The 115343-nt window shown below is 46.2% G+C and carries 115 protein-coding genes, 1 pseudogene, 1 riboswitch and 2 other annotated features (2 of these 119 only partly in view); of the genes and pseudogenes, 43 read left to right on the forward strand and 73 right to left on the reverse strand.

Annotated features, from left to right (window positions below; translation table 11 throughout):
• The 9 genes from SFC66_RS02780 to SFC66_RS02820 all read right to left on the reverse strand — a co-directional run.
• Positions 1–52: the start of an ABC transporter ATP-binding protein gene (locus SFC66_RS02780; RefSeq protein WP_411217736.1), read on the reverse strand. 848 nt of this gene lie to the left of the window's left edge; the window shows 52 of its 900 coding nt (coding positions 1–52); the start codon lies at positions 50–52; the stop codon falls past the left edge of the window.
• Between the two features lie 166 nt (positions 53–218).
• Complete coding sequence (gene trpA / locus SFC66_RS02785) at positions 219–998, reverse strand: tryptophan synthase subunit alpha (RefSeq protein WP_411217179.1); 780 nt, start codon at positions 996–998, stop codon at positions 219–221.
• Positions 991–2196 (reverse strand): tryptophan synthase subunit beta, encoded by a 1206-nt coding sequence (gene trpB / locus SFC66_RS02790; protein ID WP_411217180.1) that lies wholly within the window; start codon positions 2194–2196, stop codon positions 991–993. The genes trpA and trpB overlap by 8 nt, the downstream gene beginning before the upstream one ends.
• A gap of 5 nt (positions 2197–2201) precedes the next feature.
• Complete coding sequence (locus tag SFC66_RS02795; RefSeq protein WP_411217181.1) at positions 2202–2810, reverse strand: phosphoribosylanthranilate isomerase; 609 nt, start codon at positions 2808–2810, stop codon at positions 2202–2204.
• Positions 2807–3589, reverse strand: coding sequence for an indole-3-glycerol phosphate synthase TrpC (gene trpC, locus SFC66_RS02800; protein ID WP_411217182.1), 783 nt, complete (start codon positions 3587–3589; stop codon positions 2807–2809). Before trpC ends, SFC66_RS02795 begins: the two co-directional genes overlap by 4 nt.
• The gene (gene trpD, locus SFC66_RS02805; RefSeq protein ID WP_411217183.1) at positions 3586–4599 is read right to left on the reverse strand and encodes an anthranilate phosphoribosyltransferase; all 1014 of its coding nucleotides are present in this window, start codon (positions 4597–4599) and stop codon (positions 3586–3588) included. Before trpD ends, trpC begins: the two co-directional genes overlap by 4 nt.
• Positions 4580–5182 carry an anthranilate synthase component II gene (locus tag SFC66_RS02810; protein ID WP_411217184.1) on the reverse strand — a complete coding sequence of 201 codons (603 nt, stop codon included), beginning with the start codon at positions 5180–5182 and terminating at the stop codon, positions 4580–4582. Before SFC66_RS02810 ends, trpD begins: the two co-directional genes overlap by 20 nt.
• Positions 5163–6566, reverse strand: coding sequence for an anthranilate synthase component I (trpE, locus tag SFC66_RS02815; protein ID WP_411217185.1), 1404 nt, complete (start codon positions 6564–6566; stop codon positions 5163–5165). Before trpE ends, SFC66_RS02810 begins: the two co-directional genes overlap by 20 nt.
• 64 nt (positions 6567–6630) lie before the next feature.
• Positions 6631–6875 (reverse strand) — a binding site (T-box leader).
• A 26-nt stretch (positions 6876–6901) separates the two neighbouring features.
• Positions 6902–7112, reverse strand: a binding site (T-box leader).
• A 53-nt stretch (positions 7113–7165) separates the two neighbouring features.
• On the reverse strand, positions 7166–8317 hold the full coding sequence (locus SFC66_RS02820) for a DEAD/DEAH box helicase (protein WP_411217186.1): 1152 nt from the start codon (positions 8315–8317) through the stop codon (positions 7166–7168).
• Positions 8318–8425: 108 nt separating this feature from the next.
• Between SFC66_RS02820 and SFC66_RS02825 the strand changes: the two genes are divergently transcribed.
• Positions 8426–8554, forward strand: a complete 129-nt coding sequence (locus tag SFC66_RS02825) for a hypothetical protein (protein WP_411217187.1) — start codon at positions 8426–8428, stop codon at positions 8552–8554.
• Between the two features lie 97 nt (positions 8555–8651).
• Here the strand turns inward: SFC66_RS02825 and SFC66_RS02830 are convergent, their stop codons facing one another.
• Positions 8652–9569 carry a LysM peptidoglycan-binding domain-containing protein gene (locus tag SFC66_RS02830; protein ID WP_411217188.1) on the reverse strand — a complete coding sequence of 306 codons (918 nt, stop codon included), beginning with the start codon at positions 9567–9569 and terminating at the stop codon, positions 8652–8654.
• A gap of 375 nt (positions 9570–9944) precedes the next feature.
• Positions 9945–11522, reverse strand: coding sequence for a bifunctional metallophosphatase/5'-nucleotidase (locus SFC66_RS02835; protein ID WP_411217189.1), 1578 nt, complete (start codon positions 11520–11522; stop codon positions 9945–9947).
• Between the two features lie 172 nt (positions 11523–11694).
• On the opposite strand from SFC66_RS02835, the gene SFC66_RS02840 reads away from it, so the two are divergent.
• From SFC66_RS02840 to phnE (SFC66_RS02855), 4 genes are all read left to right on the forward strand, one after another.
• Positions 11695–12639 carry a phosphate/phosphite/phosphonate ABC transporter substrate-binding protein gene (locus tag SFC66_RS02840; RefSeq protein WP_411217190.1) on the forward strand — a complete coding sequence of 315 codons (945 nt, stop codon included), beginning with the start codon at positions 11695–11697 and terminating at the stop codon, positions 12637–12639.
• A gap of 139 nt (positions 12640–12778) precedes the next feature.
• A complete protein-coding gene (gene phnC / locus SFC66_RS02845) occupies positions 12779–13561 on the forward strand; it encodes a phosphonate ABC transporter ATP-binding protein (RefSeq protein WP_411217191.1) in 783 nt (260 codons plus the stop codon).
• Positions 13558–14349, forward strand: coding sequence for a phosphonate ABC transporter, permease protein PhnE (phnE, locus tag SFC66_RS02850; protein WP_411217192.1), 792 nt, complete (start codon positions 13558–13560; stop codon positions 14347–14349). The genes phnC and phnE (SFC66_RS02850) overlap by 4 nt, the downstream gene beginning before the upstream one ends.
• On the forward strand, positions 14346–15158 hold the full coding sequence (gene phnE, locus SFC66_RS02855; RefSeq protein WP_411217193.1) for a phosphonate ABC transporter, permease protein PhnE: 813 nt from the start codon (positions 14346–14348) through the stop codon (positions 15156–15158). Before phnE (SFC66_RS02850) ends, phnE (SFC66_RS02855) begins: the two co-directional genes overlap by 4 nt.
• Before the next feature lie 37 nt (positions 15159–15195).
• On the opposite strand, the gene SFC66_RS02860 is transcribed toward phnE (SFC66_RS02855), so the two are convergent.
• Positions 15196–15759: a nitroreductase family protein gene (locus SFC66_RS02860; RefSeq protein ID WP_411217194.1), complete on the reverse strand. Its 564-nt coding sequence runs from the start codon at positions 15757–15759 to the stop codon at positions 15196–15198.
• A 225-nt stretch (positions 15760–15984) separates the two neighbouring features.
• On the opposite strand from SFC66_RS02860, the gene SFC66_RS02865 reads away from it, so the two are divergent.
• Positions 15985–16818, forward strand: coding sequence for an ABC transporter ATP-binding protein (locus SFC66_RS02865; RefSeq protein ID WP_411217195.1), 834 nt, complete (start codon positions 15985–15987; stop codon positions 16816–16818).
• Between the two features lie 34 nt (positions 16819–16852).
• On the opposite strand, the gene SFC66_RS02870 is transcribed toward SFC66_RS02865, so the two are convergent.
• Complete coding sequence (locus tag SFC66_RS02870; protein WP_411217196.1) at positions 16853–17182, reverse strand: helix-turn-helix domain-containing protein; 330 nt, start codon at positions 17180–17182, stop codon at positions 16853–16855.
• 173 nt (positions 17183–17355) lie between these two features.
• On the opposite strand from SFC66_RS02870, the gene SFC66_RS02875 reads away from it, so the two are divergent.
• The 3 genes from SFC66_RS02875 (at position 17356) to nhaC (ending at position 21302) form a co-directional block, all read left to right on the forward strand.
• On the forward strand, positions 17356–18351 hold the full coding sequence (locus tag SFC66_RS02875; RefSeq protein WP_411217197.1) for an asparaginase: 996 nt from the start codon (positions 17356–17358) through the stop codon (positions 18349–18351).
• Positions 18352–18377: 26 nt separating this feature from the next.
• The gene (gene aspA / locus SFC66_RS02880; protein WP_411217198.1) at positions 18378–19805 is read left to right on the forward strand and encodes an aspartate ammonia-lyase; all 1428 of its coding nucleotides are present in this window, start codon (positions 18378–18380) and stop codon (positions 19803–19805) included.
• Between the two features lie 99 nt (positions 19806–19904).
• Positions 19905–21302, forward strand: coding sequence for a Na+/H+ antiporter NhaC (nhaC, locus tag SFC66_RS02885; RefSeq protein WP_411217199.1), 1398 nt, complete (start codon positions 19905–19907; stop codon positions 21300–21302).
• A gap of 56 nt (positions 21303–21358) precedes the next feature.
• Here nhaC and SFC66_RS02890 read toward each other — a convergent pair whose 3' ends face one another.
• The 5 genes from SFC66_RS02890 to SFC66_RS02910 all read right to left on the reverse strand — a co-directional run bounded on the left by SFC66_RS02890 (position 21359) and on the right by SFC66_RS02910 (position 28285).
• A complete protein-coding gene (locus SFC66_RS02890; protein WP_411217200.1) occupies positions 21359–22759 on the reverse strand; it encodes an amidase in 1401 nt (466 codons plus the stop codon).
• Between the two features lie 63 nt (positions 22760–22822).
• Positions 22823–24148: a Na+/H+ antiporter family protein gene (locus SFC66_RS02895; protein WP_411217201.1), complete on the reverse strand. Its 1326-nt coding sequence runs from the start codon at positions 24146–24148 to the stop codon at positions 22823–22825.
• Between the two features lie 141 nt (positions 24149–24289).
• Positions 24290–26083 carry an adenine deaminase gene (ade, locus tag SFC66_RS02900; RefSeq protein WP_411217202.1) on the reverse strand — a complete coding sequence of 598 codons (1794 nt, stop codon included), beginning with the start codon at positions 26081–26083 and terminating at the stop codon, positions 24290–24292.
• Positions 26084–26271: 188 nt separating this feature from the next.
• Complete coding sequence (locus tag SFC66_RS02905) at positions 26272–27237, reverse strand: ring-cleaving dioxygenase (protein ID WP_411217737.1); 966 nt, start codon at positions 27235–27237, stop codon at positions 26272–26274.
• Between the two features lie 295 nt (positions 27238–27532).
• Complete coding sequence (locus SFC66_RS02910) at positions 27533–28285, reverse strand: 2OG-Fe dioxygenase family protein (RefSeq protein WP_411217203.1); 753 nt, start codon at positions 28283–28285, stop codon at positions 27533–27535.
• 108 nt (positions 28286–28393) lie between these two features.
• Here SFC66_RS02910 and SFC66_RS02915 point away from each other — a divergent pair, with 108 nt between their 5' ends.
• The gene (locus SFC66_RS02915; RefSeq protein WP_411217204.1) at positions 28394–28900 is read left to right on the forward strand and encodes a hypothetical protein; all 507 of its coding nucleotides are present in this window, start codon (positions 28394–28396) and stop codon (positions 28898–28900) included.
• Positions 28901–28953: 53 nt separating this feature from the next.
• Positions 28954–30183, forward strand: a complete 1230-nt coding sequence (locus SFC66_RS02920) for an aminopeptidase (protein WP_411217205.1) — start codon at positions 28954–28956, stop codon at positions 30181–30183.
• A 38-nt stretch (positions 30184–30221) separates the two neighbouring features.
• Here the strand turns inward: SFC66_RS02920 and SFC66_RS02925 are convergent, their stop codons facing one another.
• The 3 genes from SFC66_RS02925 to SFC66_RS02935 form a co-directional block, all read right to left on the reverse strand.
• Positions 30222–30812 carry an NUDIX hydrolase gene (locus tag SFC66_RS02925; protein ID WP_411217206.1) on the reverse strand — a complete coding sequence of 197 codons (591 nt, stop codon included), beginning with the start codon at positions 30810–30812 and terminating at the stop codon, positions 30222–30224.
• Between the two features lie 71 nt (positions 30813–30883).
• On the reverse strand, positions 30884–31900 hold the full coding sequence (locus tag SFC66_RS02930) for an LLM class flavin-dependent oxidoreductase (protein WP_411217207.1): 1017 nt from the start codon (positions 31898–31900) through the stop codon (positions 30884–30886).
• A gap of 103 nt (positions 31901–32003) precedes the next feature.
• Positions 32004–32115: riboswitch (SAM riboswitch) on the reverse strand.
• Positions 32116–32162: 47 nt separating this feature from the next.
• Positions 32163–33161 carry an LLM class flavin-dependent oxidoreductase gene (locus SFC66_RS02935; protein WP_411217208.1) on the reverse strand — a complete coding sequence of 333 codons (999 nt, stop codon included), beginning with the start codon at positions 33159–33161 and terminating at the stop codon, positions 32163–32165.
• A gap of 104 nt (positions 33162–33265) precedes the next feature.
• Here SFC66_RS02935 and SFC66_RS02940 point away from each other — a divergent pair, with 104 nt between their 5' ends.
• On the forward strand, positions 33266–34126 hold the full coding sequence (locus tag SFC66_RS02940) for an NAD(P)-dependent oxidoreductase (protein ID WP_411217209.1): 861 nt from the start codon (positions 33266–33268) through the stop codon (positions 34124–34126).
• A 304-nt stretch (positions 34127–34430) separates the two neighbouring features.
• Complete coding sequence (locus tag SFC66_RS02945) at positions 34431–35864, forward strand: anion permease (protein ID WP_411217210.1); 1434 nt, start codon at positions 34431–34433, stop codon at positions 35862–35864.
• Positions 35865–35900: 36 nt separating this feature from the next.
• On the opposite strand, the gene helD is transcribed toward SFC66_RS02945, so the two are convergent.
• On the reverse strand, positions 35901–38213 hold the full coding sequence (gene helD, locus SFC66_RS02950; RefSeq protein ID WP_411217211.1) for an RNA polymerase recycling motor HelD: 2313 nt from the start codon (positions 38211–38213) through the stop codon (positions 35901–35903).
• A gap of 235 nt (positions 38214–38448) precedes the next feature.
• Between helD and SFC66_RS02955 the strand changes: the two genes are divergently transcribed.
• On the forward strand, positions 38449–39672 hold the full coding sequence (locus SFC66_RS02955; RefSeq protein ID WP_411217212.1) for an MFS transporter: 1224 nt from the start codon (positions 38449–38451) through the stop codon (positions 39670–39672).
• 36 nt (positions 39673–39708) lie between these two features.
• Here SFC66_RS02955 and SFC66_RS02960 read toward each other — a convergent pair whose 3' ends face one another.
• The 3 genes from SFC66_RS02960 to SFC66_RS02970 all read right to left on the reverse strand — a co-directional run bounded on the left by SFC66_RS02960 (position 39709) and on the right by SFC66_RS02970 (position 41652).
• Entirely contained in the window at positions 39709–40095 is a 387-nt protein-coding gene (locus SFC66_RS02960; protein ID WP_411217213.1) for a RidA family protein, read from the reverse strand.
• A gap of 56 nt (positions 40096–40151) precedes the next feature.
• The gene (locus SFC66_RS02965; protein WP_411217214.1) at positions 40152–41063 is read right to left on the reverse strand and encodes a DUF1002 domain-containing protein; all 912 of its coding nucleotides are present in this window, start codon (positions 41061–41063) and stop codon (positions 40152–40154) included.
• Between the two features lie 151 nt (positions 41064–41214).
• Positions 41215–41652 carry a DUF2188 domain-containing protein gene (locus SFC66_RS02970; RefSeq protein WP_411217215.1) on the reverse strand — a complete coding sequence of 146 codons (438 nt, stop codon included), beginning with the start codon at positions 41650–41652 and terminating at the stop codon, positions 41215–41217.
• Between the two features lie 138 nt (positions 41653–41790).
• On the opposite strand from SFC66_RS02970, the gene SFC66_RS02975 reads away from it, so the two are divergent.
• Entirely contained in the window at positions 41791–42798 is a 1008-nt protein-coding gene (locus SFC66_RS02975) for an NADP-dependent oxidoreductase (protein ID WP_411217216.1), read from the forward strand.
• 41 nt (positions 42799–42839) lie between these two features.
• Here the strand turns inward: SFC66_RS02975 and SFC66_RS02980 are convergent.
• The 10 genes and pseudogenes from SFC66_RS02980 to argC form a co-directional block, all read right to left on the reverse strand.
• Positions 42840–43227 (reverse strand): annotated as a pseudogene (locus tag SFC66_RS02980) (VOC family protein).
• A gap of 64 nt (positions 43228–43291) precedes the next feature.
• The gene (locus SFC66_RS02985) at positions 43292–43921 is read right to left on the reverse strand and encodes a class D sortase (RefSeq protein ID WP_411217217.1); all 630 of its coding nucleotides are present in this window, start codon (positions 43919–43921) and stop codon (positions 43292–43294) included.
• A gap of 53 nt (positions 43922–43974) precedes the next feature.
• The gene (locus SFC66_RS02990; protein ID WP_411217218.1) at positions 43975–44475 is read right to left on the reverse strand and encodes an LPXTG cell wall anchor domain-containing protein; all 501 of its coding nucleotides are present in this window, start codon (positions 44473–44475) and stop codon (positions 43975–43977) included.
• 160 nt (positions 44476–44635) lie between these two features.
• Positions 44636–45133 (reverse strand): preQ(1) synthase, encoded by a 498-nt coding sequence (gene queF, locus SFC66_RS02995; protein ID WP_411217219.1) that lies wholly within the window; start codon positions 45131–45133, stop codon positions 44636–44638.
• A 41-nt stretch (positions 45134–45174) separates the two neighbouring features.
• The gene (gene rbsK / locus SFC66_RS03000; protein WP_411217220.1) at positions 45175–46059 is read right to left on the reverse strand and encodes a ribokinase; all 885 of its coding nucleotides are present in this window, start codon (positions 46057–46059) and stop codon (positions 45175–45177) included.
• Between the two features lie 14 nt (positions 46060–46073).
• The gene (purU, locus tag SFC66_RS03005) at positions 46074–46967 is read right to left on the reverse strand and encodes a formyltetrahydrofolate deformylase (protein ID WP_411217221.1); all 894 of its coding nucleotides are present in this window, start codon (positions 46965–46967) and stop codon (positions 46074–46076) included.
• A 125-nt stretch (positions 46968–47092) separates the two neighbouring features.
• Positions 47093–48271, reverse strand: a complete 1179-nt coding sequence (argD, locus tag SFC66_RS03010; RefSeq protein ID WP_411217222.1) for an acetylornithine transaminase — start codon at positions 48269–48271, stop codon at positions 47093–47095.
• A complete protein-coding gene (argB, locus tag SFC66_RS03015) occupies positions 48264–49064 on the reverse strand; it encodes an acetylglutamate kinase (RefSeq protein WP_411217223.1) in 801 nt (266 codons plus the stop codon). The genes argD and argB overlap by 8 nt, the downstream gene beginning before the upstream one ends.
• A 13-nt stretch (positions 49065–49077) precedes the next feature.
• Complete coding sequence (argJ, locus tag SFC66_RS03020; protein ID WP_411217224.1) at positions 49078–50301, reverse strand: bifunctional glutamate N-acetyltransferase/amino-acid acetyltransferase ArgJ; 1224 nt, start codon at positions 50299–50301, stop codon at positions 49078–49080.
• A 13-nt stretch (positions 50302–50314) separates the two neighbouring features.
• The gene (gene argC / locus SFC66_RS03025) at positions 50315–51355 is read right to left on the reverse strand and encodes an N-acetyl-gamma-glutamyl-phosphate reductase (protein ID WP_411217225.1); all 1041 of its coding nucleotides are present in this window, start codon (positions 51353–51355) and stop codon (positions 50315–50317) included.
• A gap of 341 nt (positions 51356–51696) precedes the next feature.
• Here argC and SFC66_RS03030 point away from each other — a divergent pair, with 341 nt between their 5' ends.
• The gene (locus SFC66_RS03030) at positions 51697–51951 is read left to right on the forward strand and encodes an HPr family phosphocarrier protein (protein ID WP_038563758.1); all 255 of its coding nucleotides are present in this window, start codon (positions 51697–51699) and stop codon (positions 51949–51951) included.
• Between the two features lie 36 nt (positions 51952–51987).
• On the opposite strand, the gene SFC66_RS03035 is transcribed toward SFC66_RS03030, so the two are convergent.
• Positions 51988–52932, reverse strand: coding sequence for a fumarylacetoacetate hydrolase family protein (locus SFC66_RS03035; protein WP_411217226.1), 945 nt, complete (start codon positions 52930–52932; stop codon positions 51988–51990).
• Between the two features lie 98 nt (positions 52933–53030).
• On the opposite strand from SFC66_RS03035, the gene SFC66_RS03040 reads away from it, so the two are divergent.
• Positions 53031–53963 (forward strand): nucleoside hydrolase, encoded by a 933-nt coding sequence (locus tag SFC66_RS03040; protein ID WP_411217227.1) that lies wholly within the window; start codon positions 53031–53033, stop codon positions 53961–53963.
• A 121-nt stretch (positions 53964–54084) separates the two neighbouring features.
• Positions 54085–54876 carry a histidinol-phosphatase HisJ family protein gene (locus tag SFC66_RS03045; RefSeq protein WP_411217228.1) on the forward strand — a complete coding sequence of 264 codons (792 nt, stop codon included), beginning with the start codon at positions 54085–54087 and terminating at the stop codon, positions 54874–54876.
• Here SFC66_RS03045 and SFC66_RS03050 read toward each other — a convergent pair.
• The 3 genes from SFC66_RS03050 to motA all read right to left on the reverse strand — a co-directional run bounded on the left by SFC66_RS03050 (position 54868) and on the right by motA (position 57425).
• Positions 54868–55674: a hypothetical protein gene (locus tag SFC66_RS03050; protein ID WP_411217229.1), complete on the reverse strand. Its 807-nt coding sequence runs from the start codon at positions 55672–55674 to the stop codon at positions 54868–54870. The two genes, SFC66_RS03045 and SFC66_RS03050, sit on opposite strands and share 9 nt — an antisense overlap.
• 135 nt (positions 55675–55809) lie before the next feature.
• Positions 55810–56631: a flagellar motor protein MotB gene (gene motB, locus SFC66_RS03055; protein WP_411217230.1), complete on the reverse strand. Its 822-nt coding sequence runs from the start codon at positions 56629–56631 to the stop codon at positions 55810–55812.
• Positions 56628–57425, reverse strand: a complete 798-nt coding sequence (gene motA / locus SFC66_RS03060) for a flagellar motor stator protein MotA (protein ID WP_411217231.1) — start codon at positions 57423–57425, stop codon at positions 56628–56630. The genes motB and motA overlap by 4 nt, the downstream gene beginning before the upstream one ends.
• A 314-nt stretch (positions 57426–57739) precedes the next feature.
• Here motA and SFC66_RS03065 point away from each other — a divergent pair, with 314 nt between their 5' ends.
• From SFC66_RS03065 to SFC66_RS03080, 4 genes are read left to right on the forward strand one after another with little or no spacing between them, the layout of a single operon-like run.
• Positions 57740–59218: a PTS mannitol transporter subunit IIBC gene (locus tag SFC66_RS03065; RefSeq protein ID WP_411217232.1), complete on the forward strand. Its 1479-nt coding sequence runs from the start codon at positions 57740–57742 to the stop codon at positions 59216–59218.
• Positions 59219–59240: 22 nt separating this feature from the next.
• Positions 59241–61331 carry a BglG family transcription antiterminator gene (locus SFC66_RS03070; protein WP_411217233.1) on the forward strand — a complete coding sequence of 697 codons (2091 nt, stop codon included), beginning with the start codon at positions 59241–59243 and terminating at the stop codon, positions 61329–61331.
• A gap of 2 nt (positions 61332–61333) precedes the next feature.
• Positions 61334–61765 (forward strand): PTS mannitol transporter subunit IIA, encoded by a 432-nt coding sequence (locus SFC66_RS03075; RefSeq protein WP_411217234.1) that lies wholly within the window; start codon positions 61334–61336, stop codon positions 61763–61765.
• Positions 61765–62916, forward strand: a complete 1152-nt coding sequence (locus SFC66_RS03080; protein ID WP_411217235.1) for a mannitol-1-phosphate 5-dehydrogenase — start codon at positions 61765–61767, stop codon at positions 62914–62916. Before SFC66_RS03075 ends, SFC66_RS03080 begins: the two co-directional genes overlap by 1 nt.
• 14 nt (positions 62917–62930) lie before the next feature.
• Here the strand turns inward: SFC66_RS03080 and SFC66_RS03085 are convergent, their stop codons facing one another.
• The 12 genes from SFC66_RS03085 to SFC66_RS03140 form a co-directional block, all read right to left on the reverse strand.
• Complete coding sequence (locus tag SFC66_RS03085) at positions 62931–63833, reverse strand: NAD(P)/FAD-dependent oxidoreductase (protein WP_411217236.1); 903 nt, start codon at positions 63831–63833, stop codon at positions 62931–62933.
• A 29-nt stretch (positions 63834–63862) separates the two neighbouring features.
• On the reverse strand, positions 63863–64648 hold the full coding sequence (locus SFC66_RS03090; protein ID WP_411217237.1) for an SDR family oxidoreductase: 786 nt from the start codon (positions 64646–64648) through the stop codon (positions 63863–63865).
• A gap of 112 nt (positions 64649–64760) precedes the next feature.
• Positions 64761–65270: a YfiT family bacillithiol transferase gene (locus SFC66_RS03095; RefSeq protein ID WP_411217238.1), complete on the reverse strand. Its 510-nt coding sequence runs from the start codon at positions 65268–65270 to the stop codon at positions 64761–64763.
• Positions 65271–65344: 74 nt separating this feature from the next.
• Positions 65345–66469, reverse strand: a complete 1125-nt coding sequence (locus tag SFC66_RS03100) for an ABC transporter ATP-binding protein (RefSeq protein WP_411217239.1) — start codon at positions 66467–66469, stop codon at positions 65345–65347.
• Positions 66470–66583: 114 nt separating this feature from the next.
• Positions 66584–67534, reverse strand: a complete 951-nt coding sequence (locus SFC66_RS03105) for an aminopeptidase (RefSeq protein ID WP_411217240.1) — start codon at positions 67532–67534, stop codon at positions 66584–66586.
• Positions 67535–67603: 69 nt separating this feature from the next.
• On the reverse strand, positions 67604–68404 hold the full coding sequence (zupT, locus tag SFC66_RS03110; protein ID WP_411217241.1) for a zinc transporter ZupT: 801 nt from the start codon (positions 68402–68404) through the stop codon (positions 67604–67606).
• Between the two features lie 170 nt (positions 68405–68574).
• Positions 68575–69585 (reverse strand): ABC transporter substrate-binding protein, encoded by a 1011-nt coding sequence (locus tag SFC66_RS03115; protein ID WP_411217242.1) that lies wholly within the window; start codon positions 69583–69585, stop codon positions 68575–68577.
• A gap of 10 nt (positions 69586–69595) precedes the next feature.
• The gene (locus SFC66_RS03120) at positions 69596–70408 is read right to left on the reverse strand and encodes an ABC transporter permease (protein ID WP_411217243.1); all 813 of its coding nucleotides are present in this window, start codon (positions 70406–70408) and stop codon (positions 69596–69598) included.
• On the reverse strand, positions 70395–71171 hold the full coding sequence (locus tag SFC66_RS03125; protein WP_411217244.1) for an ABC transporter ATP-binding protein: 777 nt from the start codon (positions 71169–71171) through the stop codon (positions 70395–70397). The genes SFC66_RS03120 and SFC66_RS03125 overlap by 14 nt, the downstream gene beginning before the upstream one ends.
• 375 nt (positions 71172–71546) lie before the next feature.
• Positions 71547–72269 carry an amino acid ABC transporter ATP-binding protein gene (locus SFC66_RS03130; RefSeq protein ID WP_411217245.1) on the reverse strand — a complete coding sequence of 241 codons (723 nt, stop codon included), beginning with the start codon at positions 72267–72269 and terminating at the stop codon, positions 71547–71549.
• Entirely contained in the window at positions 72208–72921 is a 714-nt protein-coding gene (locus tag SFC66_RS03135) for an amino acid ABC transporter permease (protein WP_411217246.1), read from the reverse strand. The genes SFC66_RS03130 and SFC66_RS03135 overlap by 62 nt, the downstream gene beginning before the upstream one ends.
• A gap of 80 nt (positions 72922–73001) precedes the next feature.
• Positions 73002–73811: a basic amino acid ABC transporter substrate-binding protein gene (locus SFC66_RS03140; protein ID WP_411217247.1), complete on the reverse strand. Its 810-nt coding sequence runs from the start codon at positions 73809–73811 to the stop codon at positions 73002–73004.
• Between the two features lie 211 nt (positions 73812–74022).
• Between SFC66_RS03140 and SFC66_RS03145 the strand changes: the two genes are divergently transcribed.
• Positions 74023–75273, forward strand: a complete 1251-nt coding sequence (locus SFC66_RS03145) for a M20/M25/M40 family metallo-hydrolase (RefSeq protein ID WP_411217248.1) — start codon at positions 74023–74025, stop codon at positions 75271–75273.
• A 31-nt stretch (positions 75274–75304) separates the two neighbouring features.
• Here SFC66_RS03145 and SFC66_RS03150 read toward each other — a convergent pair whose 3' ends face one another.
• Positions 75305–75601, reverse strand: a complete 297-nt coding sequence (locus SFC66_RS03150; RefSeq protein WP_411217249.1) for a HesB/YadR/YfhF family protein — start codon at positions 75599–75601, stop codon at positions 75305–75307.
• Positions 75602–75786: 185 nt separating this feature from the next.
• On the opposite strand from SFC66_RS03150, the gene SFC66_RS03155 reads away from it, so the two are divergent.
• The 3 genes from SFC66_RS03155 (at position 75787) to SFC66_RS03165 (ending at position 77676) form a co-directional block, all read left to right on the forward strand.
• Positions 75787–76404 carry a DUF47 domain-containing protein gene (locus SFC66_RS03155; protein ID WP_411217250.1) on the forward strand — a complete coding sequence of 206 codons (618 nt, stop codon included), beginning with the start codon at positions 75787–75789 and terminating at the stop codon, positions 76402–76404.
• 10 nt (positions 76405–76414) lie between these two features.
• Entirely contained in the window at positions 76415–77413 is a 999-nt protein-coding gene (locus SFC66_RS03160) for an inorganic phosphate transporter (RefSeq protein ID WP_411217251.1), read from the forward strand.
• A 104-nt stretch (positions 77414–77517) separates the two neighbouring features.
• Positions 77518–77676 (forward strand): hypothetical protein, encoded by a 159-nt coding sequence (locus SFC66_RS03165; RefSeq protein WP_411217252.1) that lies wholly within the window; start codon positions 77518–77520, stop codon positions 77674–77676.
• A 322-nt stretch (positions 77677–77998) separates the two neighbouring features.
• Here the strand turns inward: SFC66_RS03165 and SFC66_RS03170 are convergent, their stop codons facing one another.
• On the reverse strand, positions 77999–78325 hold the full coding sequence (locus tag SFC66_RS03170; RefSeq protein ID WP_411217253.1) for a MerR family transcriptional regulator: 327 nt from the start codon (positions 78323–78325) through the stop codon (positions 77999–78001).
• A 196-nt stretch (positions 78326–78521) separates the two neighbouring features.
• On the opposite strand from SFC66_RS03170, the gene SFC66_RS03175 reads away from it, so the two are divergent.
• Positions 78522–78662 (forward strand): hypothetical protein, encoded by a 141-nt coding sequence (locus SFC66_RS03175; protein WP_411217254.1) that lies wholly within the window; start codon positions 78522–78524, stop codon positions 78660–78662.
• 31 nt (positions 78663–78693) lie between these two features.
• On the opposite strand, the gene SFC66_RS03180 is transcribed toward SFC66_RS03175, so the two are convergent.
• Positions 78694–79506: a glycerophosphodiester phosphodiesterase gene (locus SFC66_RS03180; RefSeq protein WP_411217255.1), complete on the reverse strand. Its 813-nt coding sequence runs from the start codon at positions 79504–79506 to the stop codon at positions 78694–78696.
• 287 nt (positions 79507–79793) lie between these two features.
• Between SFC66_RS03180 and SFC66_RS03185 the strand changes: the two genes are divergently transcribed.
• Positions 79794–80048 carry a GlsB/YeaQ/YmgE family stress response membrane protein gene (locus SFC66_RS03185; RefSeq protein ID WP_411217256.1) on the forward strand — a complete coding sequence of 85 codons (255 nt, stop codon included), beginning with the start codon at positions 79794–79796 and terminating at the stop codon, positions 80046–80048.
• A gap of 326 nt (positions 80049–80374) precedes the next feature.
• Here the strand turns inward: SFC66_RS03185 and SFC66_RS03190 are convergent, their stop codons facing one another.
• Both SFC66_RS03190 and SFC66_RS03195 read right to left on the reverse strand, forming a co-directional pair.
• The gene (locus tag SFC66_RS03190) at positions 80375–81118 is read right to left on the reverse strand and encodes a ZIP family metal transporter (RefSeq protein ID WP_411217257.1); all 744 of its coding nucleotides are present in this window, start codon (positions 81116–81118) and stop codon (positions 80375–80377) included.
• A 201-nt stretch (positions 81119–81319) separates the two neighbouring features.
• Complete coding sequence (locus SFC66_RS03195; RefSeq protein WP_411217258.1) at positions 81320–82339, reverse strand: PTS sugar transporter subunit IIC; 1020 nt, start codon at positions 82337–82339, stop codon at positions 81320–81322.
• A 409-nt stretch (positions 82340–82748) separates the two neighbouring features.
• Between SFC66_RS03195 and SFC66_RS03200 the strand changes: the two genes are divergently transcribed.
• The 5 genes from SFC66_RS03200 (at position 82749) to SFC66_RS03220 (ending at position 86505) form a co-directional block, all read left to right on the forward strand.
• A complete protein-coding gene (locus SFC66_RS03200; RefSeq protein WP_486388635.1) occupies positions 82749–83432 on the forward strand; it encodes an ABC transporter permease in 684 nt (227 codons plus the stop codon).
• A gap of 13 nt (positions 83433–83445) precedes the next feature.
• Positions 83446–84417, forward strand: coding sequence for an ABC transporter ATP-binding protein (locus SFC66_RS03205; protein WP_411217259.1), 972 nt, complete (start codon positions 83446–83448; stop codon positions 84415–84417).
• 13 nt (positions 84418–84430) lie between these two features.
• A complete protein-coding gene (locus SFC66_RS03210) occupies positions 84431–85180 on the forward strand; it encodes an ABC transporter permease (RefSeq protein WP_411217260.1) in 750 nt (249 codons plus the stop codon).
• A 19-nt stretch (positions 85181–85199) separates the two neighbouring features.
• Positions 85200–86099 (forward strand): ABC transporter substrate-binding protein, encoded by a 900-nt coding sequence (locus SFC66_RS03215; RefSeq protein ID WP_411217261.1) that lies wholly within the window; start codon positions 85200–85202, stop codon positions 86097–86099.
• Between the two features lie 79 nt (positions 86100–86178).
• Positions 86179–86505: a YnfA family protein gene (locus SFC66_RS03220; protein ID WP_411217262.1), complete on the forward strand. Its 327-nt coding sequence runs from the start codon at positions 86179–86181 to the stop codon at positions 86503–86505.
• A gap of 35 nt (positions 86506–86540) precedes the next feature.
• On the opposite strand, the gene aguB is transcribed toward SFC66_RS03220, so the two are convergent.
• The 4 genes from aguB to SFC66_RS03240 form a co-directional block, all read right to left on the reverse strand.
• Entirely contained in the window at positions 86541–87416 is an 876-nt protein-coding gene (aguB, locus tag SFC66_RS03225) for an N-carbamoylputrescine amidase (RefSeq protein ID WP_411217263.1), read from the reverse strand.
• Positions 87413–88462, reverse strand: a complete 1050-nt coding sequence (locus tag SFC66_RS03230; RefSeq protein ID WP_411217264.1) for an agmatine deiminase family protein — start codon at positions 88460–88462, stop codon at positions 87413–87415. Before SFC66_RS03230 ends, aguB begins: the two co-directional genes overlap by 4 nt.
• Positions 88463–88529: 67 nt before the next feature.
• Positions 88530–89348 carry a DUF2785 domain-containing protein gene (locus SFC66_RS03235; protein WP_411217265.1) on the reverse strand — a complete coding sequence of 273 codons (819 nt, stop codon included), beginning with the start codon at positions 89346–89348 and terminating at the stop codon, positions 88530–88532.
• A gap of 55 nt (positions 89349–89403) precedes the next feature.
• Positions 89404–90015, reverse strand: coding sequence for a YitT family protein (locus SFC66_RS03240; protein WP_411217266.1), 612 nt, complete (start codon positions 90013–90015; stop codon positions 89404–89406).
• 211 nt (positions 90016–90226) lie between these two features.
• On the opposite strand from SFC66_RS03240, the gene SFC66_RS03245 reads away from it, so the two are divergent.
• The gene (locus tag SFC66_RS03245; protein ID WP_411217267.1) at positions 90227–90670 is read left to right on the forward strand and encodes an Lrp/AsnC family transcriptional regulator; all 444 of its coding nucleotides are present in this window, start codon (positions 90227–90229) and stop codon (positions 90668–90670) included.
• Here the strand turns inward: SFC66_RS03245 and SFC66_RS03250 are convergent.
• The 5 genes from SFC66_RS03250 to SFC66_RS03270 all read right to left on the reverse strand — a co-directional run bounded on the left by SFC66_RS03250 (position 90664) and on the right by SFC66_RS03270 (position 94616).
• Entirely contained in the window at positions 90664–92217 is a 1554-nt protein-coding gene (locus tag SFC66_RS03250; protein ID WP_411217268.1) for a polyamine aminopropyltransferase, read from the reverse strand. The two genes, SFC66_RS03245 and SFC66_RS03250, sit on opposite strands and share 7 nt — an antisense overlap.
• 23 nt (positions 92218–92240) lie before the next feature.
• A complete protein-coding gene (locus SFC66_RS03255) occupies positions 92241–92636 on the reverse strand; it encodes a DUF350 domain-containing protein (protein WP_411217269.1) in 396 nt (131 codons plus the stop codon).
• A gap of 30 nt (positions 92637–92666) precedes the next feature.
• Positions 92667–93314 carry a DUF4247 domain-containing protein gene (locus SFC66_RS03260; RefSeq protein WP_411217270.1) on the reverse strand — a complete coding sequence of 216 codons (648 nt, stop codon included), beginning with the start codon at positions 93312–93314 and terminating at the stop codon, positions 92667–92669.
• A 96-nt stretch (positions 93315–93410) separates the two neighbouring features.
• Positions 93411–94079: a PspA/IM30 family protein gene (locus SFC66_RS03265; protein WP_411217271.1), complete on the reverse strand. Its 669-nt coding sequence runs from the start codon at positions 94077–94079 to the stop codon at positions 93411–93413.
• Between the two features lie 24 nt (positions 94080–94103).
• Positions 94104–94616 carry a DUF4178 domain-containing protein gene (locus tag SFC66_RS03270; RefSeq protein WP_411217272.1) on the reverse strand — a complete coding sequence of 171 codons (513 nt, stop codon included), beginning with the start codon at positions 94614–94616 and terminating at the stop codon, positions 94104–94106.
• Positions 94617–94808: 192 nt separating this feature from the next.
• Between SFC66_RS03270 and uvsE the strand changes: the two genes are divergently transcribed.
• Positions 94809–95765 (forward strand): UV DNA damage repair endonuclease UvsE, encoded by a 957-nt coding sequence (gene uvsE, locus SFC66_RS03275; RefSeq protein ID WP_411217273.1) that lies wholly within the window; start codon positions 94809–94811, stop codon positions 95763–95765.
• 33 nt (positions 95766–95798) lie between these two features.
• Here uvsE and SFC66_RS03280 read toward each other — a convergent pair whose 3' ends face one another.
• Entirely contained in the window at positions 95799–98033 is a 2235-nt protein-coding gene (locus SFC66_RS03280; RefSeq protein ID WP_411217274.1) for a S8 family peptidase, read from the reverse strand.
• Between the two features lie 117 nt (positions 98034–98150).
• On the reverse strand, positions 98151–100175 hold the full coding sequence (locus SFC66_RS03285; protein ID WP_411217275.1) for a S8 family peptidase: 2025 nt from the start codon (positions 100173–100175) through the stop codon (positions 98151–98153).
• A gap of 267 nt (positions 100176–100442) precedes the next feature.
• Here SFC66_RS03285 and SFC66_RS03290 point away from each other — a divergent pair, with 267 nt between their 5' ends.
• On the forward strand, positions 100443–101552 hold the full coding sequence (locus SFC66_RS03290; protein ID WP_411217276.1) for a hypothetical protein: 1110 nt from the start codon (positions 100443–100445) through the stop codon (positions 101550–101552).
• Between the two features lie 96 nt (positions 101553–101648).
• Here SFC66_RS03290 and SFC66_RS03295 read toward each other — a convergent pair whose 3' ends face one another.
• Positions 101649–103238 carry a SulP family inorganic anion transporter gene (locus SFC66_RS03295; RefSeq protein WP_411217277.1) on the reverse strand — a complete coding sequence of 530 codons (1590 nt, stop codon included), beginning with the start codon at positions 103236–103238 and terminating at the stop codon, positions 101649–101651.
• Between the two features lie 478 nt (positions 103239–103716).
• Between SFC66_RS03295 and SFC66_RS03300 the strand changes: the two genes are divergently transcribed.
• Positions 103717–104025 carry an ArsR/SmtB family transcription factor gene (locus SFC66_RS03300; protein ID WP_411217278.1) on the forward strand — a complete coding sequence of 103 codons (309 nt, stop codon included), beginning with the start codon at positions 103717–103719 and terminating at the stop codon, positions 104023–104025.
• 18 nt (positions 104026–104043) lie between these two features.
• Positions 104044–105015: a cation diffusion facilitator family transporter gene (locus SFC66_RS03305; protein WP_411217279.1), complete on the forward strand. Its 972-nt coding sequence runs from the start codon at positions 104044–104046 to the stop codon at positions 105013–105015.
• 106 nt (positions 105016–105121) lie between these two features.
• Here the strand turns inward: SFC66_RS03305 and SFC66_RS03310 are convergent, their stop codons facing one another.
• The 3 genes from SFC66_RS03310 to SFC66_RS03320 all read right to left on the reverse strand — a co-directional run bounded on the left by SFC66_RS03310 (position 105122) and on the right by SFC66_RS03320 (position 108589).
• On the reverse strand, positions 105122–106372 hold the full coding sequence (locus SFC66_RS03310; RefSeq protein ID WP_411217280.1) for an MFS transporter: 1251 nt from the start codon (positions 106370–106372) through the stop codon (positions 105122–105124).
• Positions 106373–106471: 99 nt separating this feature from the next.
• Positions 106472–107437 (reverse strand): alpha/beta hydrolase, encoded by a 966-nt coding sequence (locus SFC66_RS03315; RefSeq protein ID WP_411217281.1) that lies wholly within the window; start codon positions 107435–107437, stop codon positions 106472–106474.
• A 51-nt stretch (positions 107438–107488) separates the two neighbouring features.
• Positions 107489–108589 (reverse strand): NAD(P)/FAD-dependent oxidoreductase, encoded by a 1101-nt coding sequence (locus SFC66_RS03320; RefSeq protein WP_411217282.1) that lies wholly within the window; start codon positions 108587–108589, stop codon positions 107489–107491.
• A 110-nt stretch (positions 108590–108699) separates the two neighbouring features.
• On the opposite strand from SFC66_RS03320, the gene pepT reads away from it, so the two are divergent.
• The 3 genes from pepT to SFC66_RS03335 all read left to right on the forward strand — a co-directional run bounded on the left by pepT (position 108700) and on the right by SFC66_RS03335 (position 111106).
• Positions 108700–109935, forward strand: coding sequence for a peptidase T (gene pepT / locus SFC66_RS03325; RefSeq protein WP_411217739.1), 1236 nt, complete (start codon positions 108700–108702; stop codon positions 109933–109935).
• Positions 109936–110033: 98 nt separating this feature from the next.
• Positions 110034–110486, forward strand: coding sequence for a MarR family winged helix-turn-helix transcriptional regulator (locus SFC66_RS03330; RefSeq protein ID WP_411217283.1), 453 nt, complete (start codon positions 110034–110036; stop codon positions 110484–110486).
• Between the two features lie 14 nt (positions 110487–110500).
• Positions 110501–111106, forward strand: coding sequence for an alpha/beta hydrolase (locus SFC66_RS03335; RefSeq protein ID WP_411217284.1), 606 nt, complete (start codon positions 110501–110503; stop codon positions 111104–111106).
• Positions 111107–111179: 73 nt separating this feature from the next.
• Here the strand turns inward: SFC66_RS03335 and SFC66_RS03340 are convergent, their stop codons facing one another.
• Positions 111180–112664, reverse strand: coding sequence for an aldehyde dehydrogenase family protein (locus SFC66_RS03340; protein ID WP_411217285.1), 1485 nt, complete (start codon positions 112662–112664; stop codon positions 111180–111182).
• Between the two features lie 159 nt (positions 112665–112823).
• Complete coding sequence (locus SFC66_RS03345; protein ID WP_411217286.1) at positions 112824–113759, reverse strand: alpha/beta hydrolase; 936 nt, start codon at positions 113757–113759, stop codon at positions 112824–112826.
• A 111-nt stretch (positions 113760–113870) separates the two neighbouring features.
• Here SFC66_RS03345 and SFC66_RS03350 point away from each other — a divergent pair, with 111 nt between their 5' ends.
• Together SFC66_RS03350 and SFC66_RS03355 are read left to right on the forward strand one after the other, a co-directional pair.
• Entirely contained in the window at positions 113871–114479 is a 609-nt protein-coding gene (locus SFC66_RS03350) for a TetR/AcrR family transcriptional regulator (protein ID WP_411217287.1), read from the forward strand.
• A gap of 73 nt (positions 114480–114552) precedes the next feature.
• Positions 114553–115343, forward strand: the start of a protein-coding gene (locus SFC66_RS03355) for an MMPL family transporter (protein WP_411217288.1). 1417 nt of this gene lie beyond the right edge of the window; only the first 791 of its 2208 coding nucleotides appear in the window; it begins with the start codon at positions 114553–114555; its stop codon lies beyond the right edge, outside the window.

Below are 115343 nucleotides of genomic sequence, written 5' to 3' on the forward strand. Positions count from 1 at the left end.
CTGCTGTATGTTTGCCGAACCTTTTGGTTACATCTGTTAATTGAAGCACCAGCACCATCCTTTCATTCTTTGCTACTAATTGTACGGACAAATGTTGGAAATGTTTCACTTTTACACAAAATCGCACCAACCTTTAATGAACTCTCAACAGTCCAATATGAATCCAGCAAAATAAAAAAGAGTGCAAAATCGCTTCGCACTCTTCTCTATTTGACCGCTTATGCTTGCTTTCTCGACATAATCAGATTTTTCACTTGCTGTCTGTCTTCTTGATGCAGTGCATCCACTATTTTACTTCCGACTACCACTCCATCACAATGTTGACTCAATTCTTTTACATGCTCTGGTGTGGAAACCCCGAAACCTGCCAGTACTGGTGCCTTGCTCATTTTTTTCAGCTCCTGCAAATGTGCGCCCAGCTGATCGACAAATGTCGCTCTTTCCCCTGTCGTTCCTGCGACTGTAACCGCATAGAGGAAACCTTCTGCACGCTCGGCAAGGGCCCGTATCCTTTCTGGCGTACTTGTCAAAGCGACCAAACGGATCAGCGCAATCTCGTGTTTTTGAAGTGCTTCCACAACCAGTCCTTCTTCTTCAAGCGGCAAATCAGGCAATATAAGCCCGGATATGCCTGCTGCTGCACATGCAGAAGCGAACGCTTCTACGCCATAGGCGAAGACTGGATTCAAGTAGGTCATGATAACAAGCGGCACATTGCGGTTATCTTTATCCTTTGCAACTTCATCCAGTACTTTCCGGACAGTCGTTCCGGCATCCAGTGCGCGTATACCGGCTGCTTGTATCGTTGGTCCGTCTGCTACCGGATCTGAAAAAGGCAGGCCAAGTTCAATAGCTGTCGCTCCACAGTCTACTAGAAATCGGATGCGCTCATTCAAACTGTCCAAGCCGCCATCGCCAGCCATTATATATGGCACAAAAGCTTTTTCGCCTGCTTGTGATACTATTTGAAATGCAGAATCCAGCTGTGCTTTACTCATCGTGATCCCCTCCTGTTTCATGCGCTTCCCTGATTGTGTTCACATCTTTATCACCGCGTCCAGACAAGCAGACGACCAGCACATCTTCTTTATCCATTACAGGAGCAAGCTTCTTACAGTATGCTACTGCATGGGCGCTTTCCAAAGCAGGGATGATTCCTTCTGTCCTGGAAAGCAGCCGCACAGCCTCCAGTGCTTCTTCATCGGTAACGGCATCATATGTCACCCGGCCGGTATCTTTTAAATAGCTGTGCTCAGGACCCACGCCAGGATAATCCAAGCCGGCTGAAATCGAATGTGCTTCTTGTACTTGACCGTCTTCATTTTGCAGCAGATAAGACAATGATCCATGCAGGATTCCAGCTTTTCCTTCGGTAAGCGAAGCTGCGTGCTTACCTGTTGGCAGACCCATACCGCCAGCTTCCACGCCGTACATTGTCACATCCCGATCATCGACGAACGGATAAAACATGCCAATTGCATTGCTTCCGCCGCCAACACAAGCAACGATCGCTTCTGGAAGCTTGCCTTCTGCCTCGATGATTTGCTTGCGGGTTTCATCGCCGATGACCCGCTGAAAATCACGGACAATTTGCGGGAATGGATGCGGACCAGCAGCTGTGCCAAAGATGTAATGCGTATCTTCCACATTTGCCGTCCAATAGCGCATCGCTTCGTTGACGGCATCTTTCAAAGTGCCATTACCTTGATCGACAGAGACGACTTGTGCGCCTAAAAGCTCCATGCGGTAAACATTCAACGCTTGTCGCCTGACGTCTTCCTTGCCCATGAAAATGATGCATTCCAAACCAAGCAGTGCGCTGACTGTCGCAGTAGCCACTCCATGCTGGCCTGCACCTGTTTCAGCTACGACTTTTTTCTTCCCCATACGCTGTGTCAGCAGTGCCTGGCCGATAGTGTTGTTGATCTTATGCGCACCTGTATGGTTCAAATCTTCCCGTTTCAAATAAATCTTCGGCCCTCCCAAAGAAGCAGATAAGCGCTCTGCATAATATAGCGGTGTCTCGCGTCCGATATACTGTTGCAAGTAATAGCGCATCTCTTCTTGAAAGGCAGGATCTTCTTTCGCCTCTTTGAATGCTTTTTCCAGTTGAAGTATGGCCGGCATCAATGTCTCCGGTACGAATCGTCCCCCAAAACTGCCGTAATGCCCGGTTTCTGTCGGATATGCTGTCATATTTTTCACTGTCCTTTCTTTGCCGCTGTAATGAATTGCTTTATTTTGATAGGATCCTTTTGTTTGTCTGTCTCCACGCCGCTGCTCACATCGACACCGACGGGATGCACTTCCCCAATCGCCTGCTGTACATTTTCTGCGTGCAGCCCACCCGCGAGGAATAACTTATCCCTGGGAATGGACTCCGAGCCAGCAAGCGACCAATCAAATGCTGTGCCATTGCCTCCCCTATACGCTTCTGCCGGACTATCGAGCAAATAATAATCACAGTGGAAATTCGCAAGCTGATCCAGGTCCTCCCGTGAAGCTATCGAAAAGGCTTTAATGACCGGTTTATCGATGGAATTGACATAGTCTGGTGTTTCATCGCCATGAAGCTGAATATAATCCAGTCCGGCTGCATCGGCGATTCTTAGCAAGCTATCAATCGGCTCGTTGACGAACACACCTACTTTTTTCACGGTGCGAGGGAGCTCTTTGCCAATGCTTGCTGCTTGTGCTGGGGATACTTTCCTTCTGCTGTTTGCAAAAACGAACCCGATCATGTCTGCTCCTGCTTTCACTGCAGCCTGCCCGGATTCCACCGTCTGGATGCCGCAGATCTTGACGATCATGATTGCTTCGCTCCTACCGGAACTTTAAGTGTTCCCAATATTGCTGCAACATCGTCAGCTCGCATCAGTGTTTCCCCGACAAGGATGCCTTTTGCCCCCGCTTTTGCTGCACGTTCTGCATCTGCGGGTACCATTATGCCGCTTTCGCTGATTACTAGTGTTGCGGAAGTATCAATTTTCTCTATCAATCGTTCTGTCACAGCCAAATCAACTTCGAAGGTTTTGAGATTTCGATTATTGATACCGATGATGTTGGCTCCTAGATTTTGCGCTTGCGATAATTCTTCCTCATTGTGTACTTCCACCAGTACATCCATTCCTTTCGATTTTGCATAGTCATAGAGTGCGTGTAATCGATCCTTTTCCAAAGCTGCCACAATCAAAAGAATCACATCGGCTCCATAATCAGCTGCTCTATCGATCTGGATTTCATCCAAGATGAAATCTTTATTCAATAGCGGTAATTCCACCGCTTCCCGGACAGCAGCCAAATCATCCATTGTACCTTTGAAGAATGGCGTGTCAGTCAGGACTGAAATAGCCCCGGCACCAGCTGCTTGATACATTTTTGCCTGTTCAGCTGGCACCACATCCGGGTTGATCATACCTTTGGAGGGAGACGCACGTTTGATTTCCGCAATGATCTGCAGCTGTTTTTGCTGCTGGAACCGATCAAATAAAGAAATAGGTTTACGCTGTGCTATGGTCGGGCGATATGTTTGTTTCAATGTGGCGATTTCCATTTGCTTCTCTTCCAATATCCGTGCCAGAAATGTCATGACGTCACTTCCCTTTGCTTGTAATCGATCAAAAATTGCAACTTTTGCCTGGCTGCTCCGCTGTCTATGCTTTCCTGTGCTAGTTTGATGCCGTCTTGAATGGATGCAGCTTTTCCGTTGGCAAATATGCCAAGTCCTGCATTTAGTACGACAGTATCGCGATGAGCACCTGTTTCTCCTTTTAATACCCGCAGCAGGATGTCTGCATTCTCCGCTGCATCTCCGCCTTTGATCGCTTCCAGGGGGTATACAGGCAGGCCTACCTCTTCCGGATGGAGCGTGAAGTTTGTCTGCTTGCCGTCTTCCAGCAGGACCAGATGGTTTTCCCCTGCCAGTGATGCTTCATCCATGTACCCAGCACCATTGATGACGATTGCTCGTTTGCGACCCAGTTTCTGAAGTGCCTCCGCCATCATCCCGAGCATATCGCGCCGGTAGATTCCGAGCAGCTGGGAATCAAGCTGGACCGGATTAGTCAAAGGACCAATCAAATTGAATATGGTAGGGATGCGCAGCACTTTACGCAGCTGCATCACCTGTTTCAAACCAGGATGAACATGTGGAGCGAATAAAAAGGCGATCCCATTCTCTTCAAGCAAATGCGTCATTTCCCCTGGCGGCAAATATAATGGAATCCCCAGGTTCTCCAGCACATCCGCACTGCCTGTTCTGCTGGATACGCTGCGGTTGCCATGCTTGGCAATCGTAATGCCTGCACCGGCGATGACAAAAGCTGCGGTTGTACTGATATTGAAGCTTTGCGACCCATCTCCACCCGTACCGCAGTTATCCATCACATTTGCTGCCTGAAGAGGAATCGTCTGTGCTTTCTCGCGAATGGCAGCCACCATTGCTGCTACTTCATCCGCAGTTTCCCCGCGATTTTGCAGCATGGATAGAAATGCACCGGCTACAGCTTCCGGCATACTGCCATCCAGCAATTCACGCGACGCCTGCAACGCTTCTTCATAAGTCAAAGACTGTGTCAGTCTAGCCAATAACGGTTTCATGACTATCCCCTTCTTTCATGATTTGGATATAATGCTTCACGATTTCCTTACCAGCTTCGGTTCCGATTGATTCCGGATGAAACTGCAACCCGTATATCGGATAGCGAATATGCTGGACACTCATGATCTCATCATCATCTTCTGCATACGATGTAACTTCCAATTCATTCGGAATATTTCGTTTATTGATGACGAGCGAATGGTACCGCATGATCGGCAGATTCTTTATGATATCTTTGATTGCCGGTTCTCCTTCATAGCGAAGTGTCGACGTCTTACCATGCTTGATTTGTCCGGCTGTGCTAATAGTGGCGCCAAAGGCAGTGCCGATTGCCTGGTGACCGAGACAAATGCCCAAGATCGGAATTTCCCCAGCAAAATGTCGGATCGCTGCGACGCATATCCCAGCATCCTCCGGTCGTCCCGGTCCCGGTGAAACGATGATTGCTTCCGGCTTCATTTCTTCGATATCCTGTAAGGTGATCTTATCATTGCGGACAACTTTGACATCTTCGCCAAGCTCCGCTGTATATTGGAATAGATTATACGTAAAAGAATCATAATTATCGATCAGCAATATCATGTAATCCAACCTCCGTTAACGACTTCGCTTTATGCAGCGTTTCGTGATATTCTGTCTCGGGATCTGAGTCATACACCAGTCCCGCTCCCGCCTGTACATATGCTTTCTTGTCTTTGATGATCATTGTCCGGATAGCCAGTGCCAAATCAAGATCGCCATTCATATTGATATAACCTACAGCTCCGGAATAGAGCCCTCGTTTTTTCTTTTCGAATACATTGATCAATTCCATAGCCCGTATTTTCGGAGCGCCTGAAACAGTACCTGCTGGAAGGGCTGCTATCAATGCGTCCAACCCAGTCATATCGTCTGCCAATTCTCCTTGCACTTCGGAGACGATGTGCATGATGTGTTGATATTTTTCCACCGTCATATATTTCGTCAGCTCAATCGTGCCAACCTTACACACACGCCCAAGATCATTGCGGCTTAAGTCGACCAGCATGCGATGCTCCGCCAATTCCTTTTCATCTGCCAATAATTCCGTTGTCAGCTGTTCATCATGTGCCACTGTTTTACCGCGCGGTCTGGACCCAGCAATCGGGTTGGCCGTCACTTTGTTGCCGCTCGCTTTGATCAAGCTTTCAGGTGATGCCCCCAGTACGACATAGTCCTCGAAATCGAGGAAGAACATATAAGGCGAAGGATTGCTGGATCGCAGTTTCCGGTAGAAGCTGAAAGCATCCCCTGTAAAATCTGCCGTCAATCGCTGTGACAGTACGATTTGGAATACATCACCTGCTTTGATATATGCTTTGGCATCCTCCACCATCTGCATAAATACTGCTTGCTCTGTCTCTGGCTGGAAATGCACTGGCTGCAAAAAAGCATCCGGTACATCCTTGAAGGTCATGATCTCCTGCTCCATTTCATTTAGACGGGTTTGCAGCGTTTCCGTTGATCGGTTCCCTTCACCATCAATGGCCAATAAAGTGATGCGGTCATGCTTATGGTCATACACGATGATATCTTCATAAAACATAAAGTGAACTTCAGGCATACCGATTGGATCTTCTGGTACTTCGCCAATTGCTTCATATTGCCGAATCGAATCGTATCCCATATATCCGACTGCTCCGCCATAGAAAGGAAAATCAAGTGGCAGATCCATTTTGCTGAATTGTTTTTTCAACACTTCAAGCGGCTTTTCCGCAAGCTTCTGTTCTCCGCTTGAGGTTCTCAGGGTTGTTCCTCCTCCTTCACCGATCAATTCTTTGTATGGATTGGCCCCAATGATGCTATAGCGTCCTTTTCCGGTGTGGTGAACCGAACTTTCCAGTAAAAACTTCTTCTCACCTGACAGCCGCTTGTAAATAACGACTGGCGTGACTGTGTCTCCGTTCAATTGCTTTTTCTCAAATCGTATACTGTCCGTAACTGCCATCTGTCTCGCTCCCTTTCTTTGTAATAAAAAAACCGTCCCCTATGCACATGATGTGTTCATATGCATAGGGGACGGTTCTTCACCGCGGTGCCACCTCTATTGAAAGCTCTCTTGCTTTCCTCTCATTCGGATACGAAAGCTTGCGCCTTGATATCCTATCCCGGTAACGGGGGAAACCGGATTCCCCTACTATAATTCAAGGAATCTCTCTGAAGTCCATTCCATGCTGCCGATTTGGCCTGGATCTCACCATACCAGGCTCTCTGTGCAAATCCAGCAGCATGTACTCCTCTTCATCAACGATTTAAGTGTATAAAAAAAGGGCAATCTCTCCAATAAAGGACGAGATTACCCGTGGTACCACCTTTGTTAGCTAGCGAACTAGCTCACTTTGCTCCTGTTATCGGTGGAGTTGCCGCCACAGCTTACTGTCAGTTCAGCCATGGTGCTCGGAAGTCCATTCACATATGCGTCACACCGGTTTCCACCAACCACCGGCTCTCTGAAGTGAACACATAAGCTACTACTCTTCGTCGTCGCTCACGTATCAGTTATGTTGGATTCATTGTAGTACCCATGTTTTCATTTGTCAAGGGTATTTATTCTGCATCCACTAAATCAGGCTTGCCATTTTCCTCGAAGACAAGCTTCTTTCGCGGCAAACGCTGTTTTGTTTCTTTTTCGATTTGTTTGATCTGCTGGTGGTCCCGAGGTGTCACAAAAGCTACAGTCAAGCCGGTGCTACCTGCTCTGCCTGTACGCCCGATTCGATGGATATAGCTTTCGGTATCTTCCGGCAGATCGTAATTGAACACATGGGTCACACCTTCGACATCCAATCCCCTGGCCGCCACATCGGTTGCCACGAGGAATTGCGTCTTATATTCCCGGAAGTTCTTCATGGCGCGCTCCCGTTTTGCCTGGGACAAGTCGCCATGCAATTCATCCGATTCGAATCCTTGCCCACGCAAATAGCCATGCAGTTCAGAAGCTCGTCTTCTCGTCCGGCAGAAAATGATGGCGGCAAATGGACGATACATTTGCAACAGCACCTTCAATGCATTCCGCTTCTCCCGGTCCGACATTTCAATGACGACTTGCTTGATTTCTTTCAACGTCACATTATTGGTTTGAATCGTGATTTCCTTCGGCTTTTGCATTTGGGAAGATGCCAGCTGACGGATTTCCCTTGGCATCGTAGCTGAAAATAAGAGTGTTTGCTTCTCTTTTGGCAGCGCATCTGCAACATCTTTCACATCGTGCCAGAATCCCATATGCAGCATTTGATCCGCCTCATCCAAGACAAATGTCCGTACATGGGACAAATCGACTGTGCCGCGGCGCTTATGGTCGAGCAGACGCCCTGGCGTCGCAACAACGATATCCACTTTACCCTGGAGCTTTTTAAGCTGCTTGACGATATCCTGACCACCGTAGACCGCCAAGATACCGATGCCTTCATCCGAATGAATCAGCTTTGCCAACTCATCATAAATCTGGATGGCAAGCTCCCGGGTCGGGCTCAAAATAAGCGCCTGAATCCCAACACCATCAGCTTCCAGCATCTCCAGTATCGGCAGCAGGAAGGCAAGCGTTTTACCTGTACCCGTCTGTGCTTTGGCAATCACGTCTTTCCCCGCCAAAATCTCCGGGATTGCCTGCTTTTGAACAGGCGTAGGTTCTGTCAGACCTAATTTATGTAATATTTCCAAGCGATTATTTTTCAAGTTCAAATCTTTGAACACATTCATGCTGTTCCCTCTTTCATACTTTTTCCATGATTATTATGTGAAGTTTCCATAGAAGTACGCGCTAAAGTTTGTAAGATACTAGTATACACATAAAAAGAGGGAATTTATATGCAAAAAATGCTGATCGGCATTTTTGTGGTGATGATCATCTGTTTCAGCATCATCGGGCTTATCCGCGGTGAAGGTAAAGTTCAAGATTTGAAGGAGACAAGTGAATCGTCTGTAAATTTTAAATAATGAAGCGTTTATCCTGCACAAGAGCGGGTAAAATATAATATAAATAAAAACAGGCAGAGCAAACCGCCATTTGCTCCACCTGTCTACGCTATTCGTATTAGTCTAGTACTTTTACTGTTACAGATTTACGTCCCCAGTTAAGTGCAGTACCTTGATCTGCTACGTGTACATCAATCTTATTACCTTTGATTGCACCGCCAGTATCGCCTGCAATTGCTTCACCATAGCCTTCTACCCATACTTTGGAACCCAAAGGAATGACACTAGGATCTACAGCGATAACTTTCGCATTAGGATTTGCATTCAAATCGATACCAGTAGCTGTTACACCAGAGCATCCTTCACATTGACCAGTATATGCAGTTGCGGATACTGTAATTTCTTTTGATGCCTTTTGGCTATTACTTGTAGCTGCTTTTTCTTCTTGTGCAGGAGCTGCTTCTTGTTTGGCAGGTTCTGCTTTTTGTTCTGTTTGAGCTGGTGCTTCCTGTTTAGGAGCTTCCTGTTTTACTTCTTCTTGCTTCGGCGCTTCTTGTTTAGGAGCTTCTTGTTTTACTTCTTCTTGCTTAGGTGCTTCTTGTTTAGGAGCTTCTTGTTTTACTTCTTCTTGCTTAGGTGCTTCTTGCTTCACTGGTGCTGCTGCTACAGCGCTGCCAGTCACCGCCAGTTGCTGACCTATTACAATCAAATCGGAATTAAGGCTGTTCCATGCTTTTAGCTCGCCTACCGATACGTTGAACTTCCCTGCGATCTTAGAAAGAGAATCGCCTTTTTGTACTGTATAGTTATCTGCTTGGTTTGTTTCTTTATCTATAGTTAATTTTTGATTAGGAAAGATTAGGTCAGAATCAAGTTGGTTGAGTTCTTTAAGCTGATTTACACTCACTTCGTATTTGTCTGCGATTTTCCAAAGAGAATCCCCTGATTGAACATTATATTCAGCAGCAGATGCTGTTGTACTGAATGCCCCCGCAATTACTAGTCCTGTAGCTAAAGATACGACTGTTTTTTTCATACGTCGTTTACCTCCTTAAATTTCTAACAGGACTTATGGTATCACATGGGTTGACCCTAGTGGGTTACAGGAACTTTAAGGTTATATTACAGCCTTTCATTTTAGCAACACTGTTGTTACATTGTAATCTTTTTGCAACAAAAATGAAGATAACCTAGCTCCAGAGGGCATTTCTGTAATAAAAGGCCTCGATTTATTCCATAAAATGTAAATACATAATCTTATATTTCTTGTTGACTTTGCTTGTCACTGCTTTTTCTGCTCTATTATTTGTCGCTTTTTCGGCTTTTTTAGGACAAATGTTACAAAACAAGCCACTCGATTTCCTTTTATCTTCCAATCGGACGCAAAAACAGAAGCGGATACCCCTGTTTCTTACTTGATCACTTGCCAGTTTTGATTGCAAGTTGCTTCAATGATATTTCGTTTACTGATGTAATCAGCAATCAATTCGGTCATGTCTGTGGTGATTTCACGGAGGACTTCTTTCCCTTTGAACATGACGTAATCCCCTCCGCCTGCTGCACGGTAATTATTCATGACAACCTGATACATGTGATCCGCTGCTACAGGAATACCCTTGATGGCTAACTTCCCGACACGATCACCGATTTCACGGCTGATATCCAATACATACTCGATTCCTTCCCACATATCATAATTGTAATGCTGCGGTTTGGGTTCCAAGAATGAACGGCTCACTTTCAATTCCCCATCTTCATCAAGTGCAAAATATGAAGCCGATAACTCCAATGCTTGCTTCATATCGGCACCGGAAATTTCAATTACTTTGAGTGTATTGGGATAAATATAATTGGATACGATGTCCCGCATCGTGATATCCTGGGGAAAACCTGGCGAGGCATTATGGAATAATGCCGTAGAGGAGATAGCCACATCAGCTGCGTCCATTTGCACCTTGTTGATGAATTCGATAAAAGGATTGTCTTGTATCCTTGTTTCAAATGCATCATGAATCATCATATCCCCCTCGATCTGGCCTATCGGCTGATCGAGCCAAATCTGTGTTTCCCTTTCATAGGAAGAAACTAGGTTCAAAATCGTCTGATCAGGTAAAATGTCGTTTGTGACTTGATGCAATTTCGAATTAGATGTGACTGTTTTCTTCCCATTATGTATATGTTCGACAGCAATGGAAACCTCCCCAAGGAATGCGCCGGTCGATCCGGGCTGAACTATAGTCACTCCGTTCACCTTTTCTGCAAGGCTGCGATGCTGATGCCCGGTAACCAAAATATCGATTCCTTCTATTGAATGGCAAATTTCATACCCTACATTTTCCCCGGTAAGTGATTCCGTCGGTTCCCCGGTTTCCAAATCGCGTTCGAATCCGCCATGATAAGCTACAATCATGACATCCGGCTGTTCTTTCTCGCGAACTTCCTTCACCCATCGCCTCGTCGATTCCAGCACATGTTCAAAAACAAGCCCTTCAATATGATTCGGGTCCTCCCAATTCGGTATAAAATGCGTCGTCACACCGACAATAGCCACTTTTACATCATCTACCTGCTTTATTTCATATGGCTTTCCAAAGACAGGCTCTTTTTTTGTCCCATCCAGTATATTTCCGCAAAGATAAGGAAAATCCGCAAGTTGAATCGCAGACTGCAAGTATGCCAGACCATAATTGAACTCGTGATTCCCTATCACGGCTGCATCATATCGAAGCTCATTCATGCAGCGGATCATCGGATTATCTTCATCGGATCGATATTTCGCATGATGATATGTCAAAGGCGTCCCTTGGATCATGTCCCCGTTATCCAAGAGCAGGACATTTTCCTTTTCACCCCTGATTTCCTTGATCAAAGATGCGGTCCGTGCCAGACCATGGGGAGCTGGTTCATGATCGCGGTATGTAGTCGGAAAAATATTCCCATGTACATCACTAGTGACAAGCAGTGTAATATTTGTCGTGTTATCAGACATTCTATTGATTCCTCCGGCCTTATTTTCTGAATTAAAACAGTTTTTGCTATAATCCATCATAACACGCCAAAACTAACTTTACATTCTTATTACAGTAAGTTAACAAAAAATGGAACAAGTCGTGATATAGTTGGTCATGCAGTGCAAATCAAACAATTTTTGGGGGTATATCATGTTTAAGAAAATTGCAGGTGTTGGCGCAACTCTATTTCTAGCAGCAGGCTTGCTTAGCGCATGCGGATCTGACGACTCAAACGCAGAGGGCGGCAGCGGCAGCAATGGCAACAGTGGTGATCTGGAAGAACTACGTGTACAGTTCGTTCCTTCTCAGAATGCGGAGACTTTGGAAGCAAAGGCTAAACCGCTTGAGGAACTTTTGAAGGAAGAGTTGGATATTCCAGTTGAAGTAAGCGTATCCACTAACTACAATACTATTGTTGAAGCAATGGCTTCCGGTCAGGTAGACGTTGGTTTCCTACCTCCTACAGCATATGTCTTGGCTCATGATAAAGGTGCAGCGGATGTTATCCTTCAGTCCCAGCGTTACGGTGTCAATCCAGAAGACGGCTCTCCGACAGATGAGCTGGTAGACTTCTACCTTGCACAATTCGTAGTCAAAGCAGATTCCGATATCAACTCTCTTGAAGATATGAAAGGCAAGAGCATTGCCGTACAGGACGTAACTTCTTCTGCAGGTTATGTATGGCCAGCAGGTGCACTTGATGAAGAAGCAGGTCTGGACATCCAGACAGATTTGACTCCTACAATCGTAAAAGGGCATGATGCAGGTATCATCAGCGTATTGAACGGTGATACGGATGCTGCTGTAACGTTCCAGGATGCACGTAATACTGTAAAAGGCGACTATCCGACTGTATTTGAAGATACAAAAGTAATCGCAACTACAGAAAAAATCCCGAACGATACAATCGCCATCACTCCTGACATCAACGATGAATGGAAAGAAAAAATCACTGATGCTTTCATCAACATCGGTAAAGACCCAGAAGGTTTGGAAATCATCCGCGATGTCTACACACATGAAGGTTATGTAAAATCCGATGACAGCAACTTCGAAGTTGTACGTGAGTACGCTGAGAAATTCGATCTACAATAAGCAAAATCCTTATATAATCTATCAATCCAGCCAGCCTGAGATATCCTTGGACTGGCTGGGCTTTTGTCTGTATGTCTATTTTTCAGAACTGTACTTTTCCGTCTTACTATTAAACTACATAAAAAGGTTGGTATAGAAAGTGATAGAATTTCGCAATGTTTCGAAAACATACCCGAATGGCGTCAAAGGTCTGAAGAACATCAACTTGAATATTGAAAAAGGCGAGTTCATTGTCATTGTCGGTCTTTCCGGTGCTGGTAAGTCCACATTGCTGCGCTCGATTAATAGATTGCATGAAATCACAGAGGGAGAAATCCTGATAGATAATAAATCGATCACAGCTGCAAAAGGAAAGAGCCTGCGCATGTTCCGCCGTGATATCGGCATGATTTTCCAAAGCTTCAACCTTGTCAAGAGATCCACTGTACTGCGCAATGTCCTTTCTGGACGAGTAGCCTATCATTCCACATTACGTACTGTTTTCGGCTTATTCCCGAAAGAAGATGTGAACCTGGCACTGAACGCATTGGATCGCGTCAATATCATAGATAAAGCGTACACACGCTCCGATCAGCTTTCAGGCGGTCAGCAGCAGCGTGTCTCTATCGCCAGGGCATTGGCTCAGGAAGCAAAAATCATCCTGGCTGATGAACCAGTTGCCTCCCTTGATCCGCTAACGACGAAACAAGTGATGGATGATTTGAAGAAAATAAATCAAGACCTTGGCATCACAACAGTCGTCAACCTCCACTTCATCGATATCGCACGCCAATATGCAACGCGTATCATCGGTTTGAATGCCGGTGAAGTCGTGTTCGACGGACCTGTGGAAGAAGCAACCGATGAGAAATTCCAGGAAATTTACGGACAGCAGCTGGAAAAAGAACAGCAGCAAAGCCCAATTGGAGCTGGCGTTGAATGAGTCAGTCTCCCAAAAAAGTCGTGCCAAAGCCGCCGTCCAAGCTTAAGCATTATCTAACAGCAGTGATCGTTCTTGGTTTGCTGATTTGGAGTTACATACGTTCCGAGGCTAGCATCGTTGATTTGTTTACCAACCGTGATCAAATGGCGACTATCTTCGTCGAGATGTTCCCACCTGACTGGGAATATTTCCTGGAGATAATCGATCCGATGCTGGAAACGATACGCATGGCGGTCATCGGTACGACATTCGGTGCCGTCATCGCCATTCCCATCATTTTGCTGTGTGCAAATAACGTTAACCGGATTCCATGGATCTCTTATCCTGCACGTTTTGTGCTCAATTTGATTCGAACAGTGCCGGAACTTCTTCTTGCAGCTGTCTTCGTTGCTATTTTCGGGCTGGGAATGATTCCTGGTATTTTCGCTTTGACGATTTTTTCCGTTGGAATCATTGCCAAATTGACTTATGAATCGATCGAGGGCATCGACAAAGGACCAATGGAAGCTATGACTGCTGTTGGTGCAAACAAAGTACAATGGATCACCTTCTCCATCATTCCGCAGGCTGCTGCATATTTCACCTCTTATGTGCTATATACATTTGAAGTGAATATCCGGGCCGCCGCTATTCTCGGATTGGTAGGAGCCGGGGGAATCGGTCTGTTATTTGACAGCAACCTTGGCTTTTTCAACTATCCGCGGGTGAATACATTGGTTTTCGCAACACTCATCGTCGTCTTGATCATCGATTTTGTCAGCAATAAACTTCGGGAGAAATTATTATGAGCCAACTTTCAACACATACCGTCGACAAACCAAAAGGCCGCGGTAAGAAGGTTTTCAACCGTCTGCTAATTTTAGTCATACTGGCTGCAATCTATGTTTGGGCATTCTCAGGGGTTGAGGAGTTTGAAATCAAGGATACAGCCGGTCAGATTTCCAAGGCTATCTTTGATGGGATCATCCATCCGGATTGGGACTTTGTCAATGATGAAGAAGGTTTGATATTCGGTTTGATCGATACATTAGCGATTTCAATTCTTGGTACATTCATTTCAGCCATCCTTACCATACCGTTCGGTTTCTGGGCTGCAAGCCGCAAAACGAAATCAGGCTTCTTCGTAACGGGACTAGGGCGCTTTGTCCTTAGTTATATCCGGGTATTCCCTGAAGTTGTTCTGGCGATCATCTTCATTAAAGCAGTCGGTCCAGGTTCCTATGCTGGGGTTCTGGCATTGGGACTCCACTCCATCGGGATGCTTGGTAAGTTATTTGCTGAAGAAGTGGATGCAATCGATCACGGTCCCCGCGAGGCTTTGATAGCCACCGGAGCCAATCGGATCCAGGTCCTTGTATACTCTGTTTTGCCGCAAGTCCTGCCTGGTTTCATTTCGTACACACTCTATCGTTTCGAACTGAATGTCCGTGGTGCTTCCATCCTTGGTATCATTGGAGCAGGTGGAATCGGAGCTCCGCTTATCTTCGCATTACAGTCACGTAACTGGCCGCGGGTAGGTATCATCCTGCTTGGTGTCATCATACTCGTATCGGTGATCGATTTGATCTCCGGTTACTTGCGCAAAAAAATCGTCTAAAAAAACAGCGATTCTGTACAAGCAGAATCGCTGTTTTTCAGTTCAAAATCGTCGTCCGGTCGCTTGCCGGCACTCTTGGCTTCGCTTTTGGTTCTTTTCCGATATAACCTACTTGCAGCAGACCGATATTACGCTCTCCTGGTTTGATTTGCAGTAAGTCCCTCGCCTCTTTATTCTCCAGCAAGTTATTCGTCTTCCAAATCGTTCCGATGCCTTTTTCCCAGGCTAGCAAACTGAAATTCTGAATCAGCATGCTAGCTGATGCATAATCCTCTTCGCGGAACTTCATTTGTATATTTTCCTCTAATACGACTGCAATCCATAGCGGGACATCTGTAATCTTCTTTTTCAGTGCCTCTGCTTTCTTCTCTTTCTCTTCGGCAGTTGCAGCACCTTTCGCACCTTGTTTTGCATTGAGTTCGCCAAGCTGCTGTTTCGTATCACCATCAATCAAGATAAAACGCCAAGGCTGTGTCATCTTATGATTCGGCACCCAAACCGCTATATCTAGCAAGTGCTGTATTTCATCATAAGAGATTTCTTTACTTGTGTCATAATTCGTGATGGATCTTCTATCCTTGATCAGCTGCTCCAATTGCATCCATAACACTCCTATCCGTTTTCCGTGCGTCCTTTTAATTGAAAACCATTATCAATATCATATCTGAGCATTCCATACACTGTCAATGTACGTTCCAAATGGAAGAAATCTTACTTTTTTATGAATTATTCCGGATAGCACTTGAAGGGACCTTTATTTTGTGACAATATAAATGATAACGAATCTCATTCTCATATAAATGAGAAGAGGAAAGGGGTACCAGTAATGGGACGTTTACAAACGGAATTACTTGAAGTAGCCTATGGAGATAAATCAATCGTAAAAGATTTGACTATAGAAATTCCTAAAGGAAAGATCACGGCACTCGTCGGAGCAAATGGTTCCGGCAAGTCCACTATCCTCAAGACGATGGCACGTGTCATGAAGCCGAAAAACGGCATGGTGCTATTGGATGGTAAGAGCATTCATAAACAATCGACAAAAGCAGTGGCAAAACAGCTTGCCATCCTGCCGCAAAATCCTGTTGCTCCTGAAGGTTTGACGGTATCCGAATTGGTGGCATATGGCCGTTACCCACACCAGAAAGGCTTTGGCTCACTTACTTCTTATGATAAGGAAGTGATCGCATGGGCAATCGAAGTGACTGGCATGCAGGATTTCGCACAGCGTGCTGTCGATCAGCTTTCCGGCGGACAGCGTCAGCGTGCTTGGATAGCGATGGCTCTTGCTCAGGAAACAGAAACTCTCTTCCTTGATGAGCCGACGACATTCCTGGATATGGCGCATCAGCTGGAAGTGCTCATGCTGTTGCACAAGCTGAACCGCGAAGAAAACCGGACGATCGTCATGGTTGTGCACGACCTTAATCACGCTACAAGATATGCCGATCACATGATTGCCATTAAAAAGGGACAGGTAATTTGCGAAGGTTCACCCGCAGAGACAGTTACATCTGACAATCTGCGGGAAGTATTCAATATCGAAGCAGATGTGATTCTTGATCCTCGATCCGGTGTACCGCTTTGCTTGCCATATAATATTTTAGGTACTGCATCCGCCGTCGAACCAGAACGCGCGATGGAAAAGACACTGGCATAAATAAAACGCTTTGCAGACTGCTGCAAAGCGTTTTTCATTTCCCTGAACCTTCCATTCCCCTCGTTGCCCGGATAAAAGCAATCAAGCCATTGATTTCCTGATTCGACAGTTGTTTTTGATCAACTGTAAACTCTATATCTTGCAAATCAGTGAGTTCGATGCGCTCTTTGAACTTGCGCCCAAGCAAATCATCACAGCTTGTCCCGAACAAGTCTGCCAGCATGATCAAAGCTTCGAAAGACGGACGGCGATACCCGGATTCATAGCCGGCATAGGTACTTTTAGCAATGCCGAGACGATCTGCGGTATCTTGCAGCGACCAATTCTTCTGCTTTCTCAGTTCTGATAACCGATCCAAATTCATCTTACTCCCCCGCTCTCATTCTTCCATACATTATAGCATAAACTGTTTTTTCGCGTACGCGATACGAATAATAAAATCTTGATAATAACTTTCCCGTTCTCTATAATTAGGTGTAACGTACGCAATATGCGAATAAACAAAGATATGTAACGATAGATTAAAAGAGGTGCAGAATGAAGAAGCTACTATTACTAACCACTGGCGGAACCATCGCATCAGTCGAAGGAGAAAATGGTCTGGCACCGGCTGTTGATGCGAATGAATTGTTGAGCTATGTGTCCGATATGGATAATGAGTATACGATGGAAACCATTTCGCTCATGAATCTGGATAGTACGAATATGCAGCCGGAAGATTGGGTCAGGATGGCAGAAGCTGTCCGAGATCACTATGATAGCTATGATGGTTTTGTCATCACCCACGGCACCGACACCATGGCCTATACTGCAGCAGCCTTGTCTTATATGCTGCAAAATGCTGGTAAACCGATTGTGATCACTGGTTCCCAGATTCCGATCACTTTCAAAAAAACAGATGCAAAAAAGAATATCAAAGATGCTATCCGCTTTGCCTGTGAAGAAGTCGGCGGCGTTTATGTCGTTTTCGACGGCCGTGTGATTCAAGGCACTCGCGCAATCAAGTTGCGTACAAAAAGTTATGATGCTTTCGAAAGCATCAATTATCCATATATCGCTTTCATCCATGAAGATCATATCGAGTATAACAAGAAAATATCAGGAAGAAATCTGCCATTAAGCGTTGATACTTCCCTCTGTACTGATGTACTCTTATTAAGGCTGTATCCGGGTTTGAAACCCGACATGCTGGATGCTTTAGCGAGCATGTATAAGGGTGTTGTAATCGAGAGCTATGGAAGCGGCGGTATTCCATTCGAAGGGCGTGACCTCCTGGATAAGATCAATAACTTGGTGAAAAAAGGTATCGTTGTTGTGATAACCACTCAATGTCTGGAAGAAGGCGAAGATATGAGCGTCTACGAAGTCGGCAGACGAATCAATCAAGAGCTGGTGACACGTTCAAGCAACATGAATACCGAAGCCATTGTCCCTAAACTGATGTGGGCACTCGGACAATCCACAGATCCAAAGGAAGTCAAACGAATGATGGAAACACCTATTGCTGAAGATATCACTATATGGCCCTCTTAAATAAGTGAAAAAGGAAGGTTCAATTCATGGCAGACGCACAAGAACACTATCGGATTGAGAAAGACTTTCTCGGAGAAAAACAAATATTGAAAGATGCTTACTACGGTATTCAAACAATGCGCGCATCGGAAAACTTCCCGATCACAGGATATCGCATCCACGAGGAAATGATAAAGGCGCTTGGTATCGTGAAGAAATCGGCTGCGCTTGCCAATATGGATGTCAAACGACTTTATGAAGGACTCGGGAATGCTATCGTGCAAGCTTCCGAGGAAATAATCGATGGCAAATGGCATGACCAGTTCATTGTGGACCCGATTCAAGGCGGCGCTGGTACTTCCATCAACATGAATGCCAATGAAGTCATCACAAACCGCGCTTTGGAAATACTCGGGCATGAAAAAGGCGATTACCAGCAATTGAGCCCGAATACACATGTAAACATGTCGCAATCGACAAATGATGTCTTCCCGACAGCGATTCATATTTCAACATTGAATATGCTTGAGAAACTGCTCGAAACGATGCTGTATATGCAAGGGGAATTCAAGAAAAAAGCAAAACAGTTCGACTCTGTCATCAAAATGGGACGCACGCATCTGCAGGATGCTGTACCGATTCGCTTGGGGCAGGAATTCGAAGCTTACAGCCGTGTGCTGGAGCGGGACATCAAACGGATCAAACAATCCCGTCAGCATTTGTATGAAGTCAATATGGGGGCAACAGCTGTCGGTACAGGGTTGAACGCAAATCCAAAATATATCGAGCGTGTCGTCGAACATTTAGCTGCCAATAGCGGTCTCCCTCTTGTCACCGCGGAGAATCTTGTGGATGCGACGCAGAATACGGATGCCTATACCGAAGTTTCAGCTGCTTTGAAGGTTTGTATGATGAATATGTCCAAAATCGCGAATGATCTTCGTATGATGGCTTCAGGACCGCGTGCTGGATTGAATGAAATCAACCTTCCGGCGCGTCAGCCAGGATCCTCGATCATGCCGGGCAAGGTGAATCCGGTCATGGCCGAAATGATCAACCAAATCGCCTTCCAAGTAATCGGTAATGATAACACCATCTGCTTGGCTTCTGAGGCTGGACAACTTGAATTGAACGTCATGGAGCCTGTTCTTGTGTTCAATTTGCTGCAATCCATCAGCATCATGAACAATGGCTTCCGCTCCTTCACAGATAACTGTCTGATCGGCATCGAAGCAAATGAGGCAATGATGAAGGAATATGTCGATAAGAGCGTTGGATTGTTAACGGCTGTCAACCCTCATCTTGGCTATGAAGTTGCTGCGCGGATTGCGCGTGAAGCGATTCTGAGCGGGAAATCGATCCGTGAACTTTGCCTTCAATACGACGTTTTGACAGAAGAAGAACTAGATATCATATTAAATCCTTTCGAAATGACGAAACCGGGTATTGCCGGCGAAGAGCTTTTTGATAGATAATAGGAAGATGTGCACGCATACTATACTTTGTATGTGCAGCACATCTTTCTTCGTTTTTATTTATGAAAGGGTTCACTAATTATTTTAGGAGGATTGAGCTTGAAAGAGGCAAGATTACCAACAATCACCGAGATCATCATCATACTAGGAATTTTTCTAGCGCTTGTATTATCCTTCACGGTTTATCTGGAATTGCCGATCCAATTGGCGATTTTCATTTCTTGGTTTGCGGTCGTCATCTTAGGTATAAGACTGGGACACAAGTATCAGGATTTACAGAAATCAATCATGGACGGGATATCGAACGGACTGGAAGCAATCTTGATTTTAGTGGCTGTAGGCGCACTTATCGGCACATGGATCGCCGGCGGTGTCGTCCCGACGTTGATATATTACGGCCTTGAATTCATCCACCCTAGCATCTTCCTGCTGGCAACCTTGATCATCTGTTCCATCATGTCGGTGGCAACAGGTACATCATGGGGTACGGCCGGTACGGCTGGTATTGCCATGATGGCAATCGGGGAAGGCCTTGGCATGCCGCTTCCGCTAGTTGCAGGAGCAGTGCTTTCTGGATCCTATTTCGGGGATAAGCTGTCACCTTTATCCGACAGTACCGTTTTAGCTTCATCCCTTTCCAAAGTGGATGTATTGGAACATGTCCGGGCAATGCTCTTCCTATCCGTACCAGCATTCGTCATTACGGCGATTCTTTTCACAGGAGCTGGATTCATCTACGGAGGAGATGATATCGACCAGGCAAGAGTGGAATCATTGAAGAGCGCCCTGATGGATAACTTTGATATCGGCCTTTTGATGCTGCTTCCTGCTCTGGCGGTACTCGTACTTTTGGCCATGAAAAAACCATCTCTGCCCGTCATCGCTACAGGTGCACTCCTTGGTGCAATCTGGGCATTCCTGTTCCAGGGAATGCATTTTGCTGATGCACTTGCCGTTGCTTATAATGGCTTCTCGATCGATACAGGTGTGAAATTCATTGATGACATTCTCAACCGAGGCGGCGTAGTCGGTATGCTCGATACCTTGATGGTCATCATCTTCGGTCTTGGATTCGGCGGTTTATTGGAGAAACTTGGCGTTCTCCAGGTCATCGTTTCCACTTTCGAGAAAAAGCTTGTATCTGCCGGCAATACGACCGTAGCCACGCTTATCGTTGCCTTCCTTGGTAATGTCCTTGGCTGCGCCATGTATGTTGCCTTGATTTTGACACCTAAAATGATGGAAAAGTCATACGACAGACAGCGGCTTGATCGTCGTGTCCTTTCCCGCAACACAGAGGTAGGCGGCACCTTGACATCCGGTATGGTGCCTTGGTCAGACAATGGCATTTATATGGCCGGTATTCTAGGTGTATCCACTTTCGCTTATCTGCCATTCATGTGGTTGAGTTTCGTCGCTATCGGACTTGCCATCATCTACGGTTACACCGGGAAATTCATCTGGTATAACAAAGAAAAAACAGCATCCGAAAGCTAAAAAAAGACCTTCAAGCATGATTTGCTTGAAGGTCTTTTTCGTTGCTGCCGGCGGGCTTACCTAACCGGAAAAGCGTCCATATAAGCTTTGGCAGCACGAAGGACACGGGCATCTTGAAAGCGGTTGGCTGCCAGCTGCATGCCGATCGGCAACCCTGCTTGCGAGCGTCCTGCTGGAATTGATGCTGCCGGAAGGCCTGTCACATTATAAGCATGTGTCATCATCCAATCCGCATCTTCCTTGACTTTTTGACCATCGATGACGGATGGCCCCAACAAATGATGATCAAAAGCAGGTACCGCAAGCGTTGGTGACAGCACTAAGTCATAATCTTGCAGCACGTTCTGCAATCTGTTCCAGACGGTTGTCCGATTCCGTTCGTAAGCGCGATAATCGGAAGCCATCAAAGGCTTGCCCTTTTCGATCATCTCGCGATAGGAGTCGGAAATCCATTCTGGATGCTCCTCCAGCATTTTAGCACTGCCAGCTGCTGACGATGCATACCACATGCTTGTGAAAAAGCCATTGAACTGACGCCGGTCCATATCGAAATCCAGTTCGACCGTTTCCACGCTCATGCCGAGCGCGCGCCAATTATCAAACGTTGCCTCCACCATCTGCCTTACTTCCGGATCGACCGCATACATGCCGAAATCAGGTGTATAGGCGATGCGCAAGCCTTGGGATTGTTCTTCCAAATAAGATGACCCGATATGGCTGTCCAAAAGCGGCAGACTGAAAGGATCGGTCGTGGACGGTCCCTGAACTGCCTCAAGAAACAATGCACTGTCATCTGGATTATTGGATAGCGGTCCATGATTGACGAATGGAGAACTGGAACCGAAAACGTTCCCCAAATTATTGTCCATCGGAATCCGGCCATATGTCGGCTTGAACCCGAATATGCCGCAGAGACTGGCTGGAATACGGATCGAGCCTCCGCCATCACTTCCTTCTGCCAGCGGCACCATACCTGCTGCCACGGCAGCTGCAGAACCGCCGCTTGATCCGCCAGCAGTCTTCGTATGATCCCAAGGATTCACCGTTGCACCGAATACCATATTATCCGTCGTACCTTTGTGACCGAATTCAGGTGTGTTCGTCTTACCCATGATCAGAGCACCTGCTTGACGAAGCCGCTTGACAATCGTGGCATCCCGGTCAGCGATGTGATCCTTATATGCTGGTGATCCGAAGGTGGTCCGCATGCCCTTTACCGGCGTCAAATCTTTGATACCGACTGGAATGCCATGCAGCAAGCCTGTCCCTTCTCCGCGCATGACAGCTGCTTCTGCTTCTTTCGCATCCGCCAGCAGGTTTTCATTCAATGTAACGAATGCATTGATGTCATCATTGTATTTCTCCGTTTGTTGCAAATAATAGGAAGCCACCTCAACAGGTGAGACTTCCCTTTCTTTGATAGCTGTCACAAGTTCCCGTACTGTTTTTCCTTCCAATGTCATCGCCCCTTTATATCCTCTACACGTATCATAACGCTAGCAGGTGCGGGGTTCAACCCATCAGAGAATCATGGCAGCAATCCAGCCTAGTGCGATGACCGGCAGATTGTAGTGAAGGAATGTCGGTACGACTGTATCCCACATATGGTCATGCTGTCCATCTGCATTCAACCCAGATGTTGGTCCAAGTGTACTGTCCGAAGCTGGTGAACCAGCATCCCCAAGCGCACCCGCCGTACCAACCAGCGCAATGATCGCCATCGGACTGAATCCAAGCTCAATCGCAAGCGGAACGAAAATAGTCGCAATGACCGGTACAGTGGAGAATGAAGAGCCAATCCCCATTGTCACGAGTAAACCGACGATAAGCATCATCAGCGCACCCAGGGCCTGACTGCCGTGAATGGCATCAGCTGCAGTTTTCACCAGCGACTCGATATCACCTGTAGCTCCAATGACACTGGAGAATCCGGAAGCGGAAATCATGACGAATCCAATGAAGGCCATCAGACGCATGCCGTTCGTAAGGATTGTATCTGCTTCTTTCCATTTCAGCGTTCTTGTGACGTAAAGTACGATGATTCCTGCTAATGCCCCGAATACCATGGAATCTGTCCAAATTTGAACAGCAAGCGCTGCTACGATCGATAATATGGAAAAAATCAAAGTAGAACGTTTCAGTTCCGTCTTCTCTTCTTTCACTTCGTCCGGAACCGGCAGCTCAATATTTTGGTACTGCCGCGGTTTCCTGTAAGAAAACAATGCAATGATCAAACCGATCACCATTCCAAGAGAAGGAATGAGCATGGCGGAAGTAAGCTGATCCGGACTTACTTCCAAACCGCTCGCTGTCATATTCGTTGCCACGATTTCATGGAAAATTTGACCATACCCTGCTGGAAGCAGCATATATGGTGTGACAAGACCGAATGTCAGGATACTCGCTGTCAAACGACGGTCGATTTGCAAATCATTCATGATTGTCAATAACGGCGGAATCAATAAAGGAATGAATGCGATATGCACCGGAATGACATTCTGTGAAAAACAAGCCATGATCAGGATCATGATTAGAATGAGCGCACGTGTCCTTTTTTTGGATTGCGCTGTATCTTTCTTTCCGCTGATGGATATGATTCCTCTCACCATCGCTTCCGGAAGTCCCGTGCTGGCTATTGCGACTGCAAATCCTCCGAGCATCGCATAGCTCAAGGCGACATTTGCGCCTCCCCCTACACCATCCGTAAACGCAGTAAGCGTTCCATCTATCCCAAGTCCTCCGACTAACCCTCCGATGAGAGAGCCTAATATCAATGAAAAAACAACATTGATTCGCAGCAAGCTGAGAATCAAAACGGCAATGACTGCTATAACAACTGCGTTCACTTCTAATTCCTCCATCGCTTTATTATGGTAAAGTATTAAAGTACAATAACAGATGATTCAACTTTTTGTCAATGCAAATTGAAGTTGTCCGAATATTATAACCGAAAGAAAAACCAGCATTTCTGCTGGTTCCCCCTCTCCCTATTCAGATACGATGACATCGATCAGCTTGAATGTCGTAACATCGGCAAGTCCGCGATTCGTCACGCGGATTTCCGGGATGACCGGCAAAGCTATCAGAGAAAACGTCATGATAGGATCCGTTATGCTGCAGCCAAGCTTCTCCCATGCTTTGACCAGCTCACCCACTTGGGCAACGACTGTTCCCAAAGGTTCGTCAGACATCAACCCGGCAATCGGCATCGGCAATTCTGCTAAGATCTCCCCATTCAATACAGCCACAAGTCCGCCGCCGATTTCCGCCAGGCGGTTTGCAGCAATCGCCATATCTTCCCGATCAACACCCATCACGAGCAGGTTATGGCTGTCATGGGCAACAGTCGAAGCTACTGCACCGTGCTCGAAGCCGAAACCGTGTACAAAAACATTGGATACTTGTCCTGTTCCTTTATGCCGTTCGATACAAGATAGCTGGATGATATCCTGATCTGTATCGATTTGGACTGCTCCATCCTTGATTTGCATGGTAGCCGTCATTTTCTCTGTCCGCGCACTTCCTTCGATCGCTTTTACCACATTCACCCGCACATCACCATCGGGGCGGTCGGTCTGGTAAAAGAAATCTTCTGCCTTCATCTCACGTGCTAGATGCACAGAGCTTCGAACAGCTTCCGGATAGGTATACACCGGGAAAGTTTGCTGCAGCTGTCCATTCTCGAACTGGATGACACCATCGGCGATCACAGTGGATGCTTCCATCTGCTGCAAATCTTCTATAAGAAGCAGATCGGCGAATTTACCCGCACTGATGCTGCCAATATCATCTTCCATATGGAAATACCGAGCTGAGTTGATCGTTGCCAGCTGGATAGCCGTTACCGGATCAAGTCCTTCCTCAATCGCCCGGCGGACAACGTGGTTCATGTGGCCTTTCGTAATCAGTGTTTCTGGATAAACGTCATCCGTTACAAGTGAAATATTGCGCGTATCGACATTATATTCTGTAATCACCTTGATCACTTCTTTTACATCCCGCCACGCCGAACCTTCCCGAATTTGTACGTGCAAACCCGCCCGAAGTTTAGCAAGTGCATCTTCTTTGGCAATCGTTTCATGATCGGATGTGACGCCGGCTGCGATATAAGCCTGCAGTGCATAAGGATCTTCAGAAGGGAAATGACCGGTGACCGTCTTATTCGCCTTGATCGTTTCCGCTATCTCCCCAAGCATCTTGCCATCTCCGTTGACGACGCCAGGGAAATTCATCACTTCACCAAGTCCCTGTACATTCTCCCAGCTCAGTCCTTCTTTTATATCCGCTACAGTAAGACTAGCGCCGGCATCTTCCAAGTCATCTGTTGCCGGAACACAGGAAGGGAAGGTCGTATACACTTTCAGCGGCAGCTGCTGCCCTTCCTCATGCATATAACGGACGCCTTCGATACCGAATACGTTCGCAATTTCATGTGGATCCATGAATACGGTCGTCGTTCCTTTTGCTAGAGCGGCCTTGGAGAATTCCGTCACGGAAAGCATGGTACTTTCCACGTGCATATGACCATCGATCAGACCAGGTACAAGGTACTGTCCGTTTGCCTCTATCACTCTGGTATCCGGACCAACATGCTCGGGTGAAGCTTTTCCTACCAATGCTATTCTATCGCCTGAAATGACAACATCCGTATCCTTTAGCAGTTCCCCTGTAAATACGTTGACTAGCACACCATCTTGGATAATCAAATCAGCGGGACGCTTACCTAAGGCAACCTCACCCAATCGTTTTGCTGCTTCATACAACTTCGTTCTTTTCCCCACTGTCTTCAACTCCTATTATCCTTATACGTTATGCCCATAAACGTGTGAAAAATTCCCGGCACTATGGAATTCTGGCTCGGGAAACTATCATTCTATACGCATTTATTTCTATTTATAGAATCATACTTCCGACACTTGCGTCAACCCCGCCTATGGAAAAAACCGCCTTATCAGGCGGTTTCCAGCTGTCAGTTTCTTTTTGTATCAAGCGGCGTCAGTTTTGCTTCGATATTCTCCCGCTCCGCTTCAAGGAACGGCGGCAAAGCCAATGCTTCCCCTAAAGCATCCAGATCTTCATCTGTAGCAAAACCGGGACCATCCGTCGCCAGCTCAAATAAGATGCCATTGGGTTCGCGGAAATAAAGCGATTGGAAATAATAACGATCCACCAGCCCGGAATTCGGCAGATGAGCTGCATAAAGGATTTTCTTGGCCCGCTCCAGTTCTTCCCTGTCTTTCACCCGGAAAGCGACATGGTGCACACTTCCGCGGCCAGGACGTTCCCGCTGCATACTTGGTTCTACTTCCACCATTACTTCAGCGCCTGTGCCACCTTGGCCGACTTCATAGATATGCAAGTTCGTCCCATCAGCAAGCTCGGCTTCTGTCTTTTTGCGGAATCCCATCAATTCCACCAAGACACGCTCTGTCGGCGCAAGCTCCGGCACGGTCAGCTTTACCGGCCCGAGTCCGATGATGGCATATTCGACCGGTACATCTGTCCCTTCCCAAGCGATGCCTGCTGCCACGCCTTCATTCTGTTCATCCGATACGAGCATGAGGCGCTGCTTTTCTGGATCCTCGAAGAAAAGAACCTTTCGCCCCTGCAATTCAACCTCTTGTGCCTGGATCTCATATTGTTCTAAACGACTAGCCCAATAACGGATTGCTTCATCCGATGCCACACGCAAAGATGTGAGGGAAATGCTATTATTACCTGTATACGTACGACCAGCCCGATGAATCTCAAAAAAGGTCAAATCCGTTCCCGGACTGCCTAATTTATCTGCATAGAACAGATGATACATCGACGTATCATCTTGATTGACCGTCTTTTTCACAAGACGCATGCCCATTGTCTTAGTATAAAAATCGTGGTTATTCGCTGCATTCGCTGTTATGGCTGAAACATGGTGAATACCGTGAAGCTCCATCATCTGCTTCGCCCCCTATACGTACATTTTATTAGTTACTTACAAAATGTAACCCAGTTTCTCTTAAATTGCAAATACACTATTTCATTCCTTCTAGAATGTGTTGTGATAATGACATTAAATAAAAAATAACCACTATCATGCTGACCAGCAGGTATAGTGGTTATTTTCTCCTTTAAGCATGTATTGGATACTCAAATGATGGGAGAGCATCATCTTTTATCTATAGCGAACAGCTGCTGCCGGCTATTTTCAATGTATTGTGGTATCTTTGATTCCCAAACAGCAGTATTTTTTAAGCTAACACCGTCGGCTGAAAATCGATCAATAGTATCGCACGAACACCTGGGCGGTCTGCGTCGCCTTTTCTGATCGGGCTGACATAGTGACTGACTGCCTCATCGTGCACGCCGTATGATTCCAGCGGCTGATGGATTTCGAAGCTTTCATGGAACTGGCTGGAATCAGCATCCGCTGGCAGTTTACCTGCACAGGCAGGGGTTGCGATGATGTTGAGTCCTCCTACCACGTTATCGCGCTTGATCAAGTGGGCGAAAGTAAAAGGTTCCCCGTCTTGGTGAATCAGGTTCGGTGAAGATACACCTTCTTGTCCGTCCTCCGTTACTTCAAGCTTAACAAAATGAATACCAGCATGAACTGGCAAGATCAAATCTTCTTTGCGCCAGAACGTTTCGTGATAATCATGCATGATGATTTTCTTCAATAATTCATTTTCCAGGATATGATCCGGAAGTGATGGGAATTCCCTGTAAGAATCAACGTATTCAGGATTGAAACGGCCTTGGAAATATTGCGCCATGCTTTCGTTTTCCCGCTCGATACCCGGCAGCCACTCCAGACGATTGTCTTTGTCGAAGATGATTGCCCGGGAATAGCGGCGGTAACGGTTCAACTCCGGTGCATAGCTGTCAGCAGGCAATGTATCGAATACAGCCTCTATCTCTGCTAAATCCTTCTCCATCCCGTCATAGGCAAGGTCTTTTTGTAAATCATATATGCTATATCCTTGTTTCTTTAATGCGTGCATGCTTAAACCTCCACAAATCTAGAATCTTTCTCTATCATAATACATGCAGGGATAAAGGAACATGCTTTCGTTTGCGATTTTGTGACATTTAACAAGGAGTGAGTGCATGTGAGAAAGTCCAAAGCAGAATTTGACAAGCTTCATCAAACAGCTGCCAACATACAAACATTGCTGCAGACGGGGGATGTTCTGTACAGTTCGATCGGACCCTCCACCTTCTTTTTCAGTCATGCGGGCATTGCCGGGCGTGATGGTCGTATTTTTCATGCGCATCCATCTGGTGGTTTCGCCGAATCATTGCCCACTTACTTATCAAGGCACCGCTACGGCGGGACGATCACGCTGCTTCGCCCCAAAACAGATCCCATGAAGGCGGCGGAATGGGCGGAAAAGTCGATTGTGCTGATGAAAGGCTATCGTTTCAATCGTACCTTGGCCGACACGGATTGGAATTATTGTACGAAATTTGTCTGGCAGGCTTTTTGGAGCGGCTCTGGCACTGATCTGACCAGTGCTGCAAAGCAGATTTCCAGGCGCTGGATATTTCCGCGTCATATCAAACATTCTTCCCATTTCGAACCGATTGCAAAATTCTCATTGGAGTACCGACTCTAGTCATAATTTTCTGGTAAAATGATGAAGATGAATCTGTAAAGGGGGATTTTCACATGAACTTCGAGCAAAAATCAGAGAAATACGCCGAGCTGTTATTACATATCGGGTTAAAAGTGAAGCAAGGTCAGGATTTGTTGATTTCAGCAGATTTGGCTGCTGCACCTTTCACCAAGATTGTGGCGAAGAAAGCTTACGAGGCTGGATTGCGCGATGTTATTGTCGACTATCAGGATGACAATATAACAAAAGCGAAAGTGAAGTATGCAAAGGAAGAAGACTTGGATTTCTTCACACCATTCCGCGGCCGTGTCTACGAAGAACTGGCAGCAGCAGATACAGCTTTCCTTGAGCTGAAAACGCCGAATCCATCCCTTTTTGATGGTATCGATCCAGCAAGGGTCGCCCGCTATACAAAAGCGATGGGTGCAGCCAGACAAGGCTATCAAGCACATAAAACAAATGGCCGCATCAATTGGCTCATCGCTTCTGTCCCGACTGTAGAATGGGCAGAATCCATTTTTCACGATGCCAAAGGTCAAGCAGCGGTCGATAAACTATGGGATAGCATTTTCTTCACTACCCGCTCCGACCAGGAAAACACAGTCGAATTATGGGAGCAGCATGTTGCAGCCATGAAGAAAAATGCTGATCATTTGAATGCACGCGATTATCGTAAATTGCACTATACAGGTCCTGGAACAGATTTGACAATCGAATTGCATCCTGAATCATTCTGGACGTGCGCAGAATTCACGAAAGAAGATGGCTCCACTTACATCCCAAATCTTCCTACAGAAGAAGTATTTACTATCCCAGTAAAAGATGGTGTAAACGGGACTGTCAGCAGCACAAAGCCATTGAATTATGCAGGTACTCTGCTCGAGAACTTCTCGCTTACGTTCGAGAAAGGTAAAGTAGTCGATTTCAAAGCGGAAAAAGGCTATGACACGCTGAAGAATCTGCTCGACACCGATGAAGGTGCCAAATTCTTAGGGGAAGTGGCACTTGTGCCCCACCAGTCACCGATTTCACAATCTGGCATTGTCTTCAATAACACCCTATTCGACGAGAATGCGTCCTGTCATTTGGCGCTTGGACAAGCAATCGGCATGTGCGTAACCGATGCCCGCAGCAAATCCAAGGAAGAATTACAGGCAATCGGATTCAATTATAGTCTGACACATGTCGATTTCATGGTTGGCTCCGGGGAACTATCGATTACAGGGGAAACACCTGATGGCACAATCGAACCAATATTCGAAAAGGGAAATTGGGCATTCTGAGGATACAAAAAAGGAGCAGCAAAGATGCTGCTCCTTTCCTATGTACGACAAATCATGAGAACCTCGCGGTAATAGTCGAGCTGGTGCGGGCAAAGTGCTTCATGACCAATCTCGATTCGCTGGCGCGGTGCTCCGGCGACAATTTCGGCTTCCACTCTTGCCGCCCTGCCTTCCACGAGTCTCTCCAGATCACTTACTTTCATCCGTACTAGCTGAATCACTTCTTCGTTCAGCAAAATATCCGGTAATTCTTCCAAATAATAAAAGAATTGATGACAGAATTCCCGATCGATCAAGTTTTTGGCAAAAAGTTCTTCTTGGATGATGCCTTTATAAAACAGCTCACTTTCCTGAAGTGTGACACCCAATTCTTCCTGCACTTCACGCAAGCCGCCTGTTACAGGCGTTTCGCCGTTTTCCAAATGACCAGCTGCGGTAATGTCGTATTTCCCGGGAAATTCACTTTTATTGAGAGAACGCTGCTGTAGATAAATGTATAGTTCTGTACCATCATGTTCTACGAACCAGCAATGGAAAGTTTCATGCCAATCTCCATCACGGTGGACTTCTTCTCTTTCCTTCACTCCAATTTCCCGATGCTGCTCATCGAAAATCGTCAATAGCTCCATAGTTTCCCCCATGCTTCTTCTTTTTTCTAATGTAAGCGATAGCAACAGGATTGTCTACCGAACTTCTCCAATTATATGGAATTATCGCGCATTTCTTCTACCAAAGGTATGATTTCCTTTGCGAAACGTTCCATTTCTTGCTTTTGCGGAGAAAATTGCAGCAGCAAGAGACTGACTCCAGCATGCTCGTAAGCTAGTATACGCTGAGCGATCTGTAATGGTGTTCCAACCAGATTCGGGCGCAGTCCCCTCGCAGCAACTGCATCATCACTAATTAAGCTTTTCTGGGCAAGCTCTTCTTGCGTGACATATGCTTCGTAATCAGAACTGGTGATCCTTTCCCATTCTTGGATGGCTTCTTCCTCTGTTTCCCGGCAGATGACGTAGGCCGTCATGCCAAACTCCGTGAATGTCGATTTGCCCGCAGCTTCCCGGCGGATCTGCATATCGGCAATCATACTGGCCACTTCCTGTACGGTGCCGCCTTTCATGATATACGCATCGCAAGTCTCCGCAATCGTCTGGCGTAAATAGTCGCTTTCACCGCCTGCGTACAATGGTGAAATATCCTTTCTCCCGGCAGGCAAGTAGTCGATATGCTCCACTTGATAGAAAAGACCATCATAGGTGTAGCTGCCGGCAGTCCATACTCCGCGCAGCACTTCAAAGAATTCCTCTGTTTGGAGATAAAATTCCTCCGATCCCTCAATATCACCTGCCAGCCGCTTTCTTTCCTCTTCACGCAGGAACGAAACGACCGCCAGGGAAAAGCGGCTATTGCTTATTTCATCGATCTTTATTGCCTGTCTGGCTGCTTCTGCCGGCTGATCGATACTCGGGCGTACCGCTGCCATGATATGCAGCGTATCCGTTGCTTCCGCTATGGCTCCGGCTGTTTTCCAGAAGTCCAGCTTCTGATCGGCATTTTTCCCTTGGTATAGGTAGGTATCTGGGAGGAATACTGCGTCGAACCCTAAATTCTCCGCCATTTGTGCCGTTTCCTGGACACAAGGCACATTCAGCGGTCCTCCATCCTCCACGTGACGCAGCCAGCTGTTTGAGACTGGCTGCCAGTATGCATATTTCATTCTTACTTCTCCTTTTACACATAGGAAATCCTACCGAACGACACATTCACTCTACTAAAAAAGCTTCTTCGATGAGAAGAAGCTCTTGCTTGCAGCAGTCGTCATCTTATCACGCAGCTATTGCTGCAGGTCGTAGCACCTTCCTGCAGGACTGCCCTCCTACAGTGGGTTGCCGGGCTTCATCGGGCCTTTCCCTCCGCCTCTCGTTATAAGATTTCTTATGAAATATACTTCCTACTATACCAGATTAGCAGTGCGCAATTCAATCTCTACGCCGATACGCCTCCATCAAAAGACGGAAGCCATCCTGCCTGGCTTTCTCGTCATATACGGGGCTTGTGAGCATGAACTCAACATCACCGCCATAATAATCTTCCAGTTCCAAAAGCTGCTTTAGCACCTCAGCCGGTGTCCCAATCACCATCGTTGGACGATTATCCTCAAGTCGCTCCTTTTCATAAGGTGATAATTTATAATCAGCTGCTGTATCCGGACGAAGCATCCCATTGACCGGTCTTCCCTGCTCCTGAAGCAGTGCTGCAACCTCATGGCTTTTCGCCAGTGCTTCCGCTTCCTCTGTCGTTTCTGCACAGAAAAGGAACAGACTTATCATCATTTGCGGCGGCTGCTTTCCAGCTTGGAAGGATTTCCGATACACATCCACAACTGCCTTGTCTTTTTCTCCGCGGATGAATTGAGCATAAGCAAATCCAATACCATGGTACGCAGCAAGGCCTGCGCTGCCCGCACTGCCGCCAAGAAGCCAAACAGAAGGCGTGGTGGTGATATCAGGCATCGCGCGCAAATCGCCAAATCGATGCTTTGTTTCTTTCCTGATATCCAAATAATGCAGCAAGTCGCGTATTTGCTGATCATACCATTCCTCTGGCACCCTTCGATGCTCCTGCAACGCTCTTTTGGCTGCCGGCATGCCTCCTGGCGCCCTTCCGATACCAATATCGATCCTGCCTGGATGAAGCGCTTCAAGCAATTTTGCATTTTCTGCAACTTTATACGCACTATAATGAGGCAGCATGATGCCGCCTGAGCCGATACGGATATGTGTTGTCCTGGCAGCCAAATGCCCCATCATAAGCTCCGGACTGCTGTGAGCCAGACTGCCGGAATGATGTTCCGATACCCAGAAGCGCGTAAACCCTAGCTGATCCGCCAATTCGGCAAGGCGAACCGTTTCCTCCAAGGCAGCTTTGGCACTGCCATCTTCTTTGATGCGGGATTGATCCAATATACTAAGCTTCATTCTATCCACTCCTTCTTTGTATCATATCCTGTGCGAAAGAGTTTTAAAAACAATCCGTTTTTCGGTATGCTAGAAATGACTTCACTAATAAGGATGGTGCTTATATGATCGGATTCATCGGACTAGGAATAATGGGAGAAAATATGGCAGCCAATCTGCTCGATAAAGGCGAACAATTGGTAGTTTATAACCGGACGAAAGAAAAAGCGCAGACGTTGCTGGATAAAGGCGCAATATGGGCTGACTCCCCCCGCGTGGTCGGGGAAAAAGCCGATGTCGTTTTCACAATGCTGACAGATCCAGCTGCTGTCAAAGCAGTCGCTTATGGAGAAGACGGCCTTTTCAGCGGCATGAAAGAAAACAGTCTATGGGTGGATGTGAGTACAGTCAAGCCCGCATTCTCGAAAGAAATGGCCAAAGCCGCTCATGCGCATCATATCCGCTTTGTCGATGCACCAGTGTCTGGTTCCAAGGCACCCGCACAGCAAGGCAAGCTGCATTTCCTCGTCGGTGGTGACGAACAGGATGTGAAAGAAATCACCCCGTCGCTTGGAAAGATGGGACAAAGCATCCAGCATATGGGAGCAAACGGAAATGGATCGGCCACCAAACTGGCGGTCAATATGCTGCTCGTTCAATCTTTGACAGGCTTATCCGAAGCTATTACCTTCGGTGAAGCAACTGGACTGGACCGCGAACGTTTGATGGATGTTTTACTGGCATTGCCAGTGACAAGTGATATCCAGGCGGGTAAGCGCGATACAATCCTCAACCAGGATTTCAATCCGCAATTCCCATTGGAACATGCCTACAAAGACTTGCAGCAAATTTCCGAAACAGCTTATGAAGCAGGTGCTCCGCTTCCGATGACCAACAGTGTCAAAGAGCTGTATGCACTGGCTAAAAAGTATGGCTATGGCAAGCAGGACGTCGCTGCTGTATACGCTCTTTTGGCAAGGGATTGACACCAAAAAGACAAAGAATCCGATTTTTTTCGGATTCTTTTTTATTCTCATTTATTTTTTTAATTAACATTGGCATATTAAAAGTAAAGACAGGGTAAGCTGATCTGGAATACTTAATCTGGATGAACTATTTTTTTGTTTATTTTCTGCACATTATATTCATTATAATCTATTTATTTTATTAAATTTTTTAAATCAGGAACAACGACTACCTGATGACAAGGAATACTTTCATATCAGGATTTTTATGCTACTATAATTATGGTTTTATTAATTTAATAACTTTCTAAAAGGGGTCTTCATCATGGCTGATTCATCCACTAAACCAAAACGGGAAGTCAAATGGATTCCACTGCTGATTACGATCTTGATCGGTGTCGTCCTTTGGTTCATCCCTTCACCTGATGGTGTAAAAGAGGAAGCGTGGCATCTGTTTGCCATCTTCGTTGCAACGATCATCGGCTTGATCATCAAACCGATGCCGATGGGAAGTGTTGCCATCCTTTCATTGACAGCAATCGTCCTAACCAAGACACTTGGTTTGGAACAAGCACTGAGCGGATTCTCAAACAGCACCATCTGGCTGATCGTCATTGCATTCTTCATCTCAAGAGGTTTTATCAAAACCGGACTTGGATCAAGGATTGCTTATCTGTTCGTCCGTCTTTTCGGTAAAAAAACATTAGGCTTATCTTATTCCTTGATCGGTAGTGATCTGATCTTATCACCAGCGATGCCGTCCAATACGGCTCGTGCCGGCGGTATCATCTTCCCGATCATCCAGTCTTTATCCAATTCATATGGTTCCAAAAGCAGTGATGGTACGGAGCGGAAAATTGGTTCGTTCCTGACATTTGCTTCGTATCAAGGAAACGGGATCACGTCTGCCATGTTCCTTACTGCCATGGCAGCAAACCCATTGGCAGCAAGCGCCGCTGAAAGTGTCACTGGTCAATCCATCTCCTGGGGCAGCTGGATACTTGCTTCGATCGTACCTGGGATCATCAGTTTGATCATCATCCCATTCGTCATCTTCAAGCTGTATCCTCCGGAAATCAAGGAGACGCCAAAAGCAACGGAAATGGCGACCGAAAAACTGCAGAGCATGGGGAAACTGAAGCGCTCCGAATGGTATATGATCGGCGTCTTCCTATTGCTGCTCGTTTTATGGATCTTCGGGGAAAGCTTCGGCATCGGTTCCACGACCGCTGCATTCATCGGACTTGTCGTACTGCTGCTTACTGAGGTATTGACTTGGTCCGATATCAAGCAAGAAACAGGAGCTTGGGATACACTCGTATGGTTCGCCGTGCTTGTCATGATGGCCAATTACTTGAACGAACTTGGTCTTGTGCCTTGGTTCAGTGACATCATGGGGAATGTCGTAAGCACGCTTTCTTGGCCTGTCGCTTTGCTGATCCTGGCAATTGTGTATTTTTACTCCCACTATTTCTTTGCGAGTAACACAGCACATGTGAGCGCGATGTATGCGGCCTTCCTTTCAGTCGTCGTGGCTGCAGGAGCACCACCGTTATTGTCAGCATTATTGCTGGCATTCTTCAGCAACTTGTTCGGCTGTTTGACACACTACGGCAGCGGCCCTGCACCTGTATTCTTCGGTGCCGGCTTTGTCACCCAGCAAAAATGGTGGGGACTGGGCTTCCTCATCTCCATCATCCATCTGGTCGTCTGGATCGGTATCGGCGGACTATGGTGGAAACTGATTGGTCTATGGTAAATAAAAAACAGGAATCCATCGCGGATTCCTGTTTTTTTATAGGCTTGTATACGTATTGTCTGCAGCATCTTCGATAAATGGACTCAAATTCCCGACACTGTACATATGCAATTCATGCATCGCCCTTGTACATGCTGTATACAGCAAGGTACGTTCCGATTCATGACCATATGCTGTGTCCGAGACATCATACAAAATGACAGCATCGAATTCGATGCCTTTGGCCAGATATGCCGGGATGACCGACAATCCTTTTTTATACTGTGAAGTTGTTTCCGTAATCAGATCCGCATCCATTTCTTCTTTGATCCAATCATGTGCTTCACTGCTCTCTTTGCTTGTCTTGCCAATGACGGCAATCGTTTCGTAACCTGCCTCTTGCAAGGAACGTATCTTTTCCATTATCAATTGACGTCGCTCGGATTCATCCGAAGCCTCTGTCACTGTCGGCAAATCTCCATCACGATTGAAAGGCTGAATCCTTTTCGCATGATCCAAAAGCTCTTTCGTAAAATCGACAATCTGTCTTGTCGAACGGTAACTGCGCCACAGCTCGATCCTGTGACTGTCGGCAGTATTGCCGGAAAGCACGTTTTCACCTGTCAGCGTGTGCGCCTGTATCGCCTGGTTGATATCACCAAGCAGCGTCATGCGTGCGTTAGGGAATGCCTGCTGCAAATAAGCGAACTGGAAAGCCGAATAATCCTGCGCTTCATCGATGAGTACATAACGAATCGATTTATCCGAACGATCTCCAAGCACCTTATCACGGAAATAAACAAACGGAGTCACATCTTCCCAACTCATATGCTTTTGGATAAGATTTTGTTTTGTCGTTTCATAAAGCTCCGGCCAGGAAGCAGGCATTTCCGGACGCGTCTCCGATTTCAGCATACGCAAATACGATTTTTTCACATTGATGAAAGCATGCTTGCGGACTTTTTTGATCAGAGGGCGCAGCTTCCGTTCGACAACCCACTTCCGGAGGATTTCTTCTTCTTGTTTGTTCTCCTCAAAATCATCGGTTTCTGAGCGGTCTTTTTTCTGAAGCTCGGAAAAGGCTTGGACATAATCTTCCTTCTCCATCAATTCGACTTCTTCCCGTACCCAATCCTTCCTTGTTTCCCATTCGCCCCATAACTGGAGCTTTTCGACGATCCAGGCTGCTGTCAATTCGGCACGATTGGAAATCGGCAATGTATTGGATAAGCTGTAGAAATAAGACTGGATTTCCTGCTTGCTCACGATACGCTGCTTGCGGAAGCTCACATCTTTGAAAATCAAACCTGCTGTCTTGAACTCCTCCAGCTTATCATCGATATAACGCTTGAAATCCAAGCTTGCTTTGTACTGGATACCAGCAAGTCGCTGCTCTTTTTCTTCATATGATGCCAGAAGCATATACTCCATCTGTTCAAATGGCGTTTCGATCGTTTCCCTGCCTTTCAGCTGGGCATCCATATGAGCATAGAACGTAGCTTGCTTCATATTGTCTTCCCCTAGCTCCGGAAGTACGTTGGATACATAGCTGTTGAACAGCGGGTTCGGTGATAGCAAAACGATGTTCTCAGCTGTGATGCGATCGCGATAATGATACAGCAGATATGCTACCCGCTGCAGTGCAGCAGATGTTTTCCCACTGCCTGCCGCGCCTTGGACGATCAAATTAGCCGCAGATTCATTACGGATGATTTGATTCTGTTCTTTCTGGATCGTCGCGACGATACTCTTCATCTCGGTGCTTGCATTGCCGCCCAGAACATATTGCAGCAAGCTGTCCCCGATCGTCACACCTGTATCGAATAAAGCCACCATTTTTCCATTCCGGATGATGAACTGGCGTTTCAGCGTCATATCGCCCTCGATCTTGCCTTCGATTGTTTCATATGAGGCTTGTCCAGGCGAGAAGTCATAATACATGCTGGAGATTGGTGCCCGCCAATCATATATCAGGAAATCTTCTTCCTTTTCATCCATCAAACTTGCCAAGCCGACATAAATCTCCTCGTCATGCTCCGCACCTTTTTCCTTGAAATCGATACGGCCGAAATAAGGATTGCGCTGCAATCGGTCGAGTGTTTTCACTTCATTATGGATTTGCTGATGTGTCCGTTCGCGCTCACCTAAAAGCTCTGCTTGCTGCTTCAGGCTGGCTTGAGTTTCATTCACATCATCCGGTTCATCCAAGTTGACCGTAACATCTTCCCAGAAATTTTTGCGCAGATCGATTACTTTCTCGCGCAAGCCTTGAATCAAACCTGCTGTTTTTTCCCGTTTCTTTTCAATCGTTTCCTGCACACGGGCAACACGGGCTTGTTCGTCTTTTAAGTCCTTCTCCTCTTCCGTCATACTGGCATCCCTCCAAAGCATTTGACATGTATATATAAATAATGTATAATTTTAGATGGTTTGCTAAATTATGTTATATTAGCAGAACATCCTCTATTTTATCATGTTCATTCTTCCCCTGCAATTTTTCTCTATCCTTTCATTGCCAGGCTATCCTTTTGCATATCTTTTCTATTCGTGTGTATAATTAGTTAGGGAAACGAAATATTAACGCGAAAGAAGTGTTTATCACCTAATGACAGACGAACAGCTCGCAAAACGCAATCTGTTTATCATGTGGTTCGCCAACTTCTTCATTTCGGCGAGCTTAAGTATGATCATGCCATTTCTATCTCTATATATTTCTTCATTCGGAACATTGTCCGACCGCGAGGTGCAAAGCTGGTCTGGTATCATTTTCGGGGTGACTTTTGTTACCGCCTTCATCTGTTCACCGTTCTGGGGCAAACTCGGCGACAGACATGGCCGGAAGCTTATCTTGATTATATCTTCCTTCGGCATGGGGATTTCGATTCTCCTGCTTGGATTCACCGAAAATGTCTGGCAGCTTTTCGCACTCCGGTTGTTCATGGGGATTTTCACGGGATTCATCGGTATATCCCAAGCATTCATCTCGACACAGACACCAAGCCACATTGCCGGCCGGGTACTCGGCACCTTACAGACCGGAAGTATCACGGGCATGCTTTTCGGTCCGATGATAGGCGGTATTCTAGCTGACAGCATCGGCTTTCACGGGACGTTCCTGCTTGTATCGATCAGCGTTTTCACCTCTGCTGTGCTGGTCACATTCGGGACGAAGGAATATCCCGTCAAGGTGCAAAATGGCGAAAAGGCACACTACAGTACCAAGGAGGTACTCGCGCATATATTGCGCGACCCGATCCTTCTAGTTGTGCTCATTTTAAGTTCCTTGATACAGATTGCCAATTTCAGTGTGCAGCCGATTTTATCTTTGTATGTCCAGGAGCTGCACGGACCTGAGAATATCGCTTTCTACTCTGGAATCGCTTTTTCAGCAGCTGGACTCGGCAATCTGCTCCTTACGAGGACTTGGGGCAAACTCGGGGACCGTATCGGCTATATCAAAATCCTGATCGGCCTCATTTTTGCAGCTGGTATCGTTTATATCCCCGGCGCACTGGTTGGTTCCGTATGGCAGCTTGCCATCATACGTTTGCTGCTCGGCATGGCAATCGGCGGTATCATTCCACTGCGTGTCGCCTATATCCGTCAGGCGGCTCCGCTTACCATGCAAGGGGAAGTGCTGGGATACAATAACAGCCTCCGCTTCCTCGGGAACTTCATCGGTCCGGTGCTTGGCGGAATGATGGCTGGTTACTTTGGCTTCTCGGCTGTCTTTTATATGACGAGTGCATTGCTCATCATCTGCGGTTTCACCTTGCTTACTGCCCATATCAGGAATAACCGCACAGAGACAGAGACTTCTTCCATTTAAAAAAGGATTGCCGAACATATCGGCAATCCTTTTTCCTTACATATTGAAGCTTCGTACAGCAATTGCTTCGATTTCCACTTTTGCTCCTTTAGGAAGCTTGGATATCTCCACTGTTGCACGTGCAGGATATGGCTCGGACAAATGACGTCCGTATACTTCATTCACAGCTGTAAAATCATCCAAGGAAGTAAGGAAAATCGTCGTTTTCACCACTTGGTCGAATGACAAGTTCGCTTCCTCCAAAATCGCAGTCAGATTCTTCATTACCTGATCCGTTTGTTCCTCGATCGTATCCGGCATCTCTCCTGTTGCCGGGTCCAACGGTATCTGTCCGGAAATATAAACAGTGCCTGCTGTTTCCACAGCTTGGGAATAAGGTCCGATCGCTTGTGGTGCTTTGTCAGTTTGAATGATATTGCGCATACTCATCTCTCCTATTTAAAAGATTAACACTAGTCTAAAAAGATTCATCTCAACTTCTAAAACAGATTTTTGAAGAAGTCACCAGTCGACTTGAAGAAATCCTTCACACTTTGCCAGAAACCATCATTTCCGGCTACTTCATCAATCTTGTCCTGAATCGTGGTAGCAATGTCATCCAGCTGTGATTTCACGCCATCAAAATTGATATCCAGCTGACGCATCTTATCGAAAAGATCGATGAGCAGCTGACGGTCTTCATCGCTCAAGTTGATTTCCAGCTTGCTCAGCTGATCAGATACAATCTGTTCCACATCTTCCCGCGTCGCAGGATTCTGATCGGCAATTTCCTGTTTGATATCGGTCAAAAGCTGGGTAACCTTCTCGTTATCCATGCCTTCCTTCTGCGCCAGATCCGTTGCCAGATCGAGCTCGTCATTCGCAACTTCCGTCCGTTCCGGATCCAGGTTGCCATCCGCTGTATCATAGGCTTTGTAAATACCCGTCAAAGCGGAGTGGCCGCTCACTTTCACCGGGGATGCCACTTCTACAGTCGCATCCTCGATTCCAGCCGTCAGCAAAGCATTCTTATACATATCGACAGTCACCTGTGTGATATTGTCAGGTGTGACAATCTGGACATCAAGCCCATGTCCCGCGTCTTCCCTTGTGATCATCGCTGAAGAATACATTCTGGAGTTGGCGTCCCCATTTATGTATTTCACGATATCGTCGGCTGTAACCGGGATTTCTTCTATATTATCTGTATTCGTTACACCAAGGTCTTCCCTGACTTGATCTTTTTGTGCTTCTGACAAAGAATCTCCAACGACGACAATCGGCAAGCCGAATTTCTCATTGATACTATCCGTGTTCTTTCCTGTATTCGCGGATACAACATCGGAAAAGGCAAAGCTAAGCATCAAAACGAATGCTGCACATGCCACCATGCATTTGGTTAATCCTCTCATGGAAAAATCCACCTTTTCTCATAATGGTCTTGCTTTCCCCATTATAAGCTTTTCCAGAAATAAATAAAGTCTTATCTTGGACTGCGCCGCGAGACGTAGATGTAAGAAGACAAGCAAAAAAAGCTGCATCGTGGCTGATGCAGCTTTTTCCCTAAGCTCGTTTCTGAACGGAACCATCTTTTTTATGGATGATTGTCTCTGTTCCTTTATTTTCGGCAATCTCTTTTGCACGTTTGATTGCGTCCTGCTTGTTATCGAAAACCTGTGACGGCCTTTTTGATCCTTTAGCCTGCACTGCCCAGCCATCCTCATGTGGCACGACTTCCTCCGCATTATCAATTAAGTCCGGATTGCTATGCGAGGCATTTGAGTCACGTGTAATCGGATCATCGTTCTTCAGAAAATCTTTCACTTCCTTTTCAGAAGCGTTCGACTTCCATTCTTTCGCCTGATTGGTCGCAATGGGAATAGCTCTGCCCTCATCGTACCCTTCATCCACCATCGCATTGGCGATTTCTATGGCTTTCTTTTTCACTGGCTTGTCCAAATTCTTAAGCGAAGCAGGATAATCGTTCATCGTCCATGGCATGCTAAAAACTCCTTTGCGTATTTTTTATGTACATACTATTCCCGCTGCTGTATGCACGAAACGCAATAAGCAAAAGAGTTGTCTGAGCTGCTGACCCGTTTTACAATTGCCGTATCACGAAAAAGGAGATGATGCCTCATGGCGAAAAACGAAGAAATACAACTGGCAGAACGTCCAGAAGGCACACCAACGAAAGATACTTTCCGCTTTGTCGAAACGGAAATCCCGGAACTTAAGGAAGGACAGGTGCTTATCAAAAGCATCTATATCAGCGTCGATCCTTATATGCGCGGCCGGATGAACGATACGAAATCCTATGTACCGCCATTTGAGCTCGATGCTCCAATTGCAGGCGGAATCGTAGGTCAAGTTGCCGAATCCAAATCAGATAAATTCCAAAAGGGTGATTTTGTGCTCGGCAACTTGCCGTGGTCTCGTTATAGCACTGCCGACCCCCAGAATCTGCAAAAAGTCGATCCGGAACTAGGACCGATTTCCACTGCATTAGGCGTGTTGGGCATGCCAGGTCTCACAGCCTATTTTGGTTTGACCGATATCGGTGAACCAAAATCCGGAGAAACCGTTGTCGTATCCGGTGCTGCTGGTGCAGTCGGATCAACTGTTGTCCAGATTGCCAAAATCCTTGGAGCACGCGTCGTCGGCATTGCCGGTTCCCTGAAAAAACTTGACTATGTCAAAAACACACTTGGTGCGGATGAGGTAATCAATTATAAAGAAGACGATGTGGCAAAAGCGCTTGAAAAAGCTTGTCCAGATGGCGTCGATGTTTACTTCGACAACGTCGGCGGACCTGTATCCGATGCTGTTTATCCACTGCTGAACGCACACGCGCGCATTCCGCTTTGCGGCAGCATCTCTTCTTACAATAAAAAAGAAGACCAAGGACCGCGCGTTCACGGCTACCTTGTCAAATCCAAAGCCAAGATGCAAGGTTTCATCGTCGGCGACTACAGCGATTGGTTCGCTGAAGGAAAGAAACAACTTTCCGAATGGTTCAGCCAGGGCAAACTTACATTTGAAGAAAATGTCGTGGATGGATTTGAAAACGTCCCGGATGCATTTCTTGGATTGTTCAAGGGTGAGAATCTTGGTAAACAATTAGTGAAAGTAGCAAACGAGGAATAATGCAAAAGCCTGACAGAATGTACACTGTCAGGCTTTCTTCTTTATACATTTTGCACAATCTGAATAAGGTTGCCGCATGTGTCGTCAAATACAGCTAATACGAGATTACCCATTTCCTTCGGTTCCACTGTGAACTTCACACCTAGCTCCACTAACCGTTTGTACTCTTTTGCAATATCCGTCACACCAAACATCGTTGCCGGGATGCCTTGGGTGGATAGCTTTTCTTGGTACTCTTTTGCAATGGGATTGTTATTTGGTTCAAGCAGAAGCTCGGTGCCATTTTCATCATCAGGCGAAACCAACGTAATCCACCTGAATTCCCCGGCTGGCTCATCATGTTTTTTTTACAAACCCAAGCTTTTTGGTATAAAACGCCAACGCTTTGTACTGATCGTCTACAAAAATACTGTTCACAATGATATTCAAGAATTATTACCCCTCATGTTTTGAGTGCTGAACGCACTGCTAAGAATTATATTTGCTGCATTTTTTAGTCTGCTTCCCCTATTAACTCCCCTTGAATGATGTACCGCTGTTCAGCGTGTCCGACAAAATCAAAAGGATAACAAGTTGTTAATGTCAATGTAGCAGTTTCCTTCGGGACAATGACCGATCTGTCATCATCATCCGTAATCCAAATATCTGTTATTTGATAGGTATAATCTGTGTCACCCATTGTGACAAGCAGATGATCCCCTTCCACTAATTCCCCGAGTTCCACAAAAACAGTATCTCGATGCCCGCTCAGTACAGTGTGCCTTTTTCCAGCTGGCGTTGTGGTACTATCGCTTTCCATCATGCCCACACCTTTTGTCAGCGTGTCTTCATCCGTTCCCCAGAATACCGAGAACTTTTGTTGTATCTTTGGAATGGAAAGCATGGCGACTTTTTCACCAGTTTGGTAATTTTCATCTTCCGCGAGCACAGCCGGCGATTCTTTTGGCTGCTCCTTTTTGACACTTTCCTGATCGGTAGTTTCCTTTATGATTGCTTCAGCCTCTACTTTATCTTCCTCGCTGTATTCCTCCGCCGAAGATGCGCTAGTATACCATTGCGTGAACGTGTAAATCCCTAAGAGGATACCTGCAAAAAGGAAAGTAAAACCGATTATCTTTTTCATCTCAAACACCCCTTAAAGGAAAAAGACCGGACAACTGTCCAGTCTCATTGTGTTTATGCTCTTTGCTTCTTGTTAATGACGAGTGTTACAAGACCAGCAGCCGCAAGTCCGCCGCTAATCAACATCAATACACCAGTATTCGTTGCTGTTTTCGGCAGCTCTTCACCTTGCTGTGCACTAGCTGCTTCTTCACTCTCTGTAGAAGCAGAAGACTCGTCAGTCGTTGTGGATCCATCAGAATCATCGTTCGCGGAGGCGGCAGTGTCATTATTATCTTCTTCTTCTGCAGTGTTAGCTTCTGTGTCTGTTTGTGTTTGGTCTTTATACTTATCGATGGCAGCTTGATCTGCTTCACAAGGAAGCCCATCATTATCACGATCCAAGCCATGAGGATCATTACTGGCACTATAATTATTATCCACCCAGAATTTCGCAATAGCATCTGCATCACCGTTAAAATCAGGACAGTTCTTATCGTCAGCAGCACTCACACTTCCGCCAAATCCGACAACCAGCAACACTAGCACAAAAAAGCCTGAAATAAATTTAGACATTTGCCTCTCCTTTAAAATATGTATTTTCACCTCATATATTACACGGAAATCTAATTTTCGCTACCCTTTCGACAATCAAAGTAATAGTTCGACATACACTGACAGGTAAAGCGCCGCATAAAAAGAACCAGAATTCGATAGAATTCTGGTTCTCGTTTATTTATCTATTATCCACTTTCTCCGGATACATATCATGGTTCATCATGCGATGATCTGCCATTTGCTCGTACTTCGTGCCTGGACGGCCGTAGTTGACGTATGGATCGATGGAGATTCCGCCGCGTGGCGTGAACTTGCCCCATACTTCGATGTAGCGTGGGTTCATCAGTTCTTTCAGGTCATTTAAGATGATGTTGATGCAATCTTCATGGAAGTCGCCATGGTTGCGGAAGCTGAATAGATACAGTTTCAGCGATTTGCTTTCCACCATTTTTTCATCCGGAATGTAGCTGATGTACACTGTGCCGAAGTCCGGCTGGTTTGTGATCGGGCATAGCGTCGTGAATTCCGGACAGTTGAATTTCACGAAATAATCGCGATACACGTGTTTATTGTCAAAGGTTTCGAGAACCTCGGGTTTATAGTCGAAGTCGTACACATTGTTTTGGTTGCCAAGCAATGTTACGTCTGTCATTTCTTCAGGGTTTCTTCCTGCCATTTGTCTTCCTCCTTGCTGCTGATTTACACAAGCGTTTCTTATTATAAAGGATTTTGTCCATTTTGTCTCAAAAAGCTGATGACCTCATCATGTAACGGCATGCCAGCTTGCGCGCCATGCGAAACAATCTGCAATGCTGCGGCTGCGTTGGCATAGCTGCACGCTTCTGAAAGCGCACTGCCACTTGCCAGCTGAAATGCAAGTGCTGCATTGAATGTATCTCCAGCGCCTGTCGTGTCGACTGGCTGGACAGGAAATGCTTCCACATGTCCGCCGCTGTAGATGACCCCGTCTTCCCCTTTTGTGATGACAAGTTTATCTGCATATTCCTTCAGTGCTTTTTCCGTATCATCAAATAAGACGGCTGCCTCGGATTCATTTGGTGTGATCCAAGCTGCCTGTTCGATGACTTCAAGCGGAAGCTGCTGAGCAGGCGCTGGATTCAATATGTATGGTACATTTGCTTCCTTGCAGCATCTTGCAGCTGCCAAGACTGTCTCCATCGGGATCTCAAGCTGTATGAGGACGATGTCACTTGCTGCGATGACTTCTCGTTTTACTTCGATGGATGACGGCGTCAGCGCAAAGTTCGCTCCGGGAATGACCGTGATACTATTATCACCATCCACCACTTGGATGACAGCCACACCGGATGATGTGTCTGCTCTTCCGATGTGGTCTGTCCGTACGCCTTCTTGGTGCAGCACGTGCATCAGTTCATTTCCGAAAGGATCTTGTCCGACCATGCCGATCATCGTCACTTCCGCACCCAGTCTGCTGGCAGCAACTGCTTGATTGGCACCTTTGCCGCCCGGGAATGTTTCAAAACGCTCTCCAAGTATTGTTTCACCAGCCATCGGACGTTTGACGGAAGTTGCCGTCAAGTCCATATTCAGACTGCCGATTACTGTTATCTTCGGCTTCACAAGCCCTTCCCCCTTTAAAATACGATCGTTTTATTGCCATGGACGATCACACGATCATCCACATGCCATTTCATCGCCCGCATCAATACACTGCGCTCCACAAGGCGACCGACACGTTTCAGATCCTCTGCTTTATCTTTGTGATTGACCCGATGGATATCCTGCTCGATGATCGGTCCTTCATCCAAATCGGATGTTACATAGTGACTCGTTGCCCCAATCAGTTTCACACCGCGTTCAAAGGCGCGTTCATATGGTTTCGCACCAATGAAGGCCGGCAGGAAACTATGGTGGATATTGATGATGTTGTTTTTATAGTTATCCAGGAATGCAGGTGTAAGGATCTGCATGTATCTGGCAAGAATGACAGTGTCGATATTGTATTGTTCCAATAACTCCAGCTGCTGGCGTTCTGCTTGCTGCCGGATATCCTTATTGGCAGGGATATGGTGGAACGGTATTCCATATGTTTCCGCTAGTTCACGCGCATCTTCATGATTGCTGACAATCACCGCCAGGTCAGCCATGAGGTTCCCACTTTGGTATTCCCAAAGGATTTCCTGCAGGCAGTGCAGCTCTTTTGAAACGAATAATGCGAGCTTTTTCAGATTACGCACGCGCACAAGCTGCCATTCCATCTGGAAATGGTCTGCAATCAGCTGGAACCCGTCCTCCAGCCGAGTGTCACCATCTTGCTGGCATTCGAATTCAATCCGGAGGAAAAAGCTGCCGCCATCCGGATCTGTCGTGTATTGGTTCGATTCCATGATATTCGCTTGCTGCTTAAAAAGAAATTCAGAAACTGCTGCCACAATTCCTGGCTGATCGGGACAGGAAATGACGATCCGGTATCTGTTTTCATTCTGCTGCTGGAAAGCTTTGATTTTTTCTAGATAATGTACGCCCATGACTAACCTCCTAATATTCTTCTATCTTAACGATTGTATCCAATTTCGACAACCGATTTTGATGACAAAAAAATACGACTCCAAAGGGATTGGAATCGTATTTATTGTATGAGTGCCGTGTTGCTTTATGCACCTGCAATCTGCTTCAAAGTCTCGATGCAAAAATCGATTTCCGCTTTATTCGTATTGAGCGGCGGCAAGATGCGTAAAACATGTTCCCCGGCTACCAGCACGAGCAAGCCAAGCTCGCGGGCCTCATGAACCAGTGCAATCGCTTTACCTGTCGTTCCCAGGCCAAGCAGCAAGCCCTTCCCGCGCACATCGGTGAACGCACCCGACTCAGCTGCAATCTTTTCCAGTTCCGCACGGAAATAATCAGCACTCTCCTGCACTTCAATCAAAAACGAAGGATTCGTGATCACTTCCAACGTGGCTTTCCCTGCAGCTGCCGCGACAGGGTTGCCGCCAAAAGTACTGCCATGGCTTCCTGCTTCAAAAGCTGCTGCTGCTTTACTGCCAGCGAGCATCGCGCCAATCGGAATACCGGAAGCAAGTCCTTTTGCAGTCGTCAGCACATCAGGCTCGACATCATACTGCTCATAAGCATAAAGCGTTCCGGTGCGTCCGACGCCGGTTTGCACTTCATCCAGCATGAACAGCACATCATGTTCCTTGCACAGACGTTCCACTTCTTTTATCCATGCAGCATCAGCAGGGATGACGCCGCCTTCGCCTTGGACGAGCTCGACTAAAACACCGCATGTATCCGGTCCGATCAGCTGATCAAGCGCAGCGATATCATTATACGGGAGATAGCGGAAACCTTTTGCCAAAGGGGCGAAATGCTTCTGGATCTTTTCTTGACCAGTTGCGGCAAGCGTCGCAAGCGTCCTGCCATGGAAGGATTGACTGAATGTGACGACCTCGAATGCTGTTGTCCCTTTCACTTTTTGGGCGTAGCTGCGCGCCAGCTTGATTGCTGCTTCATTTGCTTCTGCACCGCTATTGCCAAAGAATACTTTATCAGCAAATGTATGGACAGTCAGAAGCTCTGCCAGCTGTTCCTGAATTGGAATATGATAAAGGTTGGAGCAATGCCAAAGTGTATCCAGCTGATCTTTGACAGCTTCTTTCACTGTTTCCGGGGCATGGCCCAAATTGCATGTAGCAATTCCGGCTGTATAATCAAGATATTGTTTACCAGCATCATCCCAGACATAGCTTCCTTCCCCTTTGGTGATGGAAATCGGAAATCTGCTGTAAGTCGGCATGACGGAAGATGTGAGTGTATTTGTTTCAGACATGATGTGCCTCCTCTGATAGAGTGATGGTTGTGCCTGTGACTTTTCCTTCGACCAGCTGCAGCAAGCTGTCAGCTGCCAGCCCATTGACAATGGTGACCTTTCTTGCTCCATGCTCCAAAGCTTCCATTGCCGCTCGGACCTTCGGAATCATGCCATCCTTGATGAGTCCTTCCTCGATCATCTGCTTCAATTGCTTGTCGGTTACATTCGGCAGCATCTGTTTTTGTCCTTCTGTTTCCCGGTAAATGCCCGGAATGTCGCTGATAAAACATAGTTCTGCCTGCAGCGCCCGTGCTATGGCTGATGCTGCCAAATCGGCATTGATGTTGAAGCGGGAATTCCCTTTGCCGCCAGCAAGCGGGGAAATGACTGGGATATTGCCCTGGGAGACAATTTGCTGTATCAAACTGATATTCACCTCTGTCACGTTTCCGACTAGGCCGAGCTTATCTGCATTATCTACAGGTTCTGCGTACAGCAGCTTGCCATCCAACCCGCTCACGCCATAAGCATCGGTACGGGCCATCAGCTTCCGGACGAGAAATTTATTCATGGCACCGCTTAGCGCCATCTCGACAACGTCCAATACTTCTTCTGTCGTCACCCGGAGGCCATCGACGAATTCCGTCTTTACGCCTGTCTGTTCCAATAATTCATTGATCAGCTTGCCGCCTCCGTGCACGATGACAGGCTTCCAATTACCTTGCTGCTGAATGGCTGCGATATCGTCATAGAAACTCTCCGGCAGCCGATCGATGATGCTGCCGCCACACTTGATGACCAGGTAATTCATCTCACAGCCCCCTTCACGTCCGGTAGGAAGCATTGATTTTGACGTAATCATATGACAGATCGCAGCCCCAGGCCGTTGCTTCCCCGTTTCCTTCCTGCAAATCAATCGTGATGATGACCGTTTCCTGCTTCAAATGCCCACTTGCTTTTGCTTCATCGAATAATGTCGGTGTCCCTTCCTGAACGACGATGATATCACCAAGCCAAACGGATATTTTTTCCGGAGCGAAAGAAGCCCCGCTATACCCAGCTGCTGTAATGATACGCCCCCAGTTCGGATCAGCACCATAGACTGCCGCCTTTACAAGATTGGATGCAACGACCGCTTTGCCTATTTTCCTTGCCTCATCTGCTGATTGGGCATGCTGCACCCGGACTTCGACTAGCTTTGTCGCCCCTTCACCGTCGCGCGCGATTTTCTTCGCCAACTCCTGTGATACGTATTGGAAGGCTGCAGAAAATTTCTCCCACTCCCGATGCACCGGGTTAAGCTCCTCATTGCCTGCTTTTCCGTTTGCCAGCACAAGCACCATATCGTTTGTACTCGTATCTCCATCCACCGTGATCATATTGTAGGATTCATCTGTCGTCGTCTTCAGCAGCTGCTCCAGTGCATCATTCGGAATGACAGCATCTGTCGTCATGAAAGCAAGCATGGTAGCCATATTCGGATGAATCATGCCGGAACCTTTAGCCGCACCGCCGATCGTGATTTCCATGCCATCGATTTCTACACTGACAGCCACTTGCTTTGTACATGTATCCGTCGTCAAGATAGCTTGGGCGAAATCGTCTGCTTGCCCTTCTCCTGAAATGGACTGGATGCCTGCCATGATCTTATCCATCGGCAGCTGGACACCGATCAGTCCAGTGGACGCCACTGCCGCATGCTGTACTTCAATTCCGACCTGATCGGCAAAGGCTTTGCGCATTCGATAGGCATTAGCCAAGCCTTCTTCCCCAGTACAAGCATTCGCATTGGCACTGTTGACGACTATTGCCTGCAGCTTGCCTTCTTGCAGTATACTCTCTTCCGTCACTAGAAGCGGAGCAGCCCGGAAAGCGTTCAATGTATAAACACCCGCAGCTGCTGCCGGAACGTCCGAATGAACCCATCCCATATCCAGTTTGTTATGTTTGCGAAGGCCAATAGCGACACCGCCAGCTTGGAATCCAGCTGGACTAGTGATCGTTCCATTCTCGATAACTGTATAATCTGACTGTGCTGTCTTTATCATTTGATCCTCTCCCTTATGGATAAACCGGCAGCATCCACAATCCCGTTGTCTGCTCCCAGCCCTGCATGATATTCATATTCTGGATGGCCTGGCCTGCTGCTCCTTTTACAAGATTGTCGATGACCGATACAACGGTCATCCTATTCGTCCGTTTGTCCAGATATAAACCGATATCACAGAAATTACTTGTCGCTACTTCCTTTGTTGCCGGCCATTCGCCTAGTTGTCTAAGGCGGACGAACGGATGTGAACTGTAATAATTTTTGTATGATTCCAATAATTCAGTTTCCGTTATGTCCTTTTGCAGGTCAGCATATATGGTAGCCATGATGCCGCGGGTCATAGGCACAAGCTGCGTGGAAAAACTGATAGGCTGTGCTGCCGCCCCTCCCGCTTCAGCCAGAAGCTGTTCTATTTCAGGTATGTGTTTATGCGTGCCTAACTTATAGGCTTTCATATTTTCATTGATTTCACTGTAATGCGCCACAGCACTTGGAGACTTACCCGCTCCGGAAAGACCTGATTTGGCGTCGATGATGATCGATGCTGGATTGATCAGGCTGTTATGTACAGCCGGTAACAAACCAAGTAAGGATGCTGTTGGATAACAGCCGGGGTTCGCAACAAAATCCGCTTCCGCTATCGAGCTTTTATTCCATTCGGGCAGCCCGTAGACGGCCTTTTCTAGCAATTGAGGCGGAGCTGGGTCTTCGTTGTACCACCGCTTGTATACGGAAGGATCCTTCAAACGGAAATCACCCGCCAGATCCACACAGCGGATGCCTGCATCGGCTAATGGAGGCAGCAAATCCCTGCTCACGCCAGGAGGAGCTGCAAAAAAGGCAAAATCCACTTTTTCCTTTAGCGCTGCAACATCGAATGTTTCCATGTTTCCCTCGATAAAGCCATCTGTGTGCGGATACAAGGATGTTAATGATTTGCCCGCACTGGAATGAGAAATGATTGCCTGCACTTCTGCATATGGATGTATATGTAAAAGCCGAAGCAATTCCACCGCTCCATAACCTGTACCGCCTATTATTGCGACTTTCACGAACGTAACCTCCTAAGAATAAGTATGAATTAGTTAGTAATTATACTTTAGTATGTATTTTTATTCAATAGTTAGTTTGGGGATTTTATTGCTGGATAATAGGACCGTATATGGGTGATTCAGATTTTCTTCAGGTTTGAAAATAATCAATTCTATTATAAAGAACAGTACTTTAGCAGTCCTGAATGCATGCGCACACAAAAATCGTTGCACTCGCCATATAATATGTTATACTGCTACCAAGTATAACTGTAAGCGCTAACATCATGTTGTTCTTGCACTTTTATCTTGCTGCTGTAAAATTTATCATGGCAAAATCGTTAGTTAAAGGAGAATGACTTATGCGATCGAAGAAAACACTCATTCATGCTGCAGTGGATATCAATCAAACCGCCAATCAGTTCAAATCAAGTATTGTGTTAGTGATGGACAATAAAGTAGTGGATGCCAAGAGTATGCTCGGACTGTCCAATAGTGTACTCACGTCGGATTTTTTCCGCTTGGAGATATATGGGGAAGATGCTGAAGAGGCAAAGAAGGCAATGCGGGATGTATTTCTCAGCAATGGCCTCCCTGTGGAAATAAGCAATAAATAATAAAGACAGCTCCGAATAAGCGGAGCTGTCTTTTCTTCAGGAACGGGATGGCTTGGGAATGATCGTATTTCGGAGCTGCCCTATTCCTTCGATTTCGATTTCGACTACATCACCTTTTTTCAGGAACTGCGGCGGATCCATGGCAAAACCGACTCCATCAGGTGTTCCTGTCATGATGACGTCCCCCGGCTCCAATGTCATGATGCCGGAAATGAAAGAAATCAAGTGCGGAACCGAAAAGATCAGATTCTTGGTATTGGAGTCCTGTCGTTTTTCCCCATTTACAAATGTACGTATCGAAAGATTGGATACATCTTCGATTTCTTCTGCCGTAACAAGATGCGGCCCCATCGGAGCACTGCGATCCAATGTCTTTCCTTGCAGGAATTGCGGTGTCCGGCGCTGTAAGTCACGTGCTGAGACGTCATTGGCAATAGTATATCCTGCTATGTAGTCCATTGCCTCGTTTTCAGCTACTTCCTGCGCCCTTCTGCCGATCACGACTGCCAATTCGCCTTCGTAATCCAGTTTTTCAGTAAGCTTCGAATGATAGACGCCTTGATCATGTGCACAGACAGCATTGGGGAATTTCCCGAAAAGCACCGGGTACTCAGGTAGCTCACGTCCCATTTCCTCGATATGATCCCGGTAGTTCAAGCCGACGCAGACAATTTTCCCCGGCCGCGGCACAGGAGGTCCAAGAATGACTTCTTCCGTTCTGTACTGCACATCCTCCAGTCCTTCTGCCAGTGCAAATGCTTCAGCGCGAAAAGCACGCTTCAAAGCATGCGGTCCCATGCTGTAAAAAGCATTCGGATCGGCTGGAAGCAAACTTTCCACTGTCATTGCCAAATCCAGTTCATCCTCTGCCAGCAAATACTGTCTATATGCTCCTTGCAAATCGATGATACGTCCTTCCACTCGGCTGCCGATCCGATATGGCTGCAGGTCTTTGCCAACTTTATAAGCTACTAGCTTCATCCAAATCCTCTCCTTTTATGCGAATACTCAAAATTGATTCTCTCTTTCTATGATATAGTAAGAAAGTCAGACAGCATAGAAGAAAGGGAGTCATAGCAATGAAAAACGTTTATTTGAATCATGATGGCGGTGTCGACGATCTTATTTCACTTTATCTATTATTGAAAATGGAGAACGTGCGTCTTATCGGCTGTTCCGTCATTCCAGCCGACAGTTATTTGGAGCCTGCCCTGTCAGCGAGCCGCAAGATCAATGATCGCTTCGGTAACGCCGATACATTGGAGATTGCAGCATCCACTTCCCGCGGCAAAAATCCATTTCCGAAAGACTGGCGCATGCATGCCTTCTTTGTGGACGCTTTGCCGATTTTGAATGAGCATCTTCCAGTCCGCACCAAGGTAGCTGAAAAACCTGCTCACCTGGATATGATTGATAAATTGAAAGCACAAGAAGAAAAAACAACGCTTATTTTCATTGGTCCTTTGACTGATTTGGCTCGGGCTTTGGAAATGGATCCAAGCATCGTACAGCATATCGAAAAGCTTGTATGGATGGGCGGCACACTGCTCCCGACTGGGAATGTGGAAGAGCCGGAACACGATGGTACGGCTGAATGGAATGCTTTTTGGGATCCTGAAGCAATGGACGTCGTTTGGAAAAGTGACATACTAATTGATATGGTCGCTTTGGAAAGTACCAATCAAGTTCCTCTGACTGTGGATATCCGGGAAGAATGGGCGCGCCACCGTCAATACGAAGGTGTGGATTTCGTCGGTCAAAGCTATGCAGCGGTACCGCCTCTTGTCCACTTTGAGACAAATTCCACCTACTATCTATGGGATGTACTTACGACTGCCTCTGTCGGAAACAGTTCGCTAGTACAGAAAAAGCCTGTCTATGTGAGTGTTGAGGCAGATGGACCTTCACAAGGCCGTACATATGAGGATAAAGACGGAAAGGAAATCCAATTGGTGTTCGATGTCGATCATGACGGCTTCTTCACTTATATCCAATCTTTGATGAAAGCCTAAAGACAGATTTTCATATAATTGGTATCGCATATATACATCAAATTTGTTATACTATTCCGTGGCTGTTATCCACATGTGGATAATTAAAATGTACGAAACGGAAAGAAGGCAGATTAGAGATATGTATATGGATTACCATCACCACACGAATAACTCAATCGATTCCAAGGCTGTCATGCAAGAAGTATGCGAACAGGCCATCAGCAGAGGAATCAAGGAAATCTGTTTTACCGAGCATTATTCCGTAAATCCAGTGGCCCCGACTTACGGCCATATGGATTTCGCTAAATATCAACAGGATATCAAGGATTCCCAAGATGCTTACGGTGACCGATTGACCATCAAGATGGGGATAGAGCTTTGTGAACCACATTTGATGATGGATGTATACGAGCAAAAGCTCAGCTCTATCCCATTTGATTTCATCATGGGATCTGTTCATAATATCGGCAACCAAAAACTGCGCCTGCATCTGCGCGCTAACGAAGAAACATTCTACGATGATTATTTTTCCGAAATGTACAAGCTCGTTTCCGATGCGGATATCGACGTGCTTGCACATATCGATCTGATGAAACGATATGCTGTCCAGGAAGGACATGAAGTTTATGTATTCGAGCAGTATAAAGACCAAATCGCCGCTGTATTGGAAAAAGCGATACAGCGCGGCATCGGCATCGAAATAAATACATCCGGACTGCGGAGCTCCCTTGGGGAAGCGCTGCCGACACCGCAGATCGTATCGCTATACCATGATCTTGGCGGCAGGATCCTGACACTCGGCTCTGATTCACATAAAGCGGAAACAGTTGGTGCAGGCATACAAGAGGCTGCTCAAATTGCTAAGCAATGCGGTTTCACCCATATCTGCCAATTTGATAAGCGCGAACCGCGGCTTGTCGCTTTACGTTAATGCTTCCTTCTCATTGCGCAGCTTATTTTTGATGAATGCTTTGAATTGCTCATCCTGACAATCCGGCACCAATGCTGGATTGTCAGGATTTTGCATGTAGGACTCTTCTTCACTCCATAATTCACGCCTCAAAACACGCAGCCGCACATAATACGTCATCAATTTGAGATCAAGCCACATTTCCTCTTTAAAGAATTCGAATACCTCCGCCTGGCTCGCTGTTGTTTCTTCCTTTTTTTGGGCAATGTTATATTGCGCTTGCACAATCTTGTTCACATGCTGCTCCATCAATTCTTGTTCAGCCGTTGTGAATGCTCCCCTGCTGATCGTATCGTCCATCAATTTTTCCGCCTCGGCAGTATGCTCCAATATTGCCTGCTGTTCTTGCTGGATTGTATCCAATAAATCAAAAAATCGGGCAAATGCCTGCTGGATTTCTTCTGTTGCCAGACGGATGACGTTATTTTCCACTGCCTCCAGCAGCTGTCGAAATGAATGGTAGCGTTTATCTGTCAGCTTGACCCCATTGTCTGAGGTCAATCTGCGTATCATCTGGACACTTGTCATATAACTATAATAGCGTATTGCCAGTTCTTCCACTTCATGCTGCGCGGGTATCCTGCCATTCTCTGCTACAAGGAGACGCTCATTACTTGGCATGAATGCAAAATAATAATGGTCCGGTATGGTACTGTCCTTGCAAATTGCAGGACAAACATCCGCTCGCTCATCATCCTGCTGGCGGCTGCGCTCGAATGCATCGGCTACTGGCTGTGGTAATAATTCTTCCGTTATCATGCTTTTTCCTCCGTTCTTTCCTGCGTATACCTAGTATTTCACAAATTTCCCTAACTCAATCCTACCTTATTTCCCTATTCTTTTGTAAGCATTTTCATTACACTATAAAAAAAAATAACAGCCCATATAGGACTGTTATTCTGCTGCAGCTTCACGCGGCAAGATAAGAACTTCGACTCGTCGGTTCTTCTCCCGGCCCTCTGCTGTATCATTGGAGGCAATGGGTTTGAATTCACCAAAACCTTTGGCGCTGAACCAGCGCGGATCAAGCTTATCATTCTCAAGTACAAGTTTCATGAAATTGACAGACCGCATCACACTGAGTTCCCAGTTGGAGTTATAAGCCGATGTGCTGATCGGTACATCGTCGGTATGTCCGCTGATGATGACTTCACGTGGCGGATCCATGACAAGCAAATCGGAAATTTCTTTTGCAATCTCCTCATCCTTGACACTTACCTCACTGCTGCCTGAATTGAATAGGACATTATCATTGATTGTCAGCAATAATCCTTCATCCGTCAGATTGGTCGAGAACTTATTACTTAAATCCTTATCACTGATATAAGTCTCGATTTTCTCCTGGATTTTCTTCAGTTCTTCCTGCTCTGCAGCTTGCAAAGCAGCTTCCTCATCCTTCTCTTGGTCCACTTTCTCAGCAGCTGCCGCTTCTAAGGATTCTTCTTTCTTTTCTTCCTCATCTTTTTGATCGACTGCTGCGGAGCTGGATTCATTTTTCGGATTCATACCTGTATTGGAATCCAATAATCCTTCACCGCCATGAACGATACTGCTGAACGAGTCAGAAAGCTTGTTGAACTTCTGCGCGTCGATCGAACTGGTGGCAAAAAGGACGATGAAAAGCGCCAGCAGCAGCGTCAGAAGATCGGCATACGGAAGCAGCCAGGATTCATCCACATGTTCTTCATGCTTTTTGTGCTTGCGCTTCCGGCTCATACTGCCACTTCCTCTTCGGCTTCAGCTTCACCAAATTCAGCTTTTTCTTTACCAGGCAAATAAGCGAGCAATTTTTGTTCCAGCATCCGCGGAGTTTCCCCTTCCAATATGGAAAGGATTCCTTCCACCATCAAAAGCTTGTGCTGAACTTCCTGCTGTGTTTTCCGCTTCAATTTATTGGCGATCGGGTGACAGATGACATATCCCATGAATATCCCCATCAGCGTGGCAACAAAGGCCGCAGCTATGGCATGACTCAGCTTATCGATATCCGAAATGTCACCGAGTGCTGCGATAAGACCGATAACGGCTCCCAACACACCGAGTGATGGCGCGTATGTACCAGCTTGTGTGAAGATGGCTGCACCGATTGCATGCCGATCTTCCAATGCATCCACTTCTTCATTCAGCACATTGCGGATATACTCAGGAGACTCCCCGTCGACAGCCATGCTCAATCCATTACGAAGAAAGTCATCTTCTACGTCACGTGCACTGTTCTCCAATGCAAGCAGTCCTTCTTTACGGCTGACTTGCGACCATTCCGAAAACATACGGACAAGCTCTTTTGTATCGAATTCCTGTTTGTTCTTAAATACAACACCAAGCAGTTTCGGGAATCGTTTCAACTCATTCCCAGGAAACGCAAGCGTAACCGAAGCAGCTGTACCAACCAGAATGATCAGTATGGCAGCAGGGTTAATAAGTGCAGATGGGCTTACACCTTTGAGCACCATACCTACTCCAACAGCAACCAGGCCCAATATGACACCGATGATTGATGATTTATCCATATTTCCATTCTCCTAAAAAGTTTGATTACCCTTAATATCGGATACATTCGAAGAATCTGTATGATTTTTAATAAAATTTACGTTTCTTTTCCAGCATAAAAGGCAAACAGTAACAAAAGTGTCATAATTCTTTTCGACAGTATATTATAAACACTTTTACCTAAGCTATGGATGGTGAGTGGACACAGTTGGCAGGAAGGCACGTGACAAATGTGGTGTTTGTTTCTGTTGTGAAATCGCATACATCGAACGTATGATAGAAGCAAGCACTACATTATTCATTATTTCGTTCATATATAAAAGGGGGAAATAGCATGGCACAGGAAAAAGCCAGTGTCCGCGCTCGAGTTCAGAAATTCGGTTCGTATCTCAGCAGCATGGTCATGCCGAATATCGGCGCATTCATTGCATGGGGTCTTATCACAGCACTATTCATTCCAGATGGGTATTTTCCGAATGAAAAGATTGCCGCAATCGTCAGCCCATCCATCACTTATCTATTGCCGCTATTGATCGGTTTCACAGGCGGACGTCTCGTCCACGATATACGAGGCGGGGTCGTCGGGGCAATCGTCACCATGGGTGCGATCGTCGGATCCCCGGATACCCCAATGTTCCTTGGAGCAATGGCAATGGGTCCGCTCGGCGGATATGCGATCAAGCTATTTGATCAGTATATTGGTTCCAAAGTACGTTCTGGTTTTGAAATGCTTGTCAACAACTTCTCTGCCGGTATCATCGGCGGTGCCCTGGCAATCGGCGCCATCTACTTTGTCGGCCCGCTGCTGGAAGGTTTGACTAATGTATTGGAATCCGGTGTTGACTGGCTTGTAGGCCTAGGTCTCCTGCCGCTTGTCAACGTGTTGATAGAGCCAGCGAAAGTATTGTTCCTTAACAATGCAATCAACCATAGTATTTTCACACCACTTGGTCTGGATCAAGCTGCAGAGGCAGGAAAATCGATCCTGTTCCTTCTGGAAGCAAACCCAGGTCCTGGTCTTGGAATCCTGCTTGCCTTCATGGTCTTTGGTAAAGGAAGCGCAAGAGCATCTGCACCAGGTGCTGCGATCATCCATTTCTTCGGCGGGATCCATGAAATTTACTTCCCGTACATCCTGATGAAGCCGTTCTTGATTGTTGCGGCAATCGGTGGCGGTGTAACAGGTACGCTGATCTTCTCCCTGATGGATGTCGGTCTTCGTGCCGCCGCTTCACCAGGAAGTGTCATCGCTATCTTCCTGATGGGTAATCCAAGTGACTACCTTGGCTTGGCACTAGGTATCTTAGGTGCAGCTGCAGTATCCTTCGCGATTTCTGCTGTGATCATGAAGAGCAGCAAAGCAACTGAAACGGATATCGAAGAAGCAACTGCAAAGTCCAAGGAAATGAAAGGTACGAAACCTGCTGCTGCAGTCGGTATCAACCAATCTGGCGGTGCTGCTGATGAAGCTGCCGAAGAGTTGGACACAGCTGCACAGCATGCAGATAAGAGCAGCGATTCATTTGATTACAGCAATGTAAACAAAATCACATTTGCTTGTGATGCCGGTATGGGTTCCAGTGCAATGGGCGCATCCCTGCTGCGCAAGAAAATGAAGGATGCCGGCCTGACGGAAATCACAGTCGACAATGCTGCCATTTCCAATATCCAAGATGATGCGGACATCGTCATCACACAGAAGAACCTGACGGACCGTGCCCGCAACAAACGTCCGGATGCAGAACATATTTCAGTGGAAAACTTCTTGAACAGTCCGAAATACGCAGAACTGATCGAGAACCTAAAGAAGTGATCATATGTAAGGAGTGATTGATTTGGAATTGATTAGCAGCAGAGAAAGAAAAATAATCCTGCGATTGCTACGTTCCCCAAACCAATTCATCTCCATCCGAGAGCTGGCAGAATCATTACATGTCAGCTCTCGAACTATTCACCGGGAATTGAAGCAAGTGGAACGCACACTGACTGAGAATGAATTGGATTTACTTCGTGTCACCGGCTCCGGTATCCGGATCGAAGGCGAAAAAAATCAGATAGAAGCACTGCAAGAACGGCTGCGCGATGCCGTCGAGGTAGATACGACGCAAGAAGAGCGGCTGCTTCATTTACTCTATTTACTCGTTGAAGCTTCCGAACCGGTCAAGGCTGCCTATCTGGCAAGTGAAGTACAGTTATCCAAAACAGCGATATCTGTCTATTTGGATGCATTGGAAGCGAGAGTGGCAGATTATTCGCTTTCCATCACAAGGCGCCGCGGCGTTGGAGTCGAGCTGGAAGGAGAAGAAAACGAGAAAAGGAAGATACTCGTCCAACTCATCATGGAGCAGCTGGATCAAGCTTCCATCTATTCCTTCACAAATGATTACGAAGAACAGACATTGCATCATTTCCTTCAAAATATCATCAAGGATCAGCGCATGACCATGGTGGAGAAATATGTAATGGATCATTTGACGAAGCTTTCCTATTCGATAGCTGATAACGCTTATGTAGCTTTGATCACTTATATCAGCATCACGATCCAGCGAATACAGCAGAATAGATATGTAATCTTGTCATCTCCTTTGCTTGAATCTTTACAAAAAACGGAAGAATATACGATTGCCCAGGCGCTGAGCAGGGAATTGGAAAATACCTTCTCGGTTACATTTTCGGCTTCGGAGATTGGCTATATAGCTGTACAGATACAAGGAGCAAAGCGAAATGAAACAACACATCGCTCCGACCCGTTATTCGAACTGCAAGTACAAGCTTTCATCCAAATGGTCGCAGCAGAGATCCAGCTGCCGCAGCTGGAAAAGGATGAGACATTCACAGAAGGGTTGCTGGCCCATATCGAACCAGCAATCAGCCGGGCAAGGGAAGGCATTCAAACATACAACCCGTTAACAGAAAAAATCGAGCAGGACTACCTGGAAATCGTTGCTGCTGTCCGGCTGGCTCTTGAAACAGTATTCCCCACATTCCGGTTTGGACAAGGCGAGGTTGCCTTCCTGGCATTGCATTTCGCTTCTGCAAGGGAAAGACAGCGGAGCAGACAGCGATTGCATGTCTTGGTCGTTTGCTCAAGCGGTATTGGTACATCCAAGATGCTTGCTAGCAGACTGCAGAATGAGTTTCCGGAAATTACGCAGGTGACACTGTCATCCTTTCTCGAATTGAAGGATTTGGAGCTGGAAACATTTGATTTGCTGATCTCGACAATCAGTCTTGATCAATTCCACAGAAGTTATTTGCTCGTCAATCCGCTTCTGCCTTCACCGGATGTCAAACGCGTCGATTCGTTCATCCAGCAGGAACTGCCGACGATCTATAAGAAACGGAAACTAACAACACAAGCTCCATCCGTAAAGTCATCATTTTCAGCAATATCGGCATTCGAACCGAAATTATCTGAATTGCAAACGTTGACGGAAGCTGTGCAAAACCTATGGCGCAACTTTACTGTCGATGAAAGTTATCCATCATCGGCAGCGCTTTTCCCGCACATCGATCAGGAGGCAGCCAAGCTTGGTGTCATCAAAAAACATGGTACACTCACTCACCTGCTTCAGCAGCGTGAAACACTTGGCGGAATGGGTATCCCTGAAACCAAGATGGCTTTATATCATAGTCGCAGCAGCGAAATCGAACAGCCTGCATTTTGGATGATGGCGCTACCCACCCCTATCACTATCAAGGGGATGGACAACAAAGCGATGGAGGCTGACCGCCTTTTCATCCTTGCTGCACCGGACAATTTGCCTTTGAGCTGTTACGAGCTGTTCAGCAAAATCAGCATCTTCATCTTGGAAGAGCATATCCAGAACCTGATTCGCTCTAGCGATCAAGAGGCACTGAGAAAGGAGCTGGCGCAGCTGCTGACTGCCCACATCCAACAATTCACAGATCACTTAGGAGGGTAATCATGGAAGTATTACAAGAAGCAAATATCGTATTGAACACATCATTGGAAAATCAGGAGGATGCTATCCGCAAAGCCGGACAGATCCTTGTGGATAATGGTTATGTCAACGCATCCTATGTGGATAAGATGATGGAACGGGAAGCATTGACTTCCACTTATATGGGGAATTTCGTAGCCATTCCCCACGGTACGGAAGATGCTAAGGAAGAGGTCCTTGCATCTGGCATCTCGATCATCCAAGCACCTGAAGGCGTTAGATTCGATGGTAATGAAGTGAAACTTGTTTTCGGTATCGCTGGTAAAAACAATGAACATTTGGACATCCTCTCGCAAATTGCCATCGTTTGTTCAGAGGAGGAAAACATCGACAAGCTTGTCAAAGCAACTAGCAAGCAGGAGATCATCGACATGTTCTCTGAGGTGGATGCGTAATGAAGAGCGTACACATTGGTGCCGGCAATATCGGCAGAGGTTTTATCGGCGCGCTTCTCTCTCATGCTGATGTCCACGTGACTTTTGCGGATGTGAATAGTGACATCATTTCCGCCTTGAAGGAAAAGCAGCAATATGACGTAGTCTATGCACAGGAAGAAACGCATTCGGAAACCATTACAGGTGTTACCGGTTTGAATAGTGCCACCGAAGAGGAAGCTGTCATCAAGGCTATCGCTGAAGCTGATTTGGTGACGACTGCAGTTGGTCCATCCATTTTGCCGCATGTCGCTCCCGTCATTGCCAAAGGACTCGTGCAGCGAGCCAAGCAGCCAAAGCCGGTTCATGTGATTGCATGTGAAAATATGATCCGCGGCTCCAGTCAATTGCGTGAATTCGTCATGTCACATGTGGATGAGCAAGATGTTGCGCAAGTAGAAAGCTATACCGCTTTCTGTGACGCAGCTGTGGATAGAATCGTACCCATCCAAGAACAGCAAGATTTGCTGACTGTTCAAGTAGAGCCATATTTCGAATGGGTGGTAGAGAAAAAGAACTGGCAAGGTGACCTTCCTGCGATTGAAGCTATCACATTTGTCGATGACTTGGAACCATATATCGAAAGAAAACTGCTGACAGTCAATACTGGTCACGCAGCCATTGCTTATGCAGGATATGCCAAAGGCTACGCTACCATCATTGATGCAATTAAGGATGAGGAAATTTTAAGTCTTGCGAAACAGGCATTAGAAGAAACCAGTTCTCTCCTGCAGGAAAAATGGGGCTTTGAAGAAGATGACCTGTCCCATTATATTGCAAAAATCCTTCAACGTTACCAGAACCCGTATATTTCTGATATGGTAACACGCGTTGGCCGCGGTCCGATCCGAAAGCTTGGACCAAAGGATAGATTGGTTTATCCAGCACAAGCATTGCTGGACAAAGGCAAGTCAGCTGAAGCCCTGCTTACGACAATCGCTTATGCACTGGAATTCGATCCAGAAGGCGATGATGAAGCAAAAGAATTGCAGGAACGCATCAAATCCGAGGGAGCCGCTTCAGCTTTATCCCATATCAGCGGTCAGTCCAAGGGTAGCGAGCTAGTAACAAAAGCAATCGAAAAATATGAACAACAAAAAGACAGAGCCTAAGCCGCTCTGTCTTTTCACGTTGTCTTCAATAAACGCTTTTGCATCCAAATTGCTGCCTGCATACCATCGCCCATCGCGATGCTGACCTGTTCTGAATGTACGGTGATATCCCCAGCTGCCCAGACACCTTCAACACTTGTCTCTTTTGTACGGGGATTATTTTCGATGTGCTTATTCTTATGAAGCTCCACACCTAAAGATTCTGCCAGCTCACTATTCACCTTGTTCTTCCCAAAGGCGACAAAAGCTTTCTCAGCCCATATCTTGTCCCCGTCACTCAACACAAAGCCTTCCAGCCGCTTCTCTTCATCTAGCACGACTTCTTGAACGGGCTGCTCATAGTATTCAATGGAATTCTTTTTCAATTTCTCGAAAGTCTCCTCTGAGATCGGCTCCTGCTCATGATTGATATAAACAATATCATCAGACCAATAAGTGAGCATTACCGCCAAACCCGCCCCTGCTTCACCTGATCCAGTCACGACAGTCCGCTTGCCGCTGATTTCATAGCCGTCACAATCCGGGCAAACATACACATCCGTACCGAGCAGCGGATACAGCTCTTTTATCGGTATCCTGTCTGTTATACCTGTGGCAAACAGCAGCAGTTTTCCTTCATGGCTCTGCCCATCTGCTGTTTTTACTGAAAAAATCTCTTTTTCTTTCTCCGCTGTGACTGCTTCCTGGTGTTCGACAGTGATACAGCCATACTTCTCCATTTGCTTGCGGCCAAGCTCCAAAAGGTGATTGCCCGAGACCCCATCCGGCCAGCCGATCAAATTATGATAGCTTTTACACCAATGAGATCTGCCATCATTGCGTTTGTCCAGGACGAGGACCTCCCGTTTGTACCGGCCGAATTGAATGGCAGCCTGCACACCAGCGATGCCTCCGCCAATGATGATTACATCATACATGATAAACCTCCTATGTCCTTACTGAAATGTCATAATAATGTTTCCGCACCATCCGCATACAATACGCTTCCCGACATATGTCCAGAAGCATCAGAAGCCAGGAAGCAAACGATGGATGCTACATCCTCCGGCTGTCCAGGTTCTCCTTTCAATGGATGCTGCCCTTTAGGAAAGACCTTGGGAATCGTCACTTCTGCCAGATGCTCTTCGTCTTTCTTTGTCCGTTCTTCGATATTGGTCTCGATGCCGCCAGGGCAGACGACATTCACTCGAATGCGATAAGCAGAAAGCTCCAATGCGGCCATCTTGCCTAAAGCTGTCTGCGCTGCTTTCGATGCACTGTAAGCACTCATGCCAAAGCCGGAAAATGTCCGGTTTCCATTGATAGAACTCGTGATGATGATGCTGCCGCCGCGTTCTTTCATGTAAGGGATGGCAAATTTGAGCGTAAGGAAAGTACCTTTGGCATTCGTTCCAAGTGTTTGGTCCCAATCTTCTTCTGGTAAATGTTCGATAGGGGAAAGCGTGCCATTGATACCTGCATTGGCAAACACGATATCCAGTTGTCCGAACACATCAATCACTTTTTCATATGCCTGTTTCAGGTGGCTGCTGTTTGACACATCCACTTCAGCAGTGACTGCCGCTCCGCCAGCTGTCTCGATTTCTTCCGCTGTCGCTTTTGCCGCAGCACCGTCCATATCGAAAAGAGCTACCTTGACTCCCCTGGCAGCGAGCATGAGTGCTGCTGCCTTTCCGATACCCGACCCCGCTCCAGTAACAACTGCCACTTTATGAGCCAATGATGCATCCATCTTGTCATCCACTCCTTTTCTATCTACCTAGTTATTTCCTTCCTCCTCCTTACATAAAACCCGGTTCCATCAAAAAAAGAGTATCCGCGCAGGATACTCGATTGTGGTTGGCTCATTTTTGCAAGGCAAGATGCATATGAGCCAGATGATGTTTGCCGTGCCAAGCATAAATGCCGATATTCTCTTTTAAACTCACTTCACCGGAATCCGGATGCTGGAAAGTCCGTTCCAGCTGTTCAGTGCTAAGAGATTGCAGCAGTGCGACCCACTTCCTATGGATGGATGACAGCAGATTCACGGCTGCTTGTGGAGGCAATTCGTAATCTGCAAGCTTCGCCCACTCTGCTTCTTCGTAGGGTTTGATGATCGGGTTTTCTTCCGTCAGTGCAAGTTTGAATCGTATGAAAGAATTCAAATGACTATCCGCTAGATGATGGACCAGCTGCTTGATTGTCCATCCGCCTTCCCGGTATGTATACATAAGCTCAGAATCCGACAGCTTATCCACAAGCGCATGCACTTGCTCAGGCAGCAGGCTGATCTCTTCCACCCACTGCGCAATTAGTGTTTCCGTTATCATCCCTTTCACTTCAAACTGACCAATGGGATACCTTCTGTCCATCCAAACCCCTCCTTCTATGATTACTTCCATCGTATCACAAAAAGACTGCACCCTTTACAGGTACAGCCTTTCTATCAAGATACCTGGGAGGCAGCGTTCGCTTCCGTTATCCTGACTTCCGTTTCTTTATCAAAGAAATGTACTTGGTCCATATCCAATAACAGCTTGCGCTTATCTTTGCCCCTGATATCCGAACGTGCGTCCACACGCGCGACGAATTCCTGGCCGGCTAGCTCGGCATAAAGGAAGCTTTCCGCACCCATCAATTCCACAACGTCGATTGTTGCTTCCACTTCATGGGCATACGCCAGGTTTTCCTCATAATCGGCATCATGTATATGCTCCGGTCTGATGCCCATCACGATTTCACCGCTGGCATATCCTGCATCTTGCAGCATTTTCTTGTGCGCTGGAGTAAGCTCGAATGTGACATCACCAAGTTTAGCTTTGCCCTCTGAGATGGTCACATGGAGGAAGTTCATGGATGGTGAGCCGATAAAGCCACCCACGAACATATTATTCGGATTGTCGTACACATCCTTCGGCGCCCCCACCTGCTGGATGATTCCATCCTTCATGACAACAAGACGGCTGGCCATCGTCATCGCTTCTGTCTGGTCATGCGTGACATAAATCGTAGTCGTCTGTAAACGCTGATGCAGTTTCTGGATTTCAGAACGCATTTGCACCCGCAGTTTTGCATCCAAATTGGAAAGCGGCTCATCCATGAGGAATACTTTTGCATCCCGGACGATTGCTCGCCCAAGTGCTACACGCTGGCGCTGACCGCCGGATAGCGCTTTTGGCTTCCGGTTGAGGTATTCTGTCAATCCAAGGATCCGACTGGCTTCCTGGACTCGTTTGTCGATTTCATCTTTTTTGAATTTACGAAGCTTCAAACCAAAAGCCATATTATTGTACACATTCATATGCGGGTAAAGCGCATAGTTCTGGAACACCATGGCGATATCCCGATCCTTTGGCGGGACGTCATTCATTCGTTCTCCGTCCATATAAAAATCCCCGCCCGAGATTTCCTCCAGACCAGCAATCATACGTAAAGTTGTCGATTTCCCGCAGCCGGATGGACCGACGAAGACGATGAATTCTTTATCGTCTATCTCCAAATTGAAATCTTCAACTGCCGTGACGTTCTTATCATAGACCTTCTGGATATTTTTCAATTGAATCTTTGCCATGAGAGCGCCTCCTTTTGTATACCTTTACTTTACCTCTTTTCGGATATTGATTCCATTTGGCACTTGCACAAAATGTAAGCGCTTTTATTGTGCGATACGCTAAGAAGCGCAGTTTTAGCTGCGCTTCATATTTCCTTCTTCCAAAAGAAGTGCATCATCCAAATGCACTGTCGGAGCTTTCACGACACAATCGATATGGACACCAGCTGCCACAGTGCCGCCAAATGTGTTGTTGCTGCCGAATGCGATGTGTATCGTGCCGTATACTTTTTCATCTTCCAGGACATTGCCGGTGATCCGGGCTTTATCATTCGTTCCGACACCGAACTCAGCAACATTACGGCCTTCACCTTCTCCAAGCATTTGCAAAAGCATCTCCCCTTGTTTGCCGGAAGCAGCAATCAGACGACCTTCTTCGATTGTAAGAAGGATAGATTCCTCAAGCTTCCCTACACCAGAAATCGAGCCGTCGACCCAAATCCGCCCTGATGCAGTCCCTTCCAAAGGTGCAATGAATGCTTCACCAGAAGGCAGATTCCCGGATTTCCCCTTCTCCCGGTATATCCCTGTGCTTGGCACGCCGCTGCGACCCTGAATGGAAAAGCTCAGCTCCTCGCCGCCTTTTCTCACTGTGACTTGCTTGGATTCACTCAATTTTTCTGTAACTTCATATGTCAGCTTTTCGACTGTATCGTAATCTGCACTTATCGCGCCTTCCAAAAACATATCATATGTAATCCCTGGCATCGTTGCAACGCGCACCCCTGCAGCTGCTGCATCTTTTTTTGCCTGTGTATGCGTCAGGGAATGCTCCGTGATACATACTGCCACATCACAATGCTTCATAGCTTCCGCTACACCGCTCGGAGGTTCCTGACCGGATTTCTCACGATCTTGCATGACGAGCAGCAAAGTTTCCGATCCGATTGATCTTCCAGCTGCATAAAGGGCTTCAGCCAGCTCTTTCTTGCTATCATCTGTCACGATGAGTAATGTTTCTTCTTTTTTCAGTGCCAAGCTGCTGCTCAATACATTCCTGCTATTCTCCAATAACTTGCTTCCCATAAGATATCCCTCCCTGTTTCCCCCTATTATACACAAAGAAACCGTCCGCTTAAGCAGACGGTTCTTGATTCAGATGAATAAAAGCAAGCTGACGGCCATCACCATCATACCGCTGATCAATCCATAGATGCTCGTATGACCTTCATCGTATTTCTTGGCTGCCGGCAGCAGGCCATCCAATGAAATGAAGACCATGATTCCTGCCACAGCAGCAAAGATGACACCAAACATGATATCATTCAAAAATGGCATCAGCACAAGATAAGCAAGCACCGCACCAACCGGTTCTGATAAACCGGATAAGAAAGACAGTCCGAATGCTTTTTTCTTATTGCCTGTTGCAAAGTAAACTGGTACCGCAACGGCAATTCCCTCCGGAATGTTATGGATCGCGATGGCGACAGCAATCGCGATTCCCAGAGAAGGGTCCTGCAGGGCAGACGTGAACGTGGCGATACCTTCCGGGAAGTTGTGGATGGCAATTGCCAATGCGGTGAAAGTACCCATTTTGAGCAAGGCCTGATTCTGTACCGGACTATCCATCTCTTCGACTTTCTTACCTTCATGCGGGTTGGATTGCTTTGGTATCAATTTATCGATCAGTGCAATGAGGAGCATACCGCCGAAGAATCCTCCTACCGTTGCCCAGTTACCCGCCTGGATACCCATTGCTCCGGTCAATGAATCTTTTGCTTTGACGAAGATCTCAACCATAGAGACATAAATCATGACCCCGGCAGAAAAACCGAGACTGAGTGATAAAAACTTCGTGTTGGTTGTGGAAGTGAAGAATCCCATCAGACTTCCTATCCCTGTTGCAAGTCCCGCCATCAAAGTCAAACCAAGAGCAAATAAAACGTTTTCGTCCATTATTACCCTCCTCATTAATTCCGACTAGTTTCTCTTATTATGCACTATAACAATAAAGTTTCCTAGTGGCAACTTTTAAACAAAAGAAAACCCTTATTCCATTTCACTATATGACAGTACACTGTTTAAGTTTCCTAGAAAAAAGCTGGCAAGTGGATTGCCAGCCTCCATTACTTCAATGCCTCGACGAATTCCATATTGACCAACTTATCGTAATCGTACTCGCCCTTATATACACCAGTCTTCGTCACCACATCCATCGTCTTGTCTGTTCCTTCCTCCGTTATATAGCCATCCTTGCTCCATAATTCATCTGCATATGCTCGATCCAGTGATGCTTGCAGGCTTTCTTCGGCTGTTGTAGGGAACTCTTTCTTTAGTACCCGCATCGCCAAGGTTTCATCCTCATCCACTGCTTTTAAAGCTTTTGTTATGGCTTTTACGAAACTTTGGACCGTTTCCGGGTCTTCATCGATGGTCGACTGCTTCACACTGATGACACTGTAAGGATAATCCCCTAAACTTGGAAAGCCATAGAAAGGTTCATTCCAGACACCTTTTTGGATGCCATCGAATATTTGCGGCTCGGCTCCATTGGCTATATCAGCCTGACCGTTTTCCACCAGCGACACAACGGCGCTGGCATCAGCAGGTTCTTCCAACATGACATCCTTGCCTGGCTCCATGCCCAGTTCCATGATCAAATAACGTGTCAGCAAATTGGGACTGCCGCCATATCGTCCTGCCGCAATCGTTTTTCCTTCCAGATAAGCTGCCAATTCTTCTTCCGATGCCCCGGCAGGAGGCGTTTCCCCGCCAGCCATCAAGTAGACATTGGCCCGGTTGACGACGTTGACGACGGATACGATCGGATCATTTGAATCGATATTGGCAAGTGCATTCGAATCGGGACCGGCAATATTACCCCAAGCATCCCCGCTGACGACAGTCGTGACATGTGCGCCGCCTGTTGCCGTCACCACTTCCACATCCAGTCCTTCTTCCTCGAAATACCCTTCATGGATTGCGGCATAAAGCGGCAGATACCCCGTCAAATGCACCGGCTCTGCAATGGTTATTTTCTTCAGCTTCTCATCCTCGCCGCCATTACCAGTGCATCCTGCCAAAATCCCGAACAGGACTGCCAAAAAGACAACACCAATCAACCTCATTCTTTTCATGTGACACCTCCTATTGTTTCGGTTCTTGACCGCGAAGCAATAATTTTTCCAAGCTGACTGTCCCTGCGTACATGAGCAAAGACAAGATCGACAACACAACGACACCGACCCATACAAGATCGATATCCAAAATCTGCCCTGCGTAAAGAATCATCCTGCCGATTCCTTGGCGGGAACTGATGAACTCCCCGACAATGGTACCCGCAAGCGCCAATGCGATATTGATGCGAAGGCTGCTTACGATCCATGGCATCGTCGTCGGGACAACGACTTTCGTGAACACGTGTCTCCGTTTAGCTCCCAAGGAATACAGCAGCTTTTCCAAATCCTTGTCTATCGCTTTGATTCCGCTATGTGCGGCAAGCGCGGTCACGATGACGGTCATCAGGAATGCCAGCATCACTTTCGAAAAGAATCCGATGCCGAATAAAATGACAATGACCGGACCAAGAGCCAATTTCGGGATGGCATTGAATGCAATCAGATATGGCTCTGATATCCTGGAATAATAAGCAGACCACCAGAAAGACAGCCCTATCAGCGAGCCGAACAATGTTCCGGAGACGAAGCCTGCCAATGTAGCAAGTGATGTGTAAACCAGATCTCCCCAAAGCGTGCCTTCCATGAATGCTACCTTGGCAGTTTCATAGATGGTGCTCGGACTGCTCCAATAATATGGATCCATCACTTCGAATCTCGTCAGGACCTCCCATAAAACAATCACTAAAACGCCGAGACCGATCTGACCGCTGAATACAATTTTCTTCATTCGCTGCTGGCGTTTTTTCTCATCCTCGATGTAGTGTTTTTTAGGTTGTGCCATTCTCTTTCGGTTCCTCTCTAAGCAAATCCAGCAATGTTTGCTTTAATGATCTGAAATCATCCGATAGCAATGTTTCTTCTGTTCGGGGACGTTCTAGTCCCACATGTATCTTCGCCTTCAGTTTCCCCGGGCGCTGGGATAGGACGTAGATATCATCTGATAAGAAAATCGCTTCATCTATGTCGTGGGTGATAAAAAGAATCGTTTTCTGGAAATCTTCCCAGATACGAAGCAGCCATTCTTGCATCTGCAGTCTGGTCTGCGCATCCAGTGCCCCGAATGGTTCATCCAGTAAAATGACATCCTGGTCATACAGCAGCGTCCTGAGCAATGCGGCCCGCTGGCGCATTCCGCCGGATAATTCCGGTGGATAGTTATTCTCAAATCCTTGCAGCCCATATCTCTCCAGCAGCGGCTGCGCTTTTTCCCTTGCTTCTTTTTTCGATATCCCTTTGATTTCCAACCCAAGAATCACATTATCCAAAATCGTCCGCCACGGCAAAAGCAGATCCTTTTGAAGCATATAGCCGACATAGCCGCTCTTGCCGATGATATTCTGTCCATCTAGAAGGATTTTTCCAGAAGTAGGTTTGATAAGCCCGGCTATCATATTGAAAAGTGTCGACTTGCCGCAGCCACTGGGACCGATGATACTGACAAAACGCCCAGCAGGTATTTTCATTGTAGTTTCCTGCAATGCAATGACTTCCTGCCCGTCGCGTCTGAAGATTTTGCTGGCTTCTTCGACTTTTAATTTATACATGGCGCCACTCCTGTCATTTCTATAGACCCATCATACGCAGGAGGGTGCTAAATGATTACAAAATAAATGCATGTCCAGCACAATTTCCTTTATTTCAGCAAAAAGCACAAAAAAACAGCCTGCACAGTCGGATATGCCACGCAACATATCATCTGTACAAGCTGTAAGACAAGCCGAACAATGCATTCTGCTTGCAAATGAGAGGGATTAACCGAGAACATGACGAATGTTAACTATTGGTTACAGTTCGTTTGTTACCCGAAATCTTATCCTTACTTTAGCATAGGGAATATGGGATGACAGCAAACTTGTAAGATAATATGACGGTCTTTTTATAAGAAAACAGCCAGCGCATAGATGCACTGGCTGTATCTGTCATAATACTTTACTCAAGAAAGCCTTTGTCCGTTCTTCCTTCGGATTGCTGAATATCTCCTCAGGGTTTGCTTCCTCTACGATATATCCGCCATCCATGAACAACACTCGATCGCCGACTTCACGTGCAAAGCCCATTTCATGTGTGACAACGATCATCGTCATACCTTCATCCGCAAGCTGCTTCATCACCTCAAGCACCTCGCCGACCATTTCGGGATCAAGTGCAGAAGTAGGCTCATCGAACAGCATCACTTTCGGCTCCATGCATAAAGCACGGGCAATGGCGACACGCTGCTTTTGGCCTCCGGAAAGAGATTCTGGATAAACTCCAGCTTTATCTTCCAAGCCGACCTTGCGCAACAGCGCCAACGCCTTCTCTTCGGCATCCTTCTTTTTCCACTTGCGGACAACCATCGGGGAAAGCATGATATTTTCCAGTACTGTTTTATGGGGAAACAAGTTGAACTGCTGAAAGACCATCCCGACATCTGTACGTACTTTATTGATATTCACTTTTCGCTCAGAGATATCCGTTCCTTCTATATAAACATGACCACCCGTAATATCCTCGATGCGATTGAGGCATCGAATGAAAGTGGATTTCCCGGAACCCGAGGGACCGATGACGACGACTACTTCCTTTTCCTCTATCTCGACGTTAATGTCCCGCAGCACCTCGAGATCGCCGAACGACTTTTTTAGGTTTTTTACGCTGATCATCTGTCGCATACTTCCTTTCTAAAAAGCTCTGTACATATGATAATACTAAACAAACGATAAAATATAAAACGGCTACAGCCAAATATGGCTCCCAAACCCGGGAATACGCCCCGACTGCCACTCTGCCCCAGTAGAACAATTCCGGTGCTGCAATCACGGCACCAAGAGAAGAATCCTTCACCAAAACGATGAACTCATTGCCAAGCGGCGGAATCATCCGCTTGAATGCCTGGGGAAGTACAACATGGCGCAGCACTTGGGCGTGATTCATACCGAGACTGTACGCTGCCTCACGTTGACCTTTATCAATCGAGTTGATACCAGCACGGAAGATTTCTGCAATATACGCAGCCGAATTCAATGCCAATGCCACGATCAATGAAATGAGCGGTTCCGGCGGCTTGATGAATATCGGCATCACCGCAAAGTGGATCAAGAAGATCTGCACAAGCAGCGGTGTGCCTCTGAAAACATTCACATACCAAATGAACGGCAGCCGCAGTATCGGATTGGACAGACTCTTTCCCATCCCGATAACCAAACCGATGACAGCTCCCACAAGGAAACCAATCAATGATGCCAATATCGTGTAGCCTAATCCTCTCATAAAGAAAGGCCAGTATTCTCCAATAATTTCCCATCTAAAGTCCATTTTCTTCACCTCAGTATAGCTGATAAAACAAAACGTAAATATAGCGTAACGGTTATGTTCGTTACGCTATATGATTCTCCTTATGGCTGAGCGCTTTCCAGAGCTTCGATATCCGGTGTGCCTTCGAACCAATCCTGATAGATATCCTCATACGTTCCGTTTTCCATAATCGTTTGGATTGCTTCATCGATTTTCTCTTTATGCTCGCTGCCTTTTGGAAGCAGCATGCCGTAATATTCCTGGACAAAATTCTCTTCATCTTCAATCAGTGTAAGATTGGCATCTGGATTATTTTTGACAAAATGCTGCGCTACAGCTATATCTGTCACAACTGCTTCCACATCACCGTTTTGCAATGCCATCATCGTTGCTGCTGACGAATCGTACTTGGAAAGATCACTGCTGTTTTCCCCAACTAGTTTCTGAGCAGCTTCATCACCAGTCGTACCATTCTGTACGCCGATTTTCATTCCTTTGATATCCTCAGCCGATTGAACATCGGTTCCTTCCGGTACGGCGATGACTTGTGTTGCTTCGAAATAAGGAACGGAGAAATCATACGTTTCCTTTCTTTCATCCGTTATGGTGATACCAGCCATTCCAGCTTGCAGTGTTTTGTTTTCCACTCCGACTAGCATCGGATCCCAGCCAGTGTTATCGAATTCATACTCGATTCCCGCTTCTTTCATGATTGCATCCAGCATATCCGCATCAAACCCAACGATTTTGTCACCTTCCATCGATTCAAAAGGAGCGAAAGTAGCCTCCGTTCCGATCGTAAGCTTTTCTTCACCCGAACCGCTGCTTGATTCATTATTGGATATACATGCATTTAAGAATAAAACACTTACTAGTCCAACTGCTGCCATGAGCTTCTTTACTGATTTCATAATTGATCTCCCTTTTCTATCTATAGTTTAAACTTGCAATAAAATCCATAAATATTCATTCTGGTTCATTTATTTTACATAACATCCTATGCCTTGTAAATAAAAAAATAGAACTAATCACTACTTTTCGACTATTTCCTCATCTTAAATAGTCAGTAAATTGCGATTTTGTGTTACAGTACACATATACCATAGGAAAGCAGGGAGAGATATGACAGCAACCAGCGGTACTTACACACAGCAATTCAAGCAGCTTACAGAGCTTCAGCAAGTACGTGATGCACTTTACTTTCTCAAACAGGATAATGAACGGACCACAAAGGATCAAATAGATGTGACAGAAGTAGAAGCACCTCCATTTCACGAAGCCAATCGAGCTGCTTATTTCAAGGAGAAATTGTCAGCATTCGGCTTGGAAAACTTGACCACGGATTCTGAAGGCAATGTATATGGTATACGAAAAGGCAGCGGCAACGGACCTACTGTCGTCATTGCCGCCCACTTGGATACCGTCTTCCCTGCCGGAACGAACGTAAAAGCGAGAATCGAGGATGGTATCGTCTATGCTCCCGGTATTGGAGATGATGGACGCGGATTAGCTGTTTTGCTTACATTATTGCGCACGTTGGATGAAAATGAGATCGAAACAGAAGGCGATATCATTTTCCTTGCGGATGTTGGCGAAGAAGGCCTGGGAGATTTGCGCGGAGTGAAAGCATTTTTCCGTGAAAATACATATGTGGATGGCTTCATTTCCGTGGAACCTGGGGCACCTGGGGACTTGATTTATTGCGGCGTCGGCAGTAAACGGTATAACGTAACCTTCACAGGCAAAGGCGGGCACAGCTTCGGCGACTTCGGTACGTCAAGCGCCATCCATGCAGCTGGACGGGCCATCGCAGCCTTGGCCGATCTGACTGTTCCCGAGGAGCCTAAAACGACCTATAATGTCGGTACGATCCACGGCGGTACATCCATCAATACCATTGCCCAGCATGCAGGCTTCCAGCTTGATTTGCGTTCGATATCAAGTGATGCCCTGGCCGAATTGGAGGAAAAGGCGCTAGCGCTCATTACGGAAGCTGCACAAATAGAGAGTGAGGCACGCAAGCAGCCCGGCAGCATCAAAGTCACGACTGAGCTTGTCGGAGACAGACCGGCCGGAAATCAGCCAAAAGAAGCACCAATCCGCCAGATTGCCTTGCAAGCTGCTGAAGCCCTTGGTATCGAAGTTGAAATGGAAGATCCGCTGAGCACGGATTCAAACGTGCCGATCAGCCTTGGTATCCCGGCACTGACACTCGGCGGTGGCGGCAATAGCGGAGGACATCATACGCTCGAGGAATACTTTGATCCGACGGACGCTTTTTACGGTCCGCAGCGAATATTGCTTTCCTTGCTTGGCATGGTCGGCATAAAGAATGCAGCTGCCCCACTACTTCCTGTCCGGGAACAAAAATGAGCAAAAGCCGCTTGCGGCTTTTGCTCATTTTTTAATTATGCGGAGGATATTCATATTGGATATCGTCCCATTTACGTGAGTATTTGACACTTAAGTCTACCCCTTCGAAATACCACGCATCCGAGCGCTCGATAAAGAATGTGATGCCTTGTACCTCTTCGCTCGCGATAGGGTCATTCGGCTGTTCTGCATTTATGCCGAGTGAGAATCCTTCTTTTATGCCCCCAAACCCACCATAGCGGACATAAAAACGCACCGCACTGCCTGGCTCAAGATCCAATTCTTCAACAAACCAGTTCGATGCAGGCTTTGTAATGGAGATCTGCATAATTTCACCCCTTCTATACAACTATAACAAATAGTAGCCAAGTGTACCTCATTCGACAAAAATCACGCGAAAACGTTGATAATTATTAATAAAAAGTTTACAATCTCTAGAGGATAGTTTACAAAAAATTATCATTATATGTTCCCAGGAACAACCTTATTCAAACACCATTCGGAGGTTTTGTAATGTTCAAGAAGAAACAAGACAAATTTTCTTTGCTTTTAGCCGATATAGCTAAAAATATTGATGAGACTGCTGAGTTTTTCGTTTCCTATAAAGTGGAAGATGCAGCGACTTTATCCGAGTTCTCCAATAAATTGAAGGAATTCGAAACTAAAGGTGATCAGCTTGTACATACGATCATTAAAGAATTGAACCATGCCTTCATCACACCGATCGAACGCGAAGACATCCTGCAGCTGACAAACAGCTTGGATGATGTACTCGATGGAATAGAAGAATTCTCTGGAATGATGGACACATACGGCATCTACTCTTCCGACAGCTTCATCGATCAATTCTCTGAGGAAATCCGTTCTTGTGCAAAAGAAATCTTGGCTACAATAGACTTGCTTTCCCAAAACAAACTAAAAGAAATCCAAGCACATGCAATCAAAATCAAGGAGCATGAGCAGAACTGTGATACGATTTTCCGTAAATCCTTGAAACAGCTCTTCCAAAACGAAAAAGATCCCATCAAGGTGATTCAGTACAAAGAATTGTACTACATCCTTGAAGAAATCGCTGACAGCTGCCAGTCTGTAGCAAACAATCTTGAAACAATCATCATGAAGAATGCGTGAGGCATAAACAATGGATGTATTATTAGTACTAACCATTCTAACCGTCATCTTTGCGCTTGCATTTGACTTCATCAATGGCTTTCACGATACCGCAAATGCAATCGCAACATCTGTTTCGACAAAAGCATTGAAACCAAGACATGCCATCATCATGGCTGCAGTGATGAACTTCGTTGGTGCCATGACTTTTACTGGCGTGGCGAAAACGATCACAAGTGATATTGCCGATCCGAACGATATCGTCAATGGTTCTGTCGTTATCCTGGCTGCTTTGATTGCTGGGATTGCTTGGAACTTGATTACATGGTATTACGGCATTCCAAGTAGTTCTTCGCATGCCATCATCGGTTCATTGGCAGGTGCAGTCATTGCTTCAAGTGGATTTGCCATTCTTAACGTGGATGGTTTCCTGAAAATCTTGCAAGCATTGATCATTTCTCCGATTCTGGCTTTTGTCATAGGTTTTATTTTATACAATATCATCAAGCTGATCTTCCGGGAAAAGAACTTACCAAAGACGAACAAGAATTTCCGTCGCGTACAGATTTTCACGGCAGCACTGCAATCATTCACCCACGGTACGAATGATGCCCAAAAAGCAATGGGGATCATCACGATGGCGCTGATCACAGCGGGATTGCATACAACTTCCGACATTCCGTTTTGGGTACAAGCTGCCTGTGCGACTGCAATGGGACTTGGTACTTCAATCGGCGGCTGGAAAATCATCAAAACCGTCGGCGGTAAAATCATGAAGATTCGTCCGGTCAACGGTGTTGCTGCCGACCTGACTGGAGCATTCATCATTTTTGGTGCCACTTACATTCATTTGCCGGTTAGTACGACGCATGTTATTTCTTCCTCTATCATGGGGGTTGGTGCGGCACACCGACGCAAAGGTGTTAACTGGGGTACTGCGAAACGCATGGTCATCACGTGGTTCATTACACTTCCGATCACTGCTTGCCTTGGTGCTTTGATTTACTACATCTTGAATATTTTCTTTTAAAGTTGAAAACCATGCTCGGATTGAACCGGTCATGGTTTTTTTTATCACTTACCAAACATCATCAAGAATTATACAGGACGAAAAACCGGAAAGCAGGAATTTCTTTGGCTACCCTGGCAGTCTGGTTCCGTGAAGATACGTTACACGATCACATCGCATTAAAACAAGCGCTTGATCAAGCTGCAGCAGACGACAAGATTCTGCTGCTTTTCCATATAAATCCTGAGATGAATGATACATTCACTCCCCGATATGACTATTAAAATCATACATTGAAAGTATTTGTGGATAATTGCGAGCGAAAAGGCGGTACAGAATCAGCCCTTGAATGATTATATTCACCATGCTTGGCGGGACCTTCACCATATTAAGGAACGTACAAGAAGTACATCCATAGCTCGTAAAAATGAGCCAAGACCACAATCAAAAATACAGGTGCACGGTCGGCGAAGATTATCCTCACCCCATCGTAGAACATAAAAAAAGCGAGAACGTGCTTTGGAACCTTTCAGCATTGATAAGAGCCGGATGATGAACATCCGGCTCCTCTGTGTACAAGGCCTCCCAACACATACGTACACATCATCATTTTCTTTGTATACCAAAGCGGGCGTTGATTTGCCCCCGAAGCATTTGCTGGCGGCTCTCCCGTTCCGCTTCCTTCCGCTTGTCTCTCAGCATCTGCTGACGAATTTCGAAGGTTTGCACTCCCTCTTCCCTTTTGTTGGCAATCTCGATCAATTGCTCCACATCAGAAAAAGAGTATTTACGATTTCCCTTCGCTGAACGTTCCGGAAAAATGAGCTTGCGTTCCTCGTAATACCGAATCTTGCGTTCAGTCAGTCCAGTCAGCTCACTCACGATACCGATTGTGATCACTTTCCTGTTCTTATAAGAAGGCTCGTTACTCATCTGTTCACCTCATCATCATGTGCTGTTACTTTTCATTATACCGTAATTATCCAGCCCTCCTAGTGTTATGTGAGGAAAGCTGACAAACAACAATAAAGTTCGTCAGCATCGCTTACATGTTTGATGCATCGTAAGTTGGATATAAGTATACTGAACATAACAGTAAAAACGATAAACAGAAAGGAGCATCTATGACGTGGCAAATGATCAGGAAGCCCTTGATTTAGCCCAACAGATAGTCGAACTCGATTTGAAGCGGGATGAGTGCTGGGAGGATCTTGCAGCACTTGCTGGAGATCGTGCATTCGAACTGCTTCGGCTCGTTCAGAATAGATGACGTAAAAAGGAGACCTTCTGCGGTCTCCTTTTCATTTCACATAGTTAGGGTAATCCGTAATGATGCCATCCACACCAGCTCGAATCAACGGCTGGACTTCGCCTGGCGCCCGCACAGTCCATGGCATGATCCGCATTCCGCGGGAATGGATCCTGCCAACCAATGTATCATCAAGTGTCACATTCGTGAAATGTGTATTTACATAATCTGCATAAGCAGCAATCTTATCAAGTTTACGATTCGTCAGATCCGCACTTCTGGACGTAAGCACGCCAAGCGGAACATGCGGCAAAAGCTGTGAAAGATATGCAACCGACCCAAAATTGAATGATTGCAAAATAACTTCATCATACAGCACATTAGCCATTTCATACTGCTCCAGCAATTCTGCAGCGGCTTCCTCTATCCCATCATAAAGTTCCGGTGACTTCAATTCGATGAGGAACTTTGTTTTCCCCTTGTACCGTTTGATTACATCCTCCAGCAACGGGACACGCTGACCTTCATATGCAGAATCATATCCAGCGCCAACATCATAAAGTTGCAAAGCAGCATATGTCAGGTCCTTGACGAATACAGTTTCATCCGGTGCATCTGCTGCAGTTCGATTGATTGACGTGTCGTGGATGACGACAAGATGCCCATCACTCGTCATCTGAACATCCAACTCGATGAAATCTGCGTTCATCTCGATGGCGAGATCGAAAGCAGCTATTGTATTCTCAGGTGCAAATCCGGAAGCACCGCGATGTGCAATGACCGGCAGGGTGCTGCTTTGTACAGACTGACTGTCAAGAGATCGTGTCGTTACGGACTCGTACGATGAACTAAATTGATTCGTCATTCGGATCATCTCCCTGTGGATATCTGGATTGTAATCTTTGTACGATTGAAATCATGAAAATTACTCTGTGATTCTGAATTATTTTCTTGTGCTTACATTTCTTGTACTTTCAATATAAAGGCTGTTTATTAAGTGGATGTTGAGCTGCTGTGTAGAATGATGCAACTTATTTTAAGAACGTGTAAACAACCAAGCTGCGACAATGTTTGCATCTTGCTTGCTTTGGGAATGATAACAGTACAGCACAATACAATACAACACACATCATAGTTTAGGAGGTAGTTATCATGAGTTTTATCTTATATCTTATCGTCGGTGGTATCATCGGCTGGCTAGCAGGCTTGATCTTGGGTCGGGACGTACCAGGCGGCATCATCGGTAACATAATTGCCGGTATCATCGGTTCTTGGCTGGGCGGCATGATTTTCGGAGATTGGGGCCCTAGTTTAGGAGGCATGGCAATCATACCGGCATTGATCGGTGCCATCATCTTTGTTTTCGTATTGAGCCTCATCTTACGTGCAGTGCGCAAGAAGAAATAAAGGAAAAGGACTTGCAGATCGAGTGATCTGGAAGTCCTTTTTTTATTATATATTTCGTGCTGGAACCGGTCATCGAGTTTCCACATCAGCTATCTTTCAAGAGGGGAGGTTGTTTAGCTTCCTCACAAAAAAGAAAAACGCGAGAGCTGTCCGCTCTCACGTTCTTTAATACGAGGCTCTGCCCGAGCGCTTCGCTTTCCTTTTATTGAGGATTTTCTTAACGATCGGATAAACAACAGGTCCATACTTGATGGCCTTACGAATAAGGTTTTTCATGTTGAAATGCCTCCATTCTTTTGTTTTTGTATCCCCCTTACCAGCATCATCTAAACATGTGCCAAAGAGAAGGCTATGAACATTCCTATTGCTGTGATGATACCTACGACAGGACCTCCTTCTTCATATGCCTCTGGTGCCATTGTGGATGCAACCATTGCTATGATTGCTCCGCCGGCAAATGAATTGAGTATCGCTCTTGTACTGGCGCTCGTATCCTGCAGCAGAACTGCTCCAGCCAATGCACTAAGTGCCGATATTACCATTACGGCCAGCCATAGCAATAAGATTCGTTTACGTGAATAACCGCTGCTTTGCATACCTGAAGTACTGGAAAGACCTTCAGGAAAGTTACTGATGAAGATGGAAACGATCAGTGCTGTACTGGCACCGCCCCCGCTTGCCAAGCTCAAACCGATCATTGCCGATTCCGGAATGGCATCCATCACAGTACCTGCGAATATCGCCAGCCCTGAACCTTTTTTATTTTTATCATGCGTCTCATGTAAACGAGTCCGTTTCCGGTTCTTGCCGCCGCTTCTTGAGATGATGATATCCAATATAGTAAAAATGACTGCCCCTCCAAGGAATCCGATCGCTTCTTCCTGCAGCCCCCCACTGATTTCATATGCTTCCTCTAGAAGTTCGTAGGAGGTCGAACCAATTAGTGCTCCTGTACCCAAAGCCATGATAAATCCGATAATACGCTTCTTTACTGGAACGAGCATGAGTAAAACGGCGCCAAGCAAACTGGCAGAACCGGCAATGGCTCCCCATAGAATTGCTCCCCACATAAGCAAAAACCCCTTTCTTTCACTGTCATGTAGAGCAATTCCCTTAAAAAAACGAATAGTAAACATGGATGAAATAAAAGAGACGAATACCTGGACGTTCCTCTCTTTAGCAAGAGTTACCTTCAGATGATTTTCCTCTCTGTGTATCCCCTAACACTTACACCGCATAAAAAAACCGCAGCTTTTCAACTGCGGCATTCGTTATTGAATTTCCATACGTAAGTCTCCGGTCTTTGCCCATCCAATCGATTTGATTACATGATAAAGTCCCAGTGAAATGATAAGCGGCAGGATGATGCCTGTAGCCAGATAAATCAAGAAAGCTTCCATCCCTTGACTGGCCAAGATGTTCAACGGTGCTATAAATGAATTCAATCCCAAACCTGCCAGCTCATAAGATGTTGTGAATCCCAGCAAAACGGTTGCAATTGGTGCACAAACGACAGCTGCTACAAAAGGCGGGATGACCAGGGCTGGATTTTTGATCAAGTTAGGAAATTGTACTTTTGGTGTAATGATGAACTGTGCCAGGAAACCGCCAAGATCATTTTGGCGGATACTCATGAATGTAAATCCGACAAACTGGGCAGTACAGCCGATCAATGCCGCAGCACTTGATACAGGATCCAGCTGCAAAGCGATTGCCAATGCCGCTGACGATGCTGGTGTCATCAATAGGATGCTCCACACTAACGAAATGACGATCGATGCAAGCAGCGGTGAACCAGAAACAGAGTCAGCAATTTGTGCGCTCATCCACGTTAACAGCGGCGTTGTTACAGCGGCAAGACCTGCCCCGGCGATGCCTCCTGCAAATACTGCCGCAAATGGGATAGCCATCATATCAAGCGGTGTTTTCCCTGCTACACGTTTTCCTACGAATGTTGCAACGACTGCAGCCAGCACCGCACTGATCGGCTGTCCGGATACCATGGAAGTCAACACTCCATCGTCACCGACCGTCATGGCGGCTCCGCCGATCGTGGCACTGATCATAGCACTGAATACAACTAGAGTATTTCCTCCCAGCTGAACAGCGATACCCGCGCCCAAAGCTGGAGCCAATAGTGCTTTAGCGACTGTACCGACAGCAATCAGTGTAGGCCAGTTCAGGAACTCACCGAAAGTTTCCATCAATAAACCGATACCGAGGGTCACGAGGACTGCATTCGCCATTCCTTGTGATGCTTTGTACATTCGTTCGATAAAGTATTCCTTCATTATTCTCGCTCCCTCTCCAATGAGAAGTCATTCAATTCTGACTACTCATCTTTGCAATGTCTCTTTTTTTGTATGAGGGCGTGACTCCCCATACGTAATTCCTATGTAATAAGTACATAATAGTATTTAGATATACTAACACCATTTTTAGGCAGAAGTAAATATAAATTTATAATTTAATTAAATTTTCAGTCATTTAAAAATCCAGCATGCTCACTTGCTGTCTTCTGTCGAGCAGTAAATTCTCTGATTTAATACCTTCAGACAACCTGAAGGCAATAATTCTCTTGTTTCCTCCAAGATGCTCCAGTTTATATGTTGACTTAATCTTTGTGCTGGTTATATTTTCATGTTAGGATGTTGGTTTATCTGGGTATAACAATAGGTAGCAAAAGTCTGACAAGACCTTTTGCATGACAATTTCAGGAGGTGCCCTCCCATTATAGATTTAATCGAATACTTTACAACTAATTTTTCATTCATACTCGGATATACATGGGACCATATCAAGCTTGTCGGTTCAGCTATCATCATTGCCATCGTGATTGGCGTCCCATTAGGTATTTATTGCTCCGTCAATAAATACGCAGCCTCCACCATTCTCCAAATTGCTTCTATCTTGATGACTATTCCAAGTCTCGCTTTATTTGGAATCATGATTCCAGTACTTTCACTGATAAACGAAGGAATCGGTACATTACCGGCCGTTATCGCACTTGTGCTTTATTCACAGCTGCCGATCATCCGGAATACGTACACAGCTATCAGCAATGTCGATCCCGATATAAGGGACGCTGCAAACGGAATCGGTTTGACAACTTTCCAGCGTCTTTACAAGGTCGAGCTTCCCAATGCCCTGCCGTTAATCATGGCTGGAGTCCGTACTGCAACTGTTTTGAATATCGGTGTCGGTGCCATCGCAACACTGATTGGCGCTGGAGGTCTTGGAGGTATCATCTATCAGGGAATTCTCCGTACCAATAACACAATGATACTGGCAGGTGCTATTTCGGTTGCCATCTTGGCACTGATTGCCGACTTATTCCTGCGACTGATCGAAAATATATTCACGCCTAAGGGTGTTAAAAAATAATAAGGGTGACGATATGATTCATTTCAATGACGTAACAAAGGTATATAACGGCGATGTAAAAGCAATTGAAAAAATGAATTTTACAGTCGAAGAAGGCGAACTGGTCATCATGCTCGGTCCTTCCGGCTGCGGAAAAACAACTTTACTTCGAATGGTGAACCAGTTGGAAAGCATCACGGACGGTGACATCATTCTCAATGGCAAAAGCGTGCGCCATTCCAACAAAATCGAAATGCGCCGCAATATTGGCTATGTCATACAATCCAATGGCTTATTCCCTAATATGAACATCGAAGATAATGCAATGATCGTTCCCAACCTGCTAGGCTGGGACAGAAAGAAAATGCGTGATCGCTTCAATATGCTGATGGAACTCGTTGGCTTGAATCCGGATGAATACCGCAAACGTTATCCGCACGAGCTCTCAGGCGGTCAGCAGCAGCGTGTCGGTGTTGCACGTGCCTTGGCTGCGGATCCGCCGGTGATGCTGATGGATGAGCCCTTCGGTGCACTGGATCCAATCATCCGTACGCATCTACAGGAGGAATTCCTGCAAATCCAGAAAGAACTGAAGAAGACGATCCTATTCGTCAGCCACGACATAGATGAAGCAGTAACGATGGCAGATAAGATCGCCCTGCTCAAAGGCGGCAAGATGATGCAATATGCCGAGCCGGCAAGGATGCTGAACAAACCTGCCAACAGCTTCGTGGCAGAGTTCGTCGGTCAAGATCGTGTGCTTAAGAGCATGAGTCTGTATACAGTGAAAGATCTAGCTGATGCACTGACATTGAAGCCAGTCAAGGAATCACCTGATTCCCAAAACATCAATGAAAATCTTTCCCTGCGTGTGGCTATCTCGAAGATTTTGAACCAGGAAGCAGAGCAGCTGATCGTAGAGAATGACAATGGCACCCGCCAAGGCAGTATCACTTTGGACTTGATCGAGCAGTTCCTGCACCGTGAGATCAAGGAGAGCGTCTGAGGGGGCTGTAATCATGGAACGGACAAATAAAACCATCGCCTTGATTATCAAGCTTATCTTTTGGGCCCTGCTCGCCATCTTCTTCATTTGGGCCTTCACCAACAATATGTTCAGTAAAATTTGGGAACAGCCGGATACTTTCCTGCGTTTGCTTGGTGAACATATCACGATTGTACTTCTTTCCGGAGCCGCCGCTGTACTGCTCGCAGTACCACTCGGCATCTTCGTCACACGACCTAAGTTCCGCAAGTCAGAATGGCTGATTGTAGGTATCGCCAATCTCGGACAGACAATTCCGAGCTTGGCTGTGCTGGCACTTGCCATGGGATTTCTCGGTATAGGGCTTAGCGCCGCAATCATTGCTTTATTCGTCTATTCTGTATTGCCTATCTTGCAAAATACCATTGCCGGCCTTGATTCCGTCGATGACAATATGATCGATGCGGCCAAAGGCATGGGACTCACTAACTCACAGATTCTATGGAAAATCGAGCTGCCGAATGCACTCACTTCGATAATCGCTGGTGTGCGGACGGCATTGGTCATCAATATCGGAACTGCCGCACTTGCTTATCTGATCGGTGCCGGCGGTCTGGGTGTTTGGATTTTCACTGGTATACGTCTCTTCGATAATGCTTTCTTGATGTCCGGAGCCGTTCCTGTCACGCTGCTTGCCATCGTGATTGACTATTTATTCAAGTGGCTGCAGTTTGCTTTAGTGCCAAAAGGACTCCGACTCGCCAGAAAAGCACAAAATTCGTAAAGAAAGGATACCTGAATCCATGAAAAAACGATTGACCCTAATCGCCTTATTCTCTGCTTTACTGATTGTATTGAGCTCATGCGGTCCTGGCGGAAAGAACATCACTGTCGGAGCCAAGACTTTCACCGAACAGCTCGTCATTGCCAAAATGACGGCATTCATCTTAGAGGATAATGGCTTCAATGTTGAAGAAATTCAAAACTTAGGTTCCTCCGCCATGCGCCAGGCAATCGAAACGCGCCAAGTCGACATGACTTGGGAATACGTTGGTACAGCACTTGTCACCTATTTAGATCAAGAGCCGATTGCAGACAAAGATGAAGCAATGCAAAAGGTTCAAGATTTGGATAAAAATAACGGTGTCGCCTGGACGAACTTGACGGATGCAAACAATACTTACGCACTCGTCATGAAACGTGAGAAAGCAGATGAATTGGGCATCGATACGTTAAGTGATCTGGCAGCTTATGAGCAAGAAAATCCTGATAACCTGCAATTCGGGATGGAGACGGAATTCAAGAACCGGAGAGATGGTATGCCTGGATTGCAAGAATACTATGGCTTCGAGGTTCCTGATTCCAACATCCGCGAAATGGAAATCGGTCTTTATTACACAGCATTGGCAAATGATCAAATCGATGTCACCCAAGCTTTCGTAACGGATCCGCAGATTGATTCCATGGATCTGAAAATATTGGAAGATGACCAGCAGTTCTTCCCTTCTTACAATTATGCGGCTACAATCAATCAGGAAACGTTGGATGAATATCCTGAAATCACGGAATTACTGGAACCGCTCCAGCATGCCCTGACAGAGGATACTTTGCGTGATCTGAACTACCAAGTGGATATCGAACAAAAGAGTGTAGAACGTGTTGCCAAAGACTTCCTCGAAGAAAATGATTTACTGAAGAACTGATAAAACGACCCTGTGCAGGGTCGTTTTTGTTTGTCGTTTAAGCTACCATAAGGGTATTACATAAAAGGAGACAAAAAGGATGTTTCTCTCCGTTTTCATTTTCCTGCTTGCGGGAATCGCCGAAATTGGCGGCGGTTATTTGATCTGGATGTGGTTGCGTGACGGTCGCCCAGGATATCTCGGATTTCTGGGTGGAATCGCCCTCGTCTTGTACGGCATCATCGCCACTTTCCAGACCTTCCCGACATTCGGTCGCGTCTATGCCGCATATGGTGGTGTATTCATTGTCTTATCCCTCTTTTGGGGATGGTTCATCGATAAAGAAACGCCGGATATGTACGACTGGATTGGCGCAGTGTTATGCATTGCAGGTGTTGCCGTCATGCTCTTTGCGCCCCGCCATTAAAAAAAGCTGCCAGCTTGAACTGGCAGCTTTTACTTTTATACACTTGTCGAGCCATCAGAGCTCAGGATATTGCGGTACATCGACGGACGACGATCCCGGAACAATCCCCATTCCACACGCTGCATAGCTAATTCGTCCAAATCGAATGTAGCAGTCAGGATCTCTTCTTCCTTACGCCCTGCTTCGGCTAATAAATTGCCCTGCGGTCCGGCAATGAATGATGATCCGTAAAATGTGATACTGGAATCCTCATCGTTTTCCACACCGATCCGATTAGAAGCCAAAACGGGCATCAAATTCGTCGCTGCATGCCCGCGCATGCACATCTGCCAATGGTCTTTCGAGTCGATGCTAGCATCCTCGGGCTCTGAGCCGATTGCCGTTGGATATAGCAGGATCTCCGCCCCTTGAAGCGCCATGCTGCGCGCTGCTTCCGGGAACCACTGATCCCAGCATATGCCTACGCCTATCTTGCCGAATGTCGTTTCCCATACTTTGAAACCAGTATCGCCAGGGGAAAAATAATATTTCTCTTCATAGCCCGGTCCATCCGGAATATGGGTTTTACGGTAGATACCAAGTACTGATCCATCTGCATCAATCATTGCTACCGTATTATAATTTGCATTGTTTTTCTTCTCATAAAAGCTGATTGGCAGCACAACCCCTAGCTCTTTTGCCACTTGCTTGAAATGCTGCACTGCTTTGTTTTGCTCCAGCTCTGTGGCATAAGCATAATAAGCAGGTTTTTCCTTCTGGCAGAAGTAAGGCGTTTCGAACAATTCCTGAAGCAAGATGACATTGGCGCCTTGGTCAGCAGCTTGCCGGACAAGCTTTTCGGCGTTTGCGATATTTTCATCCACTGTATCTGAACAAGCCATCTGTGTAGCGGCTACTGTTACCTTCCTCAATTGCTTCCCTCCTTCAGCGTGGGCATCTGTTGCGTCGTACAATGCACATTTCCGCCTTCTTTGATGATAGCCAGTCCATCGATTGTCACAATGCGGCGATCCGGGAACTGCGCTTGCAATGTTTTGATTGCCCGCTCATCCGTTCCTCCTGCAGTATTACCGAACACAGGAAGGATGATGCCGCCGTTCACGAAATAGAAATTGATATAACTCAATGTCAGGCGTGTGTCGTTCCAGGTGACTTTTGGCGGTTGCTGGACTGCAACCACTTCGATCTGGCGACCTTTTGCATCTTTGGTCTCGTCCAAAATCCGCAGATTTTCCTGCGTGATTTCATAGTTTTCATCCTCAGGATCGTCTGTCACTTGCAGCAGCAGCTTACCGGGTGCCGCGAAACAGGCAATATTATCGACATGCCCATCCGTTTCGTCACCCGCGACCCCGCGTTTAAGCCAAATCACTTTTTCGATACCAAGATATTGACGAAGGTATGCTTCAATATCATCTTTCGTTAAATCGGGATTACGATTCGGATTCAACAAGCATTCCTCGGTCGTGATCAACGTGCCTTCCCCATCGACATGGATCGATCCGCCTTCCAATACAAAGGGCGCATCCAATTGCTTTACATCAAAATGTTTCAAGACAGCCGGAGCAACGGCATCATCAAGGTCCCAAGGGAAGTATTTTTCACCCCAGGCATTGAACTTCCAGTTTACACCCGCAAGCTCCCCTGTCTCATTCCGGACGAATGTCGGTCCATTATCACGCAGCCAAGCATCGTTATGCGAAACTTCAAGCAGCGATACATTTTCATCTTGATCCACGTATGATGCCGCGACGTCACGTTCCTTCGCATTCACCAAAACAGTGATGGGCTCAAATTCCGCTATCGCCAGAATCAATTCTGCATAACCCTTGCAGACAGTTTCCCAATCCTCCGGGTAAACCATCGATTCCCGCACAGGCCAAGCGATCAGCGTGCGTTCATGCTCCTCCCACTCAGGAGGCATTGTATATGTCAAATGTTGTTCCATTATCATCACTCTTTATAATAAATTATTTTAAACAGACTTTCGGGATTATCATATAACAAATACATCTGAACAACAATCAGGAAGAAGGCTTATTATGATATATTCCAGAAAATAACTGCTCACACTCAAGCAATGTTTTCTGCAAATCCGGATAGTCTACTGTACAAAAGTATAGACTGCGGATGAACTGCTTAAAATTTGCGCGTATGTGCATGTTCGCTTCGTTAACAGTTTTCCAGCAAGCAACGACTTCCAATGTTTTTTCTGTTAAGACGCTCTCGATTAACCTTGGAGATATGCCCATCTTTAAAGCAGAAATGATAGCTATTGCCATTCTTTCATCCTCTTCATGAGATAAAGTCTGATGAGGGAACGCCATTTTACTAATGATCTCTTTTACAAGCTGCTGCCGCTGATCATTCGTCAGCTCAGTCAAAAGAATCAGCGCGTCCAATGCATCGGCCGCATGTGCCAATGTATGAACCCACCCATAAGTATTGTCATAGCCCTTCCCAACAGTCTCTTTTTGGATGTAAGCAAGCAGTTTTTGATAAACTTCATCTATTGCAGACTCCGATAAGAAAGCTTCCATTCTATGCCGATACAGAAGAGCTGCAATCCACAATGTCGTAAAGCTTCTCGTATAAATTTCATCGCCATGAAGATACTCATCCGTTATAAGCTTTGCCATAATGCTGTTCATCAATTTCGGAGAAACCATTCCTTTTGTTATCCACTCACTTGCCAGCCCATATATAAGCCTATCCCGCAGAATAGGATCACGGTCACCGATATGCGGCAGCATCAAAGGTAATAACACTTCGATCGAAGCTGTTTCCAACTTCTGATTTTCTGCTGCTTGTATAAGTTTCTCTTTTAGCATTTCTTTATCCAAATTCATCCCCCCGCCCAAATTATACTATCAAAAAAACGAAGGATTTCTCCTTCGTTCATTCAGCCGCTTGGGCTACTGGTACAGTTTTCGCAGTTGGTAATGGTCTGGAGAACTTCTCCTTGAAGTAGCTGATGACAAACGAAGTCACTGCAATCGAGAGAATGGAATAGACGCCGTTGATAAGACCGACCGAATAAAGGCTTATCATCACCACGCAGAAATCAAAGATGAAGTTGATTGTGCCTGGATTCGTCCCGAAACGTTTTTGCAGGAATAACGCAAGGATATTGGCCCCTCCCAGAGATGCTTGATTCATGAATAACAAGATCAAGCCGAAGCCGACAATCAAGCCGCCGGCTATAGCTGCGATGATGCCAGGAAGTTCGATGACTGGATAGAATGGATGGAGAAATGAAAACAATGTTAGGATGGTTACAGAAGCAATGGTCGTCATAGTAAAACGCCATCCCATATTCAAAAATGAAAAGATGTAGAAAGGGATATTGATGATAAAAAAGACGACACCAAAAGGCATGGTCAGCAAATAAGATATTCCTAAAGAAAGTCCTGCTGTTCCACCTGTTACCAACTCTGTACTTTTAAGCAAGTACAAGCCAAGACTGGCCAAGAAACAGCCAAGAACGATTTTCAAATACTTTTGCAGCAAGTGAGTTGCTCCTCTCCAAGTTAAAATCCACTTTGAAACGTTCACTCCGTTACGCATGGATCTGTATTGATCACGCACCTATTAATTCACTTTCTATGTTAGAATAAATAACATGAGAAATGAATAGATTTTTGCAGGCAATTCCTTGATTCGATATTCATAATGAAAATTATATGCAGGTTCTGCCTGCAATGTGAAAGAGAGGGAAATCATGGACCACATCGATCGTACCTTACTCGAATTGCTGCAGCATGATGGACGTATCACCATCAGTGAATTATCCAAAAAACTTGCCTTGAGCAGACCGAGTGTTTCCGAACGGATGGCTAGATTGGAAGAGCGCGGAGTCATCGAGCATTATACTGCCCGAGTGGCGCATGCGAAGGTTGGTTTGGATATCCTGTTGTTCATTCAGGTGAGTGAATTGAAGATAGCACATTTGGAGTTTGAAAACCTGATTGCACAAGAAGAAGCAGTTCTCGAATGCCACCGGGTCACCGGTCCGATCAATTACCTGCTGAAGGCAGCTGTTCCGGATATGAACGGCATGCGTGAATTGATCGACCGGTTGATTCCTTATGGGGCTTTCAACACATCGACTGTGCTTACTTCCCCGGTAGCTTATCGGGCACTGCTTCCAAGAGAAAATCAGTAATGCTTCCATTCCTGTTGGTAGATTTCGATCAAATGCGGATCCACCAATGTATTCGGACGGAGATTTACAGTCTCACCATCGGAATTGGTGATTTCCCTGTCTTCATCCTTTCCGAATTCGGTCATTCCCGGTATCATGGATGACTTTAAGTATTCTGTCGGCACTGTGACCTCAAGTTTCTCTGGGTCGATCGGCATTCTGCTGGCCATGATGAAACCCCAGTTACCGAAGCTCGGCACATCCAGATGCAAGTTTTCTGTCTCCAGTCCCGTTGCCCGGATGGTTTCATCTATCGTCCAATACGACTCTGTCGCAAATACCGGGCTTGTCGCTTGGACGATCATCGCACCCTCTGGGTTCATATGATTGCGCACCAAAGAGTAGAATTCCTCAGTATAAAGCTTGTTCAAGCTCTCATCATTCGGGTCAGGCAAATCGACGATGATCACATCATAAATCTGTTCTGTGTCCTTCAAATAGTTGAATGCATCCTCATTGTGGATGGTCACTTTATCGTTTAATAAAGACCTGTTATTCAGATCGAGCAGTTTTGGCTCCGTCTTTGCCAATTCAGTCACAGCAGGATCAAGATCGACGAGTGTGATATCCTCTACATCGTCATATTTCAAGATTTCATTTGCGGCCAAACCATCACCGCCGCCAAGAATCAGCACATGGTCATGCTGCTTGGCTTGGGACATGACCGGGTGGACGAGCGCATCGTGGTAACGGTGCTGATCAAACGAGCTGAACTGCAAGCCGCCATTCAAATACAGGCGCAGGTCATCTCCATCCCGGGTGAGGATGATATTCTGATACTGACTTTGCTCCATATGGATGATTGGATCTTGATACAATTTCTGCTCGAATGAAAAAGCGGTCTCTTCCCCGAAGAAGACGCCGAGTATGAGCAAAATGCCTATGACAATACCGACCGCGGCATGCAAGGCCATCCTTTTCACTTCTTCCCGGAACAACCAGAGAACGATCAGTGCCACGGCTAAATTGACCAGACCGACCAAGAATGCCGATTTGACGATACCGAACTGCGGACGAAGCAAGAAAGCAAACAATAGCCCTCCTATCAGTCCGCCTGCATAGTCACTGAATAAGACACGTGCCGTGCTGCGTCCGATCGTCTCTCCGATCTCATTCGCTTTCCGGATCAAGATCGGCAGTTCCACCCCTGTAAGTGCACCAACGATCAGCGTCACGAAATAAAGATAAAACGCATCTGTACCATCTGGTGTAAATGCCGTGATCCCGAACATGGTGAAACTGGAGAAGCCGCCTATCAAAGCTACGAAGAACTCAATGTAGATGAATGCCAGTATCAAACGCTTTGTCACACGTTCACTGATACTTGCGCCAATCCCCATACCTGTCAAAAACAAAGAGATGGTGAGTGTATATTGCTTCACACCATCTCCAAGGATATAGGACCCAAGGGCCCCGAATAAGACTTCGAAAATGATACCGCAAATCGAAACGATTCCAGAAGCCCAATAAATGAATGAAGTTTTCTTTGTTACTTTCTGTTGCATCACTACATCTCCAAACTGCTTTTAGCTTACGTAATGGACGCGCCGATGACAAATCCAAGCCCGACGGATACCGCCAAGGAAATGATACCGACGGCGATATTATTTTCTTTCAGCTTGGATTGAACGGAGAAACGTCGTGTCACGCCTTCGAATATGAAGTAAGCCACCATCTGCAGCACAACTCCATAAGCTCCCCAAATGAGCGTCTCCCAAAGTTCACTGCTGTGATAGATGGAGAATGACAGGACAAGACAGATCCCAATGACTTTCCCGCCGATGGACAAGGCCACAGCCGTGTTGCCATTAGATATTTCTTCCCAGTCCCGATACTTATGTGTAATCATCTCAAAAATGATAAGACCGATGATGACGATCACAACCGCAATGGCAAAATACAGAAATGTCGATAGAAATGGATTCATGATTCTATGCCTCCTTGTTTATTCACTTGTTTATTTACCAGCATCCGGACCGCCGCCGCGATAGTTGGATGTACCGCGTCTTACAGCGCCGCCTGATCCGCCGCTGTTATCATCCGAACGATAAGTCGATGTATAGCCGCCATAACAGCCGCCATTCTGACAAGTATCCATTCGGCTCTGGCTCCAGTTATTGCCGAAGAGGGAGTTCAATAATGCGAAAGTAAAGAATGTATTCAAATAGTTCGGTGAGTAGTTATTCCGCACAAAATTCCGGTCCGCCACTTCTATCAAGGTGACATCCCCATCTTCTTCACTCGGCTTCAAAGTGATGAAGACATCATCATAGATCATCATGAGCTGATTATCCTTTTTATCACTTATCTCGTCGGGGCCTTTTGTTTGCTTGAACAGCTCCTCTAATTCATCGACTGTAAAATGGCGAGTGGCATAGACATTCGCACTGCCCCGTCTCTCACCAGAAACAACATCGAGCAGATAAAAATTATTATCTATCAGCGTTTCAATCGATTCCCCAACGCTGTTTTCGAACGAAGAGGTGATTGTTTCTTTATCCTTTTCAGTTATATCGCCGACAGAAGTAGTCTGATCATCGGAATTACCGCAGCCAGCCAGGATAAAAACAAAGCACAGGCAGATGCCCGCCAGCCAGTATTTCATGAAAGCTCCTCCCTTCGCTTATTTCCTTATGTAACAGCAGACAGACGAAAACCCTTGCTTTAAGCAAGGGTCAGCCTGCCCGATGGCTTTGGCTGCTTACGCTTTACCCATTTTCTTTTTAAGGGCAGCTAACTCATCGTCGACACCATTCTTATCCAAGGCAGCGAATTCGTCGTCAAGGGAACGGTTGGATCTGGACATATCTTCGCTCGTCTCGGCTTCTGCTTCGTATTGCAATACCTTTTCTTCCATACGCTCGAAGCCGCCGCGGGATTCGTCACTGCCGATATTGGACATCGTACGGTTCATCTTCGTACGTGTTTTGGCAGATTCTGCACGTGCTTTCAAGGAATCTTTCTTCAGTTTCATTTCCGCATATTCCTTTTTCATCTCATCCAGTTTCTGACGGATGGATGCTACATCGCTTGCAGCGCGCTCCCAGGAAGCATGAAGTGTATCAGCTGTTTGCTGATGCGTCTGCTTATCTTCCAATGCACGGCGAGCCAAGTCATCATTGCCAGCTTCAATCGCTGTTTCGGCTTGTTTCTGACGCTTGTCGGCCATAGCTTTTGCGTCGTCATATTTGCGTTTCAGCATCTTTTCATTCGCAATCTGTTTTGCAACTGCAGTTTCCGCTTCACGGATATCCGCTTCCATGTCGCGCATGAACTGATCCAGCATTTTCACCGGATCTTCTGCTTTATCCAGCATTGCATTCAATTCTGAACTTACGACTGTCTTCACTCTGTTAAAAAATTTAAACATAACATTCGCTCCCTTTGATTGATTTTAGTTTGAACCCGCAATGATTTTGATTTCACGCGGTTTGATTTCATAGCCATGACTGACTTCGATTTCGCTTCCCCAGCCTTCCAGGCCAAGGAAATGTTCTTCATCTTCATCGTAATAATCGGCATAATGGACAATCGAACCGTTGATATTACGACTTCTTCCTTCCCCTACGACCCTTGCTTCACCTTGCTCATCGAGGAAGTATGTGCGGCCTTCATGTGTCAGCTGCTTCGGATATGGCTTCGATACCGAAAGCGGGATTTTTTCGTAGATTCCCAGTTCCAGTTCATCATCCATTTCGGCAGAAAGCCATAATGTCTTATCCCCTTCAACCAACTGGTAGTCGAACCACTCATAATTACCTTGACGCAGCGTGATTTTACCGACTACTTCATAGGTAACCAAGTCATATTCGACAATGTCGCCCACCTGGATGGAAAGTGCATTACGTTCCCTCACAGCAGGACGCTCAGGGGCTTTTTTCTTGAATATACGGGAAAGAATACCCAAAATCTTTCACCATCCTCTTATCTTGTACCTTATATACGAGCAGAATCGCAAAAGGTTTCAAACTTTTTTCCTGCACATGTCCAATTATACAGGTGAACTGTTGAAGATGCATGGGCTAGCTATCGTAAAACAGGATTATCAAAGTAAAAAGAAGGGGAAAATAGCTACAGATTGTCACAAAGGAGAATTTCTATGCACATCCGCTTTGGCTACGTATCGACAGCCTTGAACTTATACGAAGCATCCCCGGCAAAAACAATGACCTATGCCAGGTGGACCAAGCTTGGAAAAGAAGAAAGAGAAGCTCAGCTTTATGCTATCACGAAGGAAAACCTGGAGCGCACGATCCGCATCCTGCATTATAATATCGCTCATCAAATCAAGCTTTACCGTTTCTCTTCATCACTTGCACCGCTTGCCACCCACGAGGAAGTGAATTGGGATTATATTTCACCATTCACTGATTTGTATGAAGAAATCGGACGTCTTGTGCGGGAATACGGTATCCGCGTGAGCTTTCATCCGAATCAGTTTACCCTGTTTACGAGTGATAAACCGCACATCACTGCAAATGCTGTCAAAGATATGCAATATCATTACAATATGCTGAAAGCCATGGGATTAGAAGATGAGGCATATATCAACATCCACGTCGGCGGCGCTTACGGAAATAAAGAGCTTGCTCTTGAGCGTTTCCATGAAAATATCAAACAGCTGCCTGACCCGATCAAGACACAGATGACTTTGGAGAATGACGATAAGACTTATACGACAACCGAGACATTGGAAGTATGTGAAAGACATGGGATCCCAATGATGTTCGATATTCACCACTATATGGCCAATCATACCGAAGAGGAGCCATTGGAAGAAATACTTCCACGCTTCATGGCTACTTGGCAAGATCGCAAGCATGTTCCGAAGATCCATACCTCCTCTCCCAAATCGGAAAAAGCATATCGCAGCCATGCAGATTATGTGGATGTGGAGTTTCTGATGCCGCTGATCAAACAGCTGAAAGAGATTGGCAAATCCGTCGATTTCATGATTGAAGCGAAGCAGAAGGACAAAGCTGCCCTGCAGCTTGCAGAAGATGTATCCCGTATTCGCGGTGTGAAACGAATTGGTGAGGCGACGGTGGAATTATAAGAAGAGGCATTCCGCTTTTGGAATGCCTCTTTGTCATTTCTTCACCTTTATGGCGTTGATTCGTTTTTGTAAGCTTTTCTTATCGTTGGAAGATTTCAGCTTATTGACTGCTGCTTGGGCAGATTGCTTCGACTTCTTCTTTTTATCTTTTTCTGCCTTTTTAACTTTTGACTTGGCATCATTCAGTTTCTTCGTATCTGCTGCTTTTGTCTTCACTTTATCCAGGCGTTTCTGGAGCTTATCTTTATCTCTACCAGAAGGCAGCTCCTTGATCGAGTTTTGCGCCTTTTTGATATTGTAATCGTTCACTTTCTTTTCAGCGCTCTTCATCAAATCATTTGCCGTTTTGATTTGAGACTGTTTGACTTTATCCAGACGTTTTTGCAATGCTGTCTTGTCTTTTCCATTAGCGAGCTTCTTGATATATTTCTGTGCATCATCGACGTTTTTCTTGGTCTTGCTTTTTTCAGCCTTGCCGACTCTATCTTTTGCATCCTTCACAAGCAAGCTCTGCTTCACTTTATCCAGGCGCTTTTGCAGATTCTTTTTCTCCGTGGTGTCCGTCACTTTATTGACAGCACCCTGCGCTGCATCAATGTCTGTTTTTTTCTTGCTTTTTTCTGCTTTAGACAGCTTATCTTTTGCTTCTTGGATTGTGAGTGCTTGCTTCACTTTATCCAGGCGCTTTTGCAGATTCTTTTTCTCCGTGGTGTCCGTCACTTTATTGACAGCACCCTGCGCTGCATCAATGTCTGTTTTTTTCTTGCTTTTTTCTGCTTTAGACACCTTATCTTTTGCTTCTTGGATTGTGAGTGCTTGCTTCACTTTATCCAGGCGCTTTTGCAGATTCTTTTTCTCCGTGGTATCCGTCACTTTATTGACAGCACCCTGCGCTGCATCGATTTCTGCTTTTTTCTTGCTTTTCTCTGCTTTGGATACTTTGTCTTTTGCTTCTTGGATCGTGAGTGCTTGCTTCACTTTATCCAGACGCTTTTGCAACGTTTTACGATCTTGTCCATTTGATAAAGAGGCAGTCAGCTTTTGGGCTTTATCATAGTCTTCACGTACTTTAGTTTTCTCAGAGAGTTCTACTGCCGCCAAAGCTTGTTGATATTGCTTCGTCTGTTCAGATTGATATTGAATGAGTCCGTACCCGAAGAGATTATCCCGGCCTTTTGAACCAATATCCTTGGTATACTGTTGCAAGTGTGCGCGCAGCTGTCCATTCGTTTCATTCGGATATTGTTGTTTCAAGATTGCAAGCATGGCCGCAACATGCGGCGCTGCTTGGGAAGTTCCGCTCATCATGGCGTAATTAGAACCAAGATAAGTACTGGCAATATCCGCTCCCGGCGCAGTAAACTCTACTTCATTCCCTACCGAAGAAAAAGATGCAATACCGTTTTTGGCATTAGACGCGGATACGGCTATCACGCTGTCGAAGGCAGCTGGATAATCCAATGGATGACCCGCCCCTTCATTCCCGCTCGCCGCAACTAGCAGAATACCCTTTTGGTATGCCCTATTCACAGCATCTTCCAACGCCTTGCTCTTACGCTCTGTCCCCATACTCATATTGACGATGTCCATTTTATTGGTGATGGCCCAATCGATTCCTTCCAATAAATCAGAAAGTTTGCCCTCTCCTTGACTTCCCAGCGCTTTGACTGCATACAGCTGCGCGTCCGGGGCAACACCGTCCACACCATATTGATCGTGCTTGGCACCAATGATGCCGGCTACATGGGTTCCATGTCCTTCGTCATCTTTATAAGAAGAAGTATAATCGACAGCTGCGTATCCTCCAGCAATCTTTAAGTCCCGATGCGGATAAATTCCGCTATCGATCACGGCAATCTTGACACCTTTACCAGTCCAGCCTTCCGTCCAAGCACGCTGGGCCTGTATCGGAGATAGATTCCACTGCTGTAAAATGGATGACGCTGCTTGGCTGACAGAACGAATGGCTGTATCACCGTCGTCTGAGATTTCCACTTTGCTGTCAGGCTCCATATATTTGATATCAGGGTTCTCATCCAGCTCGGCAATTGTTTCAGGATCGGCAGTGATGGCGGCAACTGGCAGATTGTCATATTCCACTTCGACAGCAGCATCACTTTCCTGAACAGCCTCTTCCCCCTGTTCATTCTTATACACGACAATCATCTGCTTCTCTTCCTCGGCATGCGTTTTAACAGCCGGGAATAGGAAAGTCAGACTCAGCAACAACGAAACAAAGAATAGGCTCTTTATCGAAACCTTCATCATTCGCATATTTCCCCTTCGATATAATTGAATTTCATGATATTTATATCGGTCCAAAAACGGAAAATATAATAGTCTGATACATCAGTTTCAAAAAAATGATAGACCTTATTACCTACTTCATGAATTGATGCGGCGATTCCTGATGTAAAGCACTACACCTGCCGCAGCAACTATGATTCCCATTGCTATGAAGTTGCCGATTGGGGAAGCTGTATCCGGCATTTGCTTTCCTTCTTGATCATCTTGTTTTTCTTTGTCAGCTGATTTATATGTAAGAATGATGTCGTCGGTTTTGTTATCTGTTCCGGTTGTCTGCTGCTCTACTCCTGATTCATCTTTATCTTTCTTATCGGAATCAATCTGCTGTACAGCTGCCGATTCAACTTCCTCTTTTTTAGCGGTATCATCCTGTTGGACTGTTCCTAGATCAACTTCCTCACCTTTAACAGGCTCGTCCTGTTGGACAGACCCAGGATCATTTTCCTCGTCTTTAACAGCATCATCCTGTTGGACAGTCCCCAAATCCACTTTTCCATCAGAGTCAGTTCCAACTGATGCTTGTGCTGGTTCAGTCTGGTCGTCCGTCACGGGTTTCTTTGGAATCGCATCACCCTGTTCCGCAGTCACTGCTTGATTTTCTACGTTTTCGCCATGCTGATCAAACTCGTTTATATATGCTGATAGTTCTTCAGGAGTATTGAAATCCTCCAGTGTCATATTTTCTGCAGCAAGCTGCTGATCAAGCTGCTCTCTAGTCATATCCGCTTCCTCTAAAAGAAAATGAACAGACACATCATTTATAGTTCGATAGATTACATCATTAACCTCGTCAAGGTTATGGTAGCTATATAAATCAAAACCGTGAGCGGCAAATAGATCTGCCAGATCCGTTATTGTCAGTTTCAATTCATCTGCCAGTGTCTGTAAATCCTCAACCGGAATCTTATCTTCCTTTTCATCCGCTGTAACTTCTCCATCCGAGTCACTTGATTCAAGCTCGTTCCCCTTTACGGGAACAGGATAGTGAATCAAGCCATAACCAAACAGCTGATCACGACCTTGCTGGCCAAGATCATTGGTATATTGCTGCAGCCGGACTCGTAATTGCTCATTTGAATCAGTTGGGAACTGCTGCTTCAAGATTGCTAGCATGGCCGATACATGAGATGTTGCCTGAGACGTACCGCTGATCATTCCATAGTCAGATCCTGGTAATGTGCTCTTGATATTTGTTCCTGGTGCGGAAAACTCCACCTGGTCTCCGACCGAAGAAAAATGGGCGATATTGTTTTCAGAATCGGTAGCCGAAACTGCAATGACAGGCTCATAAGCTGCTGGATAATCCACCGGATACCCAGCTCCTTCATTACCACTGGCAGCAACTAATAAAACCCCTGCTTGATAAGCCTTTTGCATCGATTCTTCCAGTGCATCACTTTTTTCTGCCGTACCCATACTCAGATTGATGATGTCCATATCATTGGCAATGGACCAATCGATTCCTTCCAAAAAGTCGGAAAGATATCCTTCACCAGTATCATCAAGCACTTTGACAGCGAAAAGATCTGCATCCGGCGCTATACCATCGGTGCCCTGCCCATCATGCTTTGCACCGATTATACCCGCTACATGAGTGCCATGACCTTCATCATCTTCATAAGATGCTGTGTAATCTACCGTCGATATACCACCTGCTATTTGTAAATCCGGGTGTGCAGCAATGCCACTATCCATGATGGCAATTTTGACACCTTTTCCGGTCAGCCCGTCCTGCCATGCCGCAGATGCCCCAATGCCAGCAAGATTCCACTGCTCTGAAGTTGTCGTTTCTACGGGCTGCACAGCACTGCTTTCAGCAATTCTAATCTTGGTGTCAGGTTCCACATATTTTATATCCGGATCCTTCGCCAATTCATCGATCGTAGCTTCATCAGCTGCAATCGCTGCTGCCGAAAGATGGTCATATTGTTCCTCAATGGCTGCATCACTTGCTTCAACGGCTTTTTCGCCTTGTTCGTTTTCATAAACAACGATCATTTGTTTTTCTTCTTCTTTTGCATATACATGCACAGTTGGCAGCTGGCTAAGGACACCTGCCAACAACAATGCAAGTGTACCTTGCTTTACTAAATTCTTATTCATTGCAATAATCCTCTCCAAGATAATCCCGCTATTTATATCGGTATAAATCAAGTAACATAAAATACTTTACACTCAATCAACCAGAATTACCGCTAAGAGTTTAGTATTTTTTACTCATTTTGCAAATTATCGACAATTTTAACGATTGATTTATGTAGAATGGGGTAAGGTTCAGCAGTATATTACATAATTTTACAAGCAGGAAATCACTAGATCGTTAGATTATCTGTTTACTGATTAAGATATCACTGGAAAAGGGGTAAAAAGATGAAAAAAGTATGGCTGATGCTATCATTCCTATCAATCTTGTTCATTTTGGGGGCTTGCAGCAATGGTGAAGCAGACAGTGAGCCAGCAAAGAAGAAAGAGCCTGTGCTATTGAATGAGGAATTGGAGCGAAGGACAGGCAGCGATGCGGAAATCAAGTATCATAATGAAAAGCCAAATTTGATCTTTGAGCAAGGAGGAGTCACTTTTACTGTCGAGGAATATCAAGTATCGTTTGCTCCGGACATCATCTTTCCTGCTGACCAAGAAGGAGAGCAAATTTATATAGTGACCATGCAGGCAAGTGTTGAAAATCAATCAGAAGAATCTGCGGTAATCAGACCTCCTTATATTATAAAAGGAGATAATGAGGATTTTCATTATCTTGACAACTCCTATCTGGCCGATGGCAGTAATCTCTTTCCCGACACATTGGATCTATCGCTTCAGAAAGGTGAAAAAAGGACTGGGTTTTTAGAATATGTATTGAGTCAGAAAGAATTAAAATCCATGGAAAATAATACTGTTCGTTATTCCACGCCAGTTGTAACTATAGGCGATGAAGAAGAGTCATCTTTCATCCGAGACGTTCCGATAGCTTTAACAGAACAAATGGAAGAAGGCGTGAAAGTCCAAAATGAAATGTATCCTGATCGCAGCATTCAGTCCGGATATGTGACAGATAGAGAATTACTTTCACAGACTTCCATTGAACAGACTGTTGGGGAAGAAATACAACTGGATATAAAAGGAGCGCAATTCACTCGGCTTACGCCAGCACCAGATGCCCCTCTTATTGACTTTGAAGATGCTTCCAGCCTGACCGCCTTGACACTTGACATCGATATAAAAAACAATACCAGCGATCCATTTAACACTGCCTATCTCGGTGCAATCCTGCATATAGATGATGAGATGTATTTCGAAGAGATTTTACTTAGTAATGGTGATCTGGAAATTCCTCCAGGCAAGTCGGGTAAATTTTACATGACTATCCCTATGGAAGATAAAGATTACCAGGCACAGGAGCAGTTCGAATTGGATTTGAGTGTATTTAAAGAGGATGGAAAACCATTAGAAGAGGTGGCATTGAAAATACCGAAAGAATAGCCATGGTTAATAAAGGATAAATATTGCAAGCAGCCAACAACATTCAGTACATACGGCTGCTTGCTTTTTGGTAAATCCCCCATACACTATCCACTTTTATGAGGTGCAAAGCCGGACAGCTTCCTCCCGTTTATTCACAGTATGCTTCTCTCCGACTTTAGCAAGCAGTCCGGTCTTATGAAGCAAGCGCTTCGGCTGACCGTTCACACCGAGGAAGAGCAGCTGTTTATCGGCGGTTTCGTAATGGTCAACTAGCTTATGCAAAGCTGCTTCTGCGGATGTATCCATATAGGATACCTTCTGCAGATCCAGGATGAGGGAATCTGGCTCCTTCGCCAGTGTCTCTTCCACTACCTCTTCCAAAATATCGGTCGATCCGAAGAACAGAGGTCCCTCGAACTGCCACATCCGTACACCATCTGTTTCTTTGACATGGATTTGCTCGTCTTTTACGAACAGTACTGTGCTCATCCGTTTTACAAATACAACAAAAGCAAGCAGCAGTCCACAGCCTACGCCAATCGTCAAATCAGCCAGCACCGTCAAAGCAAAGGTTACAATCAATATGAAGGAATCGAATGTGCGCATTTTGATGATATGGACAACTTCTTTACGCTCACTCATATTCCAGGCAACGACCATCAAGATCGGTGCCATGCTGGCAAGCGGAATGGAAGATGCATATGGTGCAAACAGAAGCAAGATGATCAGCACAAAAGCACAGTGTACCAACCCGGATACCGGAGAAAAGGCATTGCTCCGTATATTTGTCGCGGTTCGGGCGATTGCACCAGTAGCGGGAATACCTCCGAATAATGGTACAGCGATATTCGCTACACCTTGTCCAATCAGCTCGCGGTTACTGTGATGCTTCGTTTTTGCCATATTATCCGCGACTGTGGCCGATAAAAGGGATTCCACTCCGCCGAGTAGGGCAATTGCCAATGCCGATGGCAGCAAGTAGAGAATTTTATCCAACGTGAAAGCTGGTAACTGCAGCTGCGGCAGCTGACTTGGTATATCGCCGTAGACACTGCCGATCGTTGCTACTTGCCCTTGGAAGAAGAGGACAGCTACAATGGTCGATAACAACAATCCCGCCAACGCTCCCGGTACTTTTGGCAGTATTTTCGGCGTCAGGATGATAGCAGCAAGAGATACCGCTGCAACGATAAGACTATACATACTGATTGTATCTGCCGCCGCAGCGAGCGCTTGCATTTTAGACAGAAATGCTTCTTCCTCCTCTGCCTGGATGCCTGTGAAATTCCCGATTTGGCCAGTGAATATGATGACAGCTATTCCAGCTGTAAATCCGACCACAACCGGCCGAGGAATGAATTTGATCAAGCTACCGAGCTTCAGCAGGCCAAAGATGACAAGCAATATCCCAGCCATCATACCTGCCAGCAAGAGATCTTGATAGCCAAACTGAATGACAACTCCTAAAAGAATCGGAACAAATGCACCAGTTGGTCCGCCGATCTGGAATCTTGATCCGCCCAGCAATGAAATAAGCAGACCGCCGATAATGACTGTGTAAAGTCCGTATTCGGGATTGACCCCCGACGCGATTGCAAAAGACATCCCGAGCGGTATGGCAACAATGCCGACAATGATACCCGCGATGACATCCCTTCGCAGCGCCTGCATATCATAACCGCTGAATCTTCCGAGTCTTTTCATTTCATCACTACCCTTCTTTTTTGTTGTCACCTTTCTTTTTCATTTCACATACATTGCAGGAAGTAACTCTGCCTCCTCTCACAGATTCACTGGATACTAGTATTCGACAAAAGCCTAAAATTGTATATGATACCATCGACTAAGGTTCCTGCCATTCTCATAAATGAGAACATACTTTGTTTAGTTTCTTAATCGTAACTATCTTCCTGCCCAGATAGAAACGGAATGTTAAAAATCTGATAAACAATTTGATAGATAATGCTGTTTGTAAAATTCTTGTAAGGATACTGTTTCAGTCAGTACTTTTCTCCTGACCCATTTCTCCCGCTACAATTCACATATGTTTTATCGTGTTATCATGCTTATCTCCTCTTTCCGTTATCAGGATTTTTATATATGAAAGAAAAATTAAAATTTGCTTAGAGTATTCGTATATGCTAATATATGCATATAAGCAAGTAAGAGGAGCGTTCAATATATGAAGTACGAAACAAGTTTGGAACTGACAGAAGAACGATTGACACATGTTTCGCAGATTTTCAAAGCGCTCGGCGACCCGACACGAATACGGATTCTGCATTTGCTGCTTGACCAGGAATACAGTGTCAATGAAATTGCTGAGAAACTGGAGCTGCATCAATCGACAGTTTCCCACCAGCTGAGTTCGATGAAGAAAATCCGCCTCGTCAAATCAAGACGGGAAGGCACGACAATCTATTATTCACACGATGACAAGCATGTCATCGATTTATTGACAGAAGCCATCAACCACGCCTGCCACAACTAAGCTAACGGAGGAATATGTATGGGACACGCACACGGACATGCACACGATCATGGGCATGGGCATCACCACCACGGACATAATGCGAACAAGAAAGCTTTGCTGATCAGTTTCATCTTGACAGCAGGATTCATGCTTATTGAAGCCGTTGGCGGCTTCTTGACGAACAGCCTTGCATTGCTATCGGATGCAGGCCATATGTTGAGTGATGCGGTATCACTCGGTGTGGGTCTGTTTGCCTTCATACTCGGAGAGCGTGTAGCCAATTACAGCAAGACATACGGTTATAAGCGATTTGAAATCTTGGCAGCTCTGTTCAACGGCGTCACCCTTATCCTTGTATCCCTTTATATTTTTTATGAAGCAGTGCAGCGTTTCCGTGAACCCGCGGAGATTGCTTCGGGCGGTATGCTGATCATTGCCATCATCGGTTTCCTCGTCAACGTTTTGGTTGCTTGGATCTTGATGCGCGGGGATACAAGTGAGAATTTGAATGTTCGTGCAGCCTTCTTGCATGTAATCGGCGATTTGCTCGGATCCGTCGGGGCTATCGTGGCGGCGCTGCTCGTTCTATTGTTTGGCTGGAGTTGGGCTGATCCCGTTGCCAGTGTCATCGTGGCAGCACTCGTGATCATAAGCGGCTGGCGCGTGACGAAGGATAGCATCCATGTGCTGATGGAAGGCACACCCAGAAACGTCGAAATGCAGAAAATCATTGATTGCATGGAAAAGGCACCAGGTATCATATCGATTCATGATCTGCACGTATGGAGCATCACAAGCGGACAGAATGCCCTTTCTTGCCACGCAGTCGTGCAAGGTGACTTGCTGATCGAACAAAGTCAAACCATGCTTCGAAAAATCGAACATGATCTGGAGCATCTAGGCATCGGCCATGTGACCATCCAAATGGAAACAGCTGCCCATACACATGAAGAGTCCCTCATGTGCCAGCACGATGCTGGTGAGCATCCACATGTTCACGCACATTAAAAAGACGAGGATTCTCCTCGTCTTTTTTGTTTTCCCAGGCATTTCGTGCCCCTACAGTCGGATACATCCTGAACTGCTTTTCTGTTTCCTTCCATATACTTTTGAATTAAACTGCCTTTTGTTCCGCGCTAAGCTTCCTCACATCCAGCTGTGGTGTTATCAGATACAAAATGAAAGTGCCAGCCAATCCGATCATAGTAAGCAGTATACCCATTATGAGCGAAGAGACAAATCCGCTGAGTGTAACAGTCAGAGAAACGATCAGCATGGACAAGTTATACTGAAGTCCGCCAAACGCCATATATGCACTGCGTTTATCATCTGGCGGAATGGCTGCCATATAGGATTGTTCCACCGGCACCCTGAATACTTCTCCGATCGTAAGTACCGCCATCATGATGAACAACACCCAGATATGATTCGAAAATGTCAGCGCTGCGTAACCCATCGTGAAAACGAGGCAGCTAGCCACAAGGACGAATCTGTCTTTCAGCCCCACAATGAGCTTGGCAGCAAATAAGGCGAGCAAAGCAACCAAGATCGTATTCTCACTCCGGAGCAAGCCCATCATTTTCACGCCATCTATTTCCCAGAACAAAAATTGCTGCGTCGGCATTTCTTCCGACAGTCGAATACCGATATAGCTTGTCAGTTGGAATTCCATGCTCAGCACCAGGATTCCCCCGGCGATGAACCAGACAAACAGCCGATCTTGCATGACAGACCGATAGGTGCCGAAAATCTGTGTGATGTGCTGAAATGGTTTGATTTCCACTTTCTCCGGAAAATGTGTTTCCGAAATAAAGAAGAACACGACGATAAACGTCCCTGCCGCTGCAATTGTCAGTGCCATGAACAATTGGAATAAGTAGTTCTCAAACATGAAGGCACCGGCAATCCCGCCTAAAGCAATCGATAAATTACTGGCCCAATAACCGATGGAATAAATAAGACGCCGCTGATCCGGTGTACTGACATCAATCAGCATGGCATCGTTGGCAGGACCGGCCAATCCCCAGCAAATGCTGTTCAGCATGATCATGGCATAGGTGATCTCAGGTGATTCGAACCAAGGTGAATTGCTCATCATCATCATAAAAAACGCTACCAGCCGAAGTGCTTCCGCCAGCAGCATGATTTTTCGCCGTCCGAACAAATCACTGAAATAACCGCCTAGCAAACTTATCCCGATCCCAAGGAACACATTGACTAGCAATAAGACCCCTGCCACTTTCGCCCCAAAGTGCATGGCCAAGTAAATGGTCATGAATGGCGTCACCATACTGCCGATCAAACTGGAGACAAAGGACTCCACCAGCCTTATCTTTATATTTGGATGAAAATCCCGAAAACGCATTGTATTCCCCCTTTTCTATATTTTCTAATTATATTGGTATTTAACAGGAATTTCCAGACGTTATTCAAATAAAAAATGACCTCAGGCTTTTGCCTGAGGTCATTTCGAGTGCTTCTGTAAAAAGTCGATCATCTGATCGAAACTGTACTGTGCTTCATCCAAATATAATTTCCGGTGGTATTCATGTCCAGCCGATGGATGGGACGTATCAAAGAACATCCTGTCTACCTCTATACCGGCATTCTCCAACTCATCTGCCATCTCCACGCTTTGCGGATGCAGTTTATCAGCCTCTCCAGACGAGATGAATGATGGCGGATATTCCGGTGTGATTTGAAAGACAGGCGACATATCCCGCAGCCGCGGGTCATGACTATAATTTTTATTTCCTGTATAGGACCAAAGGAATGTCGTCATATTATTGAAGCCCGTCTGTTGGGCTGTCTCCAAGTTCAAAACACCATTATAAAGCAGCACACCCTTAAGCTGCTCAGGCTGGATCGCCGAGTTCTCGCCAACGACGGATTCCGTCACTGGATTTGTTGCCATTGCCGCAAGCATGCCGGCAAGATTGGCACCTGCTGATCCACCACCGAGAAATATCTGTTCCGTATCACCATGGTAGTTCGGTGCTTCTTTCAATGCAAAGCTGATTGCATCATTCAGCTGATAAAGCTGGGACGGAAAAGTATACTCAGGCGCCAACCCATAATTGATGTTCACAACCAGATAACCTTTCGATGCAATCCACATGGTGAAAGGATTTTGAGCTTCCTTGTCACCACCTATCCAGCCGCCTCCATGGATGTAGATGACGATCGGAAGCTTTCCTTCGGCATCCTCTGGATAATAGAAATCCAATTTTCCTTTGTAATTTTCCGTCGGATAGGCAATATTTTTCACAGCTGTGACATTTTCCGGATAAGGAATGTTCGGCTGTCTATTACTGCGGTCGATTGCCATGAAAGCCCTGATTTCTTGGGAAAAGAAACTGCCGATTAAAAGCAGGCCACCAACAGCCAGGATAACAGCTCCTGGTATCCATACTCTTTTTCTCCGCATCATGCTAGTCATCTCTCCCCTCTGTTCGTTCTTATGCTGTGTCATTTTAATAGCTTATAACAAATAAGCTGCAATATCCACGTCTGCGGTCTGTCCAAGTATTGCCTTTGCTACCAGTTTGCCTGAATATGGCGCTAGGTTAAGACCTGCCGGGCCAAATCCTGCTGCCAAATGAAGTCCGGCGACATCCTTTACCGGTCCAAGAATCGGATAAGGATTCGGACCTGCTGGACGCAGACCGACACGGAATTCAGACACTTCTTCATCCGCTATGCCTGGTGCCACTTTCAATGCTTCCCGTATCACTTCCTGCATGCCGGCAGCTGTCTGTTTCACATCATAACCTGCATTCACTTCCCTGGTAGCTCCAGCCACGACTTTCCCGCCCTCGAAGCCGAGCAGATAGTGACTGCTTTTTGGCATGATGACAGGCCAATCACTCGTGTCGGCATCGACATGCATATGCATGATCTGCCCCTTTTGCGGTACTATCGGCAGCTCCACGCCAACCGGATCCAAGAGCTTGTTAATCCACGCACCAGCAGCTGCAACCACTGCATCCGCTTCTATGATTTCATCACCGACACGCACACCGGTGACTTTATTTTTTCCTTCATGCAGCAAGGACGCTTCTCCCTGTACATATCGGACACCATGTTTTTCTCCTGCTGCAAGCAATGCCTGGAGCAGCTGCCTTCCGTCCACACGGGCCGCCCCTTCCAGATAGAGAGCTGTCATATCCTCACGCAGCGGCGGAAATTTTTCTCTTGCTTCTTCTGGGCTCAGTCTTTTGATTTCCCCAATCTCCGGCGTATCAATCCGCTGTTTATAGGCCAGTTTCTCCAGCTCATCCAGCCGCTTCTTACTTGCACTGACGTATAATGCTCCAACTTGCTTATAGCCAATGTCTGCCTGCCCATCTTCTTCCAACAGTTCCAAGAGCTTCGGATAATAAAGTGCCCCTGCTTTGGCTAATATAAAATACGGCTGGATCCGGACGCGTTTGGACAGCCATGGCGAAATGATACCCGCACCAGCTGCCGTCGCCTGCCCTTTTTCTTTTGAATCGATGATTGTCACTTTCTTTCCGGCCTTCGCCAGATGATAGGCTGCGCTGGCTCCAGCTATACCTCCGCCGACAACTGCAATATGCATGACGCTTCCCCCAGTTTCTTTTTCTCCCTATTATACACGCCTAGTCCTTCTGTTTCAGAATGGACCTTTCATGCTACACTAGAATCATAAACGTCAAGGAGATGAAAATGATGAAACAAACTTTGATCGACCGTCTTACTACATATGCAAAAGTTGATACACAATCCAATGAAGACATCGAGACAACCCCTTCCACGCCAGGTCAGCTTGAACTGGCTGACATGCTGGTCGATGAACTGAAACAAATAGGCATGGAAGAAGTGACCATTGATGACAACGGCTATGTCATGGCCACCCTTCCTGCAACAACGGACAAAGATGTCCCCGTCATTGGCTTCATGGCACACGTGGATACCGCAACGGATTTCACGGGGAAGAACGTCAATCCGCAAGTGATCGAAAACTTCGATGGAAACGATATTACGCTCAACAAAGAGCTTGATGTGGTATTGTCTGCATCTGAATTCCCTGAACTGCCTGGATATAAAGGTCATACATTGATGACGACTGATGGAACGACACTTCTTGGCGCTGATAACAAAGCCGGTATTGCCGAAATCATGACAGCAATGGAATATTTGATTCAGCATCCGGAAATCAAACACGGAAAAATCCGCGTTGCCTTCACACCGGATGAGGAGATTGGCCGAGGTCCGCATAAATTCGATGTCGAAGCTTTCGGCGCAACATATGCTTATACAATGGACGGCGGTCCGCTAGGCGAATTGGAGTACGAAAACTTCAATGGCGCGCAAGCGAAGGTCACCTTCAACGGCAACAATGTGCACCCAGGTACAGCCAAAGGCAAAATGGTCAACAGTATGAAAATCGCGATGGAATTCCAGGCTAAACTGCCAGAAGATGAAGCACCGGAATATACTGAAGGACGCGAAGGCTTCTTCCATCTGCTTTCCATCCACGGTGATGTGGAACAAACAAAGCTGCAGTATATCATTCGTGACCATGACCGCGATCAATTTGAAGCGAAAAAAGCGTTATTCGAAGAAATCACTGCGGAAATAAAAGCAGAATACGGTGAAAAGAGCATCCAGCTGGATATGCATGATCAGTATTACAACATGCGCGAAAAAATCGAACCGGTGATGGAAATCGTCGACATTGCCTCCGATGCGATGAAACGCCTTGAAATCGAACCTGTTATCAAACCGATCCGCGGCGCAACAGATGGTTCCCAGATTTCTTATATGGGATTACCGACACCTAACGTATTTACAGGCGGCGAGAATTACCATGGCAAGTTCGAATATATCTCCGTCGACAACATGGAAAAAGCGACAAAAGTGATCATCGAAATTGCAAAATTGTTCGAGGAAAAAGGGCAGTAAAATATGGAGCCGGTATTCCCGGCTCCCCCATCATTGACATTTGAGTCATTATTGCATATAATTATCTCGAATTCGAGATAAAAGGAAGCGTGAAAACAATGGCAACTGACAATGTAGGCTTATCCTTGAAGTTATTCATTGTATTGACTAGAGCTCTCCAATCCATCAAGAAACGGATTGAGGAAGATATCAAGAAACAAGGCATCAATTTGACGGAATTCGCAGTGATGGAGCTGCTATTCCATAAAGGAGACCAGCCGATCCAGAAAATCGGCAGTAAAGTCCTGTTATCCAGCAGCAGCATCTCTTATGTTGTAGATCGTCTTGTCCAGAAAGAAATGATCAGAAGACGTCCATGTCCAGACGATAGACGCATCACTTTTGCCACTTTGACGGATAAAGGCCGCACATTCATGGAAGATTACTTCCCAAAACACGAACAAGCAATCCACAATATCCTTGCCGGTCTTGACGATGATGAAAAAGCACAAGTCATTGAACATATTAAAACTTTGGGTTTGCACGCCGAGGGTGCTTCGGCTGATAAATAAAAGGGGGAAACGATATGATACATGTTTTTAAAGCTGCTAAAGAAGCAAACAAACCGACATTCCTGTTATTGCATGGTACAGGCGGAAACGAAAGAGATCTCTTACCGCTTGCTGACATGATCGATTCCGATGCAGCTGTTTTGAGCGTGCGGGGAAATGTTTCTGAAAATGGCATGCCGCGTTTTTTCAAACGCCTGGCTGAAGGCGTATTCGATGAAGAGGATCTGATTTTGCGTACAAAAGAACTGCATGAATTCCTTGACGAAGCAGCCGGGAAATATGAATTCGATCGACATAATATCATTGCCATCGGTTATTCCAATGGCGCTAATATTGCCGCAAGTCTCTTGTACCATTTCACTGATTCACTTAAAGGAGCAATCCTGCATCACCCGATGGTACCAAGACGCAATATCACACTTGCCAAGCAGCAAGGAACGCCAATCTTCATCACTGCGGGCGACAACGATCCAATCTGTCCGAAATCAGAAGCAATCGAACTGGAACAAATGCTGCAAGATGCCGGGGCTGACGCCTCCATTCACTGGGAAAGCAATGGCCACAGCCTGACGCATACAGAAGTGCAGGCAGCCGCGGAATGGTACCGTAAAAACTTTTAAGCATATGCCTAGCAGCATTTTTTCAATATAAACAGAGCCTGCGCCATTCAAGCGCAGGCTCTTTCTCTTTATTTTATTCCATCCCGATCCAGACACTCTTCACTTCCGTGTAATTATCCAATGCATAAGAGCCCATTTCCCGGCCGATACCAGATTGTTTGTATCCGCCGAAAGGAGAAGCAGCATCGAATGCATTATAGCAGTTCACCCACACCGTGCCGGCACGGAGGTGGTTGGCGATATAATGGGCTTTTGTGACATCTTGCGTCCAAACACCCGCAGCCAGACCGTATTCACTGCTATTTGCCCGGCGGATCAGTTCATCGAGATCATCATATGGCATTGCCGAGATGACCGGTCCGAAGATCTCTTCTTTGGCGATCGTCATTTCATCGCGCACATCGGCAAAGATGGTCGGAGCTACGAAATAGCCTTGTTCCTGCGGTTTGCTTCCGCCTGTCACGAGCTCTGCTCCCTCGCTTCTGCCTTTCTCGATATAGCCCAGCACGCGTTCCTGCTGCTCCAGGGAGACGAGCGGACCGATTTCCGTGTCGGCATGGATCCCTGCACCTTGCTTGATTTTTTCAGCATGGGACGCCATGTCGGCGATCACATTATCAAATTGCTTTTTCTGGATGAAAACACGTGATCCAGCGCAGCAAACTTGTCCTTGGTTGAACATGACGCCATTCAATGTTCCAGGAATCGCCTTGGTCAAATCCGCATCCGGCAAAACGATATTCGGCGACTTGCCGCCAAGCTCCAGTGTCACCCGCTTCAGCGTTTGGGATGCACTCGCCATGATCTGTTTCCCGACACTTGTCGAGCCGGTGAAGGCAATTTTATCGACCTGAGGATGATCGACAAGCGGCTGCCCTGCTGTTTCACCGAAGCCAGGCACGATATTGAGCACGCCTGCCGGGAATCCTGCTTCCTCTGCCAATTCTGCCAAGTATAATGCGGACAGCGGCGTCTGCTCTGCTGGCTTCAGCACAACCGTACACCCAGTGGCAAGCGCTGCACCGAGCTTCCACATCGCCATCAATAGCGGGAAGTTCCATGGAATGATCTGCCCTACCACTCCGAGTGCTTCATGTCTTGTATAATTGAAGTATGGGCCATTGACAGGTATCGTCTGTCCGACAATCTTTGTCGACCAGCCTGCATAATAGCGCATATGCTCAATTGCGAGCGGAATATCCGCATTTGTCGTTTCCCTGATCGGTTTCCCATTGTCCAGTGTTTCGAGCTGTGCCAGTGCATCTGCATGTTCTTCCATCAAGTCGGAAAGCTTGTACATGATGCGGCTGCGTTCCGCTGCAGTCATTGTCGACCATGGACCTTCATCGAAAGCTTGGCGGGCAGCTTTCACTGCGCGATCGATGTCTTCCGAGCCTGCTTCATAAACAGTCGCAAGCACTTCTCCTGTTGCCGGGTTATAAGAATCAAACGTCTTTTCCGTCGCACTAGCGATGAACTCTCCATTGATATACAACTTCTTCTTCCCAGTCAGAAACCGCTCCACTTTCTCGTGCACACCTGCTGCTAATTGACTCATAGAAATCCTCCTCAGATTATATTCTAGTTTTGTCTAAGCGTCGTGATGCAAGATGACAGTATAGGGAATCGCTTACAGTAGACATGGTAGCACCTTTATCCAACGAAAAGCAATTGATAACACGGAAGAATAGTTTGCTATATTTCGACAGAAAAAGACTCAGCCGACCGGCTGAGCCTTCATTCCGATTTCTTGCAGGAATCGTTTCACAACTTGTTCATATTCCTGCTTGTTATCAGCTAGGGACATGGCATGGTCACCCTTATCAAACAAGTGCATTTGCTTATATCCCAGCTGTTTTTTCGCATACAGATCTTTTGTCATTTGCACCGGGATATAAGAATCCGGCAGGCTGCTGATGAATAGGACCGGCTTTTCGATATTTGCTACCGAATGTATCGGGGAAACATCCCGGAAGCGATACCCATCCAATCGGCGGACGATAAGTTCTGCAGCTGGCAGAAACACTTGCCGCGGCAGATGGAACTGCACTTTCAGCCGGTAAGCGACCTGTTCAGCAAAGTCACTGTATGGGCAATCAGCTATATAGAAATCGGCGCCATCCTCCACCGTTCCTGCATACAGCAAAGCTGTCGCGGCTCCCATCGATTCACCGTGCACGCCAAGCTTCAGGTCGTAGTCATATCTTTCTTTCGTCCATTGGATCACCCGGGCAAGATCATGCCTTTCCTGATAGCCATACGTAATGCTTTTGCCATCAGAAAGCCCATGCCTCCGCTGATCATATAAGACGACATTGAACCCAAGTTCCAGGAAGACATTCATGTATTTGATGGAATTATATTTGTTTACAGCGACTCCATGCGAGATGACCATCACATGCCGGGAATCCGGGTCCCCCACATAATGTGTGCCGTATATTTTGCCCTCACTGGAAGGTACACTGAATTCCTCTTTTTGCAGTGCATCATAAGCGGCTTTGTTGTAGCGTCCTGCTTCCACCTCCCGGCTGATCGTCTCTTCTTCCGTGAAGGGCTTCATTTGCCTCAATTCCTTATTCACAAGCGTCGCAACAAGCGCCGAATACCCTCCAAGCAAACCAGCTACGGAAAGAAATACTCCTCTTCTCCCCATATCACTACCCCCTTTTTATATTCTATTTTACAATAAGTAAGACAATCATTGCTTTTCTAAACAAAATGAGTTAACTTATCAAGTGATAAGTTATTTAAAGAGGGAAGACATATGGCTAGAAAAAAAGAAGTATCCGCCGAACAGACACTCCGCACCATCATCGCAACAGCCGAACGGCTATTCATGACGCATGGATACAGGGCGATTTCCACGCGCAGAATCGCAGAGGAATGCGGCATTACGCAGCCTGCTTTGTATCATCATTTCCCTAATAAACAGGCTATCTATCTGGAAGTCGTTCGCTTAATCATGAGCGAGACAGAGGAAGCGATGACACATGTATTGCAGGATCACGCTGACAGTAAAGATCGCATCCAGCGAATTTCTTATTTCATGATCATGAACCATCAAGGCGATATGACACAGATGTTTCATGACCTGCAATTCGAAATTGCTGAAGAACACCGGCAAACGATTCAGGATTGGTGGATGCGCAGCTATTTCAACCCGGTCATGCAGACGCTGACAGAAGGAATCGCTAAAGGAGATATCAAATCGATGTCTACTGCTCCGCCGATGGAGCTAACCTTTTTCGTCCTGGAAATGATGAAATCATTCCTGCCTCCATCCAAGCAGGAATACGATGCCAGGCGCACTTTTGCGGAAAAGAAATCCAAGATGCTAGTGGACATCCTTTTTAACGGAATCGAGAAGAAATAAAAGATTATCTGCATAATCTTTTATTTCTTGGGTATAACTTATCGATTGATAAATTATTCAGGAGGAATCAGATATGCATAAAATAGGTGCTTTTATAAGCGGCAAATCCGGCCGGTGGATCGTACTGGCTGCTTGGATTGTCCTTGCACTTGTATTGAATCTTACTTTGCCGCAAGCAAATTCACAGGAAGACGAAACAGCCGAAACATTCTTGAATGATACAAACAGCGAAGAAGCTGCACGTATCATCGAGGACGAGTTTTCAGATAACAGTGGGCTGCCTGCCTTGCTGACTTGGTACCAGGAAGATGGACTTTCAGATGACGATTTGCAATCCATCCAGCAGTTCAGTGCGGATCTACAGGATGCTGAAATAGAAGCTGCCACAGTGCCGCCATTTCAAGATATCCCTCTTCCGGCTTTGAAAGAGCAGCTATCGGATGACGGCACAACACTCGTCATGCCCGTCCTTTTTGATAACGGTACAGCTACTGACACAGTAGAAGCTGGCTTAGGAAAAATACAGGATACGGCAAATGACGCATTTGAGCAGAATCCATTCAATCAAGATGTGGACAGCGGCGACCTCCTCGTTCGAGCGACTGGTCCTGCCGGGATTTCTGTCGATGCTGCTGGTCTCTTCTCACAGGGTGATACAACATTGCTCTTTGCCACAGTAGTGATCGTACTTATTTTCTTACTCGTTATCTACCGTTCTCCGATACTGGCGTTGGTGCCGCTCATCGGTGTCGGTTTCGCCTATTTGGTCATCAGCCCGATCCTCGGCACCTTGGGTAAGGCAGAACTGATCTCATTCGACTCACAGGGAATAGCCATCATGACTGTCCTGCTATTCGGTGCAGG

This window comes from Terribacillus saccharophilus (genome assembly GCF_046592895.1).
Taxonomy (GTDB): Bacteria; Bacillota; Bacilli; order Bacillales; family Amphibacillaceae; genus Terribacillus; species Terribacillus saccharophilus_D.

Coding starts and splice junctions, on each gene's coding strand:
- SFC66_RS02795 (WP_411217181.1), bottom strand. CDS start 2,810: ATGATCGTCAAGATCTGCGGCATCCAGACGGTGGAATCCGGGCAGGCT.
- SFC66_RS03210 (WP_411217260.1), top strand. CDS start 84,431: ATGGAACGGACAAATAAAACCATCGCCTTGATTATCAAGCTTATCTTT.
- SFC66_RS03125 (WP_411217244.1), bottom strand. CDS start 71,171: ATGTATAAATTAAAAGTCGAAGAAGCCAGCAAAATCTTCAGACGCGAC.
- SFC66_RS03220 (WP_411217262.1), top strand. CDS start 86,179: ATGTTTCTCTCCGTTTTCATTTTCCTGCTTGCGGGAATCGCCGAAATT.
- SFC66_RS03335 (WP_411217284.1), top strand. CDS start 110,501: ATGATACATGTTTTTAAAGCTGCTAAAGAAGCAAACAAACCGACATTC.
- zupT (WP_411217241.1), bottom strand. CDS start 68,404: ATGGACGAAAACGTTTTATTTGCTCTTGGTTTGACTTTGATGGCGGGA.
- SFC66_RS03350 (WP_411217287.1), top strand. CDS start 113,871: ATGGCTAGAAAAAAAGAAGTATCCGCCGAACAGACACTCCGCACCATC.
- SFC66_RS03035 (WP_411217226.1), bottom strand. CDS start 52,932: ATGAAGCTAGTAGCTTATAAAGTTGGCAAAGACCTGCAGCCATATCGG.
- SFC66_RS03150 (WP_411217249.1), bottom strand. CDS start 75,601: ATGCAGATCTCCATTACAAAGCCTGCATCGAACTGGTTTGTTGAAGAA.
- SFC66_RS03255 (WP_411217269.1), bottom strand. CDS start 92,636: ATGAATCCATTTCTATCGACATTTCTGTATTTTGCCATTGCGGTTGTG.
- SFC66_RS03160 (WP_411217251.1), top strand. CDS start 76,415: ATGGATGTATTATTAGTACTAACCATTCTAACCGTCATCTTTGCGCTT.
- SFC66_RS03180 (WP_411217255.1), bottom strand. CDS start 79,506: ATGACGAATCAATTTAGTTCATCGTACGAGTCCGTAACGACACGATCT.
- motB (WP_411217230.1), bottom strand. CDS start 56,631: ATGAGCCGGAAGCGCAAGCACAAAAAGCATGAAGAACATGTGGATGAA.
- SFC66_RS02920 (WP_411217205.1), top strand. CDS start 28,954: ATGAACTTCGAGCAAAAATCAGAGAAATACGCCGAGCTGTTATTACAT.
- SFC66_RS03295 (WP_411217277.1), bottom strand. CDS start 103,238: ATGAAAAGACTCGGAAGATTCAGCGGTTATGATATGCAGGCGCTGCGA.
- SFC66_RS02905 (WP_411217737.1), bottom strand. CDS start 27,237: ATGGAGCTTCACGGTATTCACCATGTTTCAGCCATAACAGCGAATGCA.
- SFC66_RS02835 (WP_411217189.1), bottom strand. CDS start 11,522: ATGTCTGATAACACGACAAATATTACACTGCTTGTCACTAGTGATGTA.
- SFC66_RS03040 (WP_411217227.1), top strand. CDS start 53,031: ATGAAAAACGTTTATTTGAATCATGATGGCGGTGTCGACGATCTTATT.
- SFC66_RS02965 (WP_411217214.1), bottom strand. CDS start 41,063: ATGAGAGGATTAACCAAATGCATGGTGGCATGTGCAGCATTCGTTTTG.
- SFC66_RS03075 (WP_411217234.1), top strand. CDS start 61,334: ATGGAAGTATTACAAGAAGCAAATATCGTATTGAACACATCATTGGAA.
- SFC66_RS03345 (WP_411217286.1), bottom strand. CDS start 113,759: ATGGGGAGAAGAGGAGTATTTCTTTCCGTAGCTGGTTTGCTTGGAGGG.
- argB (WP_411217223.1), bottom strand. CDS start 49,064: ATGAATTACCTGGTCATCAAGTGTGGCGGCAGCATCATCGATCGGCTG.
- trpB (WP_411217180.1), bottom strand. CDS start 2,196: ATGACAGCATATCCGACAGAAACCGGGCATTACGGCAGTTTTGGGGGA.
- SFC66_RS03260 (WP_411217270.1), bottom strand. CDS start 93,314: ATGAAATACTGGCTGGCGGGCATCTGCCTGTGCTTTGTTTTTATCCTG.
- SFC66_RS03030 (WP_038563758.1), top strand. CDS start 51,697: ATGCGATCGAAGAAAACACTCATTCATGCTGCAGTGGATATCAATCAA.
- SFC66_RS02925 (WP_411217206.1), bottom strand. CDS start 30,812: ATGGAGCTATTGACGATTTTCGATGAGCAGCATCGGGAAATTGGAGTG.
- trpA (WP_411217179.1), bottom strand. CDS start 998: ATGAGTAAAGCACAGCTGGATTCTGCATTTCAAATAGTATCACAAGCA.
- SFC66_RS03330 (WP_411217283.1), top strand. CDS start 110,034: ATGGCAACTGACAATGTAGGCTTATCCTTGAAGTTATTCATTGTATTG.
- SFC66_RS02990 (WP_411217218.1), bottom strand. CDS start 44,475: ATGTCTAAATTTATTTCAGGCTTTTTTGTGCTAGTGTTGCTGGTTGTC.
- SFC66_RS02970 (WP_411217215.1), bottom strand. CDS start 41,652: ATGCCATGGACGATGAACGATTATCCTGCTTCGCTTAAGAATTTGGAC.
- SFC66_RS02830 (WP_411217188.1), bottom strand. CDS start 9,569: ATGAAAAAAACAGTCGTATCTTTAGCTACAGGACTAGTAATTGCGGGG.
- argJ (WP_411217224.1), bottom strand. CDS start 50,301: ATGATAAAGACAGCACAGTCAGATTATACAGTTATCGAGAATGGAACG.
- SFC66_RS02985 (WP_411217217.1), bottom strand. CDS start 43,921: ATGAAAAAGATAATCGGTTTTACTTTCCTTTTTGCAGGTATCCTCTTA.
- SFC66_RS03195 (WP_411217258.1), bottom strand. CDS start 82,339: ATGAAGGAATACTTTATCGAACGAATGTACAAAGCATCACAAGGAATG.
- SFC66_RS03115 (WP_411217242.1), bottom strand. CDS start 69,585: ATGAAAAGAATGAGGTTGATTGGTGTTGTCTTTTTGGCAGTCCTGTTC.
- SFC66_RS03045 (WP_411217228.1), top strand. CDS start 54,085: ATGTATATGGATTACCATCACCACACGAATAACTCAATCGATTCCAAG.
- SFC66_RS02875 (WP_411217197.1), top strand. CDS start 17,356: ATGAAGAAGCTACTATTACTAACCACTGGCGGAACCATCGCATCAGTC.
- SFC66_RS02840 (WP_411217190.1), top strand. CDS start 11,695: ATGTTTAAGAAAATTGCAGGTGTTGGCGCAACTCTATTTCTAGCAGCA.
- SFC66_RS03065 (WP_411217232.1), top strand. CDS start 57,740: ATGGCACAGGAAAAAGCCAGTGTCCGCGCTCGAGTTCAGAAATTCGGT.
- SFC66_RS03145 (WP_411217248.1), top strand. CDS start 74,023: ATGACAGCAACCAGCGGTACTTACACACAGCAATTCAAGCAGCTTACA.
- SFC66_RS03245 (WP_411217267.1), top strand. CDS start 90,227: ATGGACCACATCGATCGTACCTTACTCGAATTGCTGCAGCATGATGGA.
- SFC66_RS02870 (WP_411217196.1), bottom strand. CDS start 17,182: ATGAATTTGGATCGGTTATCAGAACTGAGAAAGCAGAAGAATTGGTCG.
- phnE (WP_411217193.1), top strand. CDS start 14,346: ATGAGCCAACTTTCAACACATACCGTCGACAAACCAAAAGGCCGCGGT.
- SFC66_RS03315 (WP_411217281.1), bottom strand. CDS start 107,437: ATGATGCGGAGAAAAAGAGTATGGATACCAGGAGCTGTTATCCTGGCT.
- SFC66_RS03050 (WP_411217229.1), bottom strand. CDS start 55,674: ATGATAACGGAAGAATTATTACCACAGCCAGTAGCCGATGCATTCGAG.
- SFC66_RS02960 (WP_411217213.1), bottom strand. CDS start 40,095: ATGCGCAATATCATTCAAACTGACAAAGCACCACAAGCGATCGGACCT.
- purU (WP_411217221.1), bottom strand. CDS start 46,967: ATGGGCGTACATTATCTAGAAAAAATCAAAGCTTTCCAGCAGCAGAAT.
- SFC66_RS03090 (WP_411217237.1), bottom strand. CDS start 64,648: ATGGATGCATCATTGGCTCATAAAGTGGCAGTTGTTACTGGAGCGGGG.
- uvsE (WP_411217273.1), top strand. CDS start 94,809: ATGCACATCCGCTTTGGCTACGTATCGACAGCCTTGAACTTATACGAA.
- SFC66_RS03265 (WP_411217271.1), bottom strand. CDS start 94,079: ATGTTTAAATTTTTTAACAGAGTGAAGACAGTCGTAAGTTCAGAATTG.
- aspA (WP_411217198.1), top strand. CDS start 18,378: ATGGCAGACGCACAAGAACACTATCGGATTGAGAAAGACTTTCTCGGA.
- SFC66_RS03080 (WP_411217235.1), top strand. CDS start 61,765: ATGAAGAGCGTACACATTGGTGCCGGCAATATCGGCAGAGGTTTTATC.
- SFC66_RS03100 (WP_411217239.1), bottom strand. CDS start 66,469: ATGGCAAAGATTCAATTGAAAAATATCCAGAAGGTCTATGATAAGAAC.
- SFC66_RS02810 (WP_411217184.1), bottom strand. CDS start 5,182: ATGATATTGCTGATCGATAATTATGATTCTTTTACGTATAATCTATTC.
- SFC66_RS02930 (WP_411217207.1), bottom strand. CDS start 31,900: ATGAAATATGCATACTGGCAGCCAGTCTCAAACAGCTGGCTGCGTCAC.
- SFC66_RS03190 (WP_411217257.1), bottom strand. CDS start 81,118: ATGTGGGGAGCAATTCTATGGGGAGCCATTGCCGGTTCTGCCAGTTTG.
- SFC66_RS03215 (WP_411217261.1), top strand. CDS start 85,200: ATGAAAAAACGATTGACCCTAATCGCCTTATTCTCTGCTTTACTGATT.
- trpD (WP_411217183.1), bottom strand. CDS start 4,599: ATGAAACCGTTATTGGCTAGACTGACACAGTCTTTGACTTATGAAGAA.
- argD (WP_411217222.1), bottom strand. CDS start 48,271: ATGTCTGAAACAAATACACTCACATCTTCCGTCATGCCGACTTACAGC.
- SFC66_RS02945 (WP_411217210.1), top strand. CDS start 34,431: ATGGCTGATTCATCCACTAAACCAAAACGGGAAGTCAAATGGATTCCA.
- SFC66_RS02860 (WP_411217194.1), bottom strand. CDS start 15,759: ATGCAATTGGAGCAGCTGATCAAGGATAGAAGATCCATCACGAATTAT.
- SFC66_RS02975 (WP_411217216.1), top strand. CDS start 41,791: ATGGCGAAAAACGAAGAAATACAACTGGCAGAACGTCCAGAAGGCACA.
- SFC66_RS03310 (WP_411217280.1), bottom strand. CDS start 106,372: ATGCGTTTTCGGGATTTTCATCCAAATATAAAGATAAGGCTGGTGGAG.
- helD (WP_411217211.1), bottom strand. CDS start 38,213: ATGACGGAAGAGGAGAAGGACTTAAAAGACGAACAAGCCCGTGTTGCC.
- SFC66_RS03130 (WP_411217245.1), bottom strand. CDS start 72,269: ATGATCAGCGTAAAAAACCTAAAAAAGTCGTTCGGCGATCTCGAGGTG.
- SFC66_RS03085 (WP_411217236.1), bottom strand. CDS start 63,833: ATGTATGATGTAATCATCATTGGCGGAGGCATCGCTGGTGTGCAGGCT.
- SFC66_RS02910 (WP_411217203.1), bottom strand. CDS start 28,285: ATGCACGCATTAAAGAAACAAGGATATAGCATATATGATTTACAAAAA.
- SFC66_RS03105 (WP_411217240.1), bottom strand. CDS start 67,534: ATGGGAAGCAAGTTATTGGAGAATAGCAGGAATGTATTGAGCAGCAGC.
- SFC66_RS03095 (WP_411217238.1), bottom strand. CDS start 65,270: ATGGACAGAAGGTATCCCATTGGTCAGTTTGAAGTGAAAGGGATGATA.
- SFC66_RS03205 (WP_411217259.1), top strand. CDS start 83,446: ATGATTCATTTCAATGACGTAACAAAGGTATATAACGGCGATGTAAAA.
- motA (WP_411217231.1), bottom strand. CDS start 57,425: ATGGATAAATCATCAATCATCGGTGTCATATTGGGCCTGGTTGCTGTT.
- phnE (WP_411217192.1), top strand. CDS start 13,558: ATGAGTCAGTCTCCCAAAAAAGTCGTGCCAAAGCCGCCGTCCAAGCTT.
- SFC66_RS02935 (WP_411217208.1), bottom strand. CDS start 33,161: ATGAAGCTTAGTATATTGGATCAATCCCGCATCAAAGAAGATGGCAGT.
- SFC66_RS02865 (WP_411217195.1), top strand. CDS start 15,985: ATGGGACGTTTACAAACGGAATTACTTGAAGTAGCCTATGGAGATAAA.
- SFC66_RS03170 (WP_411217253.1), bottom strand. CDS start 78,325: ATGAGTAACGAGCCTTCTTATAAGAACAGGAAAGTGATCACAATCGGT.
- SFC66_RS03120 (WP_411217243.1), bottom strand. CDS start 70,408: ATGGCACAACCTAAAAAACACTACATCGAGGATGAGAAAAAACGCCAG.
- SFC66_RS03290 (WP_411217276.1), top strand. CDS start 100,443: ATGAAAAAAGTATGGCTGATGCTATCATTCCTATCAATCTTGTTCATT.
- SFC66_RS02955 (WP_411217212.1), top strand. CDS start 38,449: ATGACAGACGAACAGCTCGCAAAACGCAATCTGTTTATCATGTGGTTC.
- SFC66_RS03305 (WP_411217279.1), top strand. CDS start 104,044: ATGGGACACGCACACGGACATGCACACGATCATGGGCATGGGCATCAC.
- SFC66_RS03140 (WP_411217247.1), bottom strand. CDS start 73,811: ATGAAATCAGTAAAGAAGCTCATGGCAGCAGTTGGACTAGTAAGTGTT.
- SFC66_RS03280 (WP_411217274.1), bottom strand. CDS start 98,033: ATGATGAAGGTTTCGATAAAGAGCCTATTCTTTGTTTCGTTGTTGCTG.
- SFC66_RS03135 (WP_411217246.1), bottom strand. CDS start 72,921: ATGGACTTTAGATGGGAAATTATTGGAGAATACTGGCCTTTCTTTATG.
- trpC (WP_411217182.1), bottom strand. CDS start 3,589: ATGACATTTCTGGCACGGATATTGGAAGAGAAGCAAATGGAAATCGCC.
- SFC66_RS03155 (WP_411217250.1), top strand. CDS start 75,787: ATGTTCAAGAAGAAACAAGACAAATTTTCTTTGCTTTTAGCCGATATA.
- SFC66_RS03300 (WP_411217278.1), top strand. CDS start 103,717: ATGAAGTACGAAACAAGTTTGGAACTGACAGAAGAACGATTGACACAT.
- SFC66_RS03320 (WP_411217282.1), bottom strand. CDS start 108,589: ATGCATATTGCAGTTGTCGGCGGAGGTATAGCTGGAGCCAGCGCAGCC.
- SFC66_RS03285 (WP_411217275.1), bottom strand. CDS start 100,175: ATGAATAAGAATTTAGTAAAGCAAGGTACACTTGCATTGTTGTTGGCA.
- SFC66_RS02940 (WP_411217209.1), top strand. CDS start 33,266: ATGATCGGATTCATCGGACTAGGAATAATGGGAGAAAATATGGCAGCC.
- SFC66_RS03340 (WP_411217285.1), bottom strand. CDS start 112,664: ATGAGTCAATTAGCAGCAGGTGTGCACGAGAAAGTGGAGCGGTTTCTG.
- queF (WP_411217219.1), bottom strand. CDS start 45,133: ATGGCAGGAAGAAACCCTGAAGAAATGACAGACGTAACATTGCTTGGC.
- SFC66_RS03185 (WP_411217256.1), top strand. CDS start 79,794: ATGAGTTTTATCTTATATCTTATCGTCGGTGGTATCATCGGCTGGCTA.
- trpE (WP_411217185.1), bottom strand. CDS start 6,566: ATGGCAGTTACGGACAGTATACGATTTGAGAAAAAGCAATTGAACGGA.
- pepT (WP_411217739.1), top strand. CDS start 108,700: ATGAAACAAACTTTGATCGACCGTCTTACTACATATGCAAAAGTTGAT.
- SFC66_RS02825 (WP_411217187.1), top strand. CDS start 8,426: ATGCAAAAAATGCTGATCGGCATTTTTGTGGTGATGATCATCTGTTTC.
- SFC66_RS02820 (WP_411217186.1), bottom strand. CDS start 8,317: ATGAATGTGTTCAAAGATTTGAACTTGAAAAATAATCGCTTGGAAATA.